Annotated in this window: 127 protein-coding genes and 1 pseudogene (1 of these 128 only partly in view); 25 read left to right on the top strand and 103 right to left on the bottom strand. The window is 30.8% G+C overall.

The window, feature by feature from the left end:
• The first annotated feature begins 228 nt into the window (after positions 1-228).
• Positions 229-1,398 (top strand): IS110 family RNA-guided transposase, encoded by a 1,170-nt coding sequence (locus tag HLB29_RS00880; protein ID WP_185623273.1) that lies wholly within the window; start codon positions 229-231, stop codon positions 1,396-1,398.
• Positions 1,399-1,575: 177 nt separating this feature from the next.
• On the opposite strand, the gene HLB29_RS00875 is transcribed toward HLB29_RS00880, so the two are convergent.
• The 6 genes and pseudogenes from HLB29_RS00875 to HLB29_RS00855 all read right to left on the bottom strand — a co-directional run bounded on the left by HLB29_RS00875 (position 1,576) and on the right by HLB29_RS00855 (position 4,579).
• Positions 1,576-1,809, bottom strand: a complete 234-nt coding sequence (locus tag HLB29_RS00875; protein WP_243155057.1) for a hypothetical protein — start codon at positions 1,807-1,809, stop codon at positions 1,576-1,578.
• Positions 1,802-2,725, bottom strand: a complete 924-nt coding sequence (locus HLB29_RS00870) for a DNA primase (protein WP_185623272.1) — start codon at positions 2,723-2,725, stop codon at positions 1,802-1,804. Before HLB29_RS00870 ends, HLB29_RS00875 begins: the two co-directional genes overlap by 8 nt.
• A 105-nt stretch (positions 2,726-2,830) precedes the next feature.
• The gene (locus HLB29_RS00865; protein WP_086432730.1) at positions 2,831-3,193 is read right to left on the bottom strand and encodes a plasmid mobilization protein; all 363 of its coding nucleotides are present in this window, start codon (positions 3,191-3,193) and stop codon (positions 2,831-2,833) included.
• Positions 3,186-3,968 (bottom strand): site-specific integrase, encoded by a 783-nt coding sequence (locus HLB29_RS09800; protein ID WP_465231488.1) that lies wholly within the window; start codon positions 3,966-3,968, stop codon positions 3,186-3,188. Before HLB29_RS09800 ends, HLB29_RS00865 begins: the two co-directional genes overlap by 8 nt.
• Before the next feature lie 9 nt (positions 3,969-3,977).
• Positions 3,978-4,256, bottom strand: a pseudogene (locus HLB29_RS09860) (tyrosine-type recombinase/integrase); the annotation flags it as partial.
• 107 nt (positions 4,257-4,363) lie between these two features.
• Positions 4,364-4,579, bottom strand: coding sequence for a helix-turn-helix domain-containing protein (locus tag HLB29_RS00855; RefSeq protein WP_243155056.1), 216 nt, complete (start codon positions 4,577-4,579; stop codon positions 4,364-4,366).
• A 213-nt stretch (positions 4,580-4,792) separates the two neighbouring features.
• On the opposite strand from HLB29_RS00855, the gene HLB29_RS00850 reads away from it, so the two are divergent.
• Complete coding sequence (locus tag HLB29_RS00850; protein ID WP_185623271.1) at positions 4,793-5,242, top strand: helix-turn-helix domain-containing protein; 450 nt, start codon at positions 4,793-4,795, stop codon at positions 5,240-5,242.
• 331 nt (positions 5,243-5,573) lie between these two features.
• Here the strand turns inward: HLB29_RS00850 and HLB29_RS00845 are convergent, their stop codons facing one another.
• Entirely contained in the window at positions 5,574-6,743 is a 1,170-nt protein-coding gene (locus HLB29_RS00845) for an IS110 family RNA-guided transposase (RefSeq protein ID WP_185623270.1), read from the bottom strand.
• Positions 6,744-7,032: 289 nt separating this feature from the next.
• Between HLB29_RS00845 and HLB29_RS00840 the strand changes: the two genes are divergently transcribed.
• Positions 7,033-8,721 carry an ATP-dependent nuclease gene (locus tag HLB29_RS00840; RefSeq protein ID WP_185623269.1) on the top strand — a complete coding sequence of 563 codons (1,689 nt, stop codon included), beginning with the start codon at positions 7,033-7,035 and terminating at the stop codon, positions 8,719-8,721.
• Positions 8,722-9,307: 586 nt separating this feature from the next.
• Here HLB29_RS00840 and HLB29_RS00835 read toward each other — a convergent pair.
• The 34 genes from HLB29_RS00835 to HLB29_RS00670 form a co-directional block, all read right to left on the bottom strand.
• Entirely contained in the window at positions 9,308-9,817 is a 510-nt protein-coding gene (locus HLB29_RS00835) for a hypothetical protein (RefSeq protein ID WP_185623268.1), read from the bottom strand.
• A complete protein-coding gene (locus HLB29_RS00830; RefSeq protein WP_185623267.1) occupies positions 9,807-10,376 on the bottom strand; it encodes an ImmA/IrrE family metallo-endopeptidase in 570 nt (189 codons plus the stop codon). The genes HLB29_RS00835 and HLB29_RS00830 overlap by 11 nt, the downstream gene beginning before the upstream one ends.
• Positions 10,377-10,707: 331 nt before the next feature.
• Entirely contained in the window at positions 10,708-11,436 is a 729-nt protein-coding gene (locus tag HLB29_RS00825) for an N-acetylmuramoyl-L-alanine amidase (RefSeq protein WP_185623266.1), read from the bottom strand.
• Positions 11,436-11,576 carry a hypothetical protein gene (locus tag HLB29_RS00820; RefSeq protein WP_185623265.1) on the bottom strand — a complete coding sequence of 47 codons (141 nt, stop codon included), beginning with the start codon at positions 11,574-11,576 and terminating at the stop codon, positions 11,436-11,438. Before HLB29_RS00820 ends, HLB29_RS00825 begins: the two co-directional genes overlap by 1 nt.
• 20 nt (positions 11,577-11,596) lie before the next feature.
• Positions 11,597-11,989 (bottom strand): phage holin family protein, encoded by a 393-nt coding sequence (locus HLB29_RS00815; RefSeq protein WP_185623264.1) that lies wholly within the window; start codon positions 11,987-11,989, stop codon positions 11,597-11,599.
• Positions 11,990-12,000: 11 nt separating this feature from the next.
• Positions 12,001-13,038 carry a hypothetical protein gene (locus HLB29_RS00810; RefSeq protein ID WP_185623263.1) on the bottom strand — a complete coding sequence of 346 codons (1,038 nt, stop codon included), beginning with the start codon at positions 13,036-13,038 and terminating at the stop codon, positions 12,001-12,003.
• Between the two features lie 3 nt (positions 13,039-13,041).
• A complete protein-coding gene (locus HLB29_RS00805; RefSeq protein ID WP_185623262.1) occupies positions 13,042-14,148 on the bottom strand; it encodes a BppU family phage baseplate upper protein in 1,107 nt (368 codons plus the stop codon).
• A gap of 123 nt (positions 14,149-14,271) precedes the next feature.
• A complete protein-coding gene (locus tag HLB29_RS00800) occupies positions 14,272-16,905 on the bottom strand; it encodes a phage tail protein (protein WP_185623261.1) in 2,634 nt (877 codons plus the stop codon).
• Positions 16,905-17,549 carry a distal tail protein Dit gene (locus HLB29_RS00795; RefSeq protein WP_185623260.1) on the bottom strand — a complete coding sequence of 215 codons (645 nt, stop codon included), beginning with the start codon at positions 17,547-17,549 and terminating at the stop codon, positions 16,905-16,907. The genes HLB29_RS00800 and HLB29_RS00795 overlap by 1 nt, the downstream gene beginning before the upstream one ends.
• A gap of 2 nt (positions 17,550-17,551) precedes the next feature.
• Positions 17,552-19,831: a phage tail protein gene (locus tag HLB29_RS00790; RefSeq protein ID WP_185623259.1), complete on the bottom strand. Its 2,280-nt coding sequence runs from the start codon at positions 19,829-19,831 to the stop codon at positions 17,552-17,554.
• A 1-nt stretch (position 19,832) separates the two neighbouring features.
• A complete protein-coding gene (locus HLB29_RS00785; RefSeq protein ID WP_185623258.1) occupies positions 19,833-20,210 on the bottom strand; it encodes a DUF5361 domain-containing protein in 378 nt (125 codons plus the stop codon).
• Between the two features lie 14 nt (positions 20,211-20,224).
• Positions 20,225-20,488: a hypothetical protein gene (locus HLB29_RS00780; protein ID WP_185623257.1), complete on the bottom strand. Its 264-nt coding sequence runs from the start codon at positions 20,486-20,488 to the stop codon at positions 20,225-20,227.
• A gap of 12 nt (positions 20,489-20,500) precedes the next feature.
• A complete protein-coding gene (locus HLB29_RS00775; RefSeq protein WP_185623256.1) occupies positions 20,501-21,064 on the bottom strand; it encodes a phage tail tube protein in 564 nt (187 codons plus the stop codon).
• Between the two features lie 17 nt (positions 21,065-21,081).
• Complete coding sequence (locus tag HLB29_RS00770; protein WP_185623255.1) at positions 21,082-21,417, bottom strand: hypothetical protein; 336 nt, start codon at positions 21,415-21,417, stop codon at positions 21,082-21,084.
• Entirely contained in the window at positions 21,414-21,587 is a 174-nt protein-coding gene (locus HLB29_RS00765) for a hypothetical protein (RefSeq protein WP_243155055.1), read from the bottom strand. The genes HLB29_RS00770 and HLB29_RS00765 overlap by 4 nt, the downstream gene beginning before the upstream one ends.
• 55 nt (positions 21,588-21,642) lie before the next feature.
• Positions 21,643-21,981: a hypothetical protein gene (locus tag HLB29_RS00760; protein WP_185623253.1), complete on the bottom strand. Its 339-nt coding sequence runs from the start codon at positions 21,979-21,981 to the stop codon at positions 21,643-21,645.
• A complete protein-coding gene (locus tag HLB29_RS00755) occupies positions 21,968-22,363 on the bottom strand; it encodes a phage Gp19/Gp15/Gp42 family protein (RefSeq protein ID WP_185623252.1) in 396 nt (131 codons plus the stop codon). Before HLB29_RS00755 ends, HLB29_RS00760 begins: the two co-directional genes overlap by 14 nt.
• Positions 22,364-22,365: 2 nt before the next feature.
• The gene (locus HLB29_RS00750; protein ID WP_185623251.1) at positions 22,366-22,692 is read right to left on the bottom strand and encodes a hypothetical protein; all 327 of its coding nucleotides are present in this window, start codon (positions 22,690-22,692) and stop codon (positions 22,366-22,368) included.
• Position 22,693: 1 nt separating this feature from the next.
• The gene (locus HLB29_RS00745; protein WP_185623250.1) at positions 22,694-23,578 is read right to left on the bottom strand and encodes a phage major capsid protein; all 885 of its coding nucleotides are present in this window, start codon (positions 23,576-23,578) and stop codon (positions 22,694-22,696) included.
• Positions 23,579-23,582: 4 nt separating this feature from the next.
• On the bottom strand, positions 23,583-24,053 hold the full coding sequence (locus HLB29_RS00740; protein ID WP_185623249.1) for a hypothetical protein: 471 nt from the start codon (positions 24,051-24,053) through the stop codon (positions 23,583-23,585).
• A gap of 73 nt (positions 24,054-24,126) precedes the next feature.
• The gene (locus HLB29_RS00735; RefSeq protein ID WP_185623248.1) at positions 24,127-25,542 is read right to left on the bottom strand and encodes a terminase large subunit; all 1,416 of its coding nucleotides are present in this window, start codon (positions 25,540-25,542) and stop codon (positions 24,127-24,129) included.
• Positions 25,543-25,627: 85 nt separating this feature from the next.
• Positions 25,628-25,873 (bottom strand): hypothetical protein, encoded by a 246-nt coding sequence (locus HLB29_RS00730; protein ID WP_185623247.1) that lies wholly within the window; start codon positions 25,871-25,873, stop codon positions 25,628-25,630.
• Positions 25,866-26,990: a VG15 protein gene (locus HLB29_RS00725; RefSeq protein ID WP_185623246.1), complete on the bottom strand. Its 1,125-nt coding sequence runs from the start codon at positions 26,988-26,990 to the stop codon at positions 25,866-25,868. Before HLB29_RS00725 ends, HLB29_RS00730 begins: the two co-directional genes overlap by 8 nt.
• 4 nt (positions 26,991-26,994) lie before the next feature.
• Positions 26,995-28,449: a phage portal protein gene (locus HLB29_RS00720; protein WP_185623245.1), complete on the bottom strand. Its 1,455-nt coding sequence runs from the start codon at positions 28,447-28,449 to the stop codon at positions 26,995-26,997.
• Between the two features lie 194 nt (positions 28,450-28,643).
• Positions 28,644-29,027, bottom strand: coding sequence for an HNH endonuclease (locus HLB29_RS00715; RefSeq protein ID WP_207719482.1), 384 nt, complete (start codon positions 29,025-29,027; stop codon positions 28,644-28,646).
• A gap of 145 nt (positions 29,028-29,172) precedes the next feature.
• Positions 29,173-29,721, bottom strand: coding sequence for a site-specific integrase (locus tag HLB29_RS00710; protein WP_185623244.1), 549 nt, complete (start codon positions 29,719-29,721; stop codon positions 29,173-29,175).
• Positions 29,722-29,816: 95 nt separating this feature from the next.
• Positions 29,817-30,326 carry a hypothetical protein gene (locus tag HLB29_RS00705; protein ID WP_091993347.1) on the bottom strand — a complete coding sequence of 170 codons (510 nt, stop codon included), beginning with the start codon at positions 30,324-30,326 and terminating at the stop codon, positions 29,817-29,819.
• Between the two features lie 29 nt (positions 30,327-30,355).
• Positions 30,356-31,306 (bottom strand): hypothetical protein, encoded by a 951-nt coding sequence (locus HLB29_RS00700; protein ID WP_185623243.1) that lies wholly within the window; start codon positions 31,304-31,306, stop codon positions 30,356-30,358.
• Positions 31,307-31,584: 278 nt separating this feature from the next.
• Positions 31,585-32,094: a hypothetical protein gene (locus HLB29_RS00695; RefSeq protein ID WP_185623242.1), complete on the bottom strand. Its 510-nt coding sequence runs from the start codon at positions 32,092-32,094 to the stop codon at positions 31,585-31,587.
• A 44-nt stretch (positions 32,095-32,138) separates the two neighbouring features.
• A complete protein-coding gene (locus HLB29_RS00690) occupies positions 32,139-32,528 on the bottom strand; it encodes a single-stranded DNA-binding protein (RefSeq protein ID WP_185623682.1) in 390 nt (129 codons plus the stop codon).
• Between the two features lie 94 nt (positions 32,529-32,622).
• The gene (locus HLB29_RS00685) at positions 32,623-32,883 is read right to left on the bottom strand and encodes a hypothetical protein (protein ID WP_185623241.1); all 261 of its coding nucleotides are present in this window, start codon (positions 32,881-32,883) and stop codon (positions 32,623-32,625) included.
• Between the two features lie 15 nt (positions 32,884-32,898).
• The gene (locus HLB29_RS00680) at positions 32,899-34,230 is read right to left on the bottom strand and encodes a DnaB-like helicase C-terminal domain-containing protein (RefSeq protein WP_185623240.1); all 1,332 of its coding nucleotides are present in this window, start codon (positions 34,228-34,230) and stop codon (positions 32,899-32,901) included.
• Complete coding sequence (locus tag HLB29_RS00675; RefSeq protein ID WP_185623239.1) at positions 34,211-35,074, bottom strand: Lin1244/Lin1753 domain-containing protein; 864 nt, start codon at positions 35,072-35,074, stop codon at positions 34,211-34,213. Before HLB29_RS00675 ends, HLB29_RS00680 begins: the two co-directional genes overlap by 20 nt.
• A 296-nt stretch (positions 35,075-35,370) precedes the next feature.
• Positions 35,371-35,550 (bottom strand): hypothetical protein, encoded by a 180-nt coding sequence (locus tag HLB29_RS00670; protein ID WP_185623238.1) that lies wholly within the window; start codon positions 35,548-35,550, stop codon positions 35,371-35,373.
• A 173-nt stretch (positions 35,551-35,723) separates the two neighbouring features.
• On the opposite strand from HLB29_RS00670, the gene HLB29_RS00665 reads away from it, so the two are divergent.
• The gene (locus HLB29_RS00665; RefSeq protein ID WP_185623237.1) at positions 35,724-35,933 is read left to right on the top strand and encodes a DUF3892 domain-containing protein; all 210 of its coding nucleotides are present in this window, start codon (positions 35,724-35,726) and stop codon (positions 35,931-35,933) included.
• Between the two features lie 8 nt (positions 35,934-35,941).
• Here the strand turns inward: HLB29_RS00665 and HLB29_RS00660 are convergent, their stop codons facing one another.
• The gene (locus HLB29_RS00660; protein WP_185623236.1) at positions 35,942-36,280 is read right to left on the bottom strand and encodes a helix-turn-helix domain-containing protein; all 339 of its coding nucleotides are present in this window, start codon (positions 36,278-36,280) and stop codon (positions 35,942-35,944) included.
• A gap of 67 nt (positions 36,281-36,347) precedes the next feature.
• On the opposite strand from HLB29_RS00660, the gene HLB29_RS00655 reads away from it, so the two are divergent.
• Positions 36,348-36,569 (top strand): hypothetical protein, encoded by a 222-nt coding sequence (locus HLB29_RS00655; RefSeq protein WP_185623235.1) that lies wholly within the window; start codon positions 36,348-36,350, stop codon positions 36,567-36,569.
• On the opposite strand, the gene HLB29_RS00650 is transcribed toward HLB29_RS00655, so the two are convergent.
• Entirely contained in the window at positions 36,563-36,781 is a 219-nt protein-coding gene (locus HLB29_RS00650) for a DUF739 family protein (RefSeq protein ID WP_185623234.1), read from the bottom strand. The two genes, HLB29_RS00655 and HLB29_RS00650, sit on opposite strands and share 7 nt — an antisense overlap.
• 159 nt (positions 36,782-36,940) lie before the next feature.
• On the opposite strand from HLB29_RS00650, the gene lexA reads away from it, so the two are divergent.
• The 4 genes from lexA (at position 36,941) to HLB29_RS00630 (ending at position 40,839) form a co-directional block, all read left to right on the top strand.
• Positions 36,941-37,558, top strand: a complete 618-nt coding sequence (lexA, locus tag HLB29_RS00645; protein ID WP_185623233.1) for a transcriptional repressor LexA — start codon at positions 36,941-36,943, stop codon at positions 37,556-37,558.
• Between the two features lie 48 nt (positions 37,559-37,606).
• Positions 37,607-38,212: an HIRAN domain-containing protein gene (locus HLB29_RS00640; RefSeq protein WP_185623232.1), complete on the top strand. Its 606-nt coding sequence runs from the start codon at positions 37,607-37,609 to the stop codon at positions 38,210-38,212.
• A 285-nt stretch (positions 38,213-38,497) separates the two neighbouring features.
• Positions 38,498-39,643 (top strand): thermonuclease family protein, encoded by a 1,146-nt coding sequence (locus tag HLB29_RS00635; protein WP_185623231.1) that lies wholly within the window; start codon positions 38,498-38,500, stop codon positions 39,641-39,643.
• A gap of 131 nt (positions 39,644-39,774) precedes the next feature.
• A complete protein-coding gene (locus HLB29_RS00630) occupies positions 39,775-40,839 on the top strand; it encodes a tyrosine-type recombinase/integrase (RefSeq protein ID WP_185623230.1) in 1,065 nt (354 codons plus the stop codon).
• A gap of 75 nt (positions 40,840-40,914) precedes the next feature.
• On the opposite strand, the gene guaA is transcribed toward HLB29_RS00630, so the two are convergent.
• From guaA to HLB29_RS00590, 8 genes are all read right to left on the bottom strand, one after another.
• On the bottom strand, positions 40,915-42,450 hold the full coding sequence (gene guaA / locus HLB29_RS00625; protein WP_185623229.1) for a glutamine-hydrolyzing GMP synthase: 1,536 nt from the start codon (positions 42,448-42,450) through the stop codon (positions 40,915-40,917).
• 146 nt (positions 42,451-42,596) lie between these two features.
• Complete coding sequence (gene groL / locus HLB29_RS00620) at positions 42,597-44,207, bottom strand: chaperonin GroEL (protein ID WP_185623228.1); 1,611 nt, start codon at positions 44,205-44,207, stop codon at positions 42,597-42,599.
• Positions 44,208-44,218: 11 nt separating this feature from the next.
• Positions 44,219-44,503, bottom strand: a complete 285-nt coding sequence (locus HLB29_RS00615) for a co-chaperone GroES (protein WP_185623227.1) — start codon at positions 44,501-44,503, stop codon at positions 44,219-44,221.
• 93 nt (positions 44,504-44,596) lie between these two features.
• The gene (gene cls, locus HLB29_RS00610) at positions 44,597-46,075 is read right to left on the bottom strand and encodes a cardiolipin synthase (protein ID WP_185623226.1); all 1,479 of its coding nucleotides are present in this window, start codon (positions 46,073-46,075) and stop codon (positions 44,597-44,599) included.
• A gap of 9 nt (positions 46,076-46,084) precedes the next feature.
• Complete coding sequence (locus HLB29_RS00605) at positions 46,085-46,993, bottom strand: DNA-3-methyladenine glycosylase family protein (RefSeq protein WP_330604293.1); 909 nt, start codon at positions 46,991-46,993, stop codon at positions 46,085-46,087.
• A 90-nt stretch (positions 46,994-47,083) separates the two neighbouring features.
• A complete protein-coding gene (locus HLB29_RS00600; protein WP_185623225.1) occupies positions 47,084-47,482 on the bottom strand; it encodes an Asp23/Gls24 family envelope stress response protein in 399 nt (132 codons plus the stop codon).
• A gap of 21 nt (positions 47,483-47,503) precedes the next feature.
• A complete protein-coding gene (locus HLB29_RS00595) occupies positions 47,504-48,016 on the bottom strand; it encodes a DUF2273 domain-containing protein (RefSeq protein ID WP_185623224.1) in 513 nt (170 codons plus the stop codon).
• Between the two features lie 12 nt (positions 48,017-48,028).
• Complete coding sequence (locus HLB29_RS00590; protein ID WP_185623223.1) at positions 48,029-48,763, bottom strand: Asp23/Gls24 family envelope stress response protein; 735 nt, start codon at positions 48,761-48,763, stop codon at positions 48,029-48,031.
• A gap of 202 nt (positions 48,764-48,965) precedes the next feature.
• Between HLB29_RS00590 and HLB29_RS00585 the strand changes: the two genes are divergently transcribed.
• Together HLB29_RS00585 and HLB29_RS00580 are read left to right on the top strand one after the other, a co-directional pair.
• Positions 48,966-49,640 (top strand): PepSY domain-containing protein, encoded by a 675-nt coding sequence (locus HLB29_RS00585; protein WP_185623222.1) that lies wholly within the window; start codon positions 48,966-48,968, stop codon positions 49,638-49,640.
• 69 nt (positions 49,641-49,709) lie between these two features.
• Positions 49,710-50,285, top strand: coding sequence for a manganese efflux pump MntP (locus HLB29_RS00580; protein ID WP_185623221.1), 576 nt, complete (start codon positions 49,710-49,712; stop codon positions 50,283-50,285).
• Between the two features lie 88 nt (positions 50,286-50,373).
• Here HLB29_RS00580 and trxB read toward each other — a convergent pair whose 3' ends face one another.
• The 7 genes from trxB to HLB29_RS00545 form a co-directional block, all read right to left on the bottom strand.
• Positions 50,374-51,297 carry a thioredoxin-disulfide reductase gene (trxB, locus tag HLB29_RS00575; protein WP_185623220.1) on the bottom strand — a complete coding sequence of 308 codons (924 nt, stop codon included), beginning with the start codon at positions 51,295-51,297 and terminating at the stop codon, positions 50,374-50,376.
• Positions 51,298-51,415: 118 nt separating this feature from the next.
• Positions 51,416-52,801: a glucose-6-phosphate dehydrogenase gene (gene zwf, locus HLB29_RS00570; RefSeq protein ID WP_330604292.1), complete on the bottom strand. Its 1,386-nt coding sequence runs from the start codon at positions 52,799-52,801 to the stop codon at positions 51,416-51,418.
• A complete protein-coding gene (gene gndA, locus HLB29_RS00565; protein ID WP_185623219.1) occupies positions 52,773-54,209 on the bottom strand; it encodes an NADP-dependent phosphogluconate dehydrogenase in 1,437 nt (478 codons plus the stop codon). Before gndA ends, zwf begins: the two co-directional genes overlap by 29 nt.
• A gap of 103 nt (positions 54,210-54,312) precedes the next feature.
• Entirely contained in the window at positions 54,313-55,557 is a 1,245-nt protein-coding gene (locus HLB29_RS00560) for a Y-family DNA polymerase (RefSeq protein WP_185623218.1), read from the bottom strand.
• Positions 55,558-55,783: 226 nt separating this feature from the next.
• Positions 55,784-56,248: a dCTP deaminase/dUTPase family protein gene (locus HLB29_RS00555; RefSeq protein WP_185623217.1), complete on the bottom strand. Its 465-nt coding sequence runs from the start codon at positions 56,246-56,248 to the stop codon at positions 55,784-55,786.
• Between the two features lie 81 nt (positions 56,249-56,329).
• On the bottom strand, positions 56,330-57,532 hold the full coding sequence (locus HLB29_RS00550) for an FprA family A-type flavoprotein (RefSeq protein WP_185623216.1): 1,203 nt from the start codon (positions 57,530-57,532) through the stop codon (positions 56,330-56,332).
• Between the two features lie 349 nt (positions 57,533-57,881).
• Positions 57,882-59,069: a cation:proton antiporter gene (locus HLB29_RS00545; protein ID WP_185623215.1), complete on the bottom strand. Its 1,188-nt coding sequence runs from the start codon at positions 59,067-59,069 to the stop codon at positions 57,882-57,884.
• 280 nt (positions 59,070-59,349) lie between these two features.
• Between HLB29_RS00545 and HLB29_RS00540 the strand changes: the two genes are divergently transcribed.
• Complete coding sequence (locus tag HLB29_RS00540; RefSeq protein ID WP_185623214.1) at positions 59,350-60,297, top strand: diacylglycerol/lipid kinase family protein; 948 nt, start codon at positions 59,350-59,352, stop codon at positions 60,295-60,297.
• Between the two features lie 144 nt (positions 60,298-60,441).
• On the opposite strand, the gene HLB29_RS00535 is transcribed toward HLB29_RS00540, so the two are convergent.
• The 3 genes from HLB29_RS00535 to HLB29_RS00525 all read right to left on the bottom strand — a co-directional run bounded on the left by HLB29_RS00535 (position 60,442) and on the right by HLB29_RS00525 (position 63,275).
• Entirely contained in the window at positions 60,442-61,908 is a 1,467-nt protein-coding gene (locus HLB29_RS00535; protein ID WP_185623213.1) for an aldehyde dehydrogenase family protein, read from the bottom strand.
• A gap of 605 nt (positions 61,909-62,513) precedes the next feature.
• Positions 62,514-63,080 carry an N-acetyltransferase gene (locus tag HLB29_RS00530; protein ID WP_243155054.1) on the bottom strand — a complete coding sequence of 189 codons (567 nt, stop codon included), beginning with the start codon at positions 63,078-63,080 and terminating at the stop codon, positions 62,514-62,516.
• A 15-nt stretch (positions 63,081-63,095) separates the two neighbouring features.
• Entirely contained in the window at positions 63,096-63,275 is a 180-nt protein-coding gene (locus HLB29_RS00525) for a hypothetical protein (RefSeq protein WP_185623212.1), read from the bottom strand.
• Positions 63,276-63,737: 462 nt separating this feature from the next.
• Between HLB29_RS00525 and HLB29_RS00520 the strand changes: the two genes are divergently transcribed.
• Genes HLB29_RS00520 through HLB29_RS00505 form a run of 4 tightly spaced genes read left to right on the top strand, consistent with a single transcriptional unit; the run spans position 63,738 to position 66,473 of the window.
• Complete coding sequence (locus tag HLB29_RS00520) at positions 63,738-64,889, top strand: aminotransferase class V-fold PLP-dependent enzyme (protein WP_185623211.1); 1,152 nt, start codon at positions 63,738-63,740, stop codon at positions 64,887-64,889.
• Positions 64,890-65,990, top strand: a complete 1,101-nt coding sequence (gene yedE, locus HLB29_RS00515; protein ID WP_185623210.1) for a YedE family putative selenium transporter — start codon at positions 64,890-64,892, stop codon at positions 65,988-65,990.
• Between the two features lie 50 nt (positions 65,991-66,040).
• Positions 66,041-66,244 (top strand): sulfurtransferase TusA family protein, encoded by a 204-nt coding sequence (locus tag HLB29_RS00510; RefSeq protein WP_185623209.1) that lies wholly within the window; start codon positions 66,041-66,043, stop codon positions 66,242-66,244.
• A gap of 1 nt (position 66,245) precedes the next feature.
• The gene (locus HLB29_RS00505) at positions 66,246-66,473 is read left to right on the top strand and encodes a putative Se/S carrier protein (RefSeq protein ID WP_185623208.1); all 228 of its coding nucleotides are present in this window, start codon (positions 66,246-66,248) and stop codon (positions 66,471-66,473) included.
• 100 nt (positions 66,474-66,573) lie between these two features.
• Here HLB29_RS00505 and HLB29_RS00500 read toward each other — a convergent pair whose 3' ends face one another.
• Positions 66,574-66,996 carry an SRPBCC family protein gene (locus tag HLB29_RS00500; protein ID WP_185623207.1) on the bottom strand — a complete coding sequence of 141 codons (423 nt, stop codon included), beginning with the start codon at positions 66,994-66,996 and terminating at the stop codon, positions 66,574-66,576.
• 255 nt (positions 66,997-67,251) lie between these two features.
• Here HLB29_RS00500 and HLB29_RS00495 point away from each other — a divergent pair, with 255 nt between their 5' ends.
• Complete coding sequence (locus HLB29_RS00495) at positions 67,252-67,614, top strand: hypothetical protein (RefSeq protein ID WP_185623206.1); 363 nt, start codon at positions 67,252-67,254, stop codon at positions 67,612-67,614.
• Positions 67,615-67,941: 327 nt separating this feature from the next.
• Here HLB29_RS00495 and HLB29_RS09825 read toward each other — a convergent pair whose 3' ends face one another.
• Together HLB29_RS09825 and HLB29_RS00485 are read right to left on the bottom strand one after the other, a co-directional pair.
• Positions 67,942-68,637, bottom strand: coding sequence for a TraX family protein (locus HLB29_RS09825; protein WP_185623205.1), 696 nt, complete (start codon positions 68,635-68,637; stop codon positions 67,942-67,944).
• Complete coding sequence (locus HLB29_RS00485) at positions 68,634-69,665, bottom strand: hypothetical protein (RefSeq protein ID WP_185623204.1); 1,032 nt, start codon at positions 69,663-69,665, stop codon at positions 68,634-68,636. Before HLB29_RS00485 ends, HLB29_RS09825 begins: the two co-directional genes overlap by 4 nt.
• A gap of 232 nt (positions 69,666-69,897) precedes the next feature.
• Here HLB29_RS00485 and HLB29_RS00480 point away from each other — a divergent pair, with 232 nt between their 5' ends.
• Together HLB29_RS00480 and HLB29_RS09700 are read left to right on the top strand one after the other, a co-directional pair.
• Positions 69,898-70,485 carry a helix-turn-helix domain-containing protein gene (locus tag HLB29_RS00480; protein ID WP_185623203.1) on the top strand — a complete coding sequence of 196 codons (588 nt, stop codon included), beginning with the start codon at positions 69,898-69,900 and terminating at the stop codon, positions 70,483-70,485.
• Positions 70,486-70,710: 225 nt separating this feature from the next.
• Positions 70,711-70,845: a hypothetical protein gene (locus HLB29_RS09700; protein ID WP_279287991.1), complete on the top strand. Its 135-nt coding sequence runs from the start codon at positions 70,711-70,713 to the stop codon at positions 70,843-70,845.
• Here HLB29_RS09700 and HLB29_RS00475 read toward each other — a convergent pair.
• The 8 genes from HLB29_RS00475 to HLB29_RS00440 all read right to left on the bottom strand — a co-directional run bounded on the left by HLB29_RS00475 (position 70,832) and on the right by HLB29_RS00440 (position 77,905).
• Positions 70,832-71,152, bottom strand: a complete 321-nt coding sequence (locus tag HLB29_RS00475; RefSeq protein ID WP_185623202.1) for a putative heavy metal-binding protein — start codon at positions 71,150-71,152, stop codon at positions 70,832-70,834. The genes HLB29_RS09700 and HLB29_RS00475 overlap by 14 nt on opposite strands.
• 18 nt (positions 71,153-71,170) lie before the next feature.
• Positions 71,171-71,680 carry a transcription repressor NadR gene (locus HLB29_RS00470; protein WP_185623201.1) on the bottom strand — a complete coding sequence of 170 codons (510 nt, stop codon included), beginning with the start codon at positions 71,678-71,680 and terminating at the stop codon, positions 71,171-71,173.
• 25 nt (positions 71,681-71,705) lie between these two features.
• The gene (gene nadC / locus HLB29_RS00465) at positions 71,706-72,563 is read right to left on the bottom strand and encodes a carboxylating nicotinate-nucleotide diphosphorylase (RefSeq protein WP_185623200.1); all 858 of its coding nucleotides are present in this window, start codon (positions 72,561-72,563) and stop codon (positions 71,706-71,708) included.
• A complete protein-coding gene (locus tag HLB29_RS00460) occupies positions 72,541-73,812 on the bottom strand; it encodes an L-aspartate oxidase (RefSeq protein WP_207719480.1) in 1,272 nt (423 codons plus the stop codon). Before HLB29_RS00460 ends, nadC begins: the two co-directional genes overlap by 23 nt.
• 3 nt (positions 73,813-73,815) lie before the next feature.
• Entirely contained in the window at positions 73,816-74,721 is a 906-nt protein-coding gene (gene nadA, locus HLB29_RS00455) for a quinolinate synthase NadA (protein ID WP_210059770.1), read from the bottom strand.
• 224 nt (positions 74,722-74,945) lie between these two features.
• Complete coding sequence (locus HLB29_RS00450) at positions 74,946-75,590, bottom strand: hypothetical protein (protein ID WP_185623199.1); 645 nt, start codon at positions 75,588-75,590, stop codon at positions 74,946-74,948.
• A gap of 183 nt (positions 75,591-75,773) precedes the next feature.
• Complete coding sequence (locus tag HLB29_RS00445; RefSeq protein ID WP_185623198.1) at positions 75,774-77,213, bottom strand: sensor histidine kinase; 1,440 nt, start codon at positions 77,211-77,213, stop codon at positions 75,774-75,776.
• Positions 77,214-77,215: 2 nt separating this feature from the next.
• Positions 77,216-77,905 carry a response regulator transcription factor gene (locus HLB29_RS00440; protein ID WP_185623197.1) on the bottom strand — a complete coding sequence of 230 codons (690 nt, stop codon included), beginning with the start codon at positions 77,903-77,905 and terminating at the stop codon, positions 77,216-77,218.
• A 433-nt stretch (positions 77,906-78,338) separates the two neighbouring features.
• Between HLB29_RS00440 and HLB29_RS00435 the strand changes: the two genes are divergently transcribed.
• Positions 78,339-78,527 (top strand): hypothetical protein, encoded by a 189-nt coding sequence (locus tag HLB29_RS00435; protein WP_185623196.1) that lies wholly within the window; start codon positions 78,339-78,341, stop codon positions 78,525-78,527.
• A 137-nt stretch (positions 78,528-78,664) separates the two neighbouring features.
• On the opposite strand, the gene HLB29_RS00430 is transcribed toward HLB29_RS00435, so the two are convergent.
• The 5 genes from HLB29_RS00430 to deoC form a co-directional block, all read right to left on the bottom strand.
• Entirely contained in the window at positions 78,665-79,666 is a 1,002-nt protein-coding gene (locus HLB29_RS00430) for a cell wall-binding repeat-containing protein (protein WP_185623195.1), read from the bottom strand.
• Between the two features lie 404 nt (positions 79,667-80,070).
• Positions 80,071-81,372, bottom strand: coding sequence for a pyrimidine-nucleoside phosphorylase (locus HLB29_RS00425; RefSeq protein ID WP_185623194.1), 1,302 nt, complete (start codon positions 81,370-81,372; stop codon positions 80,071-80,073).
• Between the two features lie 124 nt (positions 81,373-81,496).
• Entirely contained in the window at positions 81,497-82,699 is a 1,203-nt protein-coding gene (locus HLB29_RS00420; RefSeq protein WP_185623193.1) for a NupC/NupG family nucleoside CNT transporter, read from the bottom strand.
• A gap of 26 nt (positions 82,700-82,725) precedes the next feature.
• Entirely contained in the window at positions 82,726-83,913 is a 1,188-nt protein-coding gene (locus tag HLB29_RS00415) for a phosphopentomutase (RefSeq protein WP_243155053.1), read from the bottom strand.
• Between the two features lie 27 nt (positions 83,914-83,940).
• Entirely contained in the window at positions 83,941-84,609 is a 669-nt protein-coding gene (gene deoC, locus HLB29_RS00410) for a deoxyribose-phosphate aldolase (protein ID WP_185623192.1), read from the bottom strand.
• A 324-nt stretch (positions 84,610-84,933) separates the two neighbouring features.
• Here deoC and HLB29_RS00405 point away from each other — a divergent pair, with 324 nt between their 5' ends.
• Complete coding sequence (locus HLB29_RS00405) at positions 84,934-85,731, top strand: DeoR/GlpR family DNA-binding transcription regulator (protein WP_185623191.1); 798 nt, start codon at positions 84,934-84,936, stop codon at positions 85,729-85,731.
• A 251-nt stretch (positions 85,732-85,982) separates the two neighbouring features.
• A complete protein-coding gene (locus HLB29_RS00400) occupies positions 85,983-86,159 on the top strand; it encodes a flavodoxin family protein (protein WP_185623190.1) in 177 nt (58 codons plus the stop codon).
• Here HLB29_RS00400 and HLB29_RS00395 read toward each other — a convergent pair.
• Complete coding sequence (locus HLB29_RS00395; RefSeq protein WP_330604286.1) at positions 86,146-87,174, bottom strand: ornithine cyclodeaminase family protein; 1,029 nt, start codon at positions 87,172-87,174, stop codon at positions 86,146-86,148. The genes HLB29_RS00400 and HLB29_RS00395 overlap by 14 nt on opposite strands.
• Positions 87,155-88,825, bottom strand: coding sequence for a dihydroxy-acid dehydratase (gene ilvD / locus HLB29_RS00390; protein ID WP_185623189.1), 1,671 nt, complete (start codon positions 88,823-88,825; stop codon positions 87,155-87,157). Before ilvD ends, HLB29_RS00395 begins: the two co-directional genes overlap by 20 nt.
• A 279-nt stretch (positions 88,826-89,104) precedes the next feature.
• Here ilvD and HLB29_RS00385 point away from each other — a divergent pair, with 279 nt between their 5' ends.
• On the top strand, positions 89,105-89,968 hold the full coding sequence (locus HLB29_RS00385) for a LysR family transcriptional regulator (protein ID WP_185623188.1): 864 nt from the start codon (positions 89,105-89,107) through the stop codon (positions 89,966-89,968).
• A 287-nt stretch (positions 89,969-90,255) separates the two neighbouring features.
• Here the strand turns inward: HLB29_RS00385 and HLB29_RS00380 are convergent, their stop codons facing one another.
• Genes HLB29_RS00380 through HLB29_RS00355 form a run of 6 tightly spaced genes read right to left on the bottom strand, consistent with a single transcriptional unit; the run spans position 90,256 to position 94,137 of the window.
• Positions 90,256-90,768, bottom strand: a complete 513-nt coding sequence (locus HLB29_RS00380) for an O-acetyl-ADP-ribose deacetylase (protein WP_185623187.1) — start codon at positions 90,766-90,768, stop codon at positions 90,256-90,258.
• 56 nt (positions 90,769-90,824) lie between these two features.
• Positions 90,825-91,298, bottom strand: a complete 474-nt coding sequence (locus tag HLB29_RS00375; protein ID WP_185623186.1) for a methylated-DNA--[protein]-cysteine S-methyltransferase — start codon at positions 91,296-91,298, stop codon at positions 90,825-90,827.
• A gap of 13 nt (positions 91,299-91,311) precedes the next feature.
• The gene (locus HLB29_RS00370) at positions 91,312-92,163 is read right to left on the bottom strand and encodes a hypothetical protein (protein WP_185623185.1); all 852 of its coding nucleotides are present in this window, start codon (positions 92,161-92,163) and stop codon (positions 91,312-91,314) included.
• Positions 92,156-93,037 carry a 16S rRNA (adenine(1518)-N(6)/adenine(1519)-N(6))-dimethyltransferase RsmA gene (gene rsmA, locus HLB29_RS00365; protein WP_207719479.1) on the bottom strand — a complete coding sequence of 294 codons (882 nt, stop codon included), beginning with the start codon at positions 93,035-93,037 and terminating at the stop codon, positions 92,156-92,158. Before rsmA ends, HLB29_RS00370 begins: the two co-directional genes overlap by 8 nt.
• 15 nt (positions 93,038-93,052) lie before the next feature.
• Positions 93,053-93,592: a ribonuclease M5 gene (gene rnmV, locus HLB29_RS00360; protein ID WP_185623184.1), complete on the bottom strand. Its 540-nt coding sequence runs from the start codon at positions 93,590-93,592 to the stop codon at positions 93,053-93,055.
• Positions 93,592-94,137, bottom strand: a complete 546-nt coding sequence (locus HLB29_RS00355) for a DUF1836 domain-containing protein (protein ID WP_185623183.1) — start codon at positions 94,135-94,137, stop codon at positions 93,592-93,594. The genes rnmV and HLB29_RS00355 overlap by 1 nt, the downstream gene beginning before the upstream one ends.
• Before the next feature lie 226 nt (positions 94,138-94,363).
• Here HLB29_RS00355 and trhA point away from each other — a divergent pair, with 226 nt between their 5' ends.
• Positions 94,364-95,008, top strand: coding sequence for a PAQR family membrane homeostasis protein TrhA (gene trhA, locus HLB29_RS00350; protein WP_185623182.1), 645 nt, complete (start codon positions 94,364-94,366; stop codon positions 95,006-95,008).
• A gap of 16 nt (positions 95,009-95,024) precedes the next feature.
• Here trhA and HLB29_RS00345 read toward each other — a convergent pair whose 3' ends face one another.
• The 5 genes from HLB29_RS00345 to HLB29_RS00325 form a co-directional block, all read right to left on the bottom strand.
• Complete coding sequence (locus HLB29_RS00345) at positions 95,025-97,031, bottom strand: FtsX-like permease family protein (protein ID WP_185623181.1); 2,007 nt, start codon at positions 97,029-97,031, stop codon at positions 95,025-95,027.
• A 2-nt stretch (positions 97,032-97,033) separates the two neighbouring features.
• Positions 97,034-97,786: an ABC transporter ATP-binding protein gene (locus tag HLB29_RS00340; RefSeq protein WP_185623180.1), complete on the bottom strand. Its 753-nt coding sequence runs from the start codon at positions 97,784-97,786 to the stop codon at positions 97,034-97,036.
• Between the two features lie 79 nt (positions 97,787-97,865).
• Positions 97,866-98,795 carry a sensor histidine kinase gene (locus tag HLB29_RS00335; protein ID WP_243155052.1) on the bottom strand — a complete coding sequence of 310 codons (930 nt, stop codon included), beginning with the start codon at positions 98,793-98,795 and terminating at the stop codon, positions 97,866-97,868.
• 24 nt (positions 98,796-98,819) lie between these two features.
• Entirely contained in the window at positions 98,820-99,506 is a 687-nt protein-coding gene (locus tag HLB29_RS00330) for a response regulator transcription factor (RefSeq protein WP_185623179.1), read from the bottom strand.
• A 110-nt stretch (positions 99,507-99,616) separates the two neighbouring features.
• On the bottom strand, positions 99,617-100,315 hold the full coding sequence (locus tag HLB29_RS00325; RefSeq protein ID WP_243155051.1) for a YoaK family protein: 699 nt from the start codon (positions 100,313-100,315) through the stop codon (positions 99,617-99,619).
• Positions 100,316-100,628: 313 nt separating this feature from the next.
• On the opposite strand from HLB29_RS00325, the gene nagE reads away from it, so the two are divergent.
• A complete protein-coding gene (nagE, locus tag HLB29_RS00320; RefSeq protein ID WP_185623178.1) occupies positions 100,629-102,098 on the top strand; it encodes an N-acetylglucosamine-specific PTS transporter subunit IIBC in 1,470 nt (489 codons plus the stop codon).
• 156 nt (positions 102,099-102,254) lie between these two features.
• On the opposite strand, the gene HLB29_RS00315 is transcribed toward nagE, so the two are convergent.
• The 13 genes from HLB29_RS00315 to HLB29_RS00255 form a co-directional block, all read right to left on the bottom strand.
• Positions 102,255-102,626: a DUF956 family protein gene (locus tag HLB29_RS00315; RefSeq protein WP_185623177.1), complete on the bottom strand. Its 372-nt coding sequence runs from the start codon at positions 102,624-102,626 to the stop codon at positions 102,255-102,257.
• 171 nt (positions 102,627-102,797) lie between these two features.
• A complete protein-coding gene (locus HLB29_RS00310) occupies positions 102,798-103,715 on the bottom strand; it encodes a PTS system mannose/fructose/sorbose family transporter subunit IID (protein WP_185623176.1) in 918 nt (305 codons plus the stop codon).
• 20 nt (positions 103,716-103,735) lie between these two features.
• Positions 103,736-104,551 carry a PTS mannose/fructose/sorbose transporter subunit IIC gene (locus tag HLB29_RS00305; protein ID WP_185623175.1) on the bottom strand — a complete coding sequence of 272 codons (816 nt, stop codon included), beginning with the start codon at positions 104,549-104,551 and terminating at the stop codon, positions 103,736-103,738.
• Between the two features lie 12 nt (positions 104,552-104,563).
• Positions 104,564-105,586, bottom strand: a complete 1,023-nt coding sequence (locus HLB29_RS00300; protein ID WP_330604284.1) for a PTS sugar transporter subunit IIB — start codon at positions 105,584-105,586, stop codon at positions 104,564-104,566.
• 229 nt (positions 105,587-105,815) lie between these two features.
• Positions 105,816-106,769, bottom strand: a complete 954-nt coding sequence (manA, locus tag HLB29_RS00295; protein WP_185623174.1) for a mannose-6-phosphate isomerase, class I — start codon at positions 106,767-106,769, stop codon at positions 105,816-105,818.
• Between the two features lie 217 nt (positions 106,770-106,986).
• A complete protein-coding gene (locus HLB29_RS00290; RefSeq protein ID WP_243155050.1) occupies positions 106,987-107,172 on the bottom strand; it encodes a FeoB-associated Cys-rich membrane protein in 186 nt (61 codons plus the stop codon).
• A gap of 46 nt (positions 107,173-107,218) precedes the next feature.
• Positions 107,219-109,378, bottom strand: a complete 2,160-nt coding sequence (feoB, locus tag HLB29_RS00285) for a ferrous iron transport protein B (RefSeq protein ID WP_185623173.1) — start codon at positions 109,376-109,378, stop codon at positions 107,219-107,221.
• Positions 109,379-109,519: 141 nt separating this feature from the next.
• Positions 109,520-109,753, bottom strand: a complete 234-nt coding sequence (locus HLB29_RS00280; protein ID WP_185623172.1) for a FeoA family protein — start codon at positions 109,751-109,753, stop codon at positions 109,520-109,522.
• 89 nt (positions 109,754-109,842) lie between these two features.
• Complete coding sequence (locus HLB29_RS00275; RefSeq protein ID WP_185623171.1) at positions 109,843-110,061, bottom strand: FeoA family protein; 219 nt, start codon at positions 110,059-110,061, stop codon at positions 109,843-109,845.
• A 265-nt stretch (positions 110,062-110,326) separates the two neighbouring features.
• Positions 110,327-111,580, bottom strand: coding sequence for an NAD-specific glutamate dehydrogenase (gluD, locus tag HLB29_RS00270; protein ID WP_185623170.1), 1,254 nt, complete (start codon positions 111,578-111,580; stop codon positions 110,327-110,329).
• Positions 111,581-112,035: 455 nt separating this feature from the next.
• A complete protein-coding gene (locus HLB29_RS00265; RefSeq protein WP_185623169.1) occupies positions 112,036-112,206 on the bottom strand; it encodes a DUF362 domain-containing protein in 171 nt (56 codons plus the stop codon).
• Positions 112,207-112,749: 543 nt separating this feature from the next.
• On the bottom strand, positions 112,750-113,385 hold the full coding sequence (locus HLB29_RS00260; protein WP_185623168.1) for a redox-sensing transcriptional repressor Rex: 636 nt from the start codon (positions 113,383-113,385) through the stop codon (positions 112,750-112,752).
• Between the two features lie 149 nt (positions 113,386-113,534).
• Positions 113,535-115,343, bottom strand: partial view of an ABC-F family ATP-binding cassette domain-containing protein gene (locus HLB29_RS00255; protein ID WP_185623167.1) — the 3' portion only. It continues 123 nt past the right edge of the window; only the last 1,809 of its 1,932 coding nucleotides appear in the window; the start codon falls outside the window, past its right edge — the gene reads right to left on this strand; its stop codon occupies positions 113,535-113,537.

The following is a 115,343-nucleotide window of genomic DNA, read 5'->3' as shown; positions in this document are numbered from 1 at the left end:
ACTGAATATTATTCAGTTTTACTGTATAATATTGTTATTAGATAGAATGTACTCGTTTTCTCCTTGAGATTTAATCTCGTACTTGAAAGAGTGAGTCCTCTAATCTTTTAACTGTTTACGAATAAGTTAGATGTTGACCCTTTCAGGGTACTTCGTATATACCATAAGGCAGTAACGTTATTGGATTTTGAGATGTCTATCTAAAATATATTTTTTATGAGGTATCAAATGTTTTATTTAGGTATTGATATTGGTAAAAATACTCATGTGGCTTCATTAATTGATGATAAGAAAAAAGTTATCTTCAAGGCTTTTTCTTTTTCTAACTCTATTGATGGAGCAGATAGTTTAGTTTCTAAACTAAATCCTTTCAAAAATGAACTTGAAATTGGTATGGAAGCTACAGGTCATTATTGGCTAAGTCTATACTCATATCTTGACCAAAAGAACTTTACTGTTCGTGTTATTAATCCAATCCAAACTGATGGTTGGAGACAAGATATTGAAATTAGAAAGAGAAAAACTGATATTATTGATTCTCTTTTAATAGCCGATCTTCTTCGTTATGGTGACTTTGTTGAAACATCACTTTCTAATGAAGATTATTTATCTTTAAGAAATCTTTCCAGATTTAGATCTTATCTAATTTCTTCAATTGGTGATCTTAAGAGAAAAACAATTGCTCTTTTAGATCAAGTTTTCCCTGAATATGCTTCTTCCTTCAGTAATATTTTTGGAAAGACTTCAAAACAAATTCTAGAGAATTTTTCATCTCCATCTGATTTTGAAGATATTAGTTCTGAAGATTTACAATCTTTTTTAGACAATGTTACTATGAAAAAATTTGCTACTAGAAAACTTGAAGAACTCTCTAAGAAAACTTCTACCTCTTTTGGTGTTAATTTCTGCATGGATTCATTTAGTTTTCAAATCAAAATGCTTATCGGGCAAATTTCTTTTATTCAAAACCAGGTTTCAGATGTCGAAAATGAAATTGAGATTTTGCTTGAAAAACTTAATTCTCCAATTACTACCATTCCCGGTATTGGTTCTGTTAATGCAGCTACAATATTAGGTGAGATTGGGGATATTAAAAGATTTTCCAATCCTTCAAAACTTGTTGCTTACGCGGGTCTTGATGCCGGTATTTCTCAGTCTGGAGAGTTTGAATCCACTTCTAATCATATGACTAAAAGAGGTTCTCCTTATTTAAGACGTGCTTTGTTTCAATCTGCTCTTAGGGCTGAATTTTGTGACCCTGTTTTTTCTAATTATTACCAAAAGAAAATTGCAGAAGGAAAACATCATTTAGTAGCTACTAATGCTGTTGCTAGAAAGCTTTGTCATACTATTTTTGCTGTTTTAACTAAAAACGAACCTTATCAAGAACAAAGTTAGTTTTTGCTTAATTGTAAATTAATTTTTGAAAAAAATTACAATCTAAAAAGCAAAAACTTTGCTAACCCTGTTTTTAAAATCTTAAACTCCAGGGTATTTTTTCATGCTTATTTTTATTCAGTTTTTATCAATATCAATCCTTATACTTTTTTCGTTTCACCTCTTGACTTTTAATAGTTAGTCTTTCTGTTTTTCTCCCTTAAGAGTTCCGAAAAACCTGACTGTCATGCTGCATGTATCAAAGAAAACTGTTCCGTCTATTATCTTCTCTTCTTTGCAAAATAACGGATTTACCAGCACAGTGATTAGATTAGTAGTATTACTTTTTAATTGTCCCTTATCGGTATATTCGAGTTCTCTGTTCAGATAATCCGACAATTCATCATCACTAAATTTTAGCCAGTCATTCACGGTTATCACCTACACTTTTTCTGTGATAGTTATAGTCCCAGTATTTTTGATTTTCATACCGAGTCGCTTTTTTTATACTATCTTCCAAATATTTGATATAGGCTGCTTCATTTTTTCTTTTGCTTCTGTCATCACTCCGATTTAATGCAGACATTAAAAATATCTCTTTCATCAAAGCTTCATCACCATGTGTATAGCTATTTAATAATAGCAACAGCAAAAAATCATCTTTGCTGGCATCTCCGCTTGCTATTGTTCCTTCAAATAAACCTTTAGCTTTTCTATTATGCTTACACATCGTTTCTATGATTTTAGGTATATCAGGCAGTATATCATTATCTGATTGATAAGCTCTTATTTGCTCTCTAACGCTCTTTTTAGGTGCAAAACACTCATAGTATCTATCAATCTCACTTTGCTTATCTATGATGTTATTTGAGGTTCCGGCAACACTATTCCCGGTCATAGCGATACATCTGTTATTTTGATACATTTCCACTTTCTCAATTTGGTTATTGAAATTATCAGCAATTTCCCCTTTTGCAAAAATGTGAAGTCCTTTACCGGATTGAGAAATTTCAATATAAGTGTCATGAAAATCTCTGAAAAACCTTTCTCTCATATCACGAGATACATTATCCAAGTCAATACAAATAAATGGATCATCTATGCTTAGTACAAAAGACAATCCATCTGAGCCACTACTCTCTATATTATTAACTGCTGTTTCAAAGTCTGCCCAGTTTTCCTTATTATTCCAATCACTTGACTTTAAAGTAATTGGACTCACAGGAAGCTTTAGTATTTTTTCCTTGCCTTTCAAATCTACTCTTCTGATTTTCTTAAACCATAACCACTGTTTATACTGTCTTAATTCCATCGGAATATTTTGTTTATACTGTTCCGTTTTTATCATGTTGTCCTCCAATCTATAGTTGATGACAAAAGTACAACCTGATAAAATAGTCTTCTCAGGGATGAAATACCAAGTTGTACTTTCATCTTGCCTTTGGTCTGTTGGCTAAAGGCTTTTTTCTTGTTTAATCTCTTCATAAATCTCTAAAACATAAAGCAAGATGTCCTGCTCTTCTTCATCTAATTTCCCGAACTTTTTAATTACTCTTGCCAACTGAAATATCTCTTTTGCTATGGCATCTAAAACTCTATAATCAGCTGTAATATTTATCTTGTGTTCACCAAGAAGTTGTATAAAGTAGTCCTGTTTTGACAGTCCGCTTATTTCGACTTGCTTATTTATCAAATCATATTCTTCCTGAGAAACTCTGAAATTCAAGATGCGATTACGCTTTCTGTTTTTCTCGTTCTTTATCTTCTTTTCTTTAATCTGCTTTGTCCTTTTTTGTAGAGATTCCGGTCTAAACATTTTCTTCATCCTCTTTCAATAAATCTTCCCAATCATTTTGTGTTTTTACTCTCACCTGTGTTAGCGAATCTGCCATTTCTTTCTGCTTACTAGGAAAAAGATGTGCATATCTGTAGGTAATATCAATTGACTCATGCCCGACTCTATCAGCGATAGCTGTTGCAGAAAAACCAAGTTCAATTAGAAGAGATACATGAGAATGTCTCAAATCATGCACCCTTATCCTTTTTACATTAGCTTTATTTGCTCCTCTATTCATTTCGTGATGAAGGAAGCTCTTTGAAAATGTAAATATCAAATCCTTTGACTTTAATTTATAAAATCCATTCAAGTATATTTTGATTTCTTCAGCCAAGAAATCCGGCATAGCTACTTTCCGAATGCTCTTCTTCGTTTTTGGTGGAGTGATAATATTCTTTCCATCAATCCTTTGCAAAGATTCATCAATTTTTATGGTTCCTGTCTTAAAATCAAATTTCTCTTTAGTCAAGGCAAGAAGCTCTCCCATCCGAAGCCCGCACCAATATAGAATTTCAAAGGCATAATATGAATGCGGTTTATCCTTAACTGCCTTGATAAAAGCTTCATACTCTTCCTGTGTCCAAAATAGCATTTCATCCGCTTCTTTTTCTCCCATAGTTCCAACATCTCTGGCAACATTAGTTTTCAAGTTGTAGTATCTGCAAGCATGATTCAAAATACTGCTAAGTTGAGCATGGATTGTGCGAAGGTATGTCGGCGAATAAGTTTGACCTCTATCATCTTTTATTTTCATCAATTCATTCTGCCACTGGATAATCGCTACATTGCTGATTTCATTCATAAGTAAATCACCCAAATATGGCATTATTTTTGTTGTAACAATAGCTTCTTTCGTACGCCAAGTATTTTCTCTGATACGAGGCTTTTTATCCCTTTTATAAAGTTCAAAGAACTCTCGAAAAGTCATTTCAACCGTTCCTGCTTGCTGTGATAGAAACTCTTTTTCCCAATTCAATGCTTCCTTCTTTGTTGAAAACCCTCTTTTTTTCTTGTTTAGCTTCTCACCTTTCCAATTCACATAGCTGAACTTGCAATATCAAGTGCCGTTTTTATTTTCATCTCTATATGCACCCACCTTTACACCTCTTTTCTAACTTCATTCCCATAGCAATACTTTTCCATGAAATACTATCGATTCACTTTGCCTCTTTGTACTCGATAGCCGAGCTTTGTAAGTTCCTGATTCATTTCGTTGATCAGCTGATATGCAGTCGTTCTGCTGACTTCCAAAAAATCTTGAACTTCTTTTGCTGTCATGAATATCTTTTGCATTTTTAACCCTCCTTTCAATTCATAGTTTTTGCAAGGTTCTGCATCCATGTTTTGAGATAGGACGAGCGTCAATCTAAATATCTTGCGTTTTAACAGTTCGTATTTGAACTGTATATTCGCATTACAGTAGTTCATTTTCGTTCTGTCAAGAGTTATTATAAAATATTTTCTTCTATTATCGCTGATATTAAAGCGTTATCCGAAAATATTAAACAGAACGCTTGTGTTGTGTTTTGTGATTATTTATGATAGAATATAAAAAAATTTTAAGAGAGGAGTCCTGAAATGATTTCCGGTAAGAAATTAAAACAAATTCGTTTGTTTAGGAAACTAACACAAAAAGAACTTGCCATCATGTCCGGATTAACTGATGCTGCAATTCGTAATTATGAATTGGGAAATAGATCTCCAAACAAGGAACAATTAAGAAAAATAGCAGATGCACTTAACTGTGATATTTCAGCTTTAATCGACCATGAGCCGAATTCTATTTTTGAAATCATGCATATCATCTTTGACTATGAAAAAGAAATGAAGTTCCGTCCCCTTGCAGGAAATGGTGAGCCTACTGCTCTTCTATCCCACAATCCTCATTTTGATGATTTTTTAATTGAATGGGACGAAATGAGAAAGAAACACTATAATGGTGAAATTACAGACGAGGAGTTTGAAGATTGGAAGTTGTCTTTTCCAAAGAAATCAAGATTCTTGAAAAGAAATAAAAAGGAAGAGTAATACACATAACACATAACCAGAAATGATTTTGGAGTTATGATTTGGAAAATTTCTATGTAATAAATGATAATAGTTAAATTTGAATTTAGGCAGTTACAAGTTTTAGCAACTATAGGAAACTGATAAGCCCTAATCATTTTACTGTTACAATAATCAATTTAAGAAAGACTAACTATTAAAAGTCAAGAGGTTAAACGAAAAAAAATATAAGGATTGATATTGATAAAAACTGAATAAAAATAAGCATGAACCCCCCCTAGAGTTTAAGACTAAAAAAAATAGGGTTAGCAAAGTTTTTGATTTTTAGATTGTAATTTACAATTAAACAAAACTAACTTTGTTCTTGATAAGGTTCATTTTTAGTTAAAACAGCAAAAATAGTGTGACAAAGCTTTCTATCAACAGCATTAGTAGCAACGAGATGGTGCTTTCCTTCTGTAATTTTCTTTTGATAATAATTAGAAAAAACAGGGTCACAAAATTCAGCTCTAAGAGCAGATTGAAACAAAGCACGTCTTAAATAAGGAGAACCTCTTTTAGTCATATGATTAAAAGTGGATTCAAACTCTCCAGATTGAGAAATACTTGCATCCAAACCGGCATAAGCGACAAGTTTAGAAGGATTAGAAAATCTTTTAATATCTCCTATCTCACCTAATATTGTAGCTGCATTAACAGAACCAATACCGGGAATGGTAGTAATTGGAGAATTAAGTTTTTCTAATATAGTAGCAAGTTCATTTTCGACATCCAACACTTGATTTTGAATGAAAGAAATTTGTTCGATAAGCATCTTGATTTGTAAACCAAATGAATCCAAGCAGAAATTTACACCAAAAGAGGTTGATGCTTTTTTTGAAAGCTCTTCAAGTTTTCTAGTAGCAAATTTTTTCATAGTAACATTCTCTAAAAAAGATGTTAACTTTTCAGAACTAATATCTTCAAAATCAGATGGAGATGAAAAATTCGCTAGAATTTCTTTTGAAGTTTTACCAAAAATATTACTAAAAGAAGAGGCATATTCAGGGAAAATTTGATCTAAAAGAGCAATTGTTTTTCTTTTAAGGTCACCAATTGAAGATACTAGATAAGACCTAAATCTAGAAAGATTTCTTAAAGATAAATAGTATTCATCGGAAAGTGATGTTTCAACGAAGTCTCCGTATCTAAGAAGATCAGCTATTAAAAGAGAATCGATAATATCAGTTTTTCTCTTTCTAATCTCAATACCTTGTCTCCAACCATCAGTTTGGATGGGGTTGATAACACGAACAGTAAAATTTTTTTCACTAAGGTATGAGTATAGACTTAACCAATAATGACCAGTGGCTTCCATACCAATTTCAAGTTCATTTTTGAAAGGTTCTAATTTGCAGATTAAACTTTCAGCACCATCAATAGAATTTGAAAAAGAAAAAGCCTTAAAAACAACTTTTTTCTTAGAATCAAGTAAATAAGCAACATGAGTATTTTTACCAATATCAATACCTAAATAAAACATTTGATACCTCACAAAAAATATATTTTAGATAGACACCTCAAAATCTAATAACGTTACTGCCTTATGGCAAATCCGAAGTACCCTGAAAGGGTCAACATCTAACTTATTCGTAAACAGTTAAAAGATTAGAGGTCTCACTCTTTCAAGTACGAGATTAAATCTCAAGGAGCGAACGAGTACACTCTATCTAATAACAATATTATACAGTAAAACTGAATAATATTTAGTCGATAAAGGGTTATAGGTTACCTTTAACAACCTAAATACATTATATAAGGAGATAATATAAATGGAAGCAGTAAAACCAGGAGGATATATTTCAAAAATTCATTTCAATGATGAAACTTATGTAGATATCCAACAAAATGACATTATTATTTTTGTAGGACCAAATAACGCTGGAAAAAGTCAATCCTTAAAAGATATTTATGCACTGTCTTCAAATAAATTCCCAACTACAGTTGTGTCAGATATTGCTATAACAAAATATCCTACTCAAATCAAAGATTTGCTTGATAGCATTTCTCCAAAACAACCTAAAGGTTCATATACTTCATATGAAGTTCTCGGGCAATATTTCACTTATGTTGAGCAAACAAATGAGCAGTTTCTAACAACCCCTTACTTTGACGATTTTCGAGATTTATTTGTGGCTAATTTGGATACAACTGCACGATTAACAATTTGTAATGCACCCAGCAGTATAACAAGAAATTCACCCAAGCAACACCCTATTCACTATGCTGCATTTGATAGGACGTATCGAAAGTGGATATCAGATAATTTTAAGAAAGCTTTTGGGATTGAGGTTACTCCAAATATCCTAAATGGATCTACAATTCCACTTTGTGTGGGCGAACCAGTAAAATTTGATAAAGAGTATGAAGATGAGCAAGCACGACAGGAAGCTTATGCGGATATACTCAAGAATTATAAACAGGTCCAAAATCAAGGAGACGGTATAAAAAGTTTTACTGGGATTTTGCTCTATTTGATGCTTGACTACTTTTGTACCTTTCTAATTGATGAACCTGAATCTTTTCTTCATCCGCCTCAGGCCCACATTATGGGGCAAATAATCGGTCAAACACTATCAGACAAACAGCAATGCTTCATTTCAACTCATAGTGAAGAAATCATTAAGGGTCTATTAGAGGTTTGTCCAAAACGAATCAAAATCATTAGAATTACTCGAAAAGATGACACAAATTACTTTTCGGTTCTTGATAATGATAGTTTCGAAGTTGTATGGAATGACCCTTTGCTAAAATATTCCAACATAATGTCTAGCTTATTTCATAACTCTGTTGTTTTGTGTGAGAGCGATTCTGACTGTAAAATATATTCAATTGTCGAAAGCTACCTTAAACAATTGTCTGGAAGGTATTCTGAGACTCTTTTTATCCATTGTGGCGGTAAGCAACGTATGTCAAAGATTGCTTTGGCACTCCGGGTATTGAAAATTGACGTAAAATTGATAGCAGACATAGATGTACTGAATGATGAAGTGGTATTTAAGGGGATTGTAGAAGCTTTTGGAATTGAATGGACAACCGTTCAAAGTGATTACAACACTATTGTAGGAAATTTGCACAGTCAAAAAGAAAAAGTCAATAGAAACGATGCCAAAACAAGTATTAACAGAATCATTGATGGCTCTCAAAATCAGTATTTATCAAATCGAGAAATAAAAGAAATACGCACAGTTATTAGTACTATTTCAAAATGGGAGACAATCAAATCGGCAGGGATAACTGCTATTCCATCTGGAGATGCAGCTCAGGCTTTTAGGCGATTGAACCAAACGTTACAGCTAAACGGCATTCATATTGTTCCAGTTGGGGAGTTGGAATGCTTCATTAAAGATATTGGAGGGCACGGACCAGAATGGACAAATAAAGTGCTTGAAGCATATCCCCACATTGATAACCCGGTATATGATCAAATTAGAGAATTTATTGGGAATCTGAATCTATAATGTTGTTATATATGGACTTCCCAATATGTTTGTTATATGGATTCAAACCATTTACAGCCTAACAAACCCCTGTTTATCGGGTAGCTAATGAATATGTCTCCTTTGCGATATCATATGCTTCACATACAAGCAGAAATAGCACTAGAGTCAAAAAGACCGTAACAACTAAGCTACGGTCTCATTTTTTTGTATTTTCTTGTAAAGCCACTTTGAACAATTATTAAGATTATTCTTTTTGCAATCTTTACCCAATTTTGTCCCAGTTGCTCGTTTTAACAGGCTCAAAAGCCTTATTTTAAGCCATTTCCTTGTTTTTTCGCTCTACTCCCACTCTACATATTTATTTTTTATATGATTTGAAATAGTTGAAATAACTTAATTTTATTTTTTATATTTTCTAATTTTGATTATATTTTACATAAAAATTGGAGTTTTTAACTCCTTTTTAACTCCTATATAGAGAAAATTAAGGGTGGAATTAAACCGCCCAAAAGTTTCTTATAAGCTTCTTTTACAGTCACCAGCCACTACAATAAAAAGCAGGCTTCATGCACAAGGCATAAGAATAAGGGGGAAATTATCCCCCTTATTCTTCATTTTTCAATGTTTCAGTTATTAAGTTTATCATATCTTTCATTAGCGAATTCTTGTCATCAAATAAGTATTTGAATATTATAACTACTAAACCTATTATATTTACAAAGAACCCTGTAACCAATGCCATTCCAACTTTTGTTTCTTCAGAAGTATATCCATCTTTTGCGAGGCAAAATAGTAATAAAAAAAACAAACCTGTTACAATAATAAAGTATATGGAAAAAGATATTAAAACTCTGCTCCTATATCTAAGTTTACTTTTTTGTTCATTTGTTAGAGGGGCTTTTAACTCTTTTAACAAATCATTAATAATTCTGTGCCTTACAGCTAACTCTTTTTTTATTATCTCACCATAAGATTCAGAATTTTCTGCGACTTTTAAAGCCTTCTCTGATATTTTATCAGTTATTGTAAATGTTTTATACTTATCCGTACATTCTTGCAATTCACTATTAATTTTCATTACGTATTCATGTTGTTTTTCTATATTACTTGACATAAATCTTCTCCAACATTATGAGTCTGTTTGTTGCCGCCTTATATGTAACACCAAAATGTTTTTTCACAGCCAGTATCATACACTCTGGATCTTCTTTGTTATCACAGTCTGCAATCACTTTTTCAACCTTATCTTTTGGCATTAAAAATGCGCCTGCAAATTGATTTACTATTCTCTCTTTAATCTCCGTAGTATCTGATGCTTTATCTTTATCTCTAAAGTTTATTGATAAAACACGCTTGTCTTGATCACTTTCTATTTTTTTGTTTGGACTCCACTCATAATCTATAAATAAATGCCCCAATTCATGAGCCAGAGTAAACAATCTTCTCTCCTCAGATTGCTCCATGTTTAGATATATCTGCGGTTTATTGGTCTCTGAATTCCAAATACAAATACCATCATATTTGGCATCCCATATGCCAAACAACTCTATTCCTTTTTCTTGCACCATATCAAATAGTACTTTATTATTATAATCACCTAGTATCATTTCTCTCGCAAATAGTGCATATTCATCAATCGCAGATATTAATTTAGGATTATCTAATTTCTTCATGTTGACCACTCCTTATCTCTGTAAGATAAGATTATCATAGTAGAATCATAAAATCAATAATTCAGTATGATTTTTAAAAATTTTTTACTTTTTATTATCTATTCTTCTGTATAAACATCTGAACTTTATCGATATCTGCAAATTTATTTCAACGCACTTTTATCTGAATTCAACTATGACACCTTGATATATCATCGTTTTAAGTAAATTTAAAACGCAATTAAACGCATTACATATTCATTGTAACATAATATGACTTACTCATGGTGGATAAATCGTGGACAATGATAAAAAAATAAGGAGTGGTTATTATGCCACTCCCTTAAATATACTATGCTACTTTTTCACAGTATCTCGCTGATACATATCCTACTCGTGGAATTTTATACCAAGCTCCCTCTATATTTTTAACCACTTCTTCAACATAAATTTTTGACCCATCTCTATAGGACGATACTTTTCTATATCCTACACCTGGACCCATACGAACGTTTAATACATCTCCTGGTGTTTTAGTCATAACCGAATATCCACCTCTTGACACACTAGCATTAACCTGCACTAGTGTTTGTACCATATACTTCTTAACCATATTTATGAACCTTTGCCAACCAAGATCTAAAGTTTTATGTGGGCAATATTTTCCACTACAATACTGATGAGTAACCACTCTATCAATTCCCCAGCCTTTAGCTTTTAAAATGGCCGCCACATATTTAGCGCAGTTCTCTTCTGCTTTTGCAAAATCATTAGCGTTACCAGTTGATCTTGCTATTTCAATTCCGATATAATGTCTATTACCATACGTTGCTCCGCAGTGCCAAGCATTGCGATTAAATGGTATACACTCATATATAGCCGATTCATCAATCACTGTATGGAAACTAGTCCAGTTGGAATTACCCACCATATATGATGCCTCAGCTTTTGCCTTGGCAGAGTTATAAGTATTATGAATTACAATTTTTTCGGCATTCATAGCATAGGTTTGTTTTTTACCTTTATTCCAATTTGGTACAGGAAAATCATAAATTGCCACTCCACATTTAATACCATTCATTATACTATCCCTTCTTTCTTTAACTGTTCTAAATCTTCATCAGATAAACCACCAAATTCATCAGTGTCATGGAAATGATTCTTTTCTAAATTTTCCTTATACAGTTCTTCATCAAATTCTATTACACAATTTACTTCCATTCTTTATTCCCTCCTTCATGTTACTTATTATCCAGCTTAGATAATTTACTAACTACATCACTGAATAAGCTTGTGTTAGTACCATTCTTTCCGACATTTTCAATTATTGACTTAACTTCCATTAACAAATATCCAAAATACAATGTATATGTCAAAGCAATTCCAGCATTACCTGGAATTAATACGCTCACAGGTAAAAATACGATAAGTAACAACATACTCGCTATCTTCCTTAAAATTCCGTTAATTCCTGCTTTTGATTGGAATTTAATTTTTGGATTCACATATGCTGCGATAGTTCCAGTTATAAAATCAACAATCATGGCAATTGCGATTATCATTAATATAAATAATATTTTGCTTTCCTGTGTTTGAACACAATCTCTAAAAAAATCAAATAAATTTAAACTCATGTTTTTTCTCCTTACTTAATAAAATAACCTTTAATTACTTCGCTATAGTCAAAGTCATATACTTTAACTCCACCTTCATCATGATAATGTGGACTTACAAAAAATTTATTTTTATGAAACGATATAACTCTTGCTGACAGAAAATCGCAGCTATGCTCGTATTTCAACTTAAAATCCAAATCATAAACTTTAAGTTTATTTTTTCTACTAATACATATGTAGTGATTTGATGAAAAAAATATTTCAGAAACATCTACTACTCCTGTTTCTATAACTTCCGCATCTTTTAATTCTAGCAATTTTTCGTTATCTATAATAAAGACTTTATTATTAGCTTTATAAACATTAACATATCTACTGCTTAGATTTCTGAATAAAACACGTTCTTGTTCACTTTCAATTGAAAACACACGTACGCTCAAATCACTGTATGTGTAATAAATTTTATTATTTTTTGCTAAAATAATATTTGCATCATCTCCCATAAAAGGATAATCATCAGCTGAAAATTTAATATTTTTAGATTTATCATTCAAGTCTTTTACCAATACAACATTAACATTACTATTCCAATCGTTGCAAAAAGAATCTAGATGTGATCCAATTACATAGAATGAATTATCATCATTTTTTAATGCAATTTTAATATGTGCATCATAGCGTTCCTGTTTTTGTGTATCTAAATTAAAACAATCAAATGAATAACTCTGTGCTGATATCAATTTGTTATCAAATAGAAAAGCTCTCCATGGTGACGTATATATATTAAATTTATGTGACATGGTTAAAGTTTCTTTATCAATTATATTAATAGAAGATGAGTCAATAAATACATAGCTATTATTGTACTCCCCGACTAATGTATTACCTCCATTATCGGTTTTAGCAAAATCAATTTCACTCTTTTTCTCTAAGACTATCTTTTGTTCCAACTTTTCTTCCAATTTATCAATATCTAAAAAGTCTCCACTACTATATCCATCAATGATCAGGTTTTTGCCACAATATAATTTAACAAATGTATCGCTATTTAAGTCTATTGTTGACATTTTTTACACCTCCTTTTTAATAATGTAAAGTGTTTTGTCATCTTCAGATATTTGTAATTGATTGTATTGTGCTTGAGTTACTACTCTTATTTCTCCAGGCTCGCCCTGTACGCCTTTTTCCCCTTGTGCTTTTTGATTTGTATTAGCCCCATCAACAAACCAGTATCCATCCTGTATAGAGATTATCGGCTTATCTCCCCTCTCTCCTTTCAGCATACTTATTTGATCTTGGGTTAAACTTTCAAATGCGACAGTTCCGTCTTCACCCTTTGCTTTTTGGTTTGTACTAACTCCATCAATATACCAGTAGCCATTTTCAATGGTAATGGCTGGCTTATCGCCTTTTTCTCCTTGTGCTTTTTGATTTGTACTAACTCCATCAATATGCCAATATCCATTTTTGATGTCCACAGTTGTTTTATCGCCTTTTTCTCCTTGTGCTTTTATATTGGTATTTTTATTACCAACATACCAGTATCCATCTTTAATATATGGACTATCACCTTTTTCTCCCTTAAGACTCTTCTTTTGTTCTTCAGTCAGCTCTTCAAATGACATTTTGCCATCTTCGCCTTTTGCTTTATGTCCACTGTCTTTTCCATCTATAACCCAATTTCCCAATGAGTTTATTTCTAACTTCGGAGTATCTCCCTTCAATTCTTCAGTATGGTCCCTTAAATACTTTATTTCATCAATATATTTTTTCACAGTTTCATAATCGATAACAATATTAACGCCTGCTACAGCTCCAGATTTTATTGATTTTCCTATTTTAATTTTAAAAAGCGGAGATTGTAATATTCCTTGACTATTTGACATTTCTATTTGTGCATAATGTATTGAATCATCTTCAAGCATTTCAGAGTTTAGTGTAACTGAAAAGACACCTTCGCTAGCATTAATTATCTCAGCATTGGCAAACACTACCTTATTTTTTTGTTCAACTATTAATTTAATATCTATGTCTTCTATACTCTGTATTTGATTTTCATTAAATACTTGAAACTCAAATACTCTAGCTGTATCATATTGCGTTGCATAGCAATCTTCAATATATCCATCTTTCATTGTGATTTTATATCTGGCTTTTCCAATATCTTTTATTCCCACGGTTATCCCCTTTCTTTTAAACGACCCTCTAAAAACGATTTTAAGAAAATAGAGGTATCTTACTACCTTTAATCCTCTAAAATTGAAAATAGAGAGTCTTTAAATTTCAGCAATGTTGATATTTTAGGAGTTTAATAACTCTTTAATTTTTGAAATTTCCTGAGTCAAATTTTCAACTTCTTTTTTTAATTCTTCAGTTTTCTTCAGCTCTTCCTGGAGTGTAACATGTAGCATTGATGAATAGTTGTACAAATCAATTCCAAAAAATCCGGTTTTTTTGTCCTTGTTCACTAACACATCTCTCACGTTACCCATTACATCTTGAGTCATTATTGATAAGTTCGTTTTATCATTATGCTTAAAATTATATAAATAAAATTTTGCATCCTCAATAAACTTAATTACTTCTTCCTTTGTAATATCAGTAATTTTTTTATTTTTATTAACTCTCAAAAATTCTGTTCCACTTTCGAATCTCTTGATATTTTCTTTTGTTTTTGCATCAGATGTATTATGATATCCAAATCCGTAAGTCCCATTTGTATCAGCTCTTATTACTTGAGTCCCGTTTTGAGATGCCCAGAACCCATATTCTCCTCTGATATTCATGTTAGATTCGCTATTTCCCATTTCCATGACAGTCCCATAAGCGACTTGCAATCCTGCATATCCAGAGCCGCCTTTCAACACTCTTGATCCCTGTGCTATCTCTATTCCATCAGAATTAAATCTTATTGTTGCGCTATTATTTCTGATTTCTAAATCATTTCCAGACATACTAATACTAGCGTATCCATTCGCATCTAAATTTAATCTACCGTCGCCTTTTATTTCGCTTGTGCGCACCTTTGGTATTGTAACATTCCCTGACGTATCTATGATAATCTGCCTATCAATCTTATTTCCAAAAACTACAGAGCCATCTGATTTTATTTGAACAGTAGTGTCGCTCCCATTTTTAGCCATAATGCCATTCTCATTAATATACACTCCACTATATGATGATCCCGCATATATGCGAGGTGAAACTACTCTCTTACCATCAATCATAGTTAGCGTTCCATTCCAATCTTTTATCCAGTCATAAATTGTTGCGTCAGTTCCATCTTCACCCTTTACTTTCACCCAACGATATTGTCTATAGTCAGTACTTTGCAATTCATCAAATGATGTATACATGCCCATATAAGACCTATTATCTGAATTTTGAATTGAGAAATCTCCACCATTAACATCATTTGCATATGCAAAAAATATTTTAGGCGCCTTACCATCAGAGCCTTTTAATTCTCTCTTTAATTCACTGCTTAAAGCATCAGAATCTATTGCGCCAGAGCCAAACTTCATCACTCCTTTATTTAAATCAAGATTGAAGTTCTCACCACGTATTTCACCTACTGTCAGAAAATCAGCTACTATTGCACCATCCATAGTAATTGCAGTTTCAAAAGGTCCTTCATATCCATTCTTAGAATAACCTAATCCATTAATATTCCATCTCCACACATTTTTTGCAGTATCAATAGAGTTGGTATCCATAATTAATAGCTCGTTTTCTGTTTTAAGAATAAATCCACCTAAAGCTTTTGTTAATAATGCAGTAGCATTATCTTGTGCTATTTTCATAACTTCATATTTTTTAGGCAACATATCCAATTCTTTTTTTATTTCAGAACTCGCTTCAATACTTGATGAACTTAATGATACGCTCTTTGAATTTCCTAATGTTACAGTATTATCTGATATCTTATCAAGTTTAATACTCATTTTTCTAAGAGGAAAATTTGCATCCATTCCGTGTGGTTTCGATACAACTCTCACATATTCGCCAATTTTAAATTGCTCAAAAGATCCATCAATAAAACTTAAATCAATAGCTTTGACTTGCAGCGTTAATTTTTCCCACTGTACAAATTTTAAATACTCTTCTCCCTTTCTTTTTAGATTAGATGGAAGAGTTACATTATCATATGTTATTGTTTTTGTTATTTTTCCATATATATTGACTGCCTCCGGGCTTATTATTGAATCAACACCGTTATTTACGCTTTCAATAGTTACTCTCTCCCCCAATGCTTCTATCTTTGGATTTTCTAATCTAGCACCAAGTGGAATTACACATGTAGCAATATCTGTTGTATCAAAATTCTTACTAAAATCTAGCATATTTTCGCCAAACTCTATTTTTTGAGTATTTGTATGATTGTAGTCCTCCAGATAATCTAAATATCTTGTACCATCAACTTTTCTAATAAAAAAATATCCACCGAGATTTTTTATTAGATCATCATATAGTACACTTAATGTTGATTCCCAATTCGTATATCTCAACAGATAATCATTGCTATCCTTTACGCTGACAGCACCAACTTCGAATTTCTTCTTAGAATCGACTTGTGCATTATGACTATCAATTATAAACTTTAAATACTCCCTTACATTCACACCCTTATACTCATGAGGTCTTTGTACAGAATCATTCAAATATGCTAATTCGCCTTCACAATGTATTTTTTTTCTATTCATAAAATCAATATCAATATCTGTAGGCCTTCCTGCAAATATTTCAATATCATTCTGTAATACACATATTTCAGATTTAAGTTTATATATTTTGTCGTAACAAAAATGATTTTGTAAGATTGTAAAATCAAATGACCCTGCCTTATTTACCTCCAACTCTACCTTGGGATTTATTAAATTTAAATCTTCAGATGGTGAATATATTAATTCATTGTCACAGTATACTTTATACATTAAAAATCACCAGCCCTATATGATATTTCAACTTTTCCAGTACCATTTATACTTATTAGGTTGTTTCCACTATCAAGCCTCAAATCATGAAATATATTCTCTCCAGGTTGCAAATGGTATGTTTTAGATTTATATTCTAAATCCATTGTTGATGATGAATAAATTTTAGGTATAGTTCTCATTTTTAAATTATATAGACTAATTGTTTCATTTCCTGATATTTGTGCAGTTACCATCATATCTCTGAGTTTGTACGGAAACGCATTACAATGTATAGTTATTTGCAAATTTTCAAACTCTGTGTCGATTGTATTTACTTCACACATACCTTCATAATAATAGTCCTTATCTGAATCAAATATAATTCTAGTTTTTCTGCCATGAACATGATTCGATATCTCAGATATTTTTCTAAACCAAGACTTTTCATCTTTATCAGGAAATATGAATGAAATTGATATCTCTCTATTTTTATATGTCATTTCTCCTGTCAATACTGTTGACAGATCAAGTTCTCCATCACGCCCAGGAATTGATATTTTTTCAATATTCGGCTTAGGAAATCCAATTGACACCGACTGCATAATCAATCCAAAATCATAATATGAATGTTTATTATCGATAAATACACCATGATGATTCATCGTTATTCACCTCTTTCTTTCCTTTTCTTCAATAATCCCAAACCATTGTCAATCCCATCAATTATCTCTCCAACAAGCGTACCAGAATCAAGAATTAACTGAAGATTGTCTCTTGTTGATAAAAGATTAATTAACTCATCTAATTTGTCAATAAGAGTTTTATCCTCTTTGCTGTCAATATCAAGCCCGCTTACTTTTGATAAATCAAAATTCAATACATTGCTTAGATTTGAATATTTATCTGCATCAAGTACTAATTCTGAATTAAAACTCAATCCTTCATTTACATCATCAGCCAATGAGGAAATAGCCTTATTTACAATTTTCTTTCCACCATATATTGAATCGGCAATAGTTCCACCAAAATTCAATCTATTCAAATCACGAAGTGGACCTTCTTTTGCTGGTGAAAATGGAAGAAAATCTCTTATAGATTGTGCAATATTTCCAATTGCGTCCGTTACATATCCTACTGCATCCCAAATTCCATCAGCTATTGACTTTACAATATTACCACCTGCATTCCCAAATGCTCTAAACCAACTGGAAATAATTTCCATCCCACTTCTCAGTGCATTACCAATCGCATTACCAACATTCCCTGCTGAGTTTATTATTCCCTGTGCAAAATTTCTTATCAATTCTGCACCTTTTGATAATATTGATCCCATTATCTTCGCAATTGCCATTATTATTCCTTGAAGAATTTTACCTATTGCACTTAGTGCCAACCCAAGCATTTGAAGTATTCCAGAAGCTAAAGTTTTAATAATTCCCATCCCAGCAGACAATATTTTGGGTAGTACTTTTACTAACGCATCCAGAATATACAATAATATCTTTCCAATTGCCATCATAATATCAGGTAATCTTTCAACAATACCTTTTGCTAGATTAATAATGATTTCTGTCCCCTGCTTCAAGAACTTTGGTAGATTTTCAGTAATTGTAAGTATCAACTTTACCAAGGTGTCCAATATACTTTTTACGATATTTGGACCCTCCGATACTATTCCATCAATTAGATTTAATACCAGTTCTGCACCTTTTTTCAAAAATTCAGGCATTATACTGAAAATAGCTTTTATCAATGTTGTTGCAATTTCACCAGCTGTCGCAAATATTTGTGGAATAGCACCTAATATGCCACTCAATATGCTTGTTATTAATTCCACACCAGTTGATAATAATTGAGGTATATAAAGCTTTGCTCCTTCGACTATTTTGCTTACCATATCAGAGCCAACTTGCAACCATTTTGGCAATATTGAGCTTAAAAAAATATTAATGCCTTCCTGAAAATTAGCCGAAAAACCATCCATACCAAAATCAAAAGTTGATTTCATGCTATCAATCATTGAATTGATTAATTTTGGAACTTCAGTCACAACGATTGGAATTGATGCCTGAATAAATGTTGCGATAGCTCCAGGCAAAGCTTTTAAGACATTTCCAACCATCGGAATAAAATTTTGAAATAAAAATGTTGATACGGTCTGAGCTAAGGCATTAAGTGACGGAGTCATATCAGCACCTATCGCCATATTCCCTAATACATCTTGCCACGATGCTTTCATTGAATTAAATGAGCCTTCCAAAGTAGAAGACGCCTCTTTTGCTGTTGTTCCAGTTATTTCTAATTTACCTTGAATTGCGTGAATTGCCTGATACACGTCAGATAAATTACTAATATCGTATTTAACTCCAGTAATTTTTTCAGCATCTGCTAACAAGCGCTCCATTTCCTGCTTGGTACCACCGTAGCCCAACTTTAAGTTATCAAGCATAGTATAATTTTGTTTCGCAAACCCCTGATAGGCATTTTGTATCAAATCCATAGATGTTCCCATCTTATTTGAATTATCAGCCATATCGGTCATTGCCATATTTGAGATATCAGCAGCTTTTTTAGTATCTCCACCAAGAGATTGCAATAAACTAGCACTAAACCCAGTCACATTTTTCATATACTCATTTGCTGATAATCCCGTTGTTTTGTAAGACTCTGCTGCATATTTTTTAACTCTATCAGCACTATCTTTAAATAATGTTTCTATACCACCAAGAGATTGTTGAAGTTCTCCACCTTGCTTCAGAGATGCTCCTATCAGTTTTCCAATCCCAGCTGCAACGATTACACCTTTGATTGCACCCACCAACATGTCTCCAGCAGAACGACCAGCACCACCCATTTCACCATTTAACTCTTTTGATATTGAACTTCCAATACCTCTTGCGGAAGGCATTATTTGAATATACGCTTTGCCAAGTTCAGTTGCCATATTATTCGCCCTCCTTAATACCTTGTAATAATCTTTTTCTTTCTTTTTCAAAATCCTCGCAAGAAGCAAAAGTTGCATAATCATGCACAGCTTTTTCTTTTTGTTCTAGTATTTCAACTATTGATTTTGGTCTATTTCTATTTTTTGTGCCATCTTTTGTTTTGCTCCAGAATAGCAATCTCAACATATCAAGTGCACCAGCCAAAAGCATTGTGTTAAGCTCAATTTTTTGATTCGCAATTTTCATTTTTATTCTTGAATTATCCCTTAACCCAGCTGCCAACGTTGAAATAAAAATTAAACTAAACGAGCGATAATCAATTATGCGATAAGTTTCAGCGAGGTCGCAAATCAGTGCGTCCTCGTCTACGCTTATCATTCTTGCGAGGATAATTAGTTTTTTATCTTTGCTTGAGATTTTATTATGTCCGCCATTTCTTGTTCGATTTTTTTAATCGAAACTCTTCCATTTTCTTCAGATACATGTTCGTATAACTTTTTCTTTCCATCCTTACCTAGCATAAATTCGATTATCTTTGGAAGTAATATTGGATTTGAATCAACCTCGGACAACAGCTCTATGAAATTCATATCATCAAGCTTATCAACATCTATCTCATATTCAAAACCTGTACTTGTTTTACCATTTAACTTCATCTACTATTCCTCCTATAAACTATTCTTCTTTTGTAAATATTCATAATGAGTATTACCTTTATCATCAGGCACACATGTTATTGTTGTTTCATATCCAACTGGATCTTCATCATTATATTGAATTTCTCCTATTTCTGATACAGTTCCGTTTGGAATTACTATTCTCTTTAATATGTCTCCTTTAAGAATCATCTCTATAACGATGCAATGTGCCTCTAATGGCTTGGAGTTTGCAGTTATTGTAATTCCAGTACTTATATCCCCTCTTACATTTTCGCTTCCATATACTTCTTTTAATACATTAATATTGGTGCTCTCGATTAGTGTATACGTAAATGTATCTTCTTTTTCGGTTTGAGTAACTAACACAACATCTCCACCCCAAGCTTTTATCTTTTCGCTTTCTGGAGAATTCTCGTTTACAAGTCCATCCTCTGACACATAGCCCAATGGCAAAAATGCCTCATTTAATTCCGATATTGCATTTACTGGCAATTCTGTTCCAAGCGGTGCAGTAAATATTGCTCCACCAATTTTAGGTTTTCCAAAACTAACATTATTTGCGTTATTGCTCATATTTATACCTCACTTTCTTAATAATGCTTGATGTCAAATACGGCCTGGTACCTATATTTTTTTGTTTCAGTATCTGTAAAATTATAATCAGTATTTAACTTTACAAACGCTACTTCATCAAGCATTACCATATTTTCGACAATTTTTTTTACTTCTTCATTTAACTTAGCAGCCTCATACATTGACTCTGCATATGATTGAAAAACAAAGGTAGCAGCATAAGTTCTGTTCCTTTTGCTACTACCTGTCTTTTCAAAAATAACAAACCTTTTAGGTTCCTTATTCTGATGCTCCATAAATACTGGAATTTTTAAATTTTCATCTAAATATTTTTTAATTACTAACTCTATCATTTTAATGCCTTCAACAAAGTATTATTTTTTTTATTATCCCTTACTCCTTTAAAAGTTGATGCAAAAACCATTGCATTAACTCTGTTTTTGCCAACATATGAATTTTGATCATAATCACTTCCGCATCTATTCTTTATCTCAACAGCCATTTTCTCAACAATCTCCTTCATTTGAAGACCTTTCAGTATGCTCTTTACACCAGCTTTGTTCAAGATAAATTTATACTTACTCATAACTTTCAACCATCACTTTCTTGTTCCAACCTAGAGGAATTAAATCTTCAATCCCTTCTAAAACTGCACCAAAAGTTTTATATCTTTCCCCAAATACTATAACCTCCCTATCTTCCCAAGCATTTGTATCGCCTTTAGGAATGCCAAGGGTATATACGGCTTTTTTCCCTGTCAGATTTAGCTGATTTGCAATGTCATCTGTAGAAGATGGTGATACCAATACATTGTCAACCGCTATTTCTTTAACGTCAAATATAGCATTTCCAAAAGGATCTTTACCTACTTCCACTTTTTCAATCAATGTAATCCTAACTCCTCTAATCTTTCCCATAGAAATCAATCACTCCAAACCTTTGTTTTTTTAGCCCTAACCTAGCAAGTTCAGACTTTTTAATAAAAAGACCTCCGCCTGGAATAAGATACGTGCCACTAAAGCTATAACCTAAAGCACTCTCACTTGATGAAATCATTGGTTCCGAATCAGTTGATGTCATCAAGGTTCTAGCTACTACATCAACTACTACTGATTTTACGATAGACTTAAAAGAATCTCTTTCATTAAACATCTTATCCAAATCTTTTCCAACTTTTATAGCTTCTTCCCTTAGACTATCAGATACCAAGATTAAGAGTTCACTAGCTCTTTGTTCTTCATCTTCTCGCAAATCTCTCCATAGTACTCTCAAATCTTCTATAGTTGCAAAACTATCCATTGCTATTTACCTTTCATCATCAGATCATACAAAGCCTTTTTAGTAGATTTAGGATTATATTTAATGCCAAGTGCATCAAGTTCTTGCATTATATCTTTTTTCGCAATCGAATCTAAATCACTAGTCTTATCACTATCTATATTAGTATCTCCTTCGCTTTCAATGCTGGTTACTTCAGTTCCATTATTTAATTGTTTATTCTCGATCGTTTCAATGCTTGAAGATGCATTACCTTGATCCATATCAGCATGCTCAATCCAATCGCCACCACTTATTACACAAGGGCTATCAATGATAGCCCCAGTTCTTTTATTTTCATATCTGTTCATGTTATGCCTCCACAACTCTTGCAAATGAATTTGCATCCATAATACCCCAACCAATGTATAATTCCGCTCTTAAATATACCTGGTTGTATCCCTTCAAATCCTTTCCAGAATTGTCAGGATCGCCATACCTGATTACTTCAAAAGGAACTTCTTTTGCATACCCCCATTTAAACATATTCATAAAATCCCCCAATATAGCTCTATCCTTAACTGTCTTATTTTCTACAGTTTTATTAATATCAATTTTAAGCCCATTTATTGAACCAGGATTTGCACCCCAAGATAATTCTGGAAATGCTTTTACACCGTTAATTTTCATTTTCGCTAATGCTGATGAAAATATTGGAGAAAAAGCAGCGCCAGTAACTTCGCCCTCCGAACCATGTATTACCGCAACAGCAGCCTCAATATTGGCATCTGGATCACCGGCATCATACACCACTGTTTGAACTACAACATTATCAAAATGATTATCTCCAATTACTGATGATGCTTCACCAGTTCTTGGATTAATGCCATGAAATGCCATCAAATCTAAACCTTTTGCAACTTTAGCAAATCCATCATTGAAAGCCTTTAAAATATCAATCTTTTCTTCTTCAGACGCATACATAAATTCATCAGAAATTCTGGCACCATATTCTACTTTTATTGGAATAATTTTTATTGGTTCAACACTTACTCCACCGTGCGCCTTCTTACCATTTTCAGCAACAACATCAATCTCATTGTCAAGACTAAAAGTAAACTCCTTTAGTCCATTAAATGGTATTGGTGTATGCTGAGATAGTATAGCTAAAGAAGATTTTCCCTTAACTTTACTTATTAAATCTGTGACCAATGATGGTTCAAATAATGTTCCTTTTGATAATTCTGTTTTTGACATATTTTTACTCTCCTTCTAATTCTAATAATAATTTCTTATAGCTAGTATCCTCATTCACTCCAGCGGGTTCCAAATTTTTTAATGGCGGAGCTTTAAAAATTCCATTGTTTGATACATATTCCGACATATTTCTTGCATCAGCTTCTATCTCTTCTTCAGTTTCTCCTTGCAGTCTCTGTGCAATAGTATATGGAATGTTATTCTCTAATGCTATCTTTAATTTTAAATCACTCAATTCATGATTTTTGATTTTAGCATTTAAACCCTCTACCTTATTAATATGTTCCTGCTTTTCACTGTTTAGAGTATCTATTTTTTCTTTTAATCCAGCTATTTCAACTTGCAAATCCTCATTAGCTTTTTTAACCTCATCGAATCCTTTATATTTCTCTTCGATTTGAGTTTTCTGTCTCTCAAGTCTATCAGCTATTATTTTATCTAGCTGATCTTGAGTTTCTATTATTTTAAACGACATCTTAAATACCTCCATTTTTTACCTTGTGTCCAAGTATTTTTTTTACATAAAAAAAGCACCCATAAGGATGCAATTAGTATCTAACTTTTTGTTTTTTAACTCTTTTTGTATTATTTTCTGTACACATCCAATGTGCAAGAATCGCACTATCCATTAGTGCTATCTCCTTGTCTTCAAAGAGTGCTTTGTACCCAAATCCACCTTGCGAACCAATGAGTCTCTTGTCACAATTTGTTACCACATCGGTAAGGGATGGTTGATTGTTATGTCTAATGCACTCTTGGAATATTGCCTGTTCCCATTTCATATTAGCAATGATTATTTCTTTTACTGTTGGAAATATTGGTTTTATTTTCATTTTTTGTTCTTTCAGTTCAGACTCCAATATAGACTGTGTCCCAGCTCCATCAATAACTAAATTTTTGATATTAGCTGCACATAGAAAATCAATTATCCATTTATTACCTGACCTTATATTTCTACAGTCAATCGATTCCACAAATACTTTTCCTGACAGAGTTTTTACCGCAATGCTAACAGCCACATTAGTTCCATTTTTCCCATACTTTATTCCACAAAACAAATCTCCTATAAATTTAGGTATTGCGTTGACTTTCAATCTTTCCCAATCCTTTTGTGATATAGCAGATTTCTGATTATATTTAAGCCATAGCCCTAGCCTTTGTATATTGAAGTCTATTTCATCCTTGCCAATTTCATCTTCAATACTTCTTTCAGTAAAGATAACACCTAATGATGGATTTGTCTTATACCACAATTCCTTATCGCGTATATCGGACATTTCATCCACTGACCACTCAGCCCATCCAGTATTTTTAGATCTGCCATCTAATACATTATCCCTCATATCAACAAATACTGTCCCAGAGCTTACCATTGTCGGTGGAGTTCCACAAAATATAGTTTGTGGATTCTTCGAATCAGTTACAACATACTTCAATGCTGATTCTTGATCTTGAGTGTATTCCTGTGCCTCATCTATTATCAAATAATCAAATCCTTCTCCTAAACCGCCTTTTGCTGATCTAGTCCTAAATGATAATGAACCATCATATTCACCAATCATCTCAATTTTTTCAAGACCCATTTGTCTCAATGCTCTAAAATCCTCTTTTTCTACAAAGCCATAATCATTAAGCAATTTAATGAGCCTCTCAAAGGCACTGTGAGATGTTGTGGTTCTGTGTGCAGTATGTAGTCCCTTTTCGCCTTTTAATAAGCCTCGCAATTCCCTAATAGCAACAACTTCATTTTTACCATTTCTACGAGGAATAGAATACCCAAACTTAGTATGTGTCCACAAACCATCTTCATTTATTCCTAATATCTCTTTAAGTAGGTTCTCTTGCCATTTTTGAATCTTCCTTCCTGTATTTTCATACGTTTGTACTGCAAATTCGCAATCATTACTTTTAGATGGCAAGTACCTATATTGTGTAGGTGTATGACTACCCAATCTTTTAGCCATCTCATATACCTCCATTTTTTACCTTGTGTCCAAGTATTTTTTTACATAAAAAAAGCACCTCAACATCTACCGTCAAAGTACTTCTTTAAAAAAATTGCCTTAATTCTATGTCTGAATCGATATATACAGCTCCAATTTGAAAATCATTGACAACCCTTAATTCCTTACCACCAATATCATAATATTGTAACTTAGAATTGTCTACATCATGTAAAAACAAGCCTTTTTTTATCCCATGAATATGTTGTTCCAGTGCTTTGCACTGTCTATTAAAAATATCTTCATCATATTCAGTACATATAGTATAGTCATACTCATATTTTTTACTCATAGCCACTCCTTTCTATGCCTAGAGAAACATCAATATTTTTATTTGACTTTTTTGACGTTTTAACTATGTCAATATAAGCCTGTTCTCTAGTCATATTCTTCCTTTTCATTTTCTCTTCGACAAATTTCTCAAAATCTGTATTGATTGGTTTATTTTTTTCTAAATATTCTCTTGCTTCTGCATCATCCATTAATTCCCTTGCTTGAGATCTTATTTTATTTCTCAATTCAAAAGCCTGTATAGCCTGTTCCTCAATTGATTTAGTTTTATCCACCAAATTGTCTATTTCATCAAGTTTATCATGATACCAAATTCTGACCTCATTGTTACTTAATTTATTAACATCATTATACCCTCTTTTTGAAAATGTTTCAATATTGTGGTTGTTTGTTTTAGCATTTTTTTTCTGATCGTTTCCTACTTTATGTTCTTTTTTGGACCACACATTGACTGGTTTTTTATATCCTTTTGGCGTATATGTAACAACACAATTACAATATGCATGTCTTTTATACACATCTGGAGATTCATCACCATAATTATATTGACCTGCTAAATTTTTACACCAACTACACGCATTAGAATGAACCACTCTAGTGATTTGAGGCTTTAATCCCAAATCCTTATGTATCTTTGCATTTGCTTTTACAGTATCATCTACAATTTTTTTTGCAAATGTTTTAACAGGTTCATCCAACACCCACTTCACTTTATCGAAATCATCACTAGAAACCTTATTAATCAATCCTTCAATTCGTTCTCGTGAAATTTCGGCAGCAACGCCATTTATGTTCATTCCTGATTGTTTATTAAGCACAGTTTGCACATCTTTTGCAAATTCAGACACTAATTTATGATTATAACCTAAAGTTTCACCTATCACTTTTTCAGCAATATTGTAATACATCTTTCTATTTGGCAAATCATCAGCATTTATGAACAAATCAAAACTACTAGCAAGCATATTACCTATTTCAACAGAAAAGTTATATGCATCTTCATAAGTGGCTGTTTTATTATCAATAGTTGCTACAAGATCTATCAACTTTTTATTATTTCTATACTTTCTATTAAAATCTTCCAAGATATTTTTAAGTAATTCTGGCGATATATCCAACGTGCTACACCTCTCGAATTATACTTGTATTCTCTAACATTTCAGTTGCTTCCTGCTCTTCATACCCCATTGACACTAAAAGTTTTATTCCATTCTCTCTTGATAGGACACCTTTTTGGTAATTTGATAGTAATGATGTAATTTCGTAAGTCGATATAATTCTACTTTTCTGTTTATCTCTTTCCTGTAATTTAAAACTATTGTTTTCCACATTCAACAAATTTATTTCTGAACCACCTTTTATTCCTGTAAGATCATGCAATGTCTCTGAAGTAATATATCCTGGTACCGCTTGGTTGAGCTTAATAACGCCATCTCCAACAACGGATAATGTAGATGCATCTGGCTCGAATATTGGCTCCCATTTCACTTTCACATCACAAAATACATCCCTTGCATAATCTTTATTATCTCTTACGCAACAACTGAGATATGCCACATTTAAAAAACCAATGCTAAAACATCTTTGAGCACTCCTTACCATCAACCTCAAATTTTCGTGACTTGCTTTGATTGCCTCACTTGAACTTGGATTATCAGAAACAAAGCCCAAATCATCTATCGTTAGACCAGTTTCTCCAGCAAATAAATTTGCTGTCATTCTTAATTGTTCTATAAATGGCGACATACTGTGCGCAGAAAATTGACCTAATGTAGGCTTATTTCCATCTGAATCTTGGTCTATTCTAAGCATAGATGTTATTGTCGCTTTCCATGTATCAAAGGATTCTGCGTCTGACTCCATACCTACTATGTATTTTTGAGGGAATGAATAAAATTCAGCAGTTATATCAGCTCTTTCAAGTGTTCGTTTTGCACTTTTTTGTAAATACATTGCAGCACGCGATATCCTACTTCTACCAAAAGGTCTTACTGCATCCGGTCTGTATATAATTGGAACCAAAAGCGGATGTGCTGAACTATGTTTATATGTATCATCAATTTGATTATCACGATATATAATTGTTTTGAATGGCAAAAAATGTGCTTCCATTTTAGGTTTGCCTCTATCTCGTTCAAGAACTGCATATCCTTCTTTAAGTAACCCAGTTATTGGATCTATTATTCCTGTAGCATTACTAGCCTCAATCACTTGTAATCTTGGATTTCCTCTCTCATCTTTTGTTATATAAATAAAACAGCATGATGCTATTAATGCACTTAATATTGCAGAATCAAACAAAATATCTGGATTATTCAACTTAAATATATCATTTAAATTAAATATATCCTTATTATCCTCAAACTCTCTAAATATCAATCTATCAGCAATTGAATCAACAGCTTTTGCACACCAGCCAAGAGTAGATCTATATAGTGCTTTCAAATGAGATGGAATAGTTACTCCAATATCTTTTTCTACTCTATGCATATCATAATTCGAATATCTTATGTCAACACTTACTTTGTGCGAATTCAGTTTCTTTCTAAGATATTCAATTCCGTATTCTATTGCCATTTTCACAACTCCTTTCGTATCTCCGCGAATATGTACAGTAACGGCGGGAACCTCTTACGTTGCCCTCTAGGGGGTAATATGCCCCCAGTAAACTGAATCATCACTATTAAAAATTTTATTTTTCATAAAACTTTATAATTTCTTTTTTTAAATTACTGAAAATAAATTCATTCAAAAATTTTTAATTATTTTACTTATTTGTTATTGTTTTTTCTTCCATAAGCCACCCAATCTATTGATTTAGGTAGATTCCTATTTGAAAGAACAATATTTATATCTTTATCACCAACTCTATTTATCGCCAGCATCTTATCACTCTTTTGCCTGTTACATGTAGAATGAGCTAATTGGAGATTGTTTATATCACTTGGGTGACCACCTTTGCTTAAAGGAATTATATGGTCAATACACGGTGATAAAGGATGTGGAGGTTTTAGTGTTTTATCAACAGGCTTACCACATATTCCACATATACTATCTGTCTTTAAAATTCTTTTTCTATTTTTTTCATATGCTGTTCTATGCGCACCTCTATCTGGTCTAAATTCTGATTTTTTTATATATATTCCTCCTTTCAAAATGTTACATATCTTATATTGTGTTACATTTCATTATTATTTATTTATATCTATAGAGCTATTAATATTTCAATATCTCTATCTGTTTCAATCTTGGTATTCAATTTAAAATGTTACGTTTACTCAATATGTAACATTTTGTAGATTAAAAATATCTCATAGAATCATAAGCACTTGAGATTGTGTCTTGATTTATGCCAATATACTTTAATGTTATACTTGGATCACTATGATTAAATATATTCTGTAATACTGCAATATTTTTGGTTTTATTGTAATAGTTATATCCAAAAGTTTTACGCAAGCTATGAGTGCCTGTATTTTCAACCCCAAATCTTTCACAGGTTTCTCTGATAATCCTATATGCCTGCTGCCTGGTTATTGGATTCAATCCTGTCTTTGAATTTGCAATTAAGTATTCATAATCATTTTTGTCTACTACATAGTTATCCAATTCTTTTTTTAATATTCTATTTAACTTGATAGTCTTATATTTATTCGTCTTTTTCTCCTTAATCCTTAGGTGATCCTTATTAATAACATGTTTAACCTGCAACTGAAGAATGTCAGACACTCTTAATCCCGTATATAACCCAAGTAAGAATAATAAATAATTTCTTGTATTTGTCATTTTTAAGTAGTTCAGAATGTCTTCTAATTTGTTGTTATCACGTATTGGCTCCACTATGTTCATATATATCACCTCACTTTCTCAACTTTTATTTGCACGAAAAAAGGACCTCTCTGGGTCCTTTTTTTCTTATAAGTTATTAGTCATCATTACTATATCTAATGTAATTTTTCTATATCATCCTTCATATTTTCCAACTCGTCTTTAGTGAACGGACACCTATCATCATACACAATCTTTATTATACTCTTTATTTTACTTGATGACTTAATAAATAGGCTGACTCCTACTATGGTTAATACTATAAGTACATAGGTCGCAATTTTAAAAATCACAATATTTTTTAGAATACCTAAAATCAATATCAAATATAGCGCCGAGGAAAGAGAGATTGATACTACTGAAAATTTAAAGTTAATAGATACTAACCTTTCTCTTTCGGCAATTATTCCGCTCCCTCTTAATTCTTGAATTATACTTTCAGATGTAACACTCAGTATTTTACTTTCATTATTCGTACTAAACCCACATAATATTGAATTGATAGTTATAAAAAAAAGAAATATATTACCAAAATCATTAATCCTCACTATTGTATTTTTAATGAAAAGAAAGCACATACATACCAACACAATTAGCACAATTAGATACTTAAATATTTTTTTCATTTTCAGCCCTCCCCCCATCAAAGAGAATACTATTTTTTCATTTTACTAAATATTTCCTTCTTTTCATTGTATGCTGTTTTCAAAGCTGATAGATATTCTGTTTTTAATTCTTCCAAATCATGAGAATGTTTCCTTCCATTCTCATATCTGTATAGTTTTACATCAATCGTGTATTTATAATACAAGGACATTAAATCATATTCTTGTTTCTTTTCATTTTTAGTGCTACCTTTTATTTTAGCTTTGTTTAGTTTTTTGGCTTTTACACCTTCCTTAAGAGAATCTATTGCATTCCTTACAACATCTTTATTATCTAATATAAATTTATCTCTATCAGCTTTTAAATATATACCCACCTTATTTTTATTCTCTTGCATTTGAAGTAGCGTCTTATCATCTAAATTTAATATATGCTTCAAGAAAGAGCTATCTATATCAGCAGATTCAAACTCTATAGATTTTATTTTTGAATAGTCATTTTTATAAAACGCATTTAACCCATATTCATTAGGTATTGGAAATGAAGATACTACTCCTTCACCCTCAAAAATATTCACTATATCATTAAAACTAAAATGTTTCGCCCCTCCTTTAGTATTCGTAATGCATAAAATGTTACTTGAATACACAAAATAAAAATAATTAACTAACTGAATTCCTCTCTTTATCTCCTCTTCTGCCGTCAAAACATCCTCAAGTGAACCACTTTCATAATCTCTTTTACCTATTGTTCCAGCTTTGCTCGGTCTGCCTAACCTTCCAAAGAAAAAAGTTTTATTGTGTTCCAAAACATCAAGAACAATTCTTTTTTCATCATCTTCTTCGTTCTTATCGTACAAGTTTATGCTGATATACTCACTCTTTGATTTACCATGTTTCTTTCCATATTTCTCTATAATGTTTTTATGTTTTAAATAAAGACTTTCTTTTTCATTTTCTCTAATTTTAACATCATAAAAATACACCGTCTTAACCGCCATTAACTATTTTCCCCCTAATATAATCATTCTTACCCTAACTATACCAAAGGAAAATATTTTCCACAATATATTATAGTCAAATTTACAAAAATTAAACGAAAAAATAACACCCAGCAAAGGTGCTATTTTTTTTAATAAATATATTTTTAGGGAGGTCATGAAGCCTGTCTACTTAAGTCAAAGAAGGTGGTAATTAGTGATTCACAATGACTACCACCTTCATCTTCCACAATACCATGATATCATCTTTCAACGCTTTTTTATTCCCTACTTTTCCCCTATTTATTCCTTTTTTGGTTGCCAGCAAATCTTTCTATTATTTCACTAAAAACCCTTTGTGGCTCAATTGAGTTTAGTGCGCTATAAACAGTGCTGCTCCTTAAACTATTGTAGATATTTTTATTTATATTCATCATATCCATTATTTTTATTCTGGAATATTTTTTTACATAGAATAAATCATAAAAAATTTTCTGATCGGAATTAAAATTATTATACGCTCTATCCATTTTAACTTTATGATCCAGCAAAGCCTTCATTTCAAGTTCTTTTCTTGAGAGTATTTCATGCTTTCTAATAACATTATTTTCCAACATATTATTAACCGAGTTAGTAGGGCTTACTTTAATATTATCGTATGAGATTCCATTGCATCCACCGTCAATCTCAACCTTTTTAATATCTTCAATTTCTCTTTCCAAAATCTCTATTGTTAGCTTAAGAAATTCATACTCGTGAAGCCATTTATCAATACGTCTAAAGTCACTTGAACGCTTTGTTTTAGCCATACATATACCTCCTTGCCAACATACTTTTAAAGAAATTCATGCTTTTAAAATGGAACATCATCATTATCAACAGCTTCAAAGGATGCTGGACTTTCACCCTGTTCAGATTTTTCACCTTTCTTACTATCCAATGCTTGAATATTCTTACCTACAACTTTTGTGAAAGTTCTTTTCTCATCATCTTTTTCGTACTTTTCTATTCGTATTGAGCCTTGTATTGCTACTGGCCTACCTTTTGTAATGTAATTTGCACAAAACTCTGCAGGCTTTCCCATTAATTCCACTGGTATAAAATCAGTAGTAGTGGAGCCATCTTTATTTTTATAATCTCTATCAATAGCTAATGTGAATGCAGCTACTGGTGTTCCTGTAGTTGGTATATATCTAATTTCAGGATCTTTTGTGAGCCTGCCAATTAATACCACACTATTTATATTTGCCATAATAACCTCCTGTTTGAAAAAATTATTTTAAAAGTGTGATTTAATTCTAGCAGCCAATAACTGAACTAAATCATGTTATTCACCTTTAATTTCTTATGTGTTTATTCCTTTCGAACCACTTATATCTTGATAGTCCTCTTTCCTTTGCTAATTTAGATAGCCCTTCAAAATTTTTTACTAAAGGATATATTTTTTTGCAATTTTGTAATATTTCAAAATATGATCCCCAGTGCGGGTTATCAAAATATTCCTTATCGCTCAAATCCAAGTTGTAAAAATATATTTCAGCATTTTCAAGTCGTTTTAGATTATCCAGATATAACTCAACTGCCTCAATCTCTGTCATTTCAAATCCCCCTTTCTAAAATGGAGCGTCATATGCATCACTTTCGGTAAAACAAATTTGATCCAACTGAATGTATTTATAATCTCTGTTTCTCTCGTCAGAATTAATATAAAATCTTTTTCTGATTTCATCGAAATGCAAAACCCTCTTAATCCCTTGTTTTCCAGTTACACGATTTTTCAATATCACGATTCTAGTAATATCATCTTTATCGTCAATGGTTCTTGTCAACAAAAACTCATAATCAGCCAAATTAACCACTTCAGATGCCCCACTAACATCATGCATATGGTATTTTTCACGCCGATCTTTTTTCTTTGGATGAGCCACTAAAATCACACACAAGCCATGTTTTCTTGCTAGCGACTTTAAACTTTTGGACAAATTTTTTTGCTTTTCAAGCTCTTCATCTCCTGAGTTTTCAACCGTCATCATATTATCTATAACAACCAATTTCAAACCTTTTTCCCTAGCCAGATAATCAATTGTAACTGTTATATTTTCAATATTTGCAACACTCTCTTCGTTAAATAGAAACAGCCTATTTTTAATCCAGCTCCTAATCGCATTCTCTCCCCTAGAATTCACATCATAATATGTTCCGTTAGCACCCCTATACTCTTTCAAATCCTCAACATTGGCAACAGTTCTCATGAACCACTGCAATGTGTTAAATGCTGTCAATTCTCCAGAGTATATCAGTGCCTTATATCCACTAGCAATATTATGTGCAATGATTTGATTTAACAGAGTTGATTTTCCACTGCTAGGCTCACCAGTCAGTACTGTGAGACTTCCAAATACCAACCCATTAGTCAAATAATCCAACTCAGAAAACCCTAACTGTAAGCCAGAATTCATTTCAACTCGCTTAATTTCTGAAATATCACAATACAGTTCTTTAACTTCACTATCAGTACTAGCATTGTTTAATAAATCTGCAATACTGCTTTTAATTTGAGACATAGAGTTGTTCTTCATCTCGCCAACAATATCGTTAATCTCAGCCACAATACGTCTTTTAAAGCTCATTGTCTTAATCTCAGATATGTAATAATCAAGACTTGTTACTATCCCAGCCAGAGCCATCGCAGTTACATCTGATGCCTCTATACTTCCACCAGCTGACCTTACGTATGAAATTAAACTAACCGCCTCAATAGGCTTATTTGATTTAAATAGCTCACTCATGCAATAATACACAAATCCGAATCCTTGTTCCATAAAATCATCCGGAACAACACCTGAATCCATACATTTGACCATACATGAGTTGTCAGAAATAATACAACCCAACAGCGCTGTCTCAGCTTCAATATTTGCAAAACTAATATCTATCCCAACCATACTCCCCTCCTACATTATCACTTTGACAAATTCCTTTAGGTTTCAATTTTGCCGCTTTCGGATAAAGAGCGTCAAACTGCTGTCTAAGTTTTGACGTACTCCGTATATTGTTCCACCAAAATTCATCTTGTTGACAAAACCTAATGACTTTTTCAACATCATCAACACTCCTTTTATCAATTCGCAACATTAAATCAATGTGTTTCGCCCACTCTTGTAAATTAGGCATTTTAAATTTGTCATTATTCATTTTCAGCAACTTGAAAAGAAGATATGCAAGTCGAAACTCGTTCGAGTTTTGACTATATATTTCTTTACTTTTCTTTTCTTTACTTTCCTTTTCTTTGCCATTTTTTGCCATACTTTTGCTATCTTTTGCTATAGTGTTGCTATCTTTTGTATTGACATTGCTATTATCTTTTATAACATAACTATTGCAAGCTTCTATTTCGTCAGTCTCAACACCAGCAATATCGCCATCAATCTTATTCCATTTCTTTTCAGCACCTTTTTTGCCAGCGTCAGAACGTTTCTTTTTAATACTATCTTTAATTTCCATTCTTTCAAGAAATCCTTTTGAATAGAATGAATTACCATCCTCAGAAATCTCAAATAAATCGAAATCTTCAACCACTGATCTTATTTTTTCAACATCAACTCTAAAATCAAACGCCAGTATCTCATAATCTCTTAGTGATTTATATTCTTTTTCATCTCTTAGTCTTTCCAAAAGAGCAAAATATATTCCATAACCTTCCATGCCAAGCTTCATTCTTAGTTTTATTATTTTGTCAGAATTCCTCGCATTGCTGTCATGTGAAAAATAATTAATTACATTAGCCATAACAAATCTCCTAAAAATATATTCATATCACCTTTTTTCTGATATAATATTAAGTGTAAGTTGTTAGCGATTGACTTTAATTAGTCGTCGCTTTTTTATATATTATCTTGAATAATACTTATTACATCATCAAAAGTTAATCCATATTTATCCATCAACTCTATTAATCTTTCATATGCATCTTTCGTTTTATTATCCATGCTACACTCCTATTTATTTAATCATTTGCCCATCTCAAATACATTGAGATATATTCTACTACAATCAAAAGTATGTACTTAAATGCACCAACTAAATCAATTCTCATCAATACCATACCTTTCTTTGAAATAAACCCTTGGAACCTTTCCTCTAACAACTCTAAACCCTTTTTCTTTTAACTCTTCATTAAGTTCTCTGATTACTTTGTATGCATATGCTTCTGACATACATAATATTTTCGATATCTCCTTTACCTCAATAAAATAATTATTCACTTCTCATCACCTCGCTTTCTAAAATATCTATATATAGTATAATATTGTCTATATTTTTTATTTTGCACTATATATTGATTATTTTTTAGTGCCATGCTATAATATACATGAGTGCAAGTTTTCTTGTAAAATTTCCAAAACTCAATTGTATTTTTTCTTAAAGGAGTGATTAAATGCCAAAAAGAATTTCAGTAACAAAAGAATCTTCAACCGGTAGAAACACACATTTTGTTGATAACAATACCGGAAAAACAATGACAAGAAATCAATTTGTAAAGGAAATAAACAAAGGTAACTACGAAAATTTCCATGTTAGAAATATTAACGGAGTTGATACTCCAGTGTCTAACCCTGACAAATCAAAAAACAATAATCTAGGTTAAATTATTTTTTACTTGCACTCAACTTTGTATCCATCTCGTTCAATTATATTAGAACTTGTAATACTTGCTATCAATTCATTTGACTCATTTGTTATATTGATACATCTAACAATTTTATCACCCAGTACTATTTCAGTTGGCAAAAGAAACATTTCAATATCTAATTCAAATTTCTTAAAATATCTATCTAATTTTTGATAAGTACGCACTCCTACCGTACATTTTTCCGATAGTAATTTGTCTAGATGCGTTCTACTTATTCCCAAATCTTTAGCAAATTTTCGTTTTGAAATATTTTGCGTTGATAGAAAATATTTAATATCTTCTACACTTAAGATTTTTCCCATCACATCTCACCTCACTTTCTTTTTGTGTGATATAATCAAAATAACTATATTAATACGGAGGTATTCTATGATTGATTACAAGCAAATGAGACAATCTGTTCTCCATAGCGACAACTTGAAAGTTGAAGAAATAACTAGACTTAATGAACTTATAAAGTTGAACGAACAACATTATAAAGAACTAAAAAAAGATTCTATTCTTTCAACCAAAATAGCAATCGCTACTTTAATAGTGTCAGCTTTATCTCTTATCACCTCACCTCTTTTTTATACGGTTTTCCGTTATTGATGTTTAAAAAAAATTTCATCTGCTTCCGATATAGTACATCCAAATAATTTGCAAGCTGTCATTATCTCTGTTTGGGTAAATGGCACACTATTATTCAGTCTTTGAGATAAACTTGTACCTGAAATACCAATTGCCTTTGCAAAGTTACTTTGAGTTCCACATTTTTCTCTAATTAAACCTCTGAGTTTACTATAATCATACTTTACTGTCATATTCATATCCTCACTTTCTTATTTATACGGTTTTCCGTTTATATTTCAAGTATAGTTTACTTCATACAAAAAGTCAACAGTTTTCTGTATTATTTTTTCTTTTCTATTTACTTTTTGTACGGAATACTGTATAATTCGAGCTAAGGAGGTGAACAACAATTGGAAACATTTTTGGTTAGATTTAAAAAAATACTTGAAGATAAAGGTATTTCACAAGCTGAATTATCAAAATTGACTGGAATTAGAGCTTCTTCTATTTCTGACTATTATAATGGCAGATATATGCCAAAACAAGATAAAATAACATTATTAGCAAATGCACTAGATGTAAGTCCATCTTGGCTTTCGTGTGTGGTTGAAGATGAACCAGACTTATCAAATGTAAAAAATATAATACTTCCTCAAGCAATACCAGTTCCAATAGTCGGCACCATAGCTGCAGATACGCCAATATTTGCTGATGAAAACATAGAGGATTATCTATATATGGATAGAAGTTTGAAGATAGATTTTTGTCTTAGGGTCAAAGGTGATAGTATGATTGATGCCAAAATATATGATGGAGATATAGCTTTACTGAAAAAACAATCAACTGTTGAAAATGGCGAAATAGGTGCAATTATTATTGATAATGAAGCAACACTAAAAAAAATCTATAAAACCGACGATTCACTAATTTTAAACCCTTGCAATGCAAACTATGAGCCAATTATCGTAAAAGAAGATTCAGAGGTATATATTGCTGGAAAATTGGTGGGAGTCATCCATAAATTTTAAATACTATTTAAGAATTAAATATATATATGATAAAGGAGAGTGTTTACCTTGGGTCTACTTAGCATTATTAATAAAACATCTGATTCCGCTGACATTTTTGAATTAAGAGAAAAAGTCACTAGTTCATATTACTTTCAGGAAAATGTAAATAAAATCTATGAAGAATATTTAGAACCATACGACGAGTATGGTGGATTGACTAAAAAAGATTTTTTGGATAACCCTGTTGGATACATAAAGTATAAAATACCTATTAATGCTACTTTTTCATGTTCTGTAAAGCTTGTAAAGGAGCCCAAAAATATACATGATAAAAATGCCATAAAAATAATGGCCAATAAGAAACAAGTTGGATATGTTCCGACTTCATTATTACCAACTGTTCATAAGCATTTCAACACAATAAGCTCTGTGCAACTAATTCCACAAGGTGGGCCGTACAAGCAAGTTGTAATTGATGAGTTTGGAATTCAAAAAGTAGTAACTATAAATACAGATTTTAGCTTTTTTATTTGCATTAGATATAAAACTGGAGCAATAAAAAATTCAATTAAAAATACAGCAAATAAAGGAATTCAATTTGCAAAAGATAAAGAAGTTGCTGATAAGGCTCTATTAAGTATTAAATCACTAAAAAATAAATTAAGAAAATAATGTATAGATTGTAACAGTTGTTATTAATAGTGAATTTACTTTAAAAAATTCACAAAACAGATTATTAATCAATACTAAACCCTTGCAATGCAAACTATGAGCCAATTATCGTAAAAGAAGATTCAGAGGTATATACTGCTGCTAAGCTAATTGAAGTAGTCCACAAGTATTTACTTAAACTAGCGAATACCTTATAGTATTTAGTTCTTTTTGTGCGTATTGAATAGAAAACATTTATCATAATCTTTAAAATTTTGGTATAAATTTTTTATGGAGGTATTTTTTATGAAGAAGAAAATTGGAATTTTTAAAATCATCAAATATGGATTATTATTTTTCTTTGCAATATTTCTTGCGCCTTTGGCAATAGTATTGGCTGGAATATACGGTATATATTATGCGAAGAAAAATAAATTTAAAATACAAGAAAAATTCAACCTACCCAAAAACAAATGGTACTCAAATCCGGTTTTATATTCACTAATGGCTTTTGTTTTATCTTTTTTTGTTGCTGGCAAAGTCGGAGATGCTATATATTTAAACTCATCTCAACAAACAGTAACTCAGCAAACTAAAAAACAGGAAAAAGTTGGTAATGAACATTCTAATAATAATTCTAAAAAAGTTATTGTAGCCGATAAAGAGATTGAAAATAACGATAAAGCTAAGAAAGAAACGGAAACTAAAGAGTCTGTAGATAACTCAATTAATAAAAACACTAACTCTTTCTCTGAGGCAAAAGTAACAAAAGTCGTTGATGGGGATACAATATACGTTAATTTAGATAATAAAGAGTACAAAATTAGAATGATAGGCGTAGATACTCCTGAGACTGTTCACCCTAGTAACCCAGTTCAATTTTATGGAAAAGAAGCTAGTGATTTTACAAAAAACTCACTAAACTCTAAAACTGTATATCTCCAAAAAGATGTTTCTGAAACTGATAAATATGGCAGACTTTTGAGATATGTGTGGTTGGCACGACCAAATACGAACGAACCAACAGAAGCTGAAATTATCGATAAAATGTTTAATGCAAAACTTATAAAAGACGGGTACGGTCAAGCTTATACATATCAACCTGATAGTAAATATAGCGAATTTTTTAATAAATTGCAAAGGGAAGCTAGAAATAACGGAATTGGATTGTGGAATGAAGCGAAATCACAAGAATTTAATCAAACTGCTGATTCAAATTCTACTAACTCAAAATCCGTCAATTCAAATTCAGAAAGCACTGATTCGAGCAATAGCTTTGGAAAGGATTATAGTGCTGACACAACATATGGAAAAATTAAAGGTAATAGCAAGAGTATGATATATCATGTTCCTGGTGGTGCTTCATACAATAAAATTAGTAAAAACAATGTTGTTTATTTTAATTCAGAGGAAGAAGCTCAGGCTGCAGGGTATAGAAGAGCGAAAAGATAATTTTACAAAAAATAAGAAGTAGCTGAATCTTGGCGGAACACTACTTCTTATACCGTACACAAATAACTCACTGAGTGAGCCTATTTGCTGTACCTACATTATAACATAAAATTGAAAGTAGGTGTATAAAAATGGGGGTATATAAAGATAATTCTACTGGACTTTGGAGAGTCCAAATTTACTATACAGACTATAAAGGCGAGAGTCAAAGAAAACAGAAAAAAGGGTTTAAAACCAAAAAGGAAGCGAAACAATGGGAGTCAGATTTTATTAACTCCTTAGATGTTACAACAGATATAATATTTATTCATTTAGTAAATAATTATATGGATGATTTATCACCTAGATTAAAGGTTAGTACTATGTCTACAAAGAAAAATATAATAGACAAACATATACTACCCTTTTTTAAAGACATAAAAGTAAAAGATATATCTCCTTTACTTATTAGGAAGTGGCAAAACGCAATTTTAAAAGAAGGTTACTCTAACACATTCACAAAGACAATAAATAATCAAATGAGTGCCATACTAAATTATGCAGTCTCATTTTATGGATTACAATCTAATCCGGTTCGAAAAGCAGGTAGCATAGGTAAGAAAAAATCTGATGAAATGAACTTTTGGACATATGATGAATACAAAATATTCATATCAAATATTACCAAACCTGAGGATAAAATTATATTTGAGATATTATATTATAGTGGAATGAGAATAGGTGAAATGTTAGCACTCACACCAACAGATATTAATTTTGAAGAACAAACTATATCTATTAATAAGTCTTTATCTGTTATTAACGGTATAACATATATAACTGAACCTAAGACAGAAAAAGGAAAAAGAATCATTGGTTTACCCGAATCAATCATGAATCAACTTTCATCTTATATGAAAACAATATATTGTCTTGAAAAAGATAATAGAATCTTCACATTTGCAAGATCATACCCAGCTAAATTGATGAATAAGTATATTAAAGATACTGAATTGAAAAGAATAAGAACGCATGATTTTAGACATTCACATGCCAGTTTACTAATAAATTTAGATATAAATATTATGACTATAGCGGACAGATTAGGACATGAAAAAGTAGATACAACATGGAATACATATGGACACCTATACCCAAATAAAAGAGTTGAAGTAGTGGATAAATTGAAATCACTTGAACAGACAGAAAATAAATAACTCCTTTTTAACTCCCTATATATAAAACAAAACGCTAGAACCCTTGATATATAAAGATTCTAGCGTTTTCATTATCTATTCCCACTCAATAGTCGCAGGTGGTTTGCTTGTTATATCATACACGATTCTGTTTATATGATCTACTTCATTTACAATTCTTATAGACACCTTATCCAATACCTCATAAGGGATTCTAGCCCAGTCAGCGGTCATAAAGTCAGAAGTTCTCACACCCCTTAAAGCAAGGGTATAGTCATACGTTCTAAAGTCGCCCATTACTCCAACAGTTCTAGTGTTAGTAAGGACTGCAAAATACTGATTTATATCCTTGTCAAGGCCTGCCTTAGCAATTTCGTCTCTAAAAATAAAATCTGCATCTCTCAATATATCCAGTTTCTCTTTAGTAATATCGCCCATCACTCTTATAGCCAGACCCGGTCCCGGGAATGGTTGTCTATATACCAAATAGTCAGGCAATCCTAGTTCCAAGCCTAGTTTTCTTACTTCATCTTTAAATAGAGTTCTTAAAGGTTCAATTATTTCCTTGAAGTCGACGTGCTCCGGTAATCCACCCACATTGTGATGGCTTTTTATTACCGCAGATTCACCAATACCTGATTCCACTATATCGGCATATATAGTTCCCTGTGCCAAAAAGTCCACTGAACCTATTTTCTTCGCTTCTTCTTCAAATACTCTAATGAATTCTTCACCAATTATTTTTCTCTTCTTTTCAGGATTTTCTACCCCTGCAAGCTTTCCTAAAAATCTGTCTTCAGCGTTTACCCTGATAAAGTTCATTCCTGAATTTTTGAAAGCCGCTTCTACTTCGTCACCTTCATTTTTTCTCATTAGACCATGATCTACAAATATACAAGTCAACTGATTTCCTATTGCCTTAGAGATAGCTGCAGCTACTACTGATGAGTCGACACCGCCTGAAAGCGCAAGAAGAACTTTTTTATCTCCTACCTTTTGTTTTATTTCTTCTATACAATCCGCAGCATAACCTTTCATAGACCAGTCACGTGATACTTTACATATATCAAGGAAATTACTTAGTATTTTCTGTCCAAATTCTGTATGTTCAACTTCCGTATGGAATTGTATTCCATAAAATTTATCTTTTACATTCTGCATTGCAGCTACCGGACAAGCTGATGTAGTAGCTATTACTTCAAAGTTTTCCGGCATTTTTTCTACATAGTCAACATGACTCATCCAAGTTTTTTGTATTTCAGATGTTCCTTTAAATAATGAAGAATTATCTTTTATTTTTGTTTCAGTTTTTCCGAATTCCCTTGTTGAAGCCGTGCTTACTACTCCGCCAAGCATCTGAGTCATTATCTGCATACCATAACAAATTCCAAGAATTGGTATACCTAGTTTGAATATTTCTTCATCTACTTTTGGAGATCCGTCTTCATAAACAGAATTAGGGCCTCCTGTAAATATTATTCCTTTTGGATTCAGTTCCTTTATTTTTTCTACACTTATATTATATGGATAAATTTCACAATATACATTGTTTTCTCTTACCCTTCTCGCAATTAATTGGTTATACTGTCCACCAAAGTCAATTACCAATACTATTTCATGGTTATGATTCATTTATGTCTCCTTCCATTTTATATAATAAGTTTTGTTTTAATTAATATGCTCTATTATACCATATTTCTTTTAATCGTTAGCATTTTTATAATGACATTATAAAGAAAATTTTAGACCTTGAGCTTATCTCAAGGCCTATTTTAAATTTACATCATTGGAGGCATAGGAGGCATATCATCATTTCCAGGTATATCCGCAATTGCTGCTTCAGTTGTCAAGAATACACTTGCTATTGATGCTGCATTTTGAAGTGCACTTCTACTTACCTTAGTAGGATCGACAATTCCGGCTTCTATCATATTTACATACTTTTCATTTAATGCGTCAAATCCTATCTGAGGTTCTGAATTAATTACATTTTGAATTATCACCGAACCTTCTAAACCTGCATTGAATGCTATTTGTCTTAATGGTTCTTCCAATGCCCTTTTAATTATTTTTGCTCCAAGCTCTTCTTCCCCGTCAAGTTCTTTTATCAACTCGTCTACTGCCGGAACCACACTTACAAAGGCAGTGCCACCACCGGCAACTATACCTTCCTGAACAGCCGCTTTTGTAGCATTTAGAGCATCTTCTATTCTTAATTTTCTTTCTTTCATTTCTACTTCAGTGGCTGCACCTACTTTTACAACGGCAACTCCACCGGATAATTTTGCAAGCCTTTCTGATAGTTTTTCCCTATCAAAATCGGATGTAGTTTCTTTTATCTGCATCTTTATTTGATTTATTCTCTGTTCTATGTCTACCTTATTTCCTAATCCACCGACTATTGTAGTTGTTTCTTTATTTACCTTTACAGTCTGTGCTCTTCCCAACATGGATAGTTCTACTTCTTTCAAGTCAAATCCCAATTCCGTAGATATATATCTACCGCCTGTAAGTACGGCAAGGTCTTCCAACATGGCTTTTCTTCTTTCACCAAATGCAGGTGCTTTTACGGCTACCACATCAAATGTACCCCTTAATTTATTTACTACAAGTGTAGAAAGGGCTTCACCTTCTAAGTCTTCGGCTATTATCAATAACTTTCCTCCACTTTGTACCAACTCTTCAAGTATTGGGAGTATTTCCTGGATATTGCTAATCTTCTTATCAGTTATCAGTATGTATGGATTTTCAAGCACTGATTCCATTTTTTCTACATCATTTACCATATATGCAGATACAAATCCCCTATCAAATTGCATACCTTCTACTGCCTCAAGTTCAGTGACCATTGATTTGGACTCTTCAATAGTTATTACTCCATCTTTGCCGACTATTTCCATGGCCTCTGAAATTAATTTACCTACTTCTTCATCGCCGGCGGATATAGCCCCTACTTGTGCTATTTCTTCATTTGTATTTATTTCCTTTGAATTTTTCTTAAGTTCTTCTACCGCTATTTCTACGGCCTTGTTTATTCCTTTTCTTAATAATATCGGATTAGAACCCGCCGTTACATTTTTTAATCCCTCTCTAATTATGGCTTGAGCCAGTACAGTTGCTGTTGTAGTACCGTCACCTGCCACATCGTTAGTCTTTGTTGCGACTTCTTTTACTAGCTGTGCTCCCATATTTTCAAATTTATCTTCAAGTTCAATTTCTCTCGCTATAGTCACACCATCGTTTGTTATTAATGGAGCTCCGAATTTCTTGTCTAAAATTACATTTCTGCCTTTTGGTCCAAGTGTTACTTTTACAGTGTCAGCAAGTTTATTGACACCACTTTCTAATGCTGTTCTAGCGTCTTTTGAAAATTTAATTTCCTTTGCCATTTTTCACCCTCCTAGTCTTCTAATACTCCTACTATGTCTTCTATTTTTATTACGATAAATTCTTCATTTTTCAATTTTACTTCTGTACCTGCGTATCTATTGTATATTACATGATCCCCTACATTCACTTCCATATTTATTTCTTTTCCGTCTACTGTTCCGGATCCAACAGCTACTACCTCTGCAAATTGAGGTACTTCCTTAGCTGCCCCTGTAAGTATTATTCCACTGGCAGTTTTTTCTTCCGCCTCAACTTTTTTTAAAACAACTCTATCGCCTAATGGCTTGATTTTCATGATATCATTACCTCCATTTCATATAATTCTTTTTAGTATACATAAAATATATTTACAAAAACCTTTATACTATATATTATACTTCTTTTATAATTATAGTAAAGGTGAAAATAATCTTGCAATAGATTCTGCCAATCTTACTACAATATTTCTGGTTCTGAAATTTTCTTTTAACAACTCTTTTGAATTATCCTGATCCAAGTAGAATAAATCAGTAATTTCTTTTATCAGTTCTTTATCATATATAAATGCGTTCACTTCAAAGTTGAGCATAAAACTCCTTAAATCTATATTTGAAGATCCAACAGATGCTATTTCATCATCCACAATTATCATTTTTGAGTGAATAAAACCGGGTTGGTATAAAAATACCCTGCCACCTGCCGCCAATACTTCTTCAAAATATGAGTATGACGCTATATTTACCGCATAATGATCTATTATAGAAGGGAATATTATTCTCACATCCACACCGCTTAAAGATGCTGTCTTTATAGCTTTTAATAGACTTTCGTCAGGTATAAAATATGGTGTTTCAATATATACTCTTTCCTTTGCCTGACTAATAGCAGAAAAAAATGCATAGTGAATGTCTTCCCATTTGCTATCTGGACCGGTACCGACTACCTGGATAGCCTTATCACCCAAACTTTCTATTCTAGGAGTAAAATCTTCATCAGTTAAAATCTCATTAGTGGTCAAATACCAGTCTATCAAAAATATCATTTGCAGCATATGAGTTGCCACACCTTCAATCCTAAGGTGAGTGTCCCTCCAATACCCAAATTTTTTCTTTTTGCCTATATACTCATCGCCTATATTTAATCCCCCCATGTATCCCACTCTACCATCAATTATAGCTATCTTTCTATGATTACGATAATTTAATTGTCCACCGAGTAGAGGGAATTTTGTAGGCAGGAATGCAGCGTATTTCACTCCTGCTTCCTTTAAATCATGTAAAAAATCCCTTTTTATTTTAAATCTCCAACAGGCCAGGTCATCATATAAAATTCTTACATCTACTCCTTGTCTTGCCTTTTTTATCAGGGCTTTTTTTACCTTTTTCGCTATCTCTCCATCTTTTATAATAAAATATTCCAAATGTATATGGCTTTTAGCAGCTTCTATATCTTCTAATAATCGAGCAAATTTTTCATTACCATCTTTATATATTTCTACCTTGTTATTAGTAGTGTATGGAAATTGACCCAAATTAAATAATAACCTTATTACCCTTTCTTTCATGGGTGATACATCTTTAATAAGTTCTCCATCGTCCAACATCTTTTTTTGAAGGTTTACTATATGCTTTACAACTTCTAAATTTTCAAATAGCTGTCTTTCGTTCAGGTTTTTAGATTTTGTTTTTGCTTTAAAAAGCTTATGTTTTCTGATATTTCTTCCTGAAAAAATATATATCATTATACCGATACCCGGCAATAATACAAACATCATCATCCAAGACAGAGTTTTAGAAGGGTCTCTATTTTCAAGCAATATACTCATAGATATAATTATACCTACTATATACGATAATATTGTCACAACTACGATTATATTTAAATACATAACTGTCTCCTATTTACCTATCTCAAGTTCTCTTACATAATAAAACAAGTACTGTTGAGCAAATCCGGCGTCATCACCGAATAAATCCATTCCATACTTTCTCATTTTAGGTAGGCTCATTTCTTTTGCATTGTAAAATTCCTGCATAACTCTTTTTACCCATACATCAACTGGAAAAGAATTGTATTTTCTCATACCGAATAAAGCTATACAATCAGCAACCTTTGCACCTACCCCTTTAAATTTCATCAGTTCCTTATGGCAAGTTTCAGAATCCATTTCTAAAAAGTCATTGATATTTATATTATTTTCTACTATATCTTTTGTGGTGCTGTATATGTATTTATCTCTAAATCCAGTCTTACAGTCTCTTAATTCTTCAACCGTCGCAACACTTAATTCCTTAGGATCTGGAAAAGAATAATATTTTTTACCCCTATATTCACCAATACATTTCCCGTATCTTTGACATATATTATTTATAGCCCTTTGTATCATCGGAATTCTATTATTTGAAGATATTATAAACGATATAATCATCTCCCAGCCATCTTGTTGTAAAAGCCTTATTCCCCATCCAAAATCGACTGCATTTTTCAAATTTTCATCAAACTTGACAAATTCTTTTTTTAATAGAGAGTAATCTCTGCCTAAATCAAAATATTCAAACCATATATTTTTAAAATCCTTTAGATTAGTATTATCTATAACTATATCTTTTCCGTCTCTTTTTACATTTATGACCTTCCCCATAGCGACACCTGTATATGAGCCATCTTCTTCCCCAATCCATCTAAAACACTGTCCACAATCAAATATATGAACCGGATCAAAGTCTTTTACATCCTTTACTATAACCCCGGTTTCATATTCATTTACTACATAATCATCTAAATTTTTAACTTCACTTATTATCACTATTTTTTTCTTTTCCTTTCCTGTAATACAACATACCTTTCAGTTTTTAAATAAAGGCAACTACACAATCGCATAGTTGCCCCTCAGTAATTACTGATCTAATCTCGCTCTAAAATCTTCAGTATCTAATACATCTTCTATTTTGGCATTTACTTCTACCACTCTAAGACCTGTCATACTAAATACCTGACTTTCAATTAGAGTCTTCAATTCCAGATATTTTTCTCTAGCATTTTTTCCAAATTCCAATATTAATCTTAAATCAACAGCAACTTCTGTTTCTCCGACTTCAACATTAATTCCGGCACCGCTATTTCTTCCTACTATACCGGAAAAAGCTCCTCCTCCACTTCTTACAAGAGCTACACCATCGACATTCTTAAGTGCCATTCCTACTATTTTAGCAATTACCTGCTCGTCAAATGTCAATTTACTATTATTTATCTCTACCAATTCCACACTATCTTGATTGAATTCATTATTTTCCATAATTTATTTTCCTCCCAAAAATTATCTAAACTTCTTTACCACTAAATCCACAAATGAAATTAATCTGGGATTTTGATCAAAAAATTGTCCTATTATATTGGCTATTAATACAATAGTCGTTATTAAAAGGGTTTTTAAAAAACCGATTGACAGTATTAATATAGATATTATAATTCCTATTATAGTTCCTTTAAACGTATTGGGATTATTTCTATAGGATTTTATTATATAATTTTCCATAAATCTATTAAAGAAACTATTTCTATTTGACGAATATTTATTTCTTTTATTTTCATCAAATTTGAAATCAGAATATGATTTATCATCTTCACTTTCATATTCACTTTTGTAATGCTCTCCATAATCAAACTGTCGGTAATCATCATATGTATCATTTTCAGAGGTTTTGCTGTTTTCATAGATGATTTTGCTTTTGAAAACAGGTTTTTCTTTTCTTTTTATTTCACCTATATATTCATTTTCCAGATTGATGCCTTCATCAAAATCTTCTATATGGTAATTTTCATCTATCAACAGTATCACCTCCTAATTAACTCTTTTCTTTTTTTCTTGATAATTCTTTTGATTATTGACTACAGATTTGCTACTATTGTTTCCGTTGTCTTTTTTTACGTTTGTTTTAGTGTCTTCTCTTTGTTTTATATCATAAAACTTTATATTTACTTGCTCTACTTTCAACGACAGAAATTTTTCCAATGAAGAATGGACATATCTCTGTATTTTATTACAGAAATCATTGATACTCATATAATTCTTATTATTTTCTGTTGAATCTTCTTTCTGATTCTCTACCCTCTCTTCTAAATTTATTTCTTTTTCTTCATAATATCCTTTTCTTCTGCAAAGTTCCTCATTTAGACCGCATTTTATATTAACAATTATACGAGATTCACCATTTTTATCATCTCTTATTTTTGTCGATATTGTGTGCTCTAATACTTCATCAAAGCTATTCAGAGAATTTTCAACTACCTTATTTATAGCAGTATCAGAAATTGAAACATTTCCTGAGTCTTCAAATAGAGTAAAATATCTTTCCGAAGTTCTTTGTAGAACTGTTGTTATTATTTTTATAAAACTGATAATTACTACAAGAGATGAAAATAAAGTTATTGTTATCTCTCCGTACTCTAAACTTAATATTTTTTGACTTAATATAGAAGCGAATCCAATATCGAAATTTGCCGAATAAAGTATCAATACCATCAATAAAATAACTAAATAGTATATAACACTTAGAGTTTTTTTCAATTTAGACACAGATTCACCTCCTACAAAAAACAATATTTCATTTATAGTTTATCATATCAAGTTTATAAATGGAATAGAAAATAATATAATACCTATACTTTAAGTTAATTTATAATATTTTATTAACTTATTACAGATTTGATATTTATATTCAACTATTTATATATATATTGTATAATAATGTGTATCAATGATATTTTAGGAGGTTTTTATGATAATAAAATTAATAAAGAGAAATGCCGGTAAAATATTGGCTTTATCCATATGCACTTCTATGGGGCTTACTTTAGTGGGATGTAAGAATTCATCAGATAAAGATTCAAAAAAAACAGAAATCCAAAACTTTATTGATTTGCGAACTTCTGATATAGTAAATCAACAACAGGCACTTTTAAGATTTACAACTGCCAATAAAGCAGGTAGCGTTCACTCAGTTGAATTAAGGTTAGTGGAAGATAAATATATGTACACTGTAGATGCCGTTGCTAAGAATAAAAATGAAGTAATTCTTACAATCGACGGAAAGACTGGAAAAGTTGTAAACACAAAGGATAACGGGCCTGTTTCTCAATCTATAAAAGGAAATTATATAGACTTTGTACCTGTAATGGATGTAGATAAGGCAGCTGATTCTGCAATTAGAAATTCAAAAAATAAATATATCCAGGTTTTAGGGTATAAACTTTTTGGAAATAATGGCACTAATATATATAAGTTCACTTTAGGAAATGGTGACTCCAAAAATGTTAAAACTGAAACTATATATATAGATGGAGTTACTGGAGAGTTACTTGATCAGGAAAGTATTACTGAATCTTCAGGTTCTTCAAATAATTCAGCTTCTACTACAGGTGGCTCTAATTCAAATACTGCAGCGGAAAATTAGAGGTTATTAAGTATTTTTATTAAATTTTTTAATGATGTTTAGATGTTTTTTTTAAAGGATGTTTTATTTATGAACTTTGTAAATTTAATAGGTATTGGTATCGGGCTTAGTATGGATGCATTTGCAGTCTCGCTCTGTAAGGGACTCTGTCAAAGAACTATGCAGTGGAAAAATGCATTTATAATCGGTCTCAGCTTTGGATTTTTTCAGGCTGCTATGCCACTTATAGGTTTCTTTTTAGGTTATCAATTTTCCGGATTCGTAAACGGTATCGGACATTGGATAGCATTTATTTTACTTGCTTTTATCGGTGTACATATGATTAGAGAATCCGGAGAAATAAAATCTGATGAAGAAGTCTGTTGTGATATTAAGGGCGAATTAAAATTGGATCTTAAAAATATACTTGCTCTTTCAATAGCAACAAGTATAGATGCACTTGCTATTGGAATTTCATTTGCACTACTTGAAATTAATATTTTTAGTGCAATATCCGTAATAGGAATTATTACATTTGCAATTTCGATTGTAGGAGTTTTTTTCGGTTTCAAATTTGGTTCAAAATTTAAATCAAAATCGGAAATTTTAGGTGGACTAATCTTAATCATAATAGGTCTTAAAATTTTAATTGAAGGGATTTTATAACCTTAATCTTACTATAAAAATAAAACAGATAGAATTCAGTATAAATGTACTCTATCTGTTTTTTTATCATTTTTATATCGTTATAATTTTAGTGCTCCAATATATATTTTTCTGCAGAGTGCACCGCTATAGCACCATCTGCTGCTGCAGTTATTATTTGTCTTAAAGATTTTTTTCTTATATCCCCTACAGCAAATATTCCAGGAATATTTGTCTCACAGTTTTCATTGGTTATTATATATCCCTGTGGATCTAAGTCAACTAAATTCTTAACTAAATCGGATGTCGGTATTCCACCTATAGCAATAAATAATCCATCTAATTCTATAGTTCTTTCTGAACCGTCAGTCTTATCTACCGTTACAATTGCATTTAATTTATCGTCACCCTGAATTTCTTTTATAGTGCTGTTCCAAACAACTTCCACATCGGATTCAAATAATCTTGTCTGTAGAGTTTTATTAGCTCTAAGCTCATCTCTTCTGTGTACTAAGTAGACCTTTGAAGCAATTCTGGATAGATATAATGCATCTTCTACAGCAGTATCTCCTCCGCCATTTACTGCAACAACTTTATTTCTATAAAATCCACCATCACATATCGCACAATAACCTACACCTCTACCTGTAAATTTTTCCTCATTCGGTATTCCTAATTTTCTGGAAGTTGATCCCATAGATAGTATTACCGTTTTGGTAAGAATTTCTTCTCCTCCTGTGACTAATTTTTTAGTCCCATCTTCTAATACTTCTATTGAGTCTACTCCTTTGTAATCTATTTTAGCACCAAATTTTTTTGCATGTTCCAACATATCATTAGATAACTGAATACCATTTGTTTCAGGCAGTGCAGGATAATTTTCTATATCACTGGTAGAAACCATCTGACCTCCATGAAAAGATTTTTCCAGTATTAGAGTTTTCAATTCGGCTCTTCCCCCATATACACCGGCTGTCATTCCACCTGGTCCACCACCTATTATCACTATGTCATAAATTTCTTTTTCGCTCATAATGTCCTCCTATTTATAAATCATTCAATTTATTATTTACAAAAATACGGATTATTTCTTTCAAAAATAACTTTAATACTATGATACCCTATTTTTTTAGTTTTTAATAGTCATTTTATTATAAAGCCTCTTTTGGTCCTTTTGTACCCTGTTCATACATATATAATTTATTTGAATATTTTTTATAAGAATCAATTATGTTGTTTATATAATTCCAACTTAATTCTATATGATTCCATTGTGAAAAAAGGCTTCTGTCCGACTCCATACAAGCATATAATAATCTTTCATATGCTTCCGGAGTGTTTTCTCTATTCTCCAGTATACAACTTTGACAAAAATCCATACCGACTTTTTCTATTTGATTTTCAGTTCCCGGTTTCTTTATATTGAAATCCAGTTTTACACCTTCATCGGGTTGTATTTTGATTATTATGCTATTTCCACCGGCATTTTTAGACATGGATTTAAAGCTTATTACCACTTCACTTTCTCTAGTATGAAGTTTTTTACCTGTTCTTAAAATAAATGGTACTCCTCTCCATCTATCATTGTCTATTTCTACTTTTAGGGATACATATGTCTCTGTAGTTGAATCGGAATTTACCTTTTCTTCTTCTCTGTAACCCTTATATTGCCCCATTACTAAATTTTCATCTATATTTTCAGAAATAATAGGCTTTAGTGATTTAAATACCTCACCTTGAGCTTCCTTTATCATATAACTGGATGAATCTTCTGGTTTTTCCATGGCTACTATTGACATAATTTGAAATAAATGATTTTGAACCATATCGGCAAGGGCACCACTCTTATCATAATATCCGCCTCTGCTATCTACTCCCACACTTTCATATGCATTTATTTCTACTTTTTCTATAAAGTCTTTATTCCATACTCCGGAAAATATAGCATTTTCAAACCTTAAAGTCATTATATTTATTATCATTTCCTTACCGAGATAATGATCTATATGATATATATTTTCATCCTTGAAATATTCTCTAAGTGAATCATATACTTTCTCCGCAGACTCTATATTTTCTCCAAATGGCTTTTCTATTATTACCTTGGTTTTTCCTGTGCAACACTGAACTTTCTTTAGTCCATTCGTTATCGGTAAAAATAGCTGTGGAGATACGGCATAATAATATATAAGTTCTGATTTTATTATACCCTGATTATTTAAAAAGTCTATTAATCCATTATAATCTTCTTCTTTACTCATATCCATTTCATAATAATGTATAAGTTCTTTAAACTCATTGAAATCGGATTCGGTATATTTTAGCCTCGAAAAATCCTTCATCCAATCTCTAACTATGTTTTTATAATCTTCCTGAGAATAGTCTCTTCTTCCTATTCCAACTATTCTATAATCTCGAGGAAGCTTTCCCAGACAAAATAGATTATATAACGCCGGAAATAACTTTCTATAGGCCAAATCTCCGGTTCCTCCAAATATTACTATTCCATTATTTTTCATTGTTTTCAATCCATTCATAGTGGAAGCTACCCTCCCTGTCTAATCTTTCAAAAGTATGTGCACCAAAATAATCTCTTTGTGCCTGAATTAAATTGGCACTACTTCTAGATGTTCTATAGGTATCTATATATCCCAATGCAGAAGACATTGCACTCACCGGAACGCCTTGCTGAACGGTTATTGATAAAAGTCTTCTTAAATCCTCCAACCCGGTATTTATCTCATTGGAGAAAAATTTAGTAAGTATAAGATTATCTACATCCGATTCTGCTACAAATGCATCGGATATATCATTTAAAAATTTTGCTCTTATTATGCATCCACCTCTGAATATCTTTGCTATTTCTGAAAAATTCAGATTCCAGGAATATTCTTTTTCAGCAGCTTTAAGCAATTTAAATCCCTGTGCATAAGATACTATTTTTGATATATAAAGACTATTTTTAACTAATTTTATAAGTTCTTTTCTGTCCATATTCAAATTGATATTTAGATCTTGATTATTTCCTACTGTGTTTTTAAATATAATATTCTCGGCTTTTGTCCTTTCATCCTTTAAATTAGACATAAACCTGGCATTTAATGCAGCAGAAATAACTGATATATCAACACCTAAATCTATTGCTTCCAAATTTGTCCATTTTCCGGTTCCCTTTTGAGATGCCTTGTCCATTATATTATCCAGTAAATATGTTCCGTCATCTTCTTTTACTTTGAATATATTTGCAGTTATCTCTATTAGATAACTTTCGAGTTCACTTTTGTTCCAATCCTCAAATACCTTCTGTATTTCATGATTGTTTAATCCGCCTATATTTTTCAATATTGCATAGGCTTCACTTATAAGCTGCATATCAGCATACTCTATTCCATTGTGGACCATTTTTACATAATGCCCCGAACCATCTTCAGAAATATATTTACAACAAGATTCCCCATAGGCTTTGGCGGATATATCTTCAAATATATCCTTTACATATTTATATGCTTCCTCAGTTCCTCCAGGCATTATCGCCGGTCCAAATCTTGCCCCTTCTTCTCCCCCGGATATTCCTACACCCAGAAAATTTATGTTTTTTTCCTTTAAATAATTTGTTCTTCTTATAGTATCCTTATAAAAAGAGTTTCCCCCGTCTATAATGATATCTCCTTCTTCAACGATATCAATCAATTGCTCTATAAGCATATCCACCGGTTTTCCGGATTTGACCATCAAGAATATTCTCCTTGGTTTTTCCAAAGATTTTACAAATTCTTTCAAACTATATGTCGAGGTAAAGTTTTTATGAAAATTTTCTTCCATAACCTTATCTACAACAGAAATCGTTCTATTGAATATAGATACTCTATATCCATTGTCTGCCATATTCAAAGCGAGATTCATTCCCATAACCGATAATCCTACTACACCTATATTACTATTCATATTTCTCTCCATTCAAATTAATTTATTTATAATCCTTCATATGCAAATTTCATATGCAAAATAATTTGTATATTATATATTTACATAAATTTATATACCCTATTTATAAGTATATAATACCATTTTTTTTCTTTTTTGATGTTCCCCCTTCCATATGAGAAATATAATTATCTATAAAAACCGCTCTCTGCACAGAATCTTCTCCATATTTTTCCCTTATAGAGTCCAGTGCCTTGTATAGTTTTTCTTCCTTTGATGATATTTCATCAAAAAAATTCATCTGTTCAAATATTTCACCCTCTACTTTGCCGGTAGAAATTCCTATATGTCTAAGAGGTTTCCCATTCCATAATTCCTCAAATAAAATAACCGCCTCATGATAAATTATGCTTACTTCATTACTTTTATTTTTCATTTTCTTCTGTTTATGATATCTATTAAAGTTAGAATCGACCAATTCAATCGATACAATCATGGCTTTCATATTTCTTTTTCTTAGTCTCGCACACACGGTTTCACATAAAGATAAAATTGCCAGATTTGCATTTTTCGTATCACAGATATCACTAGGTGCAGTCATTGAATTACCTATTGATTTATTCTTAGTTTTATTTTTTAAAAATTCATATCCATCTTTTCCATTGGCATGATTATGTATAATTTCACCATATTTATTCAACTTTTTTCTTACTACTTCTATATCCATTTTTGCTAAATCACCAATCGTATAAATGCCCATATTTTTCAATTTCATAGAAGATTTTCTTCCCACAAAAAATAAATCTTCTATAGGAAGTTTCCACAATTTTTCTTCTATTTCATCTTCAAATAAAGTATGAGTTTTATCCGGTTTTGAAAATTCCCCTGCCATTTTAGCTGTTGCCATATTATTCCCTATGCCAATATTTACAGTAAACCCTAACTCCAATCTTATTCTTTCTCTTATTCTATTTGCACATGAAATAGGTTCCCCGAATAATCGACCTGTTCCGCTCATATCTATAAAAGCTTCATCTATGGAATATTGATATACATTTGGAGAATACTCTTTTAATAATTTCATCAATAAATTGGATTGTTCGACATATAAATCAAAGTCGGCCGGTACCGTATATAAGAGTGGACATTTTTTTCTTGATATATTTACCGGTTCTCCTGTCTTTACTCCAAATTTTTTAGCCATACTGCTCTTGGCTAATATTATTCCGCTTCTTCTACTAGGATCTCCAATTATAGCCGACGGTATTTCTCTTAAATCCATTGCTTTGCTGTCTTCTCTTAATCTTCTAACCGACTCCCAACTCAAATAAGCCGAATTCACATCGACATGAAAAAATATCTTTTTCATAAATTAAAATTCACCTCCAACTTAAAGAACATACGTTCTTTTTTTATTATAACATAGTTGGTTGCATTGTTAAATTCTTTTAATTTATCAAAATAATATTATTAAAATAAAAAAAATGACCTAGAATTAATCTAGATCACCTTTTTTGTTTTTAGACTTTAATTCGTACACGAATAACACTATATATTATATCACTTTTTAAGTGAAATTTAAAGTCCATTTTAAACTATTTTCTGCCGGTAGAGCCTACTCCTCCCAGTCTTTCTTCAGACTTAGGTGAATCATTATCAACTACCAGATATTTTACAAATATTCCCTGTATAACTCTTTCTCCAGCCTTTATAACGACTTCTTCATCAGTTAGGTTTCTCAACATAAAACCTATATTTCCATCATTATCGGGATTAGAATAATAATCCGAGTCTATAATGCCGGTTGTATTTGCTAGTACAAGCCCTCTCTTCATGCCTATCGAGCTTCTCACGTGAGTAGTCAATACTTCATCCGGTAACATATAAGCTTTTACATCTGTAAATATAACATCAGATTTACCTCCAGGTGGAATAACAATATCTACCGGAGTACAAAAATCATATCCCGCTGACTTAGATGTACCTCTTTGGGGCATTACTATATTCATATTTGGATATTTTCTATGTTCATCCGATACTATTTCAAATCCTCTAATCATTTTTATCTATAGCTAAATGCTATCTCCTTTTTAAATAATTTTTCAGCAAATATATTTATACACAATCCGATTAATTATATATTATTCTGCTTTTAATAATCCGGCCATTTCCTTAGCCATTTTCTTTAATCCTTCTACATCATCTTCTTTCATCGTTCCCTTAGTTTCAACTACAGTAGGAACAACCTCGAAATTTCCACCTTCTGAAGCGAATTCTGAAAGCTCTTTAACAGCTCCGCCGCTCCATCCATAAGAACCAAAAATTCCCAATACATGGTTATTTAATTTATTCATTTTCAATGTATAAAGCAATTGATTTACATTAGGATATACCGAATTGTTATAAGTACAACTTCCTATTATAACGCCTTTATATTTCCATATTTCACTCAATATATATGAAACATGTGTTTTAGAAACATCAAAGACTTTTACATTCTTAATTCCTTCTTCGGCAAGGAATCTAGCTAGATAATCTGCCATTTTTTCAGTATTTCCATACATTGAACCATAAGCAATTACCACACCCTCTTCATTCACTTGATTCGCATATTTAATATATTCATCAACTATACGATCGGGATTTGTTCGCCATACTATACCATGAACAGGACAAATTATATTTATATCTAACGCCTTAACTTTCTGAAGTGCTTTAGCTGCCTGCTTAGAATATTTTCCTACTATATTAGAATAATATCTTCTCATTTCATCCTGGAAAAACTCGAAATTCATTTCATCATCAAAAATAGTTCCATTTAGGGCTCCAAATCCTCCAAAAATATCCTGTGAAAATAGTATTTTATCAGTTGACTCATAACTTACCATAGATTCCGGCCAGTGAACCATAGGAGTATTCACAAAAGTAAGTTTTCTATTTCCTAAATCAAGAGTATCTCCATCTTTTACTTCAACGAAATTTCCTATTTCAATATCCAAATAATCACTCATCATGCTCTTAGTCTTTTTATTGCCCACAATCGTTACTTCAGGATATAAATCTCTTACTGTCTTTATACATCCGGAGTGATCCGGTTCCATATGATGAACAACTAAATAATCTAAATTTCTTCCTCCCAAATTATCCTTAAGAGAATCGATAAAACCATCTACCTTAGTTATTTTAACTGTATCTAAAAGTGCTGTTTTTTCATCTGTTATTAAATAAGAGTTATAAGCCACTCCTTCCGGCAAAGGCCACATATTTTCAAATAGATTTGTTTCTCTATCATTCACACCCATATAATATAGGTCCTTTAAAATTTCTACGGAAACTGTATTCATTTTTTTTAAATCTCTCCCTTCTATTTTTTAAAATTTAATATTATTATAAATTATTATCATTACCTACCATACATTATACAATAATTGTTATTCCTTGTCTATAATAGTATTGTCAATGCTCTCAGGATGAAATTTTCCTAATATTTAAACTATTTTATTTATAAAATATAAAAAACCGCAAAAACAATTTATATTTAAAGTACAGAAATAATTTAAAATTTCAGTTGTAATATAAACGCTTTTTACGGTTTTTATGATTTTAAAATTACAATTTTTTGCACATAGTTAACCATATGCTCACAATAGCAATATACTATTATATATAGAAATATTTACTACAAAATACTTATCAAATAGCTTCAAGGCTATCATTATTTTTCTTGCTCATAGTGTATTTTAGTACAACAGGAGTAAGTATAGTTGTAATAACCACCATCAATATTATAGGAGAAAACATATCATGGTCTATCAACCCTAAATTATAACCTTTCTGAGCTACAATCAGAGCTACTTCTCCTCTTGAAACCATGCCAATTCCTATATTAACGGCTTCGTGTCTGGTATATTTACAAATTCTCGCTCCTAGTCCAGCACCCAAAATCTTGGTGAATATTGCTACTGCCAATAATATTATTGAAAATACAAGCATTGAACTCGAAAAAGTATCAAGCTTTGTTTTTAAGCCTATACTCGCAAAGAAAATCGGTGAAAAAAATAAATAAGACATTATATTCATTTTTTTAACTATTTCATTACGTATACTAAACTTGCTAAATATCATTCCGACCAAATAAGCACCGGTTATATCTGCTATCCCTACATATTCTTCAGAAATATAAGCAATAAATAACACTAATGCAAATACATATACCGTTATTTGCCTTCTATTGGTTTTTAAATCCAGCAACCTGGCTCCATACATGATAATAATCCCAAAAATAAACATTGCAATAAAATATACAAGAATTTTTATTAATACCGTAGAAATACTTATACTTGAATCCTTAAAACTAGTTACAATAGAAAGTATAATTATACCTATTACATCATCTACTATTGCAGCTCCTAGTATTGCATTTCCTATTCTTCCTGTGAGATGCCCTAACTCCCTTAATGCCTCTACTGTAATACTAACAGATGTGGCAGTAAGTACGACACCTACAAATATTGCTTTTAATAATTCCTGTTCTGAAGCCGGATTTACATGGAAAAACCAAAAATAAGATAAAAATCCACCTACTAATGGTATAATCACTCCAAACAGAGCTATAACTAAGTAAGATGCTCCCTTTTTTTTAAGCTGATTCAAATCAGTATCCAGACCAGCCATAAACATCAAAATTATTACACCTAATTCTGCAACCTCATCTAAAAATTTTGTATCATGAACAATTCCTAACACTGAAGGACCTATTATTATACCCGCTAGCAAAGCTCCCACGACTTGAGGTAACTTAATTTTTTCAGTAAGTCCGCCAAAAATCTTAGTTGAGAGCAATATAATAGCAATACCAATCAAATATTTAAAATCTAGCAAAACATCCCCCTCCTTTTCTCTTTTCTATTATACATCAGTAATATCTAAAACTAAAGTAAAAATATCGTTTTCCAAAAATTACATAACGATATGAAAATTTTTGATATTATTGAACTTTATAAAATAGTAAGTTATTTTACTTTTTTAGTATACTAATAATATTATTAAAAATCAAGACCGGAATAGGAATTATATAATAATCTATTTATTTAACATCAATTTAATATTTATGATATAATAAAAAAGTCGAAATTGAAAATAATATAGAAAAGGTGAAAATATGAATATAGATTTAAGCATCGTCGTGCATAAGGGTTCAGGTGGAAATACCGGCGAAAAAGTCTTAAACCAATTAATAGAAGTCTGTAATAAAAAAGAAATTAAATATGATATACATGTATCTGAATATAGAGGACATACTATAAAATTAGTGCAAAATATAGCAAATAATATAAGAAAAAACGAGAGGTTAATAATAATAGGAGGAGACGGAACACTAAATGAAGCGGTAAATGCTTTAAAGCAAATAAAATCAAATGTTCCCATAGCATATATTCCAGGAGGAACGGGCAATGATTTTGCAAGAGAACTAAAAATAACCAAAAACATGGATTTTTATATAGATTCTCTAAATTCATTAAGTTCCCCAAATACATTGGAAATAATAAAATGTCGCAATTTAAAAAATAACACGGAGATTTATTCCATAAATAGCATTGGATTTGGAATTGATGCACTTATAATATACCTGGCATCTAGTGGCGATAAGAAAAATCTATTTAAAAAAATAGGTTTAGGTAAGTTATCTTATTTTGTATATTTATTCGAGGCGATTAAAAAACATAAAAAATTTGATATAGAAATAATCAAAAGTGACGGAAATATACTTAACTACAGTAATGCACTGATCTCTATAATAACCAACCATCCTTTTTTTGGTGGAGGAATAAAAATAGATCCATTATCCTCCAGCAATAATCACGAATTAGGTCTAGTCATTGCAAATAATATAAAAATAACTGACTTAATTAAAATTGTATACAGGATAATTACACATGGAGATCATTTTGAAAAATATGATAAAATATTCAGAATTTCCGACAATGAAATTTCCATAAAAATAAATCAAAATCAATATATGCAAATAGATGGTGAAAAAAGCGAACCTCAAATACACGAATTACATTTTAGTATATCTACACATCCATTCTGGATATGCAGAAAATAATTGACAATAAAGAAACGACTCATAAGATCAAATTTTTCTTTTATCAAAATAGAATCATTAAAAAATAAGCATTCTATATTGGTAAATGTAAAAATATCGAATTATGAGTCATTTCTTTATTTTTTTATGAATAAATATGTATGTTTAGTAAAAACCACTTCCCTTACCGGTAAGATCTATCATTATATTTTTGGCTTGAGTATAATGGTCTAGTATCATTTTATGAGTTTCTCTACCTATTCCGGATTGCTTTATTCCACCAAATGGAGCACCTGCTGGAATCTGATTGTAAGTATTTACCCAAATTCTTCCTGTTTTTATTCTTCTTGCCACATCAAGAGCAGTATCTATATTTTTAGTGTATACTCCTCCACCCAATCCATATATTGATTCATTTGCCATTTTTATAACTTCTTCTGCATCCTTGAACTTTATAATAACGCCAACTGGACCGAAAATTTCCTCCTGTGCAACAATCATATCATTTGTTACATCTACTAATAAAGTTGGTTCTACAAAAGCACCATTTATCGAGCATGCTTTTTTACCGCCAACTGCGACTTTTGCACCTTCATTTTTACCTATTTCAACATAATTTAATATCTTTTCCGCCTGTCGAATATTTATCTGTGAACCCATTACTGTATCTTCATTCATCGGATCTCCAACTTTAATATTTTTAAATCTTTCCACTGCTTTTTGAATAAACTCATCATATATGCCCTCTTGAACAAAAATTCTGGATCCTGCACAACAAACCTGTCCCTGATTAAATAATATTCCTAGCTGAACACCATCTAAAGCCTGTTCTATATCACAGTCATCAAAGAATATATTGGCCGATTTACCACCCAGTTCCAATGTTGCCGGAATAATTCTCTCAGCCGCTGCAATACCTATTCCTCTACCAACTTCTGTAGAACCTGTAAACGCCAACTTATCCAATCCTTGATGTTGAACTAAATAATCACCGGATTTAGATCCTTTTCCTGTCACTACGTTTACAACTCCGGCAGGTATTAAGTGACCAATAAGTTTCATCAATTCCAAAATCGATAAAGATGTAGAGCTAGAAGGCTTTAAAACAGTAGTATCTCCAGCTGCGATTACAGGGGCCAATTTCCAAGCTGCCATTAAAAATGGAAAATTCCAAGGAACTATCTGTCCCACAACTCCTATCGGTTCTCTAAGTACAATACTTAATTTATCTCCATCAAGAATATTAGCAGAGCCTTCTTCACTTCTTATCACACCTGCAAAATATTTGAAATGATCTGCGGCTAGCGGAATATCTATATTCTTTGTTTCTCTAATAGGCTTACCATTATCCAAAGTTTCTACCTTGGCTAAAAATTCAGCATTTTTATATATTATATCCGCTACCTTATCAAGTAGATCCGCTCTCTGTGAAGTAGTTGTTTTTCCCCAAAACTCAAAAGCCTCTTTTGCAGCATCCACAGCATCGTCAACATCACTATTCGAAGCATCCGCAATTTCCGCCAAAAATTCTCCATTTGCCGGATTATAAGATTTTAAAACGGCTCCATCCGAAGCATCCCTCCACTCGCCATTAATATATAATTTATACTTTTTTTCAGTTAATATTGACATAAAATACCTCCATTTTTTCAATATAATTATACTTAGATATATTCATCTTAATATTTATATAAAATTTTTATCTCCAATGTATTGATATTTAATTTTATATATTTAATTTTTTATATGAAATATCTTATACAGAAAAATACCCCTTAAACGTTTTCCCAAACAATTTTATATGGTTAATTTTTTAATAATACCTTTTATTATATTTAAATATCGCAATTCATCCCCATATATTTTATACCTTTTGCTATTGATAACATAATATAAAAACATAAAAAATTTACATTACTAAATTTTCCTTAAGATTTCTTTAGTTTTTTTTTATATTAAACTCACTTTCAATTCAAAAATGTTTCATTAAATATTCAAGTAGATATTATATCATTATGATAGTAGGATATAGTTTTGACAGATAACATATATACCAATAAATTCATGGTATAAATATATAATTTACTTAGTACTTAAAGAATTGGTAAGCTAGGACATACAATATAAATACACACTCACTTAAAGAAAAAAGGCTGGATAAATCCAACCTTTTTTCTTTAATGTCATACTTTTAATGTTTATTCTTATTTTTCCTTACGGTTTATCTCTTAAAATTCTTATTCTACTTCTACCCAGTGATATGCTATTCTTTCACTTCCATCTTCCACTTTTATTTTTCCACATTTTTTAAATCCATTTTTTTCAAAAAGTTTTATCATTATAATATTATTTTCATGAGTATCTATTCTTATATTTGAAGTATACATCTTTGCATAATTCAAAATAGTATTGAAGACACCTTTAAATTTCCCATCACTTGCTATTCTATGTAATGTGCCATACTCTTCATTGTTTAGCCAATTGCCATCCTTTATAATAGAATATGTCGGATCTTCTCCTATTACGAATACAAAAACTGCTCTAACAACTCCTTCATTTTCAACAACATAACAATTTCCCATAGCTATATCCTTTTCAAAGTGAGCTTGTTGAGGATATTCTTCTTTCCACTGATTAGGGTTTCCCATATTTTTCATAAAAGATTTAGCAATATATACTATTTCCATTATTCTTTCAATATCTCTAATATTAGCTTTTCTAATCATAAATTCTCCTGCCATATCAATTTTAATAGGTTGCTTATCTATAGTTTTTATTATTTTACCTCTATAAAAATATATCATAAATAAACTCTAAAATCATATTTCTATATCTATCCCTAAAACTCTTGCAAACTCACCTATTTGCATACAATCCATTCCATCGATAGGATTATCAAGTTCTAATATCTCCTGCATTTTTTCATCACTTATGTTAAGAGCACAAGCAACTACACTTACAGTTAATCCCTGTTTTTCCATAATTTTATAATAATCCAAAATATTTCCTCCAAACTATAACTTTTAAATAAATATTGATATTCCAATTTCAATTTGACCGCTATCTGATGTCAAGTAGTCAGTTTTCAGCTTAATATACATATCATAATATCATACATATCTATCCTCCAGTAAAAAGTATATTTACACATTCTTTCTAAATTATATCACAATATAATTTCATATGTTCATTTGTAAAGTCAATAATACGAAGCTCTTTTATCTATTTAAAATATATATCGTATCAAAAATCAAATCATGATTCTTATTTCCTTTTACATTTTAAACTATTAATTTTTTCTATAATCAAAATGTTAAGTATTAAATAAATCTATATTTATATCCTATTATATTTATAAATGTTAGAATTAACTATATAAAGTTATTTATTTGTAAATACATAAAAAAGGATTATAGATTGCCTTTATTAATCTAAATATAATTAGTAAGGAGGTGTAATAAGTGTATTATTTTGACAATGCCGCAACGACAAAAAATAAACCTGAAAAAGTAATTGAAGCTGTTATAAATGCTATGAAAACTGCCGGAAATGCCTCCAGAGGTGTGTACAATGAAAGCCTATCTTCAGATAGGATTATTTATAGTGCAAGAAATTCAATATGTAAGTTATTTAATGCCGATAATCCAAGGCAGGTAGTTTTCACAAAAAACTCTACAGAAGCATTAAACATAGCTATAATGGGAATTTTAACACCATCAGATCATGTTATAACAACAGAAATGGAGCATAACTCAGTACTAAGACCGTTAAACTATTTAAAGCTTGAAGGCTTAAAAGTAGATTATATTCCAATGGATGAAAAAGGCAATCTAAAATATGAATGTATTGAAGACTTTATCAATGATGATACTAAAGCTATTATTATTAATCATTCATCCAATGTCATAGGCAATATAAACGACTTGAAAAAAATAGGAGATCTATGTTTAAAACATAAATTAATATTTATCGTCGATGCTTCACAAACAGCAGGTTCATTTAAAATCGATATGAAAGAAATGAGTATCGATGTGCTTTGTTTTACTGGACATAAATCATTATTAGGACCTCAGGGCACTGGAGGATTATGTGTCTCAGAGAAAATAGAAATAAAACCATTTATTGTAGGTGGAACCGGTGTGCAAACTTATAATGAATATCAACCTGATAAAATGCCTACAAGGTTGGAAGCCGGAACTCTAAATACACATGGTATTGCCGGTCTGATTGCAGGAATTGAATACATTAATGATAATGGCATGGAAAATCTAACTAGAAAGTCTCAGGAGCTTGCTAAATATTTCTATGAAAGTATCAAAAATTTTCCTGGAATCAAGTTGTATGGCGATTATTCCGATCACTATTTGAGGTCTCCAATAGTCGCTTTTAATATTATGGATTCTGACTCTTCGGAAATCAGTATGATATTATCAGATGAGTATGGAATTTCTACCAGACCCGGCGCACATTGTGCTCCTTTATTACATAAGTCTTTCGGCACTGTGGATCAAGGTATGGTAAGATTTAGTTTTTCACATTCAAACACAAAAGAAGAGATTGAAGTTGCAATTAACGCAATAAAAAATATTATTGACGAAATAGGGGGAAAATAAATGCAATTATTCGAAAGTAAAAAAGGTTTATTTATACTGGGTATTATAGCCGGTATAGGTTCAGCAATACTTGCTTTTTTAGGAAATCCTAAAAATATGGCGTTTTGTATCGCTTGTTTTATAAGGGATACTGCAGGAGCTATGAAATTTCATCAGGCAGAAGTGGTACAGTACTTTAGACCTGAAATTGTAGGAATTATTCTAGGTGCTTTTATAATATCACTATACAAAAAAGAGTATAGATCTACAGGTGGATCTGCTGCTCCAATCAGATTTCTTTTAGGAGTAATTATGATGGTTTGTGCACTTGTATTTCTAGGTTGCCCATTGCGTATGATTCTTAGAATGTCATCCGGTGATATCAGCTCATATATAGGTTTAGTAGGATTTGTAGGAGGAGTATACACTGGAGTAGTATTCTTGAAAAAAGGATTCTCACTAGGTAGATCATATACTGTAAAAAAGGAAAGCGGATATATTCTACCGGTTATCACAGTTGTTTTATTTGTTTTAAGCATAACTGTTACTTCTCTTTTTGCCTTTAGTAAAGAAGGTCCTGGAAGTATGCATGCACCGATAATAGCTTCATTGATTGTTGGTATTGTATTCGGTATTATAGCACAGAAAAGCAGAATGTGCTTTGCCGGTTCTATAAGGGATATATTCCTACTAAAAGATTTTAGTCTTTTCAGTATTATTGCAGGTATATTTGTAGTAATGTTAGTATTTAATGTAGCTACAAATAACTTCAAATTAGTTTCATTTGGACCAATCGCTCATGCACAGACTCTTTGGAATATACTATCTATGTATGCTGTAGGATTTGCCGCAGTTTTATTGGGAGGTTGCCCACTTAGACAATTAGTCATAGCATCAACAGGATCATCTGACTCAGCTATCACTGTGATTGGTATGTTTGTAGGTGCTGCATTTGCACATAACTTCGCTTTAGCATCTGCACCGGCTGCACTTGAAACGGCAGAAAAAGCGGCTGCAATCGGTGGACCTGGACCAAATGGAAAAATAGCAGTTATTGTATCTATAATAATATTATTTATAGTAGCTGTATGGGGTTCTAAGAAAAAGAAAGAAATCAACTAAATATAGAATTATAATCATATAAATACTTGTAATTTTGAAGGAGTAGTAAAATGAAAGAAATAGACGTAAGAGGATTATCTTGCCCTGAACCTGTACTAAGAGTTAAAAATGAACTTGATTCGGGTGAGGAAGAATTATTAGTAATAGCTAATGAAGCACATACAGTAAAGAACATCACAAAGTTTTGTGAAAAACTAGGTAAAAAAGTTACTACAGAAGAAGTAGGGCTAGAATATAAATTAGAGATAAAGTAAAATGACAAAACAAAAATATTTATACATAACTTTTTTTGTCACATCTGAAGCAATAGCGACAGAACAGGCATTTAAGAAAAATGACATAGAAGGAAAACTGGTTCCTGTACCTAGAGTTCTTTCTACCGGATGTGGTATTGCTTGGCGTGGTATTCCTGAAGAGAGACAAAAAATAGAAACTGTTCTTTCAAACAATGGAATAGAATGGGACAAAATAGAAGAATTATAAAAACTATTAAACCCATTGATACAATCAATATATACAATCAAAAAAGGAAGTATTGGCTATATGCTTTTACTTCCTTTTGTTAATTTTATTTAATTCTCATTTATGGCTTTTGAATAAAACTTGCTTCTTCACAGTTTAACGCCCTCTTTAAATCCCTAAAATAAAGTTTCTGTTGTTTTCTTAAATACAAACCTACAAATGGCCTAAATATAAGCTTTTTGGAAACTACACTTTCAGTAAAATCCAATGTTGTTTTATCTTCTTGTGAATAAAATTTTCCTATCCAAGTTCCCTTAATATTTTCATTCTCTATTTCAAAAGACCAGCATTGATATTTTACAAATTCTGTAACCTTAAAATGTGTTTCTATTCCATCCTTTGTAATCTCTAAAAAATTTTTCTCATCTATAATTTTTATATTTTGTAAATCACTTCTCCAAAAAAAATCATTAAGGTCCGTTACCTTATTCCATACTTTTTCTATTGGACATAAAAAAGTAACCTTCATATTTGCAATTGCCATAGTGGTTTCCTCCTACAAATTCTAATTTATTAAAAACTTCTTTTTTTGCTATAGTATACATGAAAAATAACCTTTACAAATTGATTTTATCATTATATCAGAATTCCTCTCTTTTTTATTTATTTTTGTAACATATGCTATAAATACATTACATTTTATTTATAATGTTTTTATTTTAATGAATAGTAAAAACAAACTTTATATATTACTTAAAACATGTTAACATTAAAATCAGCAATTGTGGAGGTGTTTTATTTGAATAAAAAGAAAAGTTTGAAATTTTACACATTGGTTGTTATTGTTATTCTGTTATCCAGTTTATTTTATTTTAATAAAAACAGTTCAGTTGATGATTTTACATCAACTAGATATGATAAAAACCAGCTTTTAAAAATAGATATAAAGGATATTGATGAAAAAAAAATTCGTTTGCAAGATAAAAAATATTATTCAGAAATGTATATAGATGTTGTTAATAATATCCCTAGTGAATATGATTTTTCAGAAGAATCTTATAGAAAACTATCAGATGATAAAAAAGAACAGGTTGATTTAATAAAAAAATTAGAGAAAATAGCAACTATTTTGATTAAACAAGAAAATCAAAAAAATAATTAACGCGAATGAGAGAGTAAGGCGTTTAGGTAAGTTTAGAGTTTATGAAAATCAACAATAGAATATTATATAAATAACAATAAAAAAAGAACAAAAGATTTCTCGTCACCTAGGCGTGTTCGGGACTTTCACCCGTTATAGTGCGCCCATGGCGCGTAAACAAACAGGAGAACTAGATTCTTTTTAGTATCTCCTGCAGTAAATATTTAAATTTTAAAAACCGACTAATCGGCAGACTAGACATAGAAGGCTAAATTACAGAAAAACTCTATATACTCAAATTAATTTGTTGTTGGAATTATTACAATTCAATACATGATATATAAAACATTATATAATTGATTTTAAGATATATATAATTATAAAATGTATTGGATAGAATAAATAAAATACATATTTAATTATATTTTTTCTTTTCACACTAACATTTAAACTATTACTTAATTTATTATTATATAAATTTATTAATAAAGTAATTATTATTGGTATATAAAATACTTTTGTCCATAATATCCATATAAAAAATAAATTTAATGATTTAGTCATTTTATTTTCTCTAAATATAAAAAAATTCAAAGCCAACAGTAATCCAAAAATATTATAATCAGCATAACGCAACATTATAATAGCAAATATTATAACTACAATTATTGTTATAATAAAATTTTCTTTAAAAACTCTAAAAATACTTATTGTTATTAACACAAGTAATAATGACAGCATAATATTTCCTATGGAACCTTCACTTTCACTAAATATAAGTCTGTATGGAATTTCTGATATTATCATCATAATAAAAATTCTAATTAAATATTTTTTTAAATTTTTTGTATGTATAAATCCTTCTACCAACAAAAAAATTATAATTGGAAAAGTTATGTTACCTATATCCATAAGTATACTTGCTTTATCTCCATAAATGGGTTTTATCAATGCATATGTAAAATGCTGTATAAACATACAAGTTAGAGCTATTATTTTTAATTGTTGTGAACTTAATAAATTTTTTATTGATACATTATTCAATATTTATTCACCCCTTTAAAATAATTTGATTTAATTACAATTGTTTCAACTACATTATTTTCATCACTGATGACCATTACTTCAGATTCAGAATTGACTTTTGAAGATAAATCATTATTACGAATTATATTTTTAAATACACTTCTATCCTTATCAAAATATTTCGAAAGTTTATATGATAAACAATCAAATTTCTTATCGTCCCCTGCATAATCAACATATAAAATACGTGAATCTTCACTTATTTTAAGTTTATATATATTATTATCAATTTTTATTTTAATATTACTGTCTTTATCATTTTCATTAGAAATTCCTTTAAATCTTCCAGATAATATATTCTCTTGTTTTTTATCATTTAATATTTTTTTATAATTATTATATGATTTATAAGTTTGACGAAACTCTTTATCCAAACTAGTATCATTTAATATATTACTAATATCACTTTCTTTAAGATAATATTTTGTTCCATTTGAAAATCTATCCGAAATATTTTCTGTAACTCCTTTTATAGGTAACATAAAAATAAATAGTAAAAAAAACAATAAAAAATATATTTTCTTTATTTCTACATTTAATTTTGTATACTTATCAACATCTAAGCCTATTTCCTTTTTTAAAAAAAAGCCATATACCATTCCCATAAAATTTAAAATTACTAAATCAAATGCTAATGGAGATATACATATTGAAAATTTAAGTAAATTATATAAGAAAGAAATAATTAAATAGATTTTAAAAATTTTGTTTACACTACTACTTGTCTTATATAAATAAAATCCTATTGGTATAAAAATAAATAAATCAAATAATGCCATACATAATATTAACATCAAATCTGCTCCAAAAAAATATGCATTCTTATAAAATGATGAAAAAACAATTTCATGACTGTTAAATTTTATAATCTCAGGCACATCAACAAATGTATATTTACCAAAAATATCAGTTAAAATTAAAAATATACAATATATTATAATTATAAAAGTCATTATATATTGCGTTTTAAATCTAATTCTAATCATAATTACTCCTTTATTAAGTAAATTTTTAAATAATCCCTTTTCTATATCTTTTTAAGAGTTATATACTTACATAATACTTACACATCAAACATTAATCAATGTTTTTATTTGATACATAATTAATTAATAATTCACATTTATAATTGAATTTTATTGTATTTAAGATATAATATTAATTGAAGATGTTTCAAAAATAAACACTATTAGTTTTTTATTTGGAGATAATAAAATTATGAATATAATTAGATATTTCAGAAAAAAAAATGGATATTCACAAAAATATTTATCAGAGAGCTTAGATGTTTCGAGAACAACAATCACAAGATTTGAAAATATGTCAGATGAGGAAATTTTATCTAAAATTTCCCTAGAGCAATTTAATCAATTATGCGAAGTATTAAATATGGAACCTGAATTTATTAATTATAAATGTTCTTCTGTAAAACCTATGAATATTTATAATCTTAAAAATAGAAAAAAGGTAACCTCAAATGAAAATATAGAGAACTATATTCTTATTGATAAAAATTTAATTGATGCAGATTATACCGTTAAAATCGAATCTAAAGATAATATTTTATACAATATTTTTCCTAATTATTTTGTCTTAATAAAAGCTTGTTCTAAAATAATAGATGGAAAACTATTTGTAATTAAAATTCCTAACTCAGAACCTATATTAAGAAGATGTTATGTAGATAAATTTAATGAAAATAAAATAATAATTATTGCAGGAAATAAAAATATTCCTCCTATCGATATTAATCGTGAAGAAATTTCTGTTATGGGAATAGTTGTTGGAGTATTCTTCAATGCATAAGTTGATTATTTTAGTCTAATACTTAATCATTTGTTGACATACTACTTTAACATTATATATATTTTAATTTTTTTATAAAATTTTTGTACACTAAAAGTCTATGAAAAATCTGTAAAATTATAAGTCCTTCTATGATAAAATTAACTTTGAGGTGACCTACCAATCACTAGATTTTTAGGTCTAACTTTTGGGGGTCGGTACAATTATCATAGGAGGACTTTTGTTATGAGAAAAAGAAAAGAACCAATGAATCCAGGTAATAAAAACATTATAAATGAACTAATAAAGTATAACCTGGAATCACATCATAATTTCTATATATGTATATGTTATGTATATTTGGATTCTATCCTAATCTAACCGCGGTTCCTGAACAAGTTACCATCAGCATTCCATTATCAGCTCCAAGAACTTCATAGTCCATTTTCACTCCTACAACCGCATCTGCTCCCATTGATTTTGCTCTTTCTGCCATCTCATCTAAGGCTTCATTTCTAGCTTTTAAAAGCTCCTGTTCATAACCTTCACTTCTTCCACCAAAGAAATTTCTTAGTCCGGCACCAATATCTTTTAATATATTAATCCCTGTTATAACTTCTCCAAATACTATCCCTTTATATTCTATTATTTCCTTGCCATCAATATTTGCTGTTGTTGTGATTATCATATTAATACCTCCTGTTTTTTATTTTACCAGATATCCGGCTTCATCTAATTTTTTAACTACTTCATCTAGTATTTCTTCAGATTCAGCCATAATAGTATGGTAGTGATATCCATTTGTGAGATTTTTTAATGGTTTACTAATACCTGCATTGATTCTATCATTTAAATTTTGACCATCTCTTCTGGATTTTATGTTTAAATCTATATTTATTTTACCATAAGCCTTATGAGATATAAATACATCTTTTACAACTGCTCCTAAATCAACAATTATATTTAATTCATTCTCAATGTCTTCATCACTATGTGATACTTTTATTACTCTGACACAAGAAGCTTTTTTAAAAATCTTATATCCCCTATTTGTTGATATAATATCATTGTTTTTTTCTTTTAAAATAGCTATATCTTGAACAATCACCTGGCGTGATACTCCAAATATTTTTGATAATTCTGTTCCATTAATAGGATCATCATTTTCAATTAATACTTTTAATATCTTTTCTCTTCTTTCGTCTGTTTTGTTCATCAATACACCCCTATCCTAAATACAATTAATCTACATACCTCAAATTCTTCATAGATAAATCCACAATATTTGCATTATTTGTAAGTGAACCGCTTGATATATAATCAATTTGCATACCTCTATATCTGCTTATATTATCTATATTTATATTTCCGGAACATTCTATTATGGCTTTTTTATCAATAATTTCTATAGCTTTTTTTACCATATCTATATCCATATTGTCAAGCATTATTATATCCGCTTTGGCATCGACTGCTTCCTTTAACATTTCGAGATCTTCAACCTCAATTTCTATTTTTTTAACAAATGGAGCATATTCTCTTGCCATTTCAATTGCTTTTTTTACAGAACCCGCAGCACCAATATGATTATCTTTAAGCATTATTCCATCAGATAAATTATATCTGTGATTAAATCCTCCACCCACTTTAACCGAATATTTTTCAAATAATCTCAAGTTAGGTGTAGTTTTTCTGGTATCCAAAATTTTTATATTTTCATCTCCCAAAGCCTCTACATATTTTTTTGTTTGAGTCGCAATTCCACTCATTCTTTGAAGAAAATTTAGTGCTACTCTCTCGCTCGTTAATATGGTTCTCACATTCCCAATGATTTCCATCACTAATTCTCCGTTAGTTATTTTATCTCCATCTTTTTTATATTCTATAAAATCAACTAAAGGATCGTTTATTGAAAAAACTCGTTTAAAGACATCTAATCCCGCCAATATACCTTTATCTTTAGATAACAATGATATTTTGGCAGTTTTATCTTCTCTATAAATAGCACTGGTACTTAAATCGTCAAACGTTATATCTTCTTTTAACGCTGCTATTATATATTTATCAATCTGAAAGTTATTTAACTTTTGAATTTTCATCTTCCTCAATCCTTTTCTTAACTATATCTTCATAATTGCCATCTATTGAATACGCCAAATTATCCAAATCAAGGTTCTTCTTTTCCTCTGTATAATTGTTTTTAATATCTTTGGCGGCTCTTTTTCCAAATACCACACATTCCAAAAGAGAATTACTCGCCAATCTATTAGTTCCGTGAACTCCTGTATTTGCAACTTCTCCAATGGCATATAAATTATTCATCGATGTTCTTGCATTCATATCAACATCAATTCCACCAATAGTATAGTGATGAGCCGGAACTACAGGTACATTTTCTTTTTTTGGATCTATCCCTATATCCATCAAATACTTACAAATATTTGGAAATCTGGCATTTATATCCTTGTCTATTGTTCTAAAATTGAGCCATTCATGTTTTGAATTGTCCTTTTTCATTTCTTCAAAGATAGCCTTTGATACTACATCTCTGGGCTTTAATTCATCTATAAATCTATTTCCATGATAATTTAATATTTTCGCTCCTTCTCCTCTTACCGATTCGGATATTAGAAATCTTCTTCCTATTTTTTCTTCATACAGCGAAGTTGGATGAATCTGTATATTGGAAATATCCTTTAACTTTACCCCATGAGTGATGGCTACACCTATCCCATCCCCTTTTATATGGGGAAAGCTAGTGGAATTCCCATACAAACCACCTGTACCACCGGTTGCAAGTACAGTATATTTTGAATTTATAAATGTGTATTTATTATCGTATTTTGCTATTACACCTAAGGATGAATTGTCCATTTCTACAATATCCTTCATTTCACATTCTTCTAATATACGAATGTTTCTTCTTGTTTTTACCTTCTTTATTAATCCCTCCATGACAGCTCTACCTGTAATGTCGTTATGATATACTATTCTAAACTTACTATGTCCTCCTTCTCTGGTATAAGCCAAAGAATCATCTTTCATATTGAATTCAACACCATATTTTAATAGACTCTGTACCGCATCTTCTGATTCATCTACTAAAATTTCAACAGCCTTTTTATTATTCTTAAAATGTCCTGCAGTAAGAGTATCATTAATGAAAGATTCTCTGTCTTTTTCACCACGCCTTACTGAAATTCCCCCTTGTGCCAAATAAGAGTTGCTATCTTCTAAATTTTTCTTGGTAATTAATATAATATTATAATCTTCAGGTAATTCTAGGGCACAAACTAGCCCGGCAACGCCGGATCCTACGACCACAACATCACAATCTATTTTAATCATTTTTTACTTCACTCCCAATTCCAGCATTCTATCCAATGCTACCAATGCTTTTTTAGCAATATCTTCATCTACAAATATTTCATTCTCTTTATTTTTTAACGTGCTTTCCAATTTTTCCAATGTCGGCATTTTCATATCATCACATACAAAATCATTCAAATAGTAAAATTTCTTAGTTGGATACTTTGAAAATAATTCTGATGAGATGCCTTCTTCCGTAACTATGATAAATTCATTTTCATCCTTATATTTTCCGACCTCTTGTATTATGCCTTTTGTACTTCCTATATAATCTGAAAGTGCTAGAACCTCTTCTCTACATTCAGGATGACAGAGAACTTTAGCCTTTTTATATTTGATTTTCAAATCCTCTAATTCATTTGCCCTTATCTTATTATGAACAGGACAATATCCGTCATTTAAAATAATATTTTTTTCTTTCACGAATCTTGCAACATATGCACCTAAATTTTGATCCGGTACAAAAAATATGTTTTTTTCCTTAAGTTGACTAACAATATTAACTGCGTTTGACGATGTTACACATATATCACAATGAGATTTAATTTCTGCAGTAGAATTTATATAGCAAACCACTGCAAGATCCTCATATTTTTCCCTCATCTCTTTAATTTTTTCCACAGTTACCATATGTGCCATCGGACAATCCGCCTTTATATCAACCATCCTTACTGTTTTATCGGGATTTAATATTTTTACACTCTCTCCCATAAAATATACTCCCGCTATAACAATCGTTCTATTATTCAACTTCTTAGCCACTTGAGCCAAGTAGAAGGAATCTCCTACATAATCAGCAATTTTTTGAATTTCGCCATCCACATAATAATGTGCTAAAATTATGGCATCTTCATTTTGCTTCAACTCTTTAATTCTGTCACGTATCACAAAATCAACCCCCTTTTCATAAAAATTATAACATACCTACTTTCAACTGACAATACAGTTGTACTTTACATGTGTAAACTTATATGTGTAATATTTTTTACATATAATTAAATATAACTTACTTTATAACAAAAAAAGAACCGATCTAAAAACACTGTTTTTAAATCGGCTCTATAGCTACTTAATTTTTATGGCACTCATTGTAATCTTTTTCTAAAACTATATTATTCGAAATCAGTTTCTTCGCTATTTTCACTTAAATTTGAATTATTTTTATATAATACTGGTTCATCATTTTCCTGTTCAGAATTAATTTTTTCATAAATTTTATCTGCTTTTTCAGTCAATGACTTAGTAGCATCTTCTGCTTCTTTAATTCTTTGCTCAAATATTTTATCTAATTTATCAAGTTCTTTTTGGTCTTCTATTAATTTATTTTTTTCATCCTCGTTTATTGCCTTAGAAGATTTTATTGTATCAATCGTAATATCCTCAGAATAATATTCATCAAGCGAATTATATAATTTTTCCCATAGATTTTGATTTCTAGCAGAAATTTTATCATACTTTTCATAGATATTATCTCTATTCATTATTGAATCATATATACTATCTATTTCACTTTCAATTTTTTCAAGTTCCTTATTATCAAGTTCAGACTCTTTTTCTTCCTCTAAAACCTGATTTTGAGTCAAAAATGAATTACCAGAAGCAAAAATATCATTAATATTTTCACTTTGTATAAATTCTTCATTACATTCTATACATTCTCTTTTATCTTTCTCTTCTGCAAAAACTTGAGAATTAAAACTATTTAGTAATGATGTTGCTATTGTTCCTGTCATTAATAATGCTACCATCTTTTTCATAATTTCCACCTATCCTTTCTAATCTTCATTTAGATAACTATCTTTTTATAGTTTTTATAAAATCCAAAGCTTCTTTTTTTATCTTATTTTTATTCACCTATTATCTTATTTTTATTATATCAAATGATATTAAGATAAATCTCCTTAATATTGTATGAAAAAATAGGCTAATTTGTGGCAAAATTATTCATAACTATTTAATGGCAGTTCTATTGTAAAGATGGTACTTCCAAACTTTGAATCTACATATATCACACCGCTATGCTTTCCAATAATTTCCTTAGCCATAGATAATCCTATACCAAATTTACCTCCTTTTCCTTTATAGAACCTTTCAAATATATGTGGTAAATCTTCTTCCAAAATTCCACAACCATCATCTTTTATTGATAAGTACAATTTTTCACCTTCAGATTTACATTCAATATCTATTTTCGATTTTGCATATCTAATAGCATTTGAAATTATATTAGAAAATGCTCGCTGAATCATATCTTCATCTCCAATTATTGTAAAATCTCCGTCTATATCAAAAGCAAATTCTATATTTCTCTCTTTTGCTATTGAATCCATAGAACTAGCACAATCATATAGAATTTCACTAACTTTTATTCTTTCTTTTTTTGGCGCTTCACTTTCAAATTTTGATAAAAACAAAATTTCATCCACTAATTTAGTCATTTTATCACTTTCTGATATTATAATGTCATATGCATTCTGTTTATCTTTTATTACATCATACTTTAATCCTTCTGCATATCCCTGAATAGACATCAGAGGCGTTCTTAACTCGTGAGATGCATTTTGAAAAAACTGCTTTTGAATTTGCTCTGACTTAGAAATTTGTTTCGACATAGAAACTACCGTATCCACTACATTTGAAAATTCATCATAAGTAAAATTTGGAATTTCTGATATATCTTCCTTTTTTCCCACTTTTATCAAGTAATTATTTAATCCCTTAAATGACAACGTTACTTTTTTTAATATATGAAGCATAACAAAAATAGATAATAAACCAGACACAATAAGTAATGCAATTAGAATCTTATTTATATCATTTATAAGTCTTTGTATTGGGGAAATATCAGCATATACCAACACATGATAGTCACTTACTTTCTGATTATCAACATCAAGTTGCACACTATCAGGTTCTACTACATACATACCTTCATATATTCCTCTATACTTTTTTGATTTTATTAGTAAGGTTCTATTATTTATTTCAATTTTTTGAGATATACCTTTTTGTGGCAAATTTTTATTTTCCAAAAAATATTTAGCTATCCGCAATGCTATTTTTCTTTCTTTTTGAAATGTCCATTCTTTATCCGGAAAAATCAGATTATAATTTTCATCCAAAATAATATATTTTGTTGGTACTATTAAAGGTTCTTCTTCACTCTCCTCCTCACTAGAATAAGGAATCATATCCTCATTCCTGTATATCAAGTCTAAATCCTCAAATTCACTTTTTATACCACCTTCTGTTATGGAGTTTATATGTTTATCTATCACAAATTGAAATGATAAAGAAATTATAAAAAAAGATATTACAACTATTATAATAGGTGCGAGTAAAATAGTTTTAGAAAGACTTTTTTTATTTTCTATTTTCATAATTAATCCCTACTTTCTAATTTAAATCCAAACCCCCAAACTGTATCAATTGATACTATGCTGTTGTTTTCTCTCAATTTTTTTCGTATCCTTTTAATCATATCATCTGTTACTCTAGTTTCTACAACAGTATCATATCCCCAGATACTACTTAGAAGTTCCTCTCTTGATACAGCCCTTTCTTTATTAACTAATAAATAATTCATTAATTCAAATTCTGTATTAGTCAGCTTGACTTGTTTCTCATTTACCATAAATGTCTTCAAATCATTATTTATAGTTATATCTCCATAAAACAATTCTCTATCTTGAGAAGAATTATTTTCCTTAAATGACCTTTTTAATATTGCATTTACTCTCATTGTAAGCTTTACAGGTGAAAAAGGTTTTGTAAAATAATCATCGCAACCGGCTGTAAATCCCGTTATATAATCCGCATCCGTATCTCTCGCTGTCAATAATAATATTGGCACATCAGATTTCTTTCTTATTTTTGTACATAACGTAAATCCGTCCATTCCGGGCATCATAACATCTAATATCACTATATCCGGTTCACTTTTATAAAAAGCCTCTAATAGGCTTTCACCATCTTCAAATAAAACAACTTCATGTCCTTCTTCAGCTAAAAAAGATTTTATTAAATCCCTTATATTTTTCTCGTCATCGGCAACGTAAATCTTCCCTTTCATGTATTAATTCTCCTTGATTAATTGTAATAATAAAGTCAATTAGTTAGATAAAAATCAATTAGTTCTATATCTCAAATTAATATTTATTGATACGTTTTAAATTTTTATATAACTACCTACTTTTAACTTCGATTATATAATAACAAAAATTAATGTCAAGTGTATTTTATATATCCATCTCCATCGTATTCAAACTCTTTCCAAAAATTCAAAATATTACTTTTAGACTATATTAGATACAATTATTTTTTTATCTTTAATACGTTATTTTAATCTAATACTATCTTTTTTAATACTTAGTATTGTAAATAATAGTACTTGTTATTATATTATTGCATTGCTATCATTATAACAAATAAAAAATTTAAAAACAAATTAAATTTTTTATAAGCGTAAAATATAATTGCAACAATTAATTTGGGAGGAGATAAATATGAAAGTAATTGATTTTTTAAAAAATACAAAAGCGTATAACATAGCAACAGTAGATGTTGATCAACCTCATTCTAGACCTATAGGTTTCGTAATGGAATATAAAGGACAACTTGCATTTTATTTTGATAGTAGAAAAAAATGTTCAAACAGCTTCAAGCAAATCCAAAACTGGAAATATGTGCATTAGATTTTTACTTTGTACAAAAAATTACCGTAAGTAAATTACTTCTTACTTACGGTATAAAGGTCTTTAAATTAATTCCATAAAAATTTTAAATTTCAATTTTCATCAATATATTCTGACAGAAAACTTTCTTTAAAATATTATCTTTTAATAATCTTTTCCAGATCTTTTTCGATATCTTTCGATACTGAATTTTCACCACCTACAATTATAACTTTTTTTATGTTCTTATTAAACTCAATGTATTCTTTCGTATCTTTATTTAATTTATTCGAATTAGTTAGTAAAATAGCAGCGTTATTTTTTGAAGCCAAAGGCCCTGCACAAAGGGAATCTGGATAATCTTCACCATTTGCTATGATTATAGTATCAATATCTTTATTTAAAATTGTCTTATATGCTTTTGCAATTTCAACAGCCGTTTTATATCTATCACTCCCGGCCAATCTATGTTCTTCTTCAAATTTTGGTATAGAAGATTCACCACCAAATATCAAACTATAATTTTTAGCACCTTTTTTCCCATCAACAGCCAGTAATGGTAGCTTTGTTTCGTTAACAGAATTATATTGATGCATAAAAGGTGTTGCTGATAATGCATCTGCAAATAAATTCCCATTATAAACAGCACTTGTATCCCCTATAACAGGAGAACCATAAAGTTTAGCGATTTGTATATTTGCAAATTCTGATGTACTATATCTATCCTTTCCAGCTATTCTAGTAGTTAGTTTTGAATTTTGAGAAATTGTATTTTCCACCGTTTTAGATAAAGTTTTCTCTCCACCAACCAAAAACATATTATCTATATTTTTTTGCTTTAAATCTTTTTCAACATTAGAAGGAACATAATTTTTCTTCGATAATATCAAAGGTGCATCATATTCACTTGATAAAAACCCTGCTGAAAGAGCATCCGGAAAATCTTCTCCACTGGCTACTACTCCAAATTTTAAATCATTCGAGTCTTTCATTAAATATTTCATCACATTTAATGATGTTTCATATCTATCTTTTCCGGCTATTCTCTCTATATTATAGACGTTTTCATCTGCTTTTATTACATTACCGGAAAAAGACAGAACAGAAACAGAAAATAGTGATAAAAATAATAAAGTGCTTCTTTTACTTTTCTTAATCATTTGACATACTCCTTAATAAAAATTAATCTTTGCTATCCTATTATTCATTTTTAAGATATTAAATTAACAAATAAACTTTTAAAATAAGCTTATTTATCAACCCAATTATATACATATACCATTAAAAAGTCAATATTTATATTTTATTTAATTATTTAAATTATATTGTGTTAAATTTCCTAAAATAGAATTTTATAAATTTAACACAAATTTTAACAAAATAACGATTTATTCAGTATGGACAATTTTTAATATTATTTATAAAAATGCCGCAGATAGACAATTTTCCACCTGCGGCAAAAGTATTTTAGGTTAACCCCTTTATACTCTAAATAATTTTATTGGAATTTTTTGATGTTTTTCGCTATATTATAATATCTTTGACTAAATTTAAAGTCATTTTATTATCCTAGTATTTCTTCTACAATAGGAATAGGATCTACCTTAGAATCACTGTAAGTAAATGTCTTGTAGAAATTATCAATCCATTCCGGCTTTAATTCCTCATCATGATAAACTGTACACAGTACATCACCAATATTTACCTTATCACCTTTTTTTGCATTCATCTTCACTCCAACCGCATAATTTATTGAATCTTCTTTAGTAGCTCTCCCCGCTCCTAAATGCATAGCAAGTATCCCTAATTGCATAGAATGAATATTTTCTACATATCCTGATTCTTTCGATTTCATTTCTGTTACAAATTTCGACTGTGGAAGTAATTTAGTATTTTTTATTTGTTCAATATTTCCGCCTTGAGCTTCTACCATTTGAAGCAGTTTTTCAAATGCCTTACCCGATAATATAGCTTCTTTTAGCATTTTTCTGGCTTCTTCCTTTGAATTCGCTATTTTGCCTTGCATCAACATTATTTCGCCGGCACACATACAAAGTTCTGTAAAGTCTTTAGGACCGTTTCCCTGAACTGTCTGTATTGCCTCTTCAACTTCCAGTGCATTTCCGATTGTGTTACCTAAAGGCTGATTCATATCTGTAATCATAGCCATAGTGTTTCTACCAAGTCTATTACCTATGGATATCATTGCCGTTGCAAGTTTTTTTGCATCTTCTATAGTCTGCATAAAAGCGCCTTCCCCATACTTGACATCAAGAAGTATGGTGTTTGATCCGGAAGCCAATTTCTTTGACATTATTGATGATGCTATTAGAGGAATAGAGTTGACAGTTGCCGTAACATCTCTTAATGCATAAAGCTTTTTGTCTGCAGGAACCAGTTCTCCTGTCTGTCCTATTATAGACAATCCTACTTCATTAACCTGCTTTTTGAACTGTTCTTCAGTAAGAAAAATGTTAAATCCTTCTATTGACTCCAACTTATCCAATGTTCCACCGGTATGGCCTAATCCTCTACCGGACATTTTTGCTACTTTTAATCCGCAAGCCGCTACCATTGCACCAAGGGCTAGAGAAGTCTTATCTCCAACACCACCTGTAGAATGTTTATCGGCTTTAATTCCTTCTATTTCAGAAAGATCTATTACATCACCGCTATTCATCATAGCTTCAGCAAGTTTTGCTGTTTCTCTTTCATCCATTCCATTTAATACTATAGCCATAAGCAGTGAACTTGTTTGGTAGTCCGGTATACTTCCATCCGTAACACCATCAATCCAAAATTGTATTTCCTCATCTGTCAAAGCTAATTTATTTTTTTTCTTTTCTATAATATCTAAAAATCTCATATCTATCTCCGGATAACCGGTCTCCTTTCATAATAGTTTACATAGTTCATCGCATTTATAATTCAACTTGCTATATTAATATTATACTCCTTATTAAGTAAATATTATATGCTTTGGATATTAGTTAAATCAACATCATTAGACCTACAATCAGTGCCGATAGCAAACTTACTGAAAAGCCTCCTATCATTCCCCTAGTCCCAAGTCTTGCAAGTGTTGATTTTTTTTCCGGGCAAAGTATTGAGATACCTGATACACACATACCTATACTTCCTACATTGGCAAAACCGGCAAGAGATATACAAAGCATTAAAGATGTTCTCGGATCTAATCCCTTTAAAATAGGTGCTAATTTTCCATATGCTACAAACTCATTTAATACAAGTTTAGTACCCAGCAACTCACCGGCTTTAAATACATTTCCGCCTTCAAGCCCCATTAAATATCCAATAGGTGCAAATAAATAAGATAAAATACCTTCTAATGATAGTCCAAAATTGCCTAGTATACCATTTACCAATGCAACAATTGATATAATAGCTATCAATGCAGCACCTATAGCCATTGCCATATGCATACCATCCATTGCGCCTGCAGAAAGTGCATCAATAACATTTTCATTATTTCCTTTTCTATCCATTTTAACATCATCTATCTCATTTACAGTTTGAGTTTGTGGACAGATTATTTTAGAAATAATAATTGATCCAACGGGTACCATTGTAGATGCTATTAAAAGAGATTCCATTGGAATTCCCAAGGCCACATATCCGGCTATAATACTTACTGACATACTTCCCATACCGGATACCAATACCAGCATTATTTCACTGTCTGTCATTAAATTTAAATATTTACTTACTAATATTGGCGAATCCGTTTGTCCTAAAAACATATTGGCAACAGCTACGAAACTCTCAACTTCCGAAGTCTTAAATGCTTTTCCTAGTATCCATCCAAGTTTAGAAACTACGAAACCTAATATGCCCAGATAATATAAAACACTCACTAATGCGGATATAAAGACAATATTTCCTAAAGTCTGGAATGCAAATATAAATCCTGTAGGTGCTGTCGATATACCTAGAGAACCAAAGACAAACTGTAGCCCTTCACTACCATAACTTAAAACTTTTGCTACGGCATTACTGACATTTGAAATTACAGCCCTACCGGCTGGCAACTTCACTATTAATGCCGCAATTATAAATTGAATAACCAAGGCCTTTAATACCTGCTTTTTATTAACTGCCTTTCTGTCGTAAGAAACTAAAAACATTAGTGCAATTACTACGACAATACCAATGATATTTAATAAAATATTCATAAATCCTCCTGAGTTTAAATATATTTTTATTTTATAACTTCTTGTAAAAAACTTTCTCCGGAAAAATCACCCGGTGTACCAAATATATCCGCTATTGTCTTAGCAATATCAGCAAAACTATCTCTAGTACCAAGATCTACTCCTTCTTTTATGTTCTTACCAAATATTAACATGGGTGTGTGTTCTCTCGAGTGATCTGTGCTTGGAGTTGAAGGATCACAACCATGATCCGCTGTAATGATTAATACATCTTCATCTTTCATATTTTCTATAAATTCACCAAGTTGAACATCAAATTCGGTAGCTGCATTAGCATATCCGTCTACATCATTTCTATGACCATAAATCATATCAAAATCCACTAAATTAACAAAACACAAGCCGTTAAAATCCTTATTCATCAAATCCAAAGTAATATTCATGCCATCCGTATTATTTTTCATTTTATTAGTTGATTGTATTCCTTTGCCCGCAAAAATATCGAATATTTTTCCTACTCCTATCGTTTCATATCCATTATCGACAAGTTCATCCATTATTGTTTTTCCGGGCGGTAAAAGTGAGTAATCATGTCTTTTTGAAGTTCTTGTATAATTTCCATCTTCACCGATAAAAGGTCTTGCAATAACACGTCCTGCTCCTAATTCTCCACCTTTTAGCATCTCCCTGGCTATTTCGCAACAATTATACAACTCATCAATACCTACTACATCTTCATGAGCCGCAATTTGAAATACAGAATCGGCAGAAGTATAAATTATTAAATCACCTGTTTCTTGATGTTTTTTTCCATAATCTCTTATTACATCCGTTCCGGAGTAGGGTTTATTACACATCCAACCCCTTCCGGTTCTTTTTGAAAATTCTTCTAAAAAACTATTTGGAAATCCGTTTGGAAAAGTTGGAAGAGGATTTTCCGATACTATACCGGCAATTTCCCAATGACCTATCGTAGTATCTTTTCCTCTTGATCTTTCTTTTAATCTTGCATAGCTTCCTATTGGATTTTCTATGTCTTTATCTAAATTAACACCCTTAATATTAAATAGTCCCAGCTTTTGAAGCCAAGGTGTATTGTACTTATTCGATTTGACAATTGCAGCAAGCGTATTACTACCTTCATCGCCATATTCCACGGCATCCGGTAATTCACCTATACCATAACTATCCAATACTATTAAGAAAACTCTTTTTATTCCTGTAGACATTTTCATATATTTTCTCCATTTATCAAATGATTTTTAATATTCTCCGTTATTATTTATACCCTTCAGCATACTTACTGCAGAACTGGTTCCTATTCTTGAACAACCTGCTTCTATAAATGCCTCCAGGTCATCAACCGTTTTCACACCACCGGCAGCCTTTATTTTGACTTCTTCGGAAATATGCTTTTTAAATAAAAGAATATCCTCCATAGTTGCACCACCGGTACCAAAACCTGTAGATGTCTTTATAAAATCCGCTTTTGCATTACTTACTGCCTTGCACATTTCGATTTTTTCTTCTTCCGTCAAATAACAAGTCTCGACAATTACTTTTAAAATCTTATCTCCGCAAGTATCTTTAAGAATTTTTATCTCTTCTTCTACTTTTTTATAATCTCCATTTTTTACATCAGATATGTTTATTACCATATCTATTTCAGATGCCCCATTTTGTAAAGCATTTTTTATTTCAACCATCTTTGATTCAGTTGAATTATATCCCAAAGGAAATCCTACTACTGTGCAAATATTTAACTTATCCCCATATTCTTCTTTAATCCTTTTAATATAAGATTGCGGAACGCACACTGAAGCAGTTTTATATTCTAAAGCTTCATCACAAAGTGCTTTTATATCATTCCATGTTGCATATGCTTTCAATAAAGTATGATCGATATGACTTAAAATAAATCCCTTATTCATTTTTATCCTCCTAATTTTGTTTATACTACAACATTTTTTAAAAACATTTTCCCAATTTGGTGTTAATATGTTCTTAATATTACAAAACCATACCCATAATATACACTTTGTTTGTGTTTTTGTCAATAAATTTGAGCATTTTTTGTTCGTAATTTCACATTATTTTTTGTTTTCCTATCATTTTTTTGCTTTTTATAACATTTTAATGTGAATCTCCTCTATAAAATGTTATATTTTATTTCTAAATATGTTATAATTGTATAGAGTAAAATTTTGTGACTTTGTGCTTCAGTTTGCACTTTAATCGATTAGGAGGTATTGTTCTTGTCAAAGAAAGAAGATAGAAAAAAGCAATTGATTAGTATTTTAAAAGAATCTAACGGAGCATCTGTAAAAGAACTTGCAGCTGAATTGAATGTTTCCGAGATGACAATCAGGAGAGATTTGAAATATTTGGAAGAAAAAAAAATAATCGATAGTTTCTATGGCTCTGCAGTTTTTAATCCCAGAGAAGATAACCCTATCGTATCTTCAGAAAAAGAAGAACAGTTATATAGTATATCTAAAAATTCTCATAAAATGGAATTTGAAAAAAACTGTATAGGAAAAAAAGCTGCTGAAATGATAGAAGAAGATGATATCGTCGTTATTGATATTGGCACTACGACCGAAAAACTGACACAAAATTTAGATAATGAACTGAAATTTACGGCTTTAGTATTTAGTGCAAACAACCTGCTTCATCTTTTAGGAAAACAAAATGTCGATATACTCCTATCCGGTGGAATTTTTCATAGAGACACCGGTATGTTTGAATCAGCAGAGGAAATGGAACTTATAAATAATACCAGAACTACAAAACTTTTCCTTTCAGCTGCCGGAGTACATGAAAAACTAGGTGTTACTTGTGCATATTCGTATGAAGTTATGGTGAAAAAGAAAATAATAAAAAACTCACTTGAAGTGATATTATTAATAGATTCTTCAAAATTTGGAAATGTATCATCCGCATTTATCTGTGACCTCAATTGTATAGATAAAATAATCACCGATTCTAAAATCGAACAAAGATGGGTAAACCTAATGTCTGAAAAAGGAATTGAAGTAATAATAGCCGAATAAGATGTGTAACTTGACATCCCCTTCATATAGTTGTATTATACAACTACATGGAGGGGATTATATGTTTATTTGTGACATTAATACTATTAATCAAAAAGCTACTAGCGAAAATGTTTGACAATAAGAGGGATTAATAACACTTAGAATATTTAAATCACTTTTAAACAGGATAAATGAAATCTTTTAATCTAATATATATTAAACTCGAATTTAAACAGTATTTTTAGCAGAACGGAAAGGAGTTGCCTATTATGAATATTGGCGTATATTATTTTACTAGAACCGGTAACTGTAAACGAATTGCAGAGAAAATTGCATCACAATTAAAACTTAATGCACGCGCAATTAAAGACGATGTTGACTGGAGTGGCTGGAAAGCATACTTAAAATTTCAATCCTATGCAAATGGTTATTCTATTCCCATATAGTTCCAATATTTTCTTTTAAAGCCTTATTATATATTTCATTGGCAACTATTAAATCTTGAGTTGCAACGCCAACAGTTTCAAATACTATTATTTCATCATCATTTTCTCTTCCAGCAACTGTTCCTTTTATTACATCACCTATTTCTCCACTAAAATCTTCTTCGGTTATGATTCCTTCTTCTAGTGGTATAAGTATATCTCCTGATTCCGATAAAACAGCTTCTTTAGAATCAAAGAATATTTTTGATGCTCTTGTCAATATCACCGGATCCATCTCTTGCATATGATGCTGATATGCACCTACACAACTGATAGTTGCCCCTTTTTTTATTTTATTTCCGTCAAATACGGGTTTTGTAGAAGGAGTCACTGTAATAACTAAATCGGCATTATCGATAGCATCATCAGAACTTTTTACCGCCATAATCTTGGTTTTAAAGGACGAAAAATTTCTTTCTGCTTCTTTTACAAAGTCGACTGCTCTTTCGTAATTTAAATCATAAACTCTTACTTCATCAAGATCTCTAACGGTTAACATAGCTTCCAATTGAGTTTCTGCTTGTCCCCCTGTTCCTATTAGGGCTCCTATTTTACAGTCTTTTTTTGCCAACAGTTCAAAAGCTACTCCGGATGCGGCTCCCGTTCTTAATTTAGTTACATAGGTACCATCCAAAACAGAAACTACTATGCCGGTTGTTCCATTTATTAATAAGACTTGAGCAGGTGCTGTTGGCATCCCCTTTTCAATATTGCGAGGAAATATATTAACTATTTTCAGCGAGGCTACATCCATATCTTCAACATATGCCGGCATAAATAATAAACATCCATCATATTTTGGAACTTGTATATTAGTTCTTAATGGGGAATTGGTTTTGCCTTCAACAACTAATTTAAAAGCTATTTTATCAGCCTCTATTGCGTCTTTCATTGTAAAAACTTTTTTAATATTTTCTTTTGATAATAATAACATTTTTCTACCTTCTTCTATAAAATTATTTACTGTATTTAGCATCTAAATCCCACGGTTGCATTGCACCACCTTCTTCGGCAGGTCTACACATCTTGGCATATATATTTAGACACCCTTTACCTTCTTTTAAAGCCGGTCTAACCCACTTTTCTCTTCTTATCTTCAGTTCCTCATCAGAAACTGACATTGAAATTTCTCCATTTGGTATATCAATTACTATCTCATCTCCATTTTCCACCAATGCTATATTTCCACCATCATAAGCTTCAGGAGATACATGACCAACTATTGCCCCGAAATTAAATCCGGAAAATCTTGCATCCGATATTAAACCCACGCTTTTATGCAATCCTTTTCCTATCAACGCATCTATACTCAGCATAAGTTCTTTCATTCCCGGTGCACCTTTACATCCCTCATATCTAATTACAATTATGTCTCCAGGAATTATATCGCCTTTTTGTATCGCATCAAATGCATCTCTATCACATTCATATACCTTTGCTTTTCCCTTTATATATTTAACTTCATCATAAACAGCGGTTGGTCTTACTATTGCACCGTTTGGTGATAAATTACCTCTTAAAATTTTTAACCCCGGTTCTTCAAATAAAGGATTTTCAAGGGAATGAATAACTTCATTTTCTAACGGTTTTACATCTTTCAATATATTAGACCAGCTGCACCCATATAAACTCGGCTCATCTATAAATAATTTTTCTTCTAGCATTTTCATAACATTTAAAACCCCGCCGGCATAATGAAAATCAACAACTGTATATGGCCCACTTGGTACAACTGCATTAATACATTTAATTTCCTTTGCATACTTTTCAAAATCCTCCAATGTAAGTTTTATACCTAATTCATATGCATATGACAGTATATGTAAGACTGCATTTGTTGATCCTGCAACAGCCATATCAAACATTATTGAATTTAGCAATATTTTCTCAGTTATTATATCGGATGGTTTTAATTTTTTCTTAGCAATTTCAACAGCATACATACCTGCTTCTCTTGCTTTTCTCAACTTCAAGTTATCCGTTGCCGGTATAGTTGATGTTCCAGGTAATACCATGTTTATTACTTCTCCTATCATTTGCATGGTATTTGCTGTTCCCATAGATGGACAGGCTCCAAATGACGGACATACATTTTCTTCCATTTCCATCAATTCCTCTTCACTCGCTCCTGAAAATCTTTTTGCATCCAAATCTGCTTCGACAACTGTTTCTCCACAATGCTGACCAGGCTGCATAGAACCTCCTGTAATAACAATAGATGGAATATCTAATCTCATAGCTCCCAGATAGCATCCAGCTATTATATTGTCACAAGATGCAACCATGGCTAAACCATCGAAATTATGAACTTTGGAAACAAATTCAATTGACATAGCGACTATATCCCTTCCAACCTGTTCATATTTTAATTCTTCCACACCATTGGCTATATTTCCGCATGTGGCAGGGATACCAAATTCAACCGGTATTCCTCCGGCTGCCCATATACCTTCTTTAACAGCTTCTGCTATCTGTCGCAAATGTGCTGTTCCCGGAGAACCTGCCATATATGAATTTGGTACTCCAATATGAGGTTTGTTTCTAATATCAGCATCGGAATATCCGGCTGCTTTCATCATTACCCTTCTATGAGCCGCATCTGCTCCATTCCAAAATTCAGTTCCCATAATATACCTCCTATTCATAATACTTTACATCTTGTTTTAAGAATAATATTGTGCCTTTTTCCATATTTAGTTTACAATGCCAAAATTTTTATATATTCCATTGCAAAATATATGCTTATATGTTTATAATAAGTCATCAATAGATATATTTGAGTAAATGTATTTTAATGGATATATTCAATTTTTCTTATATATTGTTTTTTAATTTACTCTAGGTAATAATATTAGTTTTTTTTATATCAAATATTATTATTTTTAATAGGCTTGGGAGGATGTATCATGACTAAATATGAAATTATTTTGACTGTTTATGAAACCAAAAGTATATCTAATGCAGCTATAAAACTTAACTATACTCAATCAGCTGTTAGTCAGGCAATTAAAAACTTTGAAAATGAACTTGGAATACAGTTATTTAAACGTTCAAAAAACGGTATGGAATTGATGCCATACACAAAAGAAATTATTAAATGTATTGAATCAATATGTGAATCTGAAGATAGAATGTTTGAAATTTCCTCAGAATTGACAAGTTTGGAAAAAGGATATATAAGAATAGGCTCTATACAAAGTATATCCTATAATTGGTTGCCTGATATACTTTCAATGTTTTCAAACGCCTATCCAAACATTAAATTTGAACTAATAGTAGACGGTTTTGATGAACTAAGAAAAAAAATAAGCAATAATGAACTGGATTGCATTTTTGTTTCTGAATATTCGGTACCTGAATTGAATTTTTCAGCGATAGGGAAAGATGAGCTGGTATTGGTAACACCTTTAGAACATCCGTTAGCTAATAAGTTGTCTATTTCGATTATGGACTTGAATGAAAGTAGTTTTATCCTTTCTGCAGATGGTCTTAACTATGAAACCGGAAAAATATTTGAACAAAATAATATAAAGCCAAAAATAAAATATAGTATTAATGAAGATTTTGCAGTCTTAAAAATGGTGGAAAAAGGATTTGGAATAACAATTTTACCTAAACTTCTTCTTCGTAATATACCTTTTAATGTATGCATAAGATCTTTTAACGAACACTATAATAGAATTCTTGGAATAGCATATTCTAAAGATATTACTCCATCTCCTGCTACTTTGAAATTTATAGACTATGTAAAAAAATGGGGAAATATATAAATCATTTTAAAAAAAATAATAGAATGAACTGAAATAGAAATGACTCAAAAGTCATCACTTTTACCTTTGTCATCACAAAATATGCGTTTTTTCAACGACAACAATCTCTGATAAAAGCTTTTTGACCTACGAGTCATTCTATTTTAATTATAAAGTCATATTTTTAAAATTAACCAATGTATTATTAACAAATATCATAAATTTATTATACAAATAAATTTATAATAAAAATATATATTTAAGCATATTAGTAATTTTATCAAAATTTAGACAGATAACATTTAATACTAATTATTTTCTTTTTTAATATATTTTTCATAAATATTTTGTGTTTCACTATCAAAGCACATCAATATTATATCTATTTCGTAATTACTACTATCTATCCATTTGTAGATGGTTTCTAAGGCTATTTTTGCAGCTTCTTCTTTAGGATATCCATATATACCCGTAGATATAGCAGGAAAAGCTATAGATTTTATGTTATGTTTTTTTGCAAGTTCAAGCGATTTTTCATAGCAGCTAGCTAACATTTCCCTATCATTTTCCGCCCCTGAATATATAGGACCAACAGTATGAATAACATGTTTTGCCTTTAAGTTATATCCTTTAGTAATTTTAGCCTCACCCGTTCTACAACCATTTAATGTTTTACATTCATCCAAAAGTTGTGGACCGGCCGCTCTATGTATTGCCCCATCGACTCCTCCACCACCTAAAAGAGTTTTATTTGCAGCATTTACAATACAATCACATGCAAGTTTTGTAATATCACCTTTTTCAATAAGAATTTTGCTCATATTTGTACCTCCTTTAAAGAATATAACTTTATAAAAATACCTTTAATCCATTATTTTTATGCCTTTATATTGCTTTCTAAATCTAAAAGTCTCTTTTTAAAATCCAGTCCTCCAGCATATCCTACAAGCTTTCCGTCACTTCCAATGACTCTATGACAAGGTACAACTATCATCAGCTTATTTTTGTTGTTAGCATTTCCAACTGCTCTAAATGCTTTTGGACTGCCAATTTTTTCAGCAATTTCTTTATATGTCGAAGTTTTACCATACGGTATTTCACAAAGTGCACTCCATACTTTTATTTGAAAATCCGTACCTTTCAACTTGAATGGAAAGTCAAAAACCTCCCTTTTTCCATCGAAATACTCTTCCAACTGCCAATATACCTTATCAGTCAAATCATTTTTTTCGTTATCTGTTTTTTTAATATCTAATAAATTGAAATTTGATCTGCCAATAGAAATAACTGCTTCTTTATCATATTCTATTTTTATTTGCCCGAACTTTGTATTATATACTGTTACTCCCATATTTTCACCTTTATTAATCACCAAAAATTTCTGTATCCAAGTATTCGTACAAGTCTTTATAGACTTCATAATAAGCTATATTATCTCCTGATGTAACTTTAATAAAGTCTTTTCCCATAGTTTGTATTATTATATCTCTATTTGATTTTTTGATTTTTATGGTAAAATTCTTTTTACTTTTTTGAAAATCTTTCTCAGGTTGTATTTTTCCAACCTCTCTTTTATATAATATTTTATGAATTAAATCATCTTTCTTCCAAGGCATAATACCTTTTTCATCATTTCCTTTACATACTCTTATTTTGCCTAAATCCTTTTTATTTACTATATAATCCACAGATGTAAATATCATTCGATTATACATTGACTGAAAATCCGACTTGACAGCTACAGGTATTTTATAATATTCTGTTTTATCTCTATCTTTCACCACAAAATAATTAAAATCCGTTTCAAATTCAATACCGGTATTTGTCTTACCCCTGTTATCAGGTTCAAATTTTCCATCAATACCTCTAAGTTTAACAAAAGAAATGGTAATTCTATTAAAATTATCCATCATCTCTCCTTCGACTTTAATATCTTCAATATTTCCACTTGAAATAAACATTTTTTTCGATTCATTAAATCTAAGAAGTACCGATTTTTTTCTATCTTCAATCTCTTTTCTTTCTAACTCTTGTTGAACTCTATTTTTTTCTCCTCTGGTGTCTATATTAACTATATCAGTTTTAGGGCTACTGGAAATCCACTTTCTAAATACTTTAAAAGAAAAACTGTATACCAAAAAGAAAAGAATTATAACGAGAATAATCAACACTGTCTTATTTAATTTTGAAATACTGTTAAAAATTCTCCTAAACATACTTTTCCTCCTTAACAAAGGCATTGAAGCAATTTGCAAGCTTTGAAAACTCATCCAGGCTTAAAGTCTCGCCCCTTCTTTTTTCATCTATGCCAGCATCAAATAATATTTGTGATATATCTTTTTTATCTAATATTCCCATACTGGATAAAGAGTTTAATAAAGTCTTCCTCCTTTGTCCAAAAGATGCCTTTACAATTTTAAAAAATAAGTCTTCATTATTTACTTTATATTTTCTTTCCGGTCTTACCCTAAGTGCAATTACTATAGAATCTACATTTGGTTGGGGAACAAACAAATGTCTAGGTACTTTCGATATTATTTCCGTGTCACAATAATATTGAACCGCTACGGAAAGTGCTCCAAAATCTTTTCCTCCGGGATTTGCATTCATTCTCTCAGCTACTTCTTTTTGTACCATTACAACCATATCCGTTACATTTATATTTTCTTCCAAAAACCTCATTATTATAGGCGTAGTAATATAGTAGGGCAAATTAGCTATTAATTTTACAGGACCTCCATCTAAGTTTTCATCGATTAACTTTTTTATATCCGCTTTTATTATATCTTCATTCACTATCTTTATATTATCAAAGCCCGATAAAGTTTCTTCTAAGATTGGTATTAAGTTTTTATCTATTTCAATTGCCATCACCTTATCTGCAACATTACATAACTCTCTGGTCAAAGTTCCTATTCCCGGACCTACTTCAATAACCTTATCTCCTTTTTTAACATTTGCACCTTCTAAAATTTTATCAATTATATTATCATCAATCAAAAAATTTTGTCCTAGTGATTTCGTGAATTTAAATCCATATTTTTTTACTACTTCCATAGTCGCACTATGAGATGATAGTCTACTCACCATTATTTTACCTACTTCCTATCTATTTTCAAACTCTTTTACAGCATTTTCAAACTCTTCTCTCGTCACACCATAATTATTCAGTCTGTTTAGAAACTGTTTTGAATTACCATATCCGATTCCTAATTTTCTTCCCACTAAATCTCTCTTATATGAAGAATTATCTCCACCTATTAGTTCATTTTTTATCAGATCAATATTTGAAAATTCATTCCTATTCTCTTTAATTTCAGTTCTTACATTCGAAAGAGCCGACAATATACTTTCCGGACTTGCATTCTCTATACCTATGTCTCCATTTTTCATTGCTTCTTCCCTTGGCAGAAATGCATGTTTACATCCCGGAACTTCATCCGAAATTTTCTTTCTTATTTTTTCGCCTGCGAAATCCGGATCAGTAAATATTATTACTCCCCTTCTTTCTTGGGCAGATTTTATTCTTTCCATTACACCTTTTGGAAAGCCAAAACCTCCCGTAGCTATCAATTCACATTCTATTGCTCTTTTGACTGCTGTTATATCATCTCTTCCTTCGACTACTATTACTTCTTTTATCATTACTCTTCTCCTCTTATTATGGCCCTTGCGGCTTCACTTAATATATTAGAATAATAACAAAGAATTAGTACATCCAACATTTTATTTTCCTGTATTATTATGTCATCTTCTCTGAATTTTGAAAGAATATTCTCTAATTGACTTCTTGTTATTTCATTCATTATATTTTTTTTATCTAAAAATATTTTATATACTTTTTCCAGTTCAATAACTTTCTCTTGAGAATTCTCTTCATTGCTTATTGCCATGTCTACAGCATCCTTTATTTCAGATAAACTTATATTTCTTTTTAATATACATATCATAATTATCATAAGTATATGTTCTTTATTGTATTTCTTCTTTACTGCCGGCTTTATTATTCCACCTTTTGCATAATTATTTATCATAGTCTTTGTAAGTTCCTGCTCTCCATAATTATATGGAAAACACTTATCAAAAAGAGTTAAAACCTGATCCATATACAAATCAATATTTGGAATATCCTCAATTTTTATATCTTCTTTTTCCATTAATTCATCTATTATTCTTCCTAAGCTATACATCTTAACCTCCTTTAGGTTAACTTCCGATACTATCTATAATCACAAATAAATTTTATACATTCTAATAGTATATTTTGGGCTATAAAATATATTATACCAAATTGTCATAAATTATAGTATAGTTTAAGACATATTAAACTTGATTTTTCCAATTATATATTGTATACTATATTTGAAAGTAGTTTTTAATACCATATATGAAGTTAATTAAAACGAGGTGAAAAATATGCAGACTTTAAGAGACCCAATTAGCTCTATAACACATTTGATAGGAGGACTTCTGTCTATATTAGCTCTAGTGTTGCTAATTACAAAACAACTGGTATTCGGATACCACAGTATATCATTATTTGTTTCCACTATTATCTTTGGATCATCAATGATACTTTTATATTTTACGAGCGGTATTTACCATGCAATTAGTGCTACAAAAGAAAGGGCCGTACTTTTTATGAAAAAGTTGGATCATTCTATGATATATGTGTTGATAGCAGGATCGTACTCTCCATTTTGCCTTTATGTGCTTCCTAAAAAAATTGGAGTTCCGGTATTTACAATTCTTTGGGCAATTGCGATTGCGGGTATAGTGATGAAAGTTCTTTGGATAAATATGCCTAGAAAATTATCTTCCTCTTTATACATAGCAATGGGCTGGTTTGCAATCTTTGTAATAAAAGATTTATATGTTCATCTTCAACTGGAAGCTTTCTTACTTTTAGTTTTAGGGGGCGTTCTATATACAGTAGGCGGGGTAATTTATGCAATAAAAAAACCAAACTTAAAAGTATGGAATTTCCATGATATATTCCATATCTTTATAATGCTTGGTTCTTTATCTCATTTCTTACTTGTATTTTTGTTTTTAATATAGAAATATATATTTAAGATTATCTGACTATCTTATAATAGATGTTTGAAGTGATTTTATAAATAATTAAATACACAATTATAAATACTGCTAATACCATAACATTATTGGCAATAAATACACTGTATTTTCTTATTCCAAATAAACCTAAAAGTTGGTATACTATTTTAGAAGCTACCATTGAATGTATAAACGCCACTATTAATGGTGTTATAAACATCCACACTATTTGTGATGATGAAGTCTTTCTTACTAGCTTATCCGGTAGACCAACTTTTCTCATTATTTGGAATTGTTTTCTATCCTCAAATCCTTCAGATACCTGTTTATAGTATGATATTAATATCGTTCCTGTCAAAAACACCATACCTATTACTATACCTAAAAATAAGAAACCTCCATTCATTTCATAGATAAATTTTTTATAGTCATTCCTCACTTCCAGAGCAATATTTTTATCCTCTGTAATTTTTTTCAGTTTTGCATCATAATTACTTCCTTTATTTTTTATATTCCACCCATACTCTATGGAAATTTTTGAAGGATACTCATTTCCTTTTCTATCTCTGGTTTTATAGTAATTTGTTGCGTCTAAAAATACTTTTCTAGTTGGTGTTACTATTCTAAAGGTTTCAACACCTATATTTCCGGGAATATCATCTTCCACTTTTCTCACCCTATATTCTTTGTCGCCAAATATAATTTTATCATCTTTTAATAGTCTCTTAACATTAGAGGTAAGCAATATTTCATTTTCTTTAATGCTAATATTTTTTCTTGATACACTGTTATATGAATCAATAGGTTCAATAATTGCATAACATCCTATATCAATAGCTTTTCCGGTATCGGATATTTTCCCTGTGGCCATTTTGGGATAAGTAAACCTGTTTCCTTCCTTGGAAACGTACGTGAACACCTGCTCGGACATATATGGATTCTTTATCTTTTCACTACCCGAAATACTTGTATCTGCAATTTTTTTCAACTCTTTTTTATATAATTCTATTTTCTGAGGATTCGTTTTATAATCCACATATTCATTACTAATAATAGAGTATTCTCTTGGAATAACATTATTTGCTGCTTTATCTATACTCCTATAAATAGAAATCGTAGCAGATAAAGTTATTATAACTCCTGTACAAAGAACCGTTATACTGGCAAGGCCTACAGCATTTGCCTTCATTCTATAAAGCATTCCTGACACAGATAAAAAATTTTTATCCTTATAAAAATACTTTTTATTATTCTTCATAATTTTTAATACAATTATTGAAAAAGATATAAATAAGAAATATGTTCCTACTATCACAAATAAAGATGCTACAAAGAAAAGCCCCAGACTCTTTAATGTACCTTCAATTGTCAGTGCTAAATAATATCCATACCCTAAAGCCAATAAACCTAATATAGTCAAAATTAGTTTAGACTTTGGTTCTCCTTCTCCTTTATGTTGTTTGGCAATAAGTTCTATTGGTGACACATTTTTTATATTTAGTACATTTATAATATATATTGAAACATAAATCACAAAAATAAATATCATAGTTAAAACTAAAGCAAAGCCTGAAAATGGATAATCCATTAAATTTGCACTCATATCAGCCATAAGTTTATTAAGAAACATAAACATCAACTTTCCTATCAAATGCCCTCCTAATATACTGATTGTCGATATGAACAAAAAATTAATAAATTGCTCTATGCTTATTATCCTCTTTATGTGTTTTTTTTCCAACCCCAAAATGCCATATAAAGCGAACTCTCTATTTCTTCTCTTTACTAAAAATCTATTAGCATAAATTATAAAAATATATGTAAAAATTGATATTATTATGCACCCAAAATTAATTAACATGGGTAATGATGTATGTCTAGTTTTCACAAATTCATTTTGTAAAAGAGAAAACATTATATAGAGTAAAGAAATCATCAAACTGCTTGACAATATAAATGGTATGATAAATAATTTATTGGCTCTGATATTTTTTACTGCAAAATTACTCGCAATTCTGATATTCATATCTAAACACCTCTCTTACCTAAAACAGATTGTGCTTGATTTATTCTCTCCATAAAATCACCTGAAGATTCATCTCCCCTATATATTTCATGGTATACTACTCCGTCTTTTATAAATAATACCCTACTGGCATATGATGCCGCTCTAAGTGAATGTGTTACCATTAAAATTGTCTGTCCACTTTTATTTATATTATTAAAAAGTCTTAGAATCATTTCAGATGATGATGAATCCAATGCACCTGTTGGCTCGTCAGCCAATATTAGGCTGGGATTCGTTATTATCGCCCTTGCTATTGCAACCCTTTGTTTCTGACCACCGGAAATTTCATAAGGATATTTATCAAGTATTTTTTCTATCCCTAATTCCGGTGCTATTTTATCCAATTTTTTTTTCATACTTTCATACCTATGATTTGATAATACCAGGGGTAAATATATATTATCTCTATTATTAAAAGTATCCAATAAATTAAAATCCTGAAATACAAACCCCAACTCTTTTCTCCTAAAAGCCGCAACCTGGCTTTCTTTTAATAAACTTACATTTTTACCTGCTATAAGTACATTTCCTTCAGTAGGTTTATCAAGCGTTGCCAATATATTAAGCAAAGTAGTCTTACCACTTCCGGATTCTCCCATTATTGCTATAAACTCTCCTTCATCTACGGAAAAATTTATCTTAGAAAGTGCTTCTGTATTAAATCCTTTTCCAGAATATACTTTTTTAATATTTTTTACATCTAATATAGTCATCTTGAATACCTCCTTCATCTTAATTTTATTTTATCAAGATTTTAAATTCGGAGCATTTATCTAAGATGACAAAACTTATCTAATCCTTACAAAATTGAAAGTTTTGGAAATAAATGCTAAAATTACTCCCCTCTCCTATCTTTGATTCAACATCAATTAAAATTGAAAGTTTTTTTGAAATCTCTTTCACTAAAAATAATCCCAATCCGCTTGATTTTTGATTCAATCTACCATTAAAGCCCGAATATCCTTTATCAAATATTTTTGGTATATCTTCCGACCTTATTCCTATTCCTGTGTCTGAAATATATAATTTTTTATCCTCTTTATCATACTTTATACTTACCTTTCCATTTCTGGTGTATTTTACCGCATTTGAAATTATCTGTTCTATTAGTATACTTAGCCATTTTGAATCCGATATTACATAATCATTTATCGGATAGTATTCTAAAGATATTGCGTTTCCTATAAATAATATCGAATATTTTTTTAGTATAGGTCGTATCACATCATCCAGTTTTATATTTGTTATATCCATACTATTGTTGATATCTGATATTTTCAAATAATCCATCGCCATATTAGTGTAGTCCTCTATAAAGAACAACTGAGTTTTAATTAAATTCAAGTCAAGATTCTCATTCTCTGTAATTAATTTGGCTGCTGTAATCGGGGTTTTAATCTGATGTACCCACATCAAAAAATATTCATTTAAATCACTTATATAATTATTCATAGTATGCTTTAAATTGGAATTCTCACTTTTTAATAACTCTATCTTTGCTTTTAGATCTAATTCTTTTTTAAAATTCAAAAAAGAAATAAAAGTATAAATAAGGGTAAAAAAGATTACTATTTCCAGTGATAAAAAATATACATCCATATCAATTCTATTTAGAGAAAAAACAACCCAAAATAACAAAAGAATTAACAATATAGAAATATAAATACCTTTATTTTTATCTATAAAATTCAAAAAATTTCCATTCATATTTTTATTATTCATAATTACCACCTTATAAAAATAGTTTTAATACCATTTTTCGTCTTTATTCATAAAATAGCCTTTACCCTTCTTAGTTTGAATAATACCTTCCAGACCAATTCTATTCATTTTTTTTCTTAGCCTCGTAATATTTACAGCTAATGTATTATCATCAATAAAACTATCTCCTTGCCAACATCTATCCATAATTTTTTCTCTAGACACAATATCCCCCTGAGATTTTAAAAGAATTTCCAGTATTAGTAACTCCGTTTTTGTTAGAGTTGCTTCCTCTTCTTTAAAGCATACCTTTGATTCAGATATAAAAAGCTGAACCTCTCCGAAACTCAAATAATCTATATCTTTGGTAAAGTTATAGCATCTTCTGATAACAGCTTGTATTTTTGCCACAGTTACATCCAAATTTATAGGTTTTGATATATAGTCATCTCCACCGAACTGCATAGCCATCACAATATCCATATTTTCGTTTTTGGAGGATATAAATATTATTGGAACATTTGATAACTTCCTTATTTCTTGACACCAATAATATCCATTGTAAAATGGTAAAATAATATCCAAAAGTATTAACTGAGGATTTTCATTTGTAAATATTTCTGTAATATTATCAAACTTGTCCACACAATAAACATTATATCCCCATTTTTTAAGCTCATTGCCAATAGATTCTCTAATAATTAAGTCATCCTCTATAATCATTATTTTCATATTTCAACACCTACCTTATCGTGTTTTCTAATTTTTAACTATTTAATTTTATTTTTTAAAAAGTGTAAAATAATTTATTTTAACATATTGATAATTTTTTCACAACGAAATTAAATCGCTCCTTTTTCTTTTTTAAACATAAGAATAAATACTAAAAACATTATAAACGAATCAATCCAAATAGTCTTTATACCTAATTTGCTGGATATAAATGCACCAAACGCCGCACCAATACAAAACACCAATATTATGAAATAATAATAAAGACTTTTCTTTTTAAGACTCTTGTCGGGCTTCCCGAATTTTTTACTCTGTGAATACTTCACAAGTATCTCCGTACCGCTTCTCATATTTCCAGTACACATAGTAGTTGCAATTGGTATATCGACAAATTTTCTAAAACTTTCCACCTGCATGGCACATACTAGAGATATAGTAATATTGGCCCAGCTATCCATAAAATGTGGCATAAACCCTACACCGAAAAGCATTACAAACTCTAAAAAAATTATGATCTGTCTCCAGTGAATAGTATCTAAATACTTGTATTTACTTTTTATATAGTCAGTCAGATAGACTCCTATTATAAAAGCAAGTATCGGGAGTACATATTTGAATGCAGATATAAAATTACCATTGGCTAAATTATGTCCCATTAAAACCAAATTTCCCGTTTGTGCATTAGCAAATATATGGCCTCTTATATTATATGAATAAGCGTCCCTAAAGCCACCGCCAAATGTTAAAAGAACTCCCACTAATGTGGATTCTGACATTTGAATATTATTCTTTACAAATTCAAATTTCATAATTAATCCCTTTCTTAATTTACTATATATATAATATCATAAAAAACTATACCTCTATATATGAAATTAGTTTTCATTTTTCATTTTTTTACTAAACAAATATTTTTATACTTTTTTAATAATAGTTTTATTTATTTTTTTCTAACTTTTTTAATATTTTTCTTTATTATGATTATCAATATATCTTGTTTTAATATTTCTGCTATTGATTTTTAACTCTAAAAACTCTTTTTTTATACAAAAAACCTTTTCCAATTGTATGAATTTTATGATATACTAAAATTAATTTCAAATATTTAAGGAGGTTTTATTTATGATGAAAAAACTACAAGAACTAGGTAAGGCCTTAATGCAACCAGTTGCAATACTTCCTGTAGCTGCTCTTTTAATGGGTATAGGTTACTGGATAGATCCTACTGGTTGGGGCGCTGGTAGTCCTATCGCGGCATTTTTTATTAAAGCCGGTGATTCTGTTTTGGGTAACCTAGGTATATTATTTGCAGTTGGTGTGTCATATGGTATATCAGAAGATAAGAATGGTTCAGCTGCTCTTTCAGGTCTAGTTGCCTTTCTAGTTGTAACCACATTATTGTCTGCTGATGCTATCTCGCAATTTAGAGGTATAGCAGTTGAAACACTACCAGTTGCTCAAGGTTGGGGAGCTATTAACAATAAAAATGTATTTTTAGGCATCATATCAGGTATAGTTTCAGCTAAAACATATAATAAATTCCATAAAGTTGAACTACCTCAGGCATTTGCTTTCTTTAGCGGTAGAAGATTAGCTCCAATAATGACGGCATTATTCATGTTAATAGTTTCGTTTATATTATACTTTGTATGGCCTTTTATTTATTCTGCATTGGTTGCATTTGGTACTTCTATTCAGAAACTAGGTCCTGCCGGTGCCGGTATTTATGGTTTTTTCAATAGACTTTTAATACCTACTGGTCTTCATCATGCTTTAAACTCAGTATTCTGGTTTGATATAGCAGGAATCAATGATATTGGTAAATTTTTAGGTGGTGCTAAATCAATTGCTGATGGAACTGGAATAAAAGGTGTGACAGGTATGTATCAAGCCGGATTTTTCCCAATTATGATGTTTGGTCTTCCAGGGGCAGCTCTTGCAATGTATAAAAATGCAAAACCTGAAAAAAAGACAATAACTAAGTCATTAATGATTGCAGGTATGGTAGCCTCATTTACTACTGGTGTTACAGAGCCTATAGAATTCGCATTTATGTTCCTTGCACCTGGATTATATCTACTACATGCAGTGTTGACCGGAATTTCTGTGGCTATTGCTGCTTCACTACACTGGACTGCAGGTTTTGGATTCAGTGCAGGTCTTATAGACTTTGTGCTTTCTTTAAGAAATCCATTAGCAAACAAACCATATATGCTTTTATTATTAGGCGTTGTATTTTTCTTTATTTATTACTTCTCATTCAGTTTTGCTATCAAGACTTTTAATATAAAGACACCTGGAAGAGAGGATGATACAGAAGAAACTGAAGTAAAAATTGAACCAAATAATTTTACTAAAAAATCTGAAATTATAATTGAAGGTTTAGGTGGAATTGACAATATATCTTCAATAGATTATTGTGCAACTAGATTGAGAACAGAAATTAAAGATGCTGGTATAGTAGATGATTCTAAGATTAAATCGGCTGGTATTTTAGGTCTGATTAAACCATCTGAAAAAAATGTTCAAGTTATTATAGGTCCAAAGGTTCAATTCGTATATGATGAAGTCAAGAGAATAACCGGAAAATAGTATTTATAAAATATTATAGAGATTAATTTAGCAAAAATAGAATTTTATAAAAATATAATCTGTAAAAATAAATAGAAAATTATAAATCCTTCTATGTTAAGTATTTTTAATCATAGAAGGATTTATAATTTTTAAAACCTTTTTCATAAACTATTATTACTTATTAATTATTCTTTTAAAACTCCTACTTATGACCTGAAAAAAAGAATCTGATTTTACTAATTTCTCAGAAGGAATATATTTATTTACAGCCCTCAATAATTTTTTATTGTCTTTAGATGAAAAAGAATAATTCCCATTGTTTTTAGTAAAAATGGCAAATCTACTAATCCATTTCCCCTTTAAAATAACAGAAGCTGCAATATAATCAACTTCAGTCCATGGTATCTGTATATAATCATTGACATTTCTGTCATTGTAATATTCAAATGCTTTATCTCCAACCATTACTTTTCCGTAACTCAAAACTCCAAAATAAGATGTTGCATCTATTGTTAAATCTACCTTCGTATTCATAGATTGAGCCATATTATCCCCCCTATTGCTTCATAGTTCAAATTTTATATTTATCAGTAATCATTCTTTTTTAGAAATTGCTCTTTACTAATATATTATCATATTCATATAAATTATAAAAGCTCGGATGCATCCGAGCTTTTATAATTACAGTATGTATTTATACATTTTTTATGTACCAAATTACATAATTCCTGCCAATCTAGCAGCTATACCAACTATGAATAAAGCAATTATTATTACTATAGGAGAAACTTTCTTCTTTAGTAAATAACAGCAAAGTAAAGTAAGCAATAAAGCTGCCAAACCAGGTATTAATGAGTCCAAGTTCTGCTGTAAAGTTGTTACTTTATACATACTTAAGCCATTTGCACCTAAAGCATTGTATTGTTCCAATGCCATTTTTATACCATCTGCTCCATCCGGAAGCTTTGTCCAGTCTATATAAGCCCCTGGAGCCTGCTTCACTTTAGATACAATTGAAGTGAAGCCAATGCTTACCCAACGCTGAACAAGAGCACCTATTATGAACATACCAAGCATTGAAGCACCTTGAGTAATTTTTCCTAAAAGTCCTCCCGATAAGTCCTGAGTAATTGTAGTACCAACTTTATACCCAAATTCCTGAGTATACCACATAAATCCAAAACGAACTACATTCCAAATAACAAAGAATAATAATGGCCCTGCTATACTACCACCTAATGCTAGAGAAGCACCTAAAGCACCTAATATTGGACGAGCTGTAAACCAGAATACCGGATCTCCCACACCAGCAAGAGGTCCCATCATACCAATCTTAACACCTTGAATAGCCGCATCTTCAACCGGAAGCCCATTAGCACGTTCTTCTTCCAGAGCCAATGTAACCCCCATAACCGGTGCAGATACATAAGGATGTGTATTATAAAATTCTAAGTGACGCTGCAATGCAGCAATTTGATCATCCTTATTAGGATATAGTTTTTTTATAGCCGGGATAATTGAGTAGGCCCAACCACCATTTTGCATACGTTCATAGTTCCAAGAACCCTGAAGGTATTGGTGACGCAGAGCTACTGAAAAACGTTCCTTTTTTGATAACTGTATTTTATTTTCCATTTTCTCTTCCTCCTTCAGGTCTAATAATCATTTAGAATATCGCCTAGCGGATCACCTGAATTGGAACCACCGCCACCTGACGATTTAGCTGATTCTTTTAATCCTAAGTATAATAAAGCTAAACTCACTCCAATTGCTCCTAATGATATAAGAGTCAACTGATTTAGAGCTGCTAAACAAAATCCTAGAACAAAGAATGGCCAAACTTCTTTTGTAGCCATCATGTTGATAACCATAGCATAACCAACTGCTGCTATCATACCTCCACCAACAGCCATACCGCCTGATAACCAATCTGGCATAGAGTTAAGTCCACTAGTAACTATTTCTGGTGGAACTACACAAAGAATCGCTGCCGGTATAGCAACACGAATCCCCTGAATACATATTGCAACAATATGCCAAATTTCTACACCTCTTATATTACCCTTCTTAGCCTGACCGTCCATAAAGTGAACTATAGGTATAGCAACTGTACGAGCTATCATCGTTAAGAATAAACCTGCAACAGATAGCGGAATAGCTAATGCTATAGATGTATTTATAGCATTCTGTACATTTACATTTCCACCCTGTAAACCTAAAACCATTATAATTGCTGATGCTACTGAAGCTAAAGCCGCATCTGGTGCAACTGCTGCACCAACATTTGCCCAACCAAGAGCTATCATCTGAAGTGATCCACCTAATATGATACCTTCCCTTAGGTGACCACTAACTAAACCTATTAATGTACAAGCAACTAGTGGCTGATGGAACTGGAACTGGTCTAAAACCCCTTCCATACCAGCAAGGAAAGCCACAACTATAATTAATACGATTGTTATTAGTGACATATTAATTTCCTCCTATTTCTTTGCTAATTCAACTTTTGCCTTCTTCAATATCTGATCAATGTTTTCCGGTGAATCTGATGGCACTTTTCTTACATCAAATTTAACACCAAGATTAATTAATTTTTCAAACGTTTCTACATCATCCTGATCCATAGAAACAGATCTTGTCAATGCAACTTTACCATTTGAATGAGCCATTGATCCTAAGTTCAAAGTTTCGATGTTAACACCACCTTCAATTGCTCTTAATGCATCTTGTGGTGTTTCAAATAATAATAAAGCTTTTGTATTTCCAAAACGAGTATCCTTATCGACTTTAATCATTTTGTCAATTGGAACGACATGGGCTTTAACACCTGGAGGTGCTGCCTGTTCAATCATATTCTTTCTTAACTCATCTTTTGCAACAGAGTCAGAAACAGCTATAATACGATTTGGCGAAACCGATTTCGTCCATGCTGTAGAAACCTGCCCATGCAATAAACGAGTATCAATACGAGCAAGGACATACTTGATTTTACCATCACCTATAACTGTACCTTCTGGAATAGAACCATTTATTTTTGGAGCTGAAACAGCTGGTGTTTGCTCTACTTCAGGTTCTAAAGATTCTGGTTTAACTTTGATTCCATCTCTACCTAATCCTACAATATTCGCTGCAATCTCGTGTGCAGTGTTCATAGCGAAACGGGAACCATAAGCTTCAACTAGCATTGGCAAGTTCAATCCTGATACAATTGCCCATTTGTCTTCATGACCTTCAATCAATGCACTAGCTTGATTAAATGGCGTTCCGGACCATAAGTCTGTCAAGAAAAGAACTTCACCATTATTATCAACAAAAGAATCAATAGCATTCTGCATTTTTGCTCTAATATCATCTGGTCCTTCACTTGGCATCAGCTTACAAGTCTTTACATTTTCCTGCTCGCCAAATATCATTTGTGCTGATTGAAAAATACCATCTGCGAAATCTCCGTGAGTCGCAATGATAATTCCTACCATATTTTTCACTTCCTTTCTATATATTTGCATCAAAAATATACTTTTTGACACATACCCTGGGATTTCTTTAAAATATTTCTAATCACTAAAATTTCACAAATTTATACGAATTTTGGCAAAATTCAGCCTAAATAAACTATAATTTCATTCATTTCAAAAATAAATATTTTGTTTAAATTTAGAAATATTTTTTCCTAGAGCTATCGACCATAATTATATCACTAACCATTAATTTCGTCAATGAAATGATTGCTTATCTCTAATTAGGGTTTGATACTATCATTTTTAGATTCCCGCTTATTTTAATTTTTCTTATTTCATTTGGAATTATAAAGGATTGAGATTTTTCAATATTATAAACTTTTTTTTCTGTAAAAATATTGCCTTTTCCATCAATTACGGTAGCTAAATTATAATCCCCTTTTAGTTGAATCCATAAATCATCCTTGCAGTCATATTGATATACACTGAAATACTCACAATCGATAAGTCTAGTTATTACATTATTACCCATTTTCTCTTCTATTATGTGTATTTTTGGATCACTATGGGGAAATTTTGCCACATCTATGGATTTATATATATGCAAATCTCTCTTTTTACCATTCTCATCTGTTCTATTGTAATCATACACTCTATATGTAGTATCCGAACTCTGTTGCGTTTCTAAAATCACAATCCCTTTTCCTATGGCATGAATAGTACCATTTGGGACGTAAAAAAAATCTCCTTTTTTTACTTTTACTCTTCGCAGTAATTCATCCCATTTTCCAGACTCAACTTTTTGTATAAATTCTTCTTTTGAAAGAGCATTATGTCCATATATTATTTCAGAATTTTCTTCTGCAGATACTATATACCAACATTCTGTCTTTCCTAATTCATTTTCTCCTTCATACTTTTGTGCATAATAATCATCTGGATGAACTTGAACAGATAAGTTATCTGATGCATCCAGTAATTTAACAAGTAGCGGAAAAACTTCTTCTTTTCTTTTACCAAATAATTCCCTATGTTCAAAATAGAGTTCATCTAATCCCATACCTTTATATATTTCAGGATATGATATTTTAGAAACACCATTTTGATGTGCACTAATAATCCAGGCCTCACCTATTTTATCACTTGAAATATCAAATCCAAATTCTTCTTTAAGTTTTTTACCTCCCCATATCTTTTCTTTTAATACAGGCTCTAAAAATATTAATTCCATATTATCACCCCTTCAATCAGTAAACTTATCATTGTCTATAATACCCCATCGCTATTAAAAGTACAATCCTATTACCAAAAACTTTACAATAAATTTCTTCAAAGTAAATATATATGTTACACTTTGCATAAATTAATGATTATTAATATTTCTTTTTTCTAAAAAACTGCATAAAAGTGGAGCCCAACCCAGAGCTCCACTTTCAGATAAATTTGAATTATTTTATCTTTTTCTTATCCAAATCTATTTTGTTTTTTATATTTTTTTCACTTGGGCAAGAACTGCAGCCACAAGAAGTTCCACAATTACATCCACCGCGTTTTTTTACCCTTTTAATAGCAAATATCACTATTAATACTACTATTGTAAATACTATCATAGTCGATATATTCAATGACTGCATATTCATACCACCTTTCTTTCTATTATAATCTTATGCAAAACGGCAACTAATTATTTTCCGCAACCGCTGTCTTAGTTTTTACCTTCGCTTTTCTAGGTTTTCTAAATAATAAGTATATCATAATTATAAATACAATACCTGCAACAAATGTTCCTATAGTAGGAGCTTGCTTCAATACCAGAACTTTACCAAACTGGAATACCATTAGTGCTATAGAATATGCAAATACTAATTGGTAAATCACAGCAAACCAAGTCCATTTAGCACTATGCATTTCCTCTCTGATAGCACCGACTGCCGCAAAACAAGGTATACATAGCTGGTTAAATAATAGAAAACTCATAGCAGAAACTGATGTAAATACAGTAGATGCGTATTTAATCATATTAGGATCATCAGCTCCTAAATCAGCTCCCATTCCTGCAACTACACCAAATGTAGATACGACAACTTCCTTAGCCACAAGACCAGTCATAGTAGCAACAGTTGCAGCCCAATGTCCAAATCCTAAAGGACTAAATATTGGAGCTACAGTTCTACCTATAGCTTCAAGAATTGAACGACTTCCCTGATCAAACTCAACAAACTCAAAGCTCGTAGAAATATTCTGAAGGAACCAAATCACTATTGTAGCCAGTAATATAATTGTACCGGCCTTGATAATAAATGCCTTCAATCTATCCCAAGTAGTTCTCAGTACATTTGAAACCAATGGCATATGGTATTCAGGAAGTTCCATTACAAACGGTGCCGGATCTCCTGCAAACTGACTGCTCTTCTTTAACATTATACCGGAAATCACTACAGCAATTATTCCCGCGAAATAACAAACTGGAGCAAACCACCAGCCCTTTGCACCGGCAAATATAGATGCACCGAATAACGCTATAATTTCAGTTTTCGCACCACAAGGCATAAATGAAGCTACTATTATAGTCATTTTTCTATCATTTTCATTTTCAATAGTTCTTGTTGCCATAATCCCTGGAACTGAACATCCAGTACCTATAAGAATAGGAATAAAGGACTTTCCTGAAAGCCCGAACTTACGGAATATTCTATCTAAAATGAATGCTATTCTTGACATATATCCTATATCTTCCAATATAGCTAAGAATAAATATAATGTAGCAATTATAGGAAGGAAGCCAAGTACGGCACCCACACCACCTATTACACCATCTACAATAAGACTTGTTAACCATGGAGCAACTTTTGCAGATTCAAGCATCACCTGAATATTACCGCCTATTATTTCTCCAAAGAATACATCATTAACCCAGTCAGTAGGCTCAGCGCCAACTATACTTACAGATATAAAATATATAAAGAATATTACTGCTGCAAATATAGGAATAGCCAATATTCTATTTGTAACAATATTGTCTATCTTATCACTTGTAGTCATACCTGCTCTTCCTTTTTTCACAGTATCCGCTATTAAAGAAGATATATATGTATAACGTGCATCCGTTATAATTCCCTCACCATCATCATCAAACTCTGCTTCTGCTTTTGTTATAATAGAATTAACAATCTGCCTTTCTGAATCCGATATTTGAAGATCTTTAGTTGCTTTTTCATCACCTTCAAATAATTTGATAGCATACCATCTGGCTGTAGAGGAATTATTTAAGACAAAAACTGCTCTCTCTATATCTTTAATATATCCTTCCGTTACTTCATCAAAAGCTTCAACGTGAGTATGTACTTTGCCCGAACCGGCAACTTGCTTTGCAACCTCAATTACTTTTTCTATATTTTTATTTCTTAGTGCTGAAATCTCTATTACTGGATACCCTAATTTTTCACTTAAACTTGCAGTGTCTATTGTATCTCCATTTTTTTCAACAACATCCATCATATTTAAAGCTACTATAACCGGTATCCCTAACTCAGATAATTGGGTAGTCAAATAAAGATTTCTTTCGATATTTGATGCATCGACTACATCTACAATTACATCGGGTCTTTCATTTATTAAATATTCTCTACTTACAACTTCTTCTAACGTGTATGGTGAAAGTGAATATATGCCCGGTAAGTCAGTAATACTTACTTCCTTATCTTTTTTATATTTACCTTCTTTTTTTTCTACCGTAACACCTGGCCAGTTACCAACATATTGATTTGAGCCAGTCAAAGCGTTAAATAAGGTAGATTTACCACTATTGGGGTTTCCCGCCAATGCTATTCTTATACTCATAACTTCCCCTTTCTACAAATAAGCCTAAATTAAATAAACTAAAAATTTAATGTTATTATTCCTTTTTAATGTTATTATTCCTTCAATTAATAAAACGTTTTACAAGTACTTACTCTAAAACAAATACCTAATCAATAAGCATTACTTCTCCAATAACTCTACTTCTACACATGAAGCATCATTTTTTCTAAGACTTAATTCATATCCTCTCACAGTTATCTGTACAGGATCTCCTAATGGAGCTACTTTTCTTACAAAAATTTCTGCATTCTTTGTAATCCCCATGTCCATTATTCTTCTTTTTAACGGACCTTCACCCTTGATTTTTTTTACTATATAATAGCAATCAATCTGAGCATCTTTTAGTGTAATCATAAATTTTCCTCCAATCTTCTCATTTTCTAAATAATAATGATAGTTTTTTTCATCAACTAAACACAAAAAACATTACCCCTGATATTTATCTAAGCAGGAGTAACAATTATTTTTTGAGCTAAATCCTTGCCAAGTCCAACTCTACTGTCCTTTATATTCACAATCAGATTACCTACAGTTTCAGAAACTACCGTTATATTTGCCGTTTCAATAAATCCCATGTTTGCAAGTTGTTTCTGTTGTTCGCCCTTGATTTTTATTTTTACTATCTTCATCGGAACACCTATTGGTGCAATGGATAGATTCATTGAATCGCCCTCCTTTATAAGATAAATACTCTATGTACATTTAAAGTATAATGCAATTTACAATGGTTGTCAATAAATTGTGAAACAATTTTTCCATTGACTTTAATATCTATAAATCAATTGAATTTCATCTGAAATAATCACTTAACTGATACTCATTTTATAAAAAAGAATCGGTGTAATACACCGATTCTTTTTTATATAAATCTTTTTATTATCATACTATTATGGTATATAAAAGTATTAAAACTTCATATACTTTATCTTAATACCATCCTCTAAGTTTCATTGCCTGTGCAACTCTCTTAACTGAATGCATATAAGCAGATTCTCTTACTGTAACATTGTATTCTTCTTTGATCTTCCAAAGTGCTTCAAAAGCGTCAACCATTGCGATTTCTTCTTTTTCTTCAACTTCTTTTTCAGTCCAGTAGTATCCATATAAGTTCTGTACCCATTCAAAGTAAGAAACTGTAACACCACCTGCATTAGTTAAGATATCTGGAGTAAGAACTATTCCTCTTCTGTTAAGAACTTCATCACCTTCTGGAGTAGTAGGACCATTAGCAGCCTCGCAAACTAATTTAGCTTTTATCATTTCTGCAACTCTAGCATCAATTGAATTTTCAAGAGCAGCTGGAACTAATATATCAACATTAGCTGACCAGAATTCATCCATATCTATTCTCTTAGAACCTGGGAAGTCAACTAAATTACCTTTTTCAGCTCTGTAATCCCACATAGCCTGGAAATCTAAACCATCTTCATTATATATAGCATATGGTCCTACTTCTTTACACCATTCTGCTATTGCAGTAACTTTACCACCTAATTTTTGTATATTTTTAACTGTGAAAGCTCCAACATTTCCGAATCCCTGAACTGCTATTTTAGCCTTAGTCATTTCTATTCCAAGTTTTTTAGCAGCTTCTCTTACTGTAACAGCAACACCGAAACCAGTAGCTTCGTTTCTACCTTTTGAACCACCAAATTCTAATGGTTTACCAGTAAGTACACCTATTGCAGAAACACCAGTTAACTTATTGTATTCATCTACCATCCAAGACATTATCTGTCCGTTTGTATTTACGTCTGGAGCAGGAACGTCAACCTTTTCACCTATTAATTTATAGATACCTTCTATGTATCCTCTTGATAATCTTTCTAATTCTCCCTGAGATAATTCAGATGGATCAACTATGATACCACCCTTACCACCACCATAAGGAATACCTGTTACTGAACACTTAAAAGTCATCCATATAGAAAGTGCCTTAACTTCTTCTAAAGAAACATTTGGATGGAATCTTATACCACCTTTTGTTGGTCCCACAGCATCATTATGCTGAGATCTGAATCCCTTGAAAACTTTTATAGAACCATCATCCATCTTAACTGGAATATTAACTTCGATAACTCTTCTTGGTTCTTTTAATAACTCATAAACCTGTGGTTCCATCCCTAATTTATCACAAGCATTCTTAACCTGAGCTTGTGCCATTTCAAATACATTTGCCATTTGTAAGCCTCCTTAAAATTAAGATCATCTAAAAATTTTTATGTTGGGAAAATGTTTTACTAAACATCAAAATTTTTTACTCCAGTAAAACTGAATTTCTCATAGTACTTGCGAAACATTTTCCTAACTACACTAAAATTATAACATATTTACAAATAATAGTGTACCATAGTTTATTTTTTAACAATTTATTTTTTAATTATAATATTTTCAAAATCGTCCGAATATTTCAAGTTTTCAACTATATTAATAACTTATAGAATTTTATATCTGTTCATATAAAAAATATATTTAATCTATTTTATAATACATATAACATTAGTTAATTTATATTAAAATACACTTGTAATGCAATCCAAAAAATTAAAAAGGCAGATCATGTACATTAATACAAATCTGTCTTTTATAAATTTTAGTATATTTTAATTATACTAAATATTAAAATCTGTCAGCTATTATTCTGGCTGAGGAGCATCTACTGGACATACACCAGCACAAGAACCACAATCTATACAAGCTGCTGCATCTATAACGTAGATTCCATCTCCTTCAGATATACAAGATACTGGACATTCACCAGCACAAGCACCACAACTAATACAAGTATCCTTAATTACATAAGCCATTTTTTGTACCTCCTTATTAATTATATTCTATCGATATTCTTATTATAGCAAATGCAAAGGATATTTGCAATTGATTTTTAAATATTTTTTGTATTTTTTTATATTGTTATATTCACATTGAAAGTACAATATTGTTGGTTTCTTTTTTTAATATATTTCCCTCTCTCTAATTGTAATTGATAATGAATTTCCTTTTTTGTTGTGTTTTTGTATTGATTAATTCCGTGATTTTAATTAATTATACATATAGAAATATAAAATAGCAAAGTCGAGCTGTGGTAAATTTGGCAACCAATGTGTTGCCACGCTTGAAAAAATCCATATACTATAACGATGTTAATCTTGCAAATCCTATATAGGTCCATCGGTAACTATGCCTCCCTATGCGAAGATAACATGCTCTCATAACAAAAAGCGATATAATTATAGGACTATATCGCTTCAAGCACAATAATATTTTATTTGATATACAAAGCCATGGGACCTCTTCCTTATGAAGGGCTTATAGCTAACTTAAAATTTTTACTTATATATTAAACATATTTATATTTCATTATCTTCTTTCATAAGGTAAGATAATGTGAATAAACTTTCAGTTAAATTTACACTTTCCACAATTACATGATTGGGAACTTCTAAATCAATCGGTGCAAAATTCCAAATCCCCTTTACGCCTGCATTGACAATTTTATCTGCCACATCTTGAGCGCCATTTTTAGGTATACAAAGTATTGCTATATCAACGTTATGTTCTACTATATATTCCTCTAATTTATCAGAATCCATTATTTCATAATCTCTAAGTTTTAATCCTATTATTTTGGGATTTGCATCAAAAACAGCCTTGATATCAAATCCTGCATTTTTAAATCCCGAATAGTTTGTCAATGCCTGACCAAGATTACCTGCACCTACTAAAATCGCATTATACTTTTTATCAAGCCCTAGAATTTTTCCAATTTCCCTATGAAGAGCTTCCACATTATATCCATACCCCTGCTGACCAAAACCACCAAAATTATTTAAATCCTGTCTTATTTGTGATGCAGTAAAGCCAATGATATCACTTAACTCTTTTGACGATATTCTTTGAATATCTTTTGACAGCAAATCTGCTAAATATCTATAATATTTCGGTAATCTTCTGATAACCGCCATAGAAATATTTTTATTTCCCATGTCTAAAAAACCCCCTGTTAATATTTTTTTGTAGCTTATAATTTATTTTATACCTATATCTAAATAGTCTTTGATATATTAATCATTCGCCCATTGGCTGAATTATTATAGAATAATTATACAATATTTTCGATAAATTTAAAACATTTTTATACCAATATTTCTTCCCATTTTTCATATAATTTTTTTAATTTTTTTTCATACTCAGATTTTTCTATATTTATATCCCTTGATTTATCTGGATTTGTATAAATTTCTTCTCGACAGAGCATTAATTCAAGCCCCTGAATTTGTTTTTCCAAGATTGTTATTTCGTTTTCTAAATCCTTAATACTCTTTTTAACTTCATTTTCTCTTTGTTTTTGCTCTTTTTCACGTTTCTTTTCCTCTTTTAATTGTGTTTTGGTTTTATCCTTATTAAAAGATACTTTTGCTAGTAAATTCATTTCCAGCTGTTGATTTTTCTTTTCTTGATAATAATCGTAGTTACCCAAATATTCAATCACACCACTCTCTGATAATACTAATATTTTATCAATTACTTTGTTAATAAAATACCTATCATGTGATATTGTAAATACTGTTCCTTCGTAATCTATTAAGGCATCCTCCAATACTTCTTTAGAGTCTATATCTAAATGATTTGTTGGTTCATCCAATAGTAGCAGATTAGATTTAGATAAAATAAGTTTTAATATCGCTACCCTCGCTCTTTCACCACCACTTAGAGATTTTATTTCCTTAAATACATCTTCATCTTCAAATAAAAAAGCACCTAATAAATTCCTAACCTCGGTTTGATTTAGCTTGGGTTTAGAGTTCCAAATCTCATCTATTACAGTTTGATTTAGATCCAATGTTTTTTGTTCCTGATGAAAATAGGCCATCTCAACATTCTGTCCTACCCTAAAATTTCCATAGTATTTTTCATCATCACCTACTAAAATCTTAAAAATAGTCGATTTTCCCATACCGTTTGGCCCTATCAAAGCGACTTTTTCGCCTCTGTATATGTTAAAATTAACTCCTTTAAAGAGAATTTTATCATCAAATTTTTTCTCAAGATTTTCCACCTGTAAAACATCTTTACCACTTTGATGCTCCAAATTAAATCTAAATTTTGCCTTTTTCCTCTCGGATTCCGGTTTATCTAGCTTTTTTATCTTATCAAGCATCTTTTCTTTGCTTCTTGCCCTCTTAAGATGTTTTTCTCTCCCATAAGCTTTTAATCTTTCAATTGACTCTTCCTGCTTTTTTATATCTTTTTGCTGATTTTCATAGTTTTTTAATGCGATTTCTTTCTGAAGCTTAGATTCTTTCTGGTACTCTGTATAATTTCCATTATATGCAGTCAGTTTTTTGTTATGAATTTCAAAAATTCTATTCACAGATTGGTCTAAAAAATATCTATCATGGGAAATTGTCATTATAGTTCCATTATAACCTCTTAAAAAACCTTCAAGCCACTCCACAGAATCCGAATCCAAATGATTTGTCGGTTCATCCAGCATTAATAAAGATGGTTTTATAAGAAGCAATTTACCTAGCAACACTCTAGTTTTTTCTCCGCCTGATAGTACATTAATTTTCTTTCCAAATTCTTCATCTTTGAAGCCCAATCCTCTAAGTATACCTAAAACTTCACTTTTATATCCATATCCATTTCTGGCTTCAAACTCTTCATATTTTTTTCCATAATTATCCATTAATGTTTTTAATTCTTTAGTTGATGAATTTTCATTAGAAGATAATTCAGAAATTCGATTCTCTAATTCTCTTAACTCATCTTCTGCTTCAATTAAATCTGAAAATACTTCCATAACCTCATCTAATATAGTATTTTCAGAGTAGAAATTGGTATTTTGCTCCAAATAACCTATTTTACAATTTTTTGAAGTATATATATCACCACTATCATATTCATATATACCTGTAATTATCTTAAATAAAGTAGTTTT

It is taken from the genome of Peptostreptococcus canis (genome assembly GCF_014229965.1).
GTDB classification, from domain to species: Bacteria; Bacillota; Clostridia; order Peptostreptococcales; family Peptostreptococcaceae; genus Peptostreptococcus; species Peptostreptococcus canis.
Note: the sequence above shows the minus strand (reverse complement) of the source record. Positions and strands in the feature narration are given on the sequence as shown.

What these genes read in the sequence shown, in the direction of transcription:
- HLB29_RS00665 (WP_185623237.1), top strand. Translation starts at nt 35,724, where the DNA reads ATGCCAAAAAGAATTTCAGTAACAAAAGAATCTTCAACCGGTAGAAAC.
- HLB29_RS00675 (WP_185623239.1), bottom strand. Translation starts at nt 35,074, where the DNA reads ATGGCTAATGTAATTAATTATTTTTCACATGACAGCAATGCGAGGAAT.
- HLB29_RS00475 (WP_185623202.1), bottom strand. Translation starts at nt 71,152, where the DNA reads ATGATAATCACAACAACAGCAAATATTGATGGCAAGGAAATAATAGAA.
- HLB29_RS00260 (WP_185623168.1), bottom strand. Translation starts at nt 113,385, where the DNA reads ATGGGAAATAAAAATATTTCTATGGCGGTTATCAGAAGATTACCGAAA.
- HLB29_RS00615 (WP_185623227.1), bottom strand. Translation starts at nt 44,503, where the DNA reads ATGAAAATCAAGCCATTAGGCGATAGAGTTGTTTTAAAAAAAGTTGAG.
- feoB (WP_185623173.1), bottom strand. Translation starts at nt 109,378, where the DNA reads ATGAGTATAAGAATAGCATTGGCGGGAAACCCCAATAGTGGTAAATCT.
- HLB29_RS00790 (WP_185623259.1), bottom strand. Translation starts at nt 19,831, where the DNA reads ATGGCAACTGAACTTGGCAAAGCGTATATTCAAATAATGCCTTCCGCA.
- HLB29_RS00760 (WP_185623253.1), bottom strand. Translation starts at nt 21,981, where the DNA reads ATGGGAAAGATTAGAGGAGTTAGGATTACATTGATTGAAAAAGTGGAA.
- HLB29_RS00330 (WP_185623179.1), bottom strand. Translation starts at nt 99,506, where the DNA reads ATGAAAATAATGATTATAGAGGATGACTTAATTATTAGAGAATCTATT.
- HLB29_RS00810 (WP_185623263.1), bottom strand. Translation starts at nt 13,038, where the DNA reads ATGTCAACAATAGACTTAAATAGCGATACATTTGTTAAATTATATTGT.
- HLB29_RS00450 (WP_185623199.1), bottom strand. Translation starts at nt 75,590, where the DNA reads ATGAAAAAGATGGTAGCATTATTAATGACAGGAACAATAGCAACATCA.
- HLB29_RS00730 (WP_185623247.1), bottom strand. Translation starts at nt 25,873, where the DNA reads ATGAGTAAAAAATATGAGTATGACTATACTATATGTACTGAATATGAT.
- HLB29_RS00630 (WP_185623230.1), top strand. Translation starts at nt 39,775, where the DNA reads ATGGGGGTATATAAAGATAATTCTACTGGACTTTGGAGAGTCCAAATT.
- HLB29_RS00510 (WP_185623209.1), top strand. Translation starts at nt 66,041, where the DNA reads ATGAAAGAAATAGACGTAAGAGGATTATCTTGCCCTGAACCTGTACTA.
- HLB29_RS00800 (WP_185623261.1), bottom strand. Translation starts at nt 16,905, where the DNA reads ATGTATAAAGTATACTGTGACAATGAATTAATATATTCACCATCTGAA.
- HLB29_RS00275 (WP_185623171.1), bottom strand. Translation starts at nt 110,061, where the DNA reads ATGAATCTATCCATTGCACCAATAGGTGTTCCGATGAAGATAGTAAAA.
- HLB29_RS00300 (WP_330604284.1), bottom strand. Translation starts at nt 105,586, where the DNA reads ATGCAAATATATAGAAAGGAAGTGAAAAATATGGTAGGAATTATCATT.
- HLB29_RS00445 (WP_185623198.1), bottom strand. Translation starts at nt 77,213, where the DNA reads ATGAAAATAGAAAATAAAAAAAGTCTTTCTAAAACTATTTTACTCGCA.
- HLB29_RS00700 (WP_185623243.1), bottom strand. Translation starts at nt 31,306, where the DNA reads ATGGCGGTTAAGACGGTGTATTTTTATGATGTTAAAATTAGAGAAAAT.
- HLB29_RS00660 (WP_185623236.1), bottom strand. Translation starts at nt 36,280, where the DNA reads ATGGGAAAAATCTTAAGTGTAGAAGATATTAAATATTTTCTATCAACG.
- HLB29_RS00865 (WP_086432730.1), bottom strand. Translation starts at nt 3,193, where the DNA reads ATGTTTAGACCGGAATCTCTACAAAAAAGGACAAAGCAGATTAAAGAA.
- HLB29_RS00555 (WP_185623217.1), bottom strand. Translation starts at nt 56,248, where the DNA reads ATGATTAGAGGATTTGAAATAGTATCGGATGAACATAGAAAATATCCA.
- HLB29_RS00290 (WP_243155050.1), bottom strand. Translation starts at nt 107,172, where the DNA reads ATGCAGTCATTGAATATATCGACTATGATAGTATTTACAATAGTAGTA.
- HLB29_RS00370 (WP_185623185.1), bottom strand. Translation starts at nt 92,163, where the DNA reads ATGTTTAGGAGAATTTTTAACAGTATTTCAAAATTAAATAAGACAGTG.
- HLB29_RS00325 (WP_243155051.1), bottom strand. Translation starts at nt 100,315, where the DNA reads ATGAAATTTGAATTTGTAAAGAATAATATTCAAATGTCAGAATCCACA.
- HLB29_RS00870 (WP_185623272.1), bottom strand. Translation starts at nt 2,725, where the DNA reads ATGATAAAAACGGAACAGTATAAACAAAATATTCCGATGGAATTAAGA.
- HLB29_RS00785 (WP_185623258.1), bottom strand. Translation starts at nt 20,210, where the DNA reads ATGATAAGCGTAGACGAGGACGCACTGATTTGCGACCTCGCTGAAACT.
- HLB29_RS00685 (WP_185623241.1), bottom strand. Translation starts at nt 32,883, where the DNA reads ATGACAGAGATTGAGGCAGTTGAGTTATATCTGGATAATCTAAAACGA.
- HLB29_RS00695 (WP_185623242.1), bottom strand. Translation starts at nt 32,094, where the DNA reads ATGGCTAAAACAAAGCGTTCAAGTGACTTTAGACGTATTGATAAATGG.
- HLB29_RS00265 (WP_185623169.1), bottom strand. Translation starts at nt 112,206, where the DNA reads ATGGCTTATGTAATTAAGGATACTTGTATTAGTTGTGGTGCTTGTGCT.
- rsmA (WP_207719479.1), bottom strand. Translation starts at nt 93,037, where the DNA reads ATGGTGAGTAGACTATCATCTCATAGTGCGACTATGGAAGTAGTAAAA.
- guaA (WP_185623229.1), bottom strand. Translation starts at nt 42,450, where the DNA reads ATGAATCATAACCATGAAATAGTATTGGTAATTGACTTTGGTGGACAG.
- HLB29_RS00415 (WP_243155053.1), bottom strand. Translation starts at nt 83,913, where the DNA reads ATGAAAATGTCTACAGGAATAAAAAGAGTTTTCTTAATAGTATTGGAT.
- HLB29_RS00710 (WP_185623244.1), bottom strand. Translation starts at nt 29,721, where the DNA reads ATGAACATAGTGGAGCCAATACGTGATAACAACAAATTAGAAGACATT.
- HLB29_RS00735 (WP_185623248.1), bottom strand. Translation starts at nt 25,542, where the DNA reads ATGGCTAAAAGATTGGGTAGTCATACACCTACACAATATAGGTACTTG.
- HLB29_RS00680 (WP_185623240.1), bottom strand. Translation starts at nt 34,230, where the DNA reads ATGGTTGGGATAGATATTAGTTTTGCAAATATTGAAGCTGAGACAGCG.
- HLB29_RS00280 (WP_185623172.1), bottom strand. Translation starts at nt 109,753, where the DNA reads ATGATTACACTAAAAGATGCTCAGATTGATTGCTATTATATAGTAAAA.
- gluD (WP_185623170.1), bottom strand. Translation starts at nt 111,580, where the DNA reads ATGGCAAATGTATTTGAAATGGCACAAGCTCAGGTTAAGAATGCTTGT.
- HLB29_RS00580 (WP_185623221.1), top strand. Translation starts at nt 49,710, where the DNA reads ATGAACTTTGTAAATTTAATAGGTATTGGTATCGGGCTTAGTATGGAT.
- HLB29_RS00705 (WP_091993347.1), bottom strand. Translation starts at nt 30,326, where the DNA reads ATGAAAAAAATATTTAAGTATCTAATTGTGCTAATTGTGTTGGTATGT.
- HLB29_RS00655 (WP_185623235.1), top strand. Translation starts at nt 36,348, where the DNA reads ATGATTGATTACAAGCAAATGAGACAATCTGTTCTCCATAGCGACAAC.
- HLB29_RS00505 (WP_185623208.1), top strand. Translation starts at nt 66,246, where the DNA reads ATGACAAAACAAAAATATTTATACATAACTTTTTTTGTCACATCTGAA.
- HLB29_RS00835 (WP_185623268.1), bottom strand. Translation starts at nt 9,817, where the DNA reads ATGTCAAGTAATATAGAAAAACAACATGAATACGTAATGAAAATTAAT.
- HLB29_RS00435 (WP_185623196.1), top strand. Translation starts at nt 78,339, where the DNA reads ATGAAAGTAATTGATTTTTTAAAAAATACAAAAGCGTATAACATAGCA.
- HLB29_RS00780 (WP_185623257.1), bottom strand. Translation starts at nt 20,488, where the DNA reads ATGAAGTTAAATGGTAAAACAAGTACAGGTTTTGAATATGAGATAGAT.
- HLB29_RS00530 (WP_243155054.1), bottom strand. Translation starts at nt 63,080, where the DNA reads ATGATATATTTTTATAGAGGTAAAATAATAAAAACTATAGATAAGCAA.
- groL (WP_185623228.1), bottom strand. Translation starts at nt 44,207, where the DNA reads ATGGCAAAGGAAATTAAATTTTCAAAAGACGCTAGAACAGCATTAGAA.
- HLB29_RS00740 (WP_185623249.1), bottom strand. Translation starts at nt 24,053, where the DNA reads ATGTCGTTTAAAATAATAGAAACTCAAGATCAGCTAGATAAAATAATA.
- HLB29_RS00635 (WP_185623231.1), top strand. Translation starts at nt 38,498, where the DNA reads ATGAAGAAGAAAATTGGAATTTTTAAAATCATCAAATATGGATTATTA.
- HLB29_RS00305 (WP_185623175.1), bottom strand. Translation starts at nt 104,551, where the DNA reads ATGTCACTAATAACAATCGTATTAATTATAGTTGTGGCTTTCCTTGCT.
- HLB29_RS00485 (WP_185623204.1), bottom strand. Translation starts at nt 69,665, where the DNA reads ATGATTAGAATTAGATTTAAAACGCAATATATAATGACTTTTATAATT.
- HLB29_RS00880 (WP_185623273.1), top strand. Translation starts at nt 229, where the DNA reads ATGTTTTATTTAGGTATTGATATTGGTAAAAATACTCATGTGGCTTCA.
- HLB29_RS00550 (WP_185623216.1), bottom strand. Translation starts at nt 57,532, where the DNA reads ATGAATACAGTTTCCGTAGAAATTTTAAAGGACCTATATTATATGGGT.
- HLB29_RS00335 (WP_243155052.1), bottom strand. Translation starts at nt 98,795, where the DNA reads ATGAATAATAAAAATATGAATGGAAATTTTTTGAATTTTATAGATAAA.
- HLB29_RS00380 (WP_185623187.1), bottom strand. Translation starts at nt 90,768, where the DNA reads ATGAGCAAAATTCTTATTGAAAAAGGTGATATTACAAAACTTGCATGT.
- HLB29_RS00845 (WP_185623270.1), bottom strand. Translation starts at nt 6,743, where the DNA reads ATGTTTTATTTAGGTATTGATATTGGTAAAAATACTCATGTTGCTTAT.
- HLB29_RS00420 (WP_185623193.1), bottom strand. Translation starts at nt 82,699, where the DNA reads ATGAATATTTTATTAAATATCATTGGTATTGTCGTAGTAATTGCACTA.
- rnmV (WP_185623184.1), bottom strand. Translation starts at nt 93,592, where the DNA reads ATGATAAAAGAAGTAATAGTAGTCGAAGGAAGAGATGATATAACAGCA.
- HLB29_RS00820 (WP_185623265.1), bottom strand. Translation starts at nt 11,576, where the DNA reads ATGGAAGTAAATTGTGTAATAGAATTTGATGAAGAACTGTATAAGGAA.
- HLB29_RS00340 (WP_185623180.1), bottom strand. Translation starts at nt 97,786, where the DNA reads ATGACTATATTAGATGTAAAAAATATTAAAAAAGTATATTCTGGAAAA.
- manA (WP_185623174.1), bottom strand. Translation starts at nt 106,769, where the DNA reads ATGGAATTAATATTTTTAGAGCCTGTATTAAAAGAAAAGATATGGGGA.
- HLB29_RS00745 (WP_185623250.1), bottom strand. Translation starts at nt 23,578, where the DNA reads ATGTCAAAAACAGAATTATCAAAAGGAACATTATTTGAACCATCATTG.
- HLB29_RS00345 (WP_185623181.1), bottom strand. Translation starts at nt 97,031, where the DNA reads ATGAATATCAGAATTGCGAGTAATTTTGCAGTAAAAAATATCAGAGCC.
- HLB29_RS00830 (WP_185623267.1), bottom strand. Translation starts at nt 10,376, where the DNA reads ATGAAGAAATTAGATAATCCTAAATTAATATCTGCGATTGATGAATAT.
- HLB29_RS00315 (WP_185623177.1), bottom strand. Translation starts at nt 102,626, where the DNA reads ATGGCTCAATCTATGAATACGAAGGTAGATTTAACAATAGATGCAACA.
- HLB29_RS00385 (WP_185623188.1), top strand. Translation starts at nt 89,105, where the DNA reads ATGACTAAATATGAAATTATTTTGACTGTTTATGAAACCAAAAGTATA.
- deoC (WP_185623192.1), bottom strand. Translation starts at nt 84,609, where the DNA reads ATGAATAAGGGATTTATTTTAAGTCATATCGATCATACTTTATTGAAA.
- HLB29_RS00720 (WP_185623245.1), bottom strand. Translation starts at nt 28,449, where the DNA reads ATGGCAATAGAATACGGAATTGAATATCTTAGAAAGAAACTGAATTCG.
- HLB29_RS09800 (WP_465231488.1), bottom strand. Translation starts at nt 3,968, where the DNA reads ATGAAAATAAAAGATGATAGAGGTCAAACTTATTCGCCGACATACCTT.
- nadC (WP_185623200.1), bottom strand. Translation starts at nt 72,563, where the DNA reads ATGAAAATTCAAAAGTTAAATAACTTTCAGATTGATAAATATATAATA.
- nagE (WP_185623178.1), top strand. Translation starts at nt 100,629, where the DNA reads ATGATGAAAAAACTACAAGAACTAGGTAAGGCCTTAATGCAACCAGTT.
- HLB29_RS00535 (WP_185623213.1), bottom strand. Translation starts at nt 61,908, where the DNA reads ATGTCAATATTAACTGAAAAAAAGTATAAATTATATATTAATGGCGAG.
- trxB (WP_185623220.1), bottom strand. Translation starts at nt 51,297, where the DNA reads ATGAGCGAAAAAGAAATTTATGACATAGTGATAATAGGTGGTGGACCA.
- HLB29_RS00840 (WP_185623269.1), top strand. Translation starts at nt 7,033, where the DNA reads ATGGAAGCAGTAAAACCAGGAGGATATATTTCAAAAATTCATTTCAAT.
- HLB29_RS00755 (WP_185623252.1), bottom strand. Translation starts at nt 22,363, where the DNA reads ATGGATAGTTTTGCAACTATAGAAGATTTGAGAGTACTATGGAGAGAT.
- HLB29_RS00765 (WP_243155055.1), bottom strand. Translation starts at nt 21,587, where the DNA reads ATGAAGGAGATTGTTGAGAAAATGGCTGTTGAGATAAAGAATAGATGC.
- HLB29_RS00650 (WP_185623234.1), bottom strand. Translation starts at nt 36,781, where the DNA reads ATGACAGTAAAGTATGATTATAGTAAACTCAGAGGTTTAATTAGAGAA.
- trhA (WP_185623182.1), top strand. Translation starts at nt 94,364, where the DNA reads ATGCAGACTTTAAGAGACCCAATTAGCTCTATAACACATTTGATAGGA.
- zwf (WP_330604292.1), bottom strand. Translation starts at nt 52,801, where the DNA reads ATGAATGGATTGAAAACAATGAAAAATAATGGAATAGTAATATTTGGA.
- HLB29_RS00850 (WP_185623271.1), top strand. Translation starts at nt 4,793, where the DNA reads ATGATTTCCGGTAAGAAATTAAAACAAATTCGTTTGTTTAGGAAACTA.
- HLB29_RS00440 (WP_185623197.1), bottom strand. Translation starts at nt 77,905, where the DNA reads ATGAAAGGGAAGATTTACGTTGCCGATGACGAGAAAAATATAAGGGAT.
- HLB29_RS00310 (WP_185623176.1), bottom strand. Translation starts at nt 103,715, where the DNA reads ATGGAAAATAAAATACAGTTATCAAAAAAGGAACGTTTTTCAGTAGCT.
- HLB29_RS00775 (WP_185623256.1), bottom strand. Translation starts at nt 21,064, where the DNA reads ATGAGCAATAACGCAAATAATGTTAGTTTTGGAAAACCTAAAATTGGT.
- HLB29_RS00375 (WP_185623186.1), bottom strand. Translation starts at nt 91,298, where the DNA reads ATGGGAGTAACAGTATATAATACAAAGTTCGGGCAAATAAAAATAGAA.
- HLB29_RS00560 (WP_185623218.1), bottom strand. Translation starts at nt 55,557, where the DNA reads ATGAAAAAGATATTTTTTCATGTCGATGTGAATTCGGCTTATTTGAGT.
- gndA (WP_185623219.1), bottom strand. Translation starts at nt 54,209, where the DNA reads ATGAATAGTAATATAGGTGTAGTAGGATTATCGGTTATGGGAATGAAT.
- HLB29_RS00795 (WP_185623260.1), bottom strand. Translation starts at nt 17,549, where the DNA reads ATGAATCATCATGGTGTATTTATCGATAATAAACATTCATATTATGAT.
- HLB29_RS09700 (WP_279287991.1), top strand. Translation starts at nt 70,711, where the DNA reads ATGAGAAAAAGAAAAGAACCAATGAATCCAGGTAATAAAAACATTATA.
- HLB29_RS00540 (WP_185623214.1), top strand. Translation starts at nt 59,350, where the DNA reads ATGAATATAGATTTAAGCATCGTCGTGCATAAGGGTTCAGGTGGAAAT.
- HLB29_RS00470 (WP_185623201.1), bottom strand. Translation starts at nt 71,680, where the DNA reads ATGAACAAAACAGACGAAAGAAGAGAAAAGATATTAAAAGTATTAATT.
- HLB29_RS00770 (WP_185623255.1), bottom strand. Translation starts at nt 21,417, where the DNA reads ATGATAGAGTTAGTAATTAAAAAATATTTAGATGAAAATTTAAAAATT.
- HLB29_RS00585 (WP_185623222.1), top strand. Translation starts at nt 48,966, where the DNA reads ATGATAATAAAATTAATAAAGAGAAATGCCGGTAAAATATTGGCTTTA.
- HLB29_RS00815 (WP_185623264.1), bottom strand. Translation starts at nt 11,989, where the DNA reads ATGAGTTTAAATTTATTTGATTTTTTTAGAGATTGTGTTCAAACACAG.
- HLB29_RS00500 (WP_185623207.1), bottom strand. Translation starts at nt 66,996, where the DNA reads ATGGCAATTGCAAATATGAAGGTTACTTTTTTATGTCCAATAGAAAAA.
- HLB29_RS00425 (WP_185623194.1), bottom strand. Translation starts at nt 81,372, where the DNA reads ATGAGATTTTTAGATATTATAGAAAAGAAAAAAAATAAATTAGCTTTG.
- HLB29_RS00750 (WP_185623251.1), bottom strand. Translation starts at nt 22,692, where the DNA reads ATGAACAGATATGAAAATAAAAGAACTGGGGCTATCATTGATAGCCCT.
- HLB29_RS00600 (WP_185623225.1), bottom strand. Translation starts at nt 47,482, where the DNA reads ATGGAAAATAATGAATTCAATCAAGATAGTGTGGAATTGGTAGAGATA.
- HLB29_RS00430 (WP_185623195.1), bottom strand. Translation starts at nt 79,666, where the DNA reads ATGATTAAGAAAAGTAAAAGAAGCACTTTATTATTTTTATCACTATTT.
- ilvD (WP_185623189.1), bottom strand. Translation starts at nt 88,825, where the DNA reads ATGGGAACTGAATTTTGGAATGGAGCAGATGCGGCTCATAGAAGGGTA.
- cls (WP_185623226.1), bottom strand. Translation starts at nt 46,075, where the DNA reads ATGTATTTAAATATAATCGTAGTTGTGACAATATTATCGTATATAGTA.
- HLB29_RS00400 (WP_185623190.1), top strand. Translation starts at nt 85,983, where the DNA reads ATGAATATTGGCGTATATTATTTTACTAGAACCGGTAACTGTAAACGA.
- HLB29_RS00460 (WP_207719480.1), bottom strand. Translation starts at nt 73,812, where the DNA reads ATGATTAAAATAGATTGTGATGTTGTGGTCGTAGGATCCGGCGTTGCC.
- HLB29_RS00825 (WP_185623266.1), bottom strand. Translation starts at nt 11,436, where the DNA reads ATGAATGGTATTAAATGTGGAGTGGCAATTTATGATTTTCCTGTACCA.
- HLB29_RS00395 (WP_330604286.1), bottom strand. Translation starts at nt 87,174, where the DNA reads ATGCTAAATACAGTAAATAATTTTATAGAAGAAGGTAGAAAAATGTTA.
- yedE (WP_185623210.1), top strand. Translation starts at nt 64,890, where the DNA reads ATGCAATTATTCGAAAGTAAAAAAGGTTTATTTATACTGGGTATTATA.
- HLB29_RS00355 (WP_185623183.1), bottom strand. Translation starts at nt 94,137, where the DNA reads ATGTATAGCTTAGGAAGAATAATAGATGAATTAATGGAAAAAGAAGAT.
- HLB29_RS00480 (WP_185623203.1), top strand. Translation starts at nt 69,898, where the DNA reads ATGAATATAATTAGATATTTCAGAAAAAAAAATGGATATTCACAAAAA.